This window comes from Paenibacillus silagei (genome assembly GCF_017874735.1).
GTDB classification, from domain to species: domain Bacteria; phylum Bacillota; class Bacilli; order Paenibacillales; family Paenibacillaceae; genus Paenibacillus_AQ; species Paenibacillus_AQ silagei.
In genome coordinates this window covers 1-115,343 of sequence record NZ_JAGGLV010000010.1, presented here as the reverse complement: position 1 = coordinate 115,343, position 115,343 = coordinate 1, and the positions used below count along the sequence as shown (strand labels likewise).

The following is a 115,343-nucleotide window of genomic DNA, read 5'->3' as shown; positions in this document are numbered from 1 at the left end:
AGGCGGATTCAAAATGTATTCATTATTCCTGAGTTGAATTTCGTGACTTGAACCCTCCCCTTTTTGAACAAAGGGATACAACATATTGGTGTATACAGGTTTTCCATACCCCGAAAGCTCCCAATTGGAAGGAACCGGAATATGATCCCAATGGGACACATCATATTCAGGACTATAGAATTCATCCGTTACTTCATCGGGAGATCCGAACATTTTAAACTTCCACATTCCATTCAGGCTTTTTACGTATTTAGACTTTCTCCGGTCTCCGCTTAAAGCCTGTTCAACGGTTTCGTATACTCCGTAGGGCTCATGCATGGGATAACGGTTTTTTTGAGTAACATATTGATTTTCCCAATCTCTGCTTAGCTTCATCGGCTTAAATAACACTCCCATCCATTGTTCTAATTGGTTGATCTTTCAATGTAGATACCCCTATAATATAAGGAAAATCCCTTGTATTAAATGTTGAGTATGGTATTTCATTTATCCATTTTGGTAGGAGTGCGAATACATGATTGTTGAAGACATTAATGAAAATGATGTAATCTACCGCTGTATCGGCAAAGACTTTAATCAGGGTATTTTATCTTGCGGCTTTATGCGGAAAAGATCAGCAGAGCGTTCTCAATATGATTTTAAGATAGGATATTACAGCTGTTTTGTAGTATTGCAAGGCAGTGGAACATTTATTTCTGCGGATGGTACCGTTACTCCTATGCAAGCAGGTGATCTTGTTCAACGTCTACCTGAACGTTTGCACTCTACTGCAATTGAACCAGATGGGAATTGGATCGAATTTTATATCAGTGTCGGGTATCCTGTCTATTCATACTTAAAGACACTTGGAATTATTAATTCCGATAAGGAAGTCCAATCGGCACTGCATACGAATGATTTTTTCTTTGATTTTGTTTCCTTGCTGAAAGCCTTGAAAAGTGCAACAGATGAAAGTCTTCCCTCCCTGCTAATGAAATCTCAGGATTTGATTATCAGATTACACAGTAGCATTCATAATGCTCATAGCAATGAAAATGATAGTAAAATAACAAAAGCCTGCGAGCTGATTAGTGTCTCCAATGATATTCACTTTGATATTCAGGAAGTGGCATCTGCCGTGAATATGGGCTACGAGAACTTCCGGAAATTTTTTAAAGAGACTACCGGGATTTCCCCTAAGCGATACCACACTGAACATTTAATGAGACAGGCCAAAATGATGCTGCTATCCGGACTGCCCATCAAACACGTAGCCGTTAGTCTTGGTTACGGGGATATATATTCATTCACCAAACAATTTACGAAATCAGAAGGGGTATCTCCAGGACGATATATCCGTAAAACAAAACCTGTTCAAAATTAAGTTTGAAAAACAAAAGCAACTCATCCGCAGACAAGTTGCTTTATAAATTGATTAAGAGTTTACCGCTTCACCTTATAAAACTCATGATACAGCTTCATCAGCGCCCTCTTCTCTATCCGCGACACATAACTCCGCGAAATCCCCAGCTCCTTCGCAATCTCCCGCTGCGTCCGCTCCTCGCCGCCGGTGTCCAGGCCGAAGCGGCCGACGACGACCTCTTTCTCCCTCTCGTCCAAGATATCGAGGTTACGATAGTAGCCAGCTTCGTGCCCTTGTTCGGGTGGTAGCTCTCGATGGCCTTAATCAATCCGATGGTGCCGATGGAGATCAGGTCTTCCATGTCTTCACCGGTGTTGCCCGAGTTTCTTGAGGTTGTGGACACGATGCGATGTCAAAAAAATAAACCAATCAAGATCGTTTCCGATTGAATTGGTTATTTTAACGTTTTGTATTTAATCTGTAATTGTTTATCGATTAATTGTGCCCATTCAGGCAGTTCATTTAAATAATATTTTATCCCGCTATTATCTGCTTCAAGAATAAACTCTCCATCAGCCTTACTATTATCAACAACAATTAATTGATCAATTAGATCTAAGTGGGATAACAGATTATTCATACTCGTCATATTACGCCTAATAATATCCTCGGTTTCAATATGATGACCACCGTTTTTCACGCGCAAAGCAACACGTTCAATATTTAGCCGGACATCACCTAGTCCCACATAAAACATAATGATTTTAAAGCCCTGCTCCTTAGCGTCCTTCATCTGCCTTATAACGTTACCACCGGCTAAAGTAGTTTCCACGGTGAAGTCCCACTTATTACGGATGCATTCCCTGGCTATTCTTATAGCTTCTTTTCCCGCAGATACTTTGCTTCTTTCAGGTTGACTATTATTGATCTTCCGGGCTAGTGCATCTGGATCAATATTCACACTGACTCCAAGCCGGTCCACAATCAAGTTGCGTATTGTGCTCTTTCCGCTTCCATTATTACCTGCAAATACAAACATTGTTGCCTTTGTTTCAATCATGGATGAAATCCTGTTCATTCATTTCCTCTATTTTGCCCGTACTGTATTCTCTAACAATCTGCCCCTCATTTGTCTTATACACTATATATGTTCCATTTGCCTTAGCATCCAATTTGGCACGGTCACCTGTTAGTCGAATCAATTTTGCAAGGTCCTGTGTAATATTCATCAATATAGAAACACCTCATTTCCACTTATAGTTCGAGTATACCACAGTAAAGCGCAACTTATTTCAGCTAAGGGCCGTCCGCCGAATGATTGAGCCAGAAAGTGTGTTTGGGCAACTGAAAAATAACCGGGGATTCCAGCATTTTCTGCTTCGAGGGCTGTCCAAAGTGACCCTTGAGGTCGGGTAGCTTTCGCTCGCCCACAATGTGTTGAAGCAAGCCGCAGCGGACCAAAAATGCAAGGCAGCGATCCTCCAATAACAAGAGAATCGCTGCCTTTTTAACAACATTTAGAATCAAGATGAGCTGTTATCTTCGTAGTAAGTCTACTTATGAGTCAGCTCCACTGCTTAAAGAGAGATGTGATCTAAAGACTTATTTCATGACTTCGACAAAACAGCCTGCTCCTCAACAGCTGTCCGTCCGGCAATTCGACCGAATGTGAAAATGTCGGTGAGCGAGTTACCACCCAGACGGTTACCGGCATGGATACCGCCTGCCACCTCACCGGCTGCGTACAAGCCCGGGATGGTCTGGCCAGATTCGTGAAGAACATGCGTCTGTGTATCAATCTTGAGTCCGCCCATCGTATGGTGAACAGCTGGCTTACGAGGTGTCGCATAGAACGGAGCCACTGCAACCTTAAGATCGAACGCATTTTTACCAAATTCCGGATCATGTCCCTGATCAACGTAAGAGTTGTACATCGCGATCGTATCCACTAGCGTAGTCGGATCGATATGAATTTGCTGGGCCAGGTCCTCCAGTGTGTCCGCTCTGAATAGCGTGCCTCGCTCCACCTGCTTATCGATCTTCGCTTGATTTGTGTTATAGGCCGTCTCCTTGATCTTGTCATCCGCAATCAGATAGAACAGGCCTCCGTTATTGATTGCTGCTATCGACAACTGATCGCGGCTACCATATTCGTTGACGAAACGTTTGCCCTGCTGATTGACCATGACAAAGTTCTGTGGCGGCACTTGCAACCCGCTAAACAAGGCGCCCGTCTGCGGATCGGACACTGGCATCATCTGCGAGAAGCCCATGCCGACCAGTTCAGCGCCCGCACTTTGTCCCAGCAGAATACCATCGCCGGTAATCGCCGGAGAATTCGAGGTCTTGATGTCGTCATCGATCTCGCTCCAGTACGTATTGTACTGCTTCAGCATCTGCGTATTGGCCCCAAAGCCACCGGAAGCCAGCACCACGGCCGGCGCATGAACCGTTACCGTTTGCCCAGCTACTCCGGTACCCATTACGCCGCTGACTCGGCCGTCTGCTTCAATAATCAGTCGCTTCACCGGGGTATCGGTGAGGATCTGACCACCCTGTGCACGGACAAATTGCTCTAAAGCCGCTACGAAGGCATAGCCTTCATGCTTCACTGGTTTATGTCCACGGCGCCACAACGCTCCTACCGGCATGGTCACTTCGTTATAGTCAAATTCGACACCCAGTTCCTCCAACCATTTAACGGAGGCTAACGCCTGATCGGTTAATACCTTAACCAGATCATATTGCCCGTAAATGGAATACCCCTGAAGGTCGTTCCGTTTGCCGCCGAAATAGGTCTGCATCCGGTGGAAGATCGCGGAGTCGAACAAGAATTCTTTGCCCTCTTTCGTATCGCGGAGATAATCAGCCACCTGATGTTTGAAGATACGGAAGTCCGCCAGATACTCGGCATCTACCTGTTCTTCAGGGGTTGCTGCCAGCTCTTCAATCGTATGACCTTCACCCGGAATCGCCGCGAATTTACGTTGCCACTCTGGATCGGCAGCGTTCATTGGACCACCTGTTCGTACCGTATTACCACCTATGGCTGGGAACTTCTCGACGATGATAACCTTCTTGCCCTGCTGAAGCACGCTGGCTGCTGCTGCGAGTCCCGCACCACCCGCACCAACGACCACAACGTCCGCTGTATACTCTTCGTCGCCGTGATTGATCGCACTCTGTGCTTTTGGCCGTTTTTTTAATACATCCGGGTTGGCGCCTGCCATCTTGACCGCCTTCGCTACTCCGTCGATGACCCCATTACTAGTGACGGATGCGCCGGACAAAATATCCACGTTCAGCGTCTGTCCTTCGATGATCTGACTCGGAATCCGGGTAAATACCACATCCGCAATCCCCTGTGATTCGCCCGCCGTATCGATGTCGATCTTCTCTATACGAGTCGAACTCATCTCAACGATCATCGGCAGATCACCGTTGTGTCCGACCGCCTTTACCTCATAGGTTCCCGGTTCAAAGCTAACGTCTTCAGGGACATTCAGCAGATTAGCGATTTTGGCAAAACGCATAAAGCGATAGAAGCAACTCTCCAAGAAATCAACCGTCCGATCCGACTTGATCTTCCCCGCTTCATCAAAGGCTTCATTCGCACGGCCCAACAGGAACTCCGAGCCAGGCATCACGCTAGCATTGACACCGGGTGCATCTAGAATCTGACGCAGATGTAGTTGTGCACGGGAGGACCCCTGCACATCATACGCCGCACCGACAACCATGACCGGTTTGCCATCGAACGGGTGAAGATTCCACGACAGCCATTCCAGAATACTTTTCAGCGCGGAGGGGACCGAGTGATTATGCTCCGGTGTAGCGATAATGACGCCATCCGCTTCCGTAATCTTCGTGTTAAAGTTCTGAATAATCGGACTCTGCGATTGATCGTCCGACTCATTAAACATCGGGACACCCTTCAGTTCCAGAATTTCAATGTCCACTTTTTCGCTAAAATGAGACTTCATAAATTCCAGTAGCTTCCGATTATAAGACTTCGATGCGTTGGTTCCTACAATTCCGACAAATTTCATGCCCGTTCGCCTCCCCAGATTGCCGATTCCCAGCTAAATGCTTTGCTTTGCTCTGTCTTGAAGTGGTTATCTTTAACCAACTGTTGGTTAATCTTCACGAACAATTGGAACTCTTCGAAGATCTCCTCCAGCTCCTGAACCTTATTTGCGTAGACCAGATCACCTGACTCGTCAAAAGCGGCAAGTGAATGTCCCAACAAAAATTCCGAGCTCGGCAGAACGCGAGCCTTAAGCTCTGGAGCATCCAGAATCTGACGTAGATGCATCTGGGCGCGAGATGTACCAAGCAAACCGTGGGAAGCACCGACGATCAGAACTGGTTTGTTAATCAAAGGACGGGTTGTATAGGAGATCCATTCCATGGCGCTCTTGAGCGCCGCTGGGATGGTATGATCGTATTCCGGGGTCGAGATAATGACGCCATCCGCTGCCGCAATCTGCTCGCATAAGGCTTGTACTTCAGTTGGTGCCTGACGATCTTCCGGTTCATCAAAAGCAGGGAGGTGCTTAATCTCGCAGATCTCAATCTCCGCCTGGCTGGAAAAATGCTTACGCATAAATTGCAACAGCTTGCGATTCGTCGAAGTATTAGAGTTCGTTCCGACCATACCGATTAGTTTCATAATTTTCTTCCTCTCTTACTTTGTGAATAATTACACAATATAAAACAGCTTTCTACGAATTCCTTTTGACTTGGTCACTTACCTTTACAAATAAATTTTAGTATGAAAAAATACATTTGTGAAATATCCATTTTCTTATCGTTCTATAACAGTTCTCTTATACCATCTTTAATGAGAGCAGGTGATCCTTATGACTACGATTGATTCTTCCAATATCCTTCATTATCTTGACGCGATTCTCAAGCACGGAAGCTATACTAAGGCCGCCAAGGACCTGTATGTTTCGCAACCTTACCTCACGCAGCTTATCAAGCGAATCGAGCATGAGATCGGCACAGAAATTTTGAATCGACAGACCTCTCCCTTGCAACTAACTGAGGCAGGCAAGCTGTACTATCAGTATCTGATGTCCCTCGAAATGGCACAGGAACAATTCCACAAACGAATCGCTCACTATTCCATAAGAGACACCCCGACGATCAAGCTCGGTATCTTGTCCAGCTTAGGTTCGTATTTATTGCCTTTGTTTTTGCCCGATTTCATGAAAAAGTACCCGTCTATTAAGATCGAGATTCAAGAGGATTACTCCGAGGTCAATGAAATCCGCGTGTTGAACCATGAACTGGATTTTTTTATCGGACAAAATCCAGAGACCCTCTCGCCCAATCTGAATGTTGTCTCATGGGGGCCTCACGGTTATTATGCGGTGGTGACAGAGGACTCTCCGTTGTATGACATTAATCCGAAGACGTTAGAGCAGAGCCATGCCAATCTGAAGCTGCTTCTGCAAAGTCCCCTTGTGCTGACCAAAAAAGGTTCTTCGATTCGCCGGCAGCTTGATCACCTATTTCAGAAGTTTAAGATCAAGCCAACTGTTGTATTGGAAAGCACGAATATTTTCACCACGCTGGAGTTAGCTAAGAAAGGCGTTGGTATCGCATTCGTCCCCTATAGTATCTGCATGTCGGAAGCCCCTAAGGGCTACCGCCTGTTGCCCTTATCACTGAATATGTTGTCGCTCGATTATTTTATTGCCTATTCCAAAAACAAACCTCTATCTTCGGTGGAACAAGATCTGATCGCACTCTTTACTACAGATGTGCCATGTACGCACGCAGAGCATCCGTAACAGCCAGCTCGTTATGTTCCGTGATCACGATACCCTCAATCTTAACGGTCGAATTCAGCGTACGAATGATCTCGGCCGCACGCTTGCCATATAGACGGGTAGACCCAATCTCTCCCTCCAATGACTGCTCCGATACAATCGTCAAGCTTGCTACATCGCTCTGTACCGGGTACCCCGTTTGTCCGTCAAAAATATGATGGTACTTCCGTCCCGCAACCTCCAACTTCCGCTCATACACGCCAGACGTCACAATGGATTGGTTCTTCAATTTCATGACCAACGCATAATTCCCTCGCGGTAGCTGTGGATTCTGAATCCCGACCCGCCATAACCCGTCTTCAGACGCCGGGTTCTCACCAAAAGTCAGCACATTCCCACCTAGATCGATGAACCCTGCGCTCGCCCCCTGACGCTTGAACACCTCCACAATTCGATCTGCAAAGTACCCTTTGGCCAGCGCACCCAGATCAACCTCCATCCTTTCCTTTTCCAGGAAAACAGTCTTCCGTTCCTCATCCAATTGAATATGATGCGGATCGATAAGCTGCCGACACTCCGCAATGACCGCTTCCGGAGGATGCTGCGCCCCTGCAAACCCAATCTTCCACGCCTTGACCAAGGGACCAATCGCGATGTTCAGCAGACTGTCTGCTACGAGACTCTCCCTCTTCCCGATTGCAATCAGCTCGAACAGATCCGTATCGACAATTACGGGACTCTTCCCGGCTTGGTGATTAATCTGCATGAGCGCCGAGTTCGGATTATTCGCACTGAAGCGCTGCTCGTAGTCAATCAGCTGCTGCTCCGCATCCGCCAAGAGCGCCGCTGCATTCTGATGATGAACGACCATCGTAATAACCGTTCCCATGAGCTGTATAATTTTCTTTTCCATAGTGAGCATCCTTTGTTAATGAGATAGTGGAGATGAGTTGAATCGTGAATGCTTACATTTAGCATAAGCGATCGAAATGGGCAAGAAGGGCTTTTGGCATGTTTAAGGAATGGCGCGTTGTACGATTTAGCTTGCCTACGACAGAGTAGCTTTTATAGCGAAATTTTCTTTTCGCCCGATTAATTTCCTTATTTGCTTTACAGCTTACCGTCCAGCAGGCAAGTCGGCACTTCTGCAAACAAATTAAAAAACACCCCTTCAGTTCAGTAATCATAAACTACTAATCTCCGAATGAATAGGTGCTCTTAAATTTTTAATTCCTGAATCCAACCATCGGCATTCAATGATTGTACTACCATACGCAAAATTCTGAAAAGAAAAGCATCTAGTGAAAAGTATCCCCCATTTGGAGTCATACTTTTCACTAGATGCTTAGACGCAAACAACTTCTTCTTGTAAACTATCGCTTCACCTTATAAAACTCATGATACAGCTTCATCAGCGCTCTCTTCTCAATCCGCGACACATAGCTCCGCGAGATCCCCAGCTCCTTCGCTATCTCCCGCTGCGTCCGCTCTTCCCCGCCGGTGTCCAGGCCGAAGCGGCCGACCACGACTTCCTTCTCCCGGTCATCAAGGATATCCAGATTCCGATAGATCTTGCTTTTCTCAATCTTCAGATCCACTTCCTTGATCACATCATCCGCCTCGGAGCCAAGGATATCGATCAGGGTGATCTCGTTACCCTCTTTATCCGTCCCGATCGGATCGTGGAGAGATACGTCTTTGCGGGTTTTTTTCAGCGAGCGTAAGTGCATCAGGATTTCATTCTCGATACAACGGGCGGCAAAAGTAGCCAGCTTCGTGCCCTTGTTCGGGCGGTAGCTCTCGATGGCCTTGATCAGCCCAATGGTGCCGATGGAGATGAGGTCCTCCATGTCTTCGCCGGTGTTGTCGAATTTCTTCACTATATGGGCAACCAGCCGCAGGTTGTGCTCAATCAGCAGGTTCCGTGCCTTGGCATCTCCCTCGGCCATCATGCCTAAGTATTTGCTCTCATCCTGCTCCGATAGAGGCTGGGGAAAAGCGTTGTTCCTTACGTAAGATACCAGCAGCGTCAGTTCTTTGATCAGCAGCGCAATCGTGCTTATGATTCCAGGCAACTTGGCGACACCTCCCGCACATGTACAATGAAACCGGTCAGCAAGGAGAACTACGGGTTCATGGTCCTTTTATTCTATGTGGGTAGGTGCCTAGAAGTGCATGTACGGGGAAAATAGGTACGGGCTCCCTACACCCGGAGCAGCTCGCGGATATCCTCTTCCGACAGCCGGGTGGTCTTGTTCTCACCAGCTTCAATGATCTCTTCGATAAGATCTTTTTTGCGTTGCTGCAGCTCCAGCATCTTCTCCTCGATGGAGCCTTCGGTAATCAGCCGGATCACCTGTACCACATTCCGTTGCCCCATCCGGTGTGCCCGGCCGACGGCTTGCTCCTCCACTGCCGGATTCCACCACAGATCGTACAGAATCACCGTGTCCGCTCCAGTCAGATTCAGCCCTGTTCCGCCCGCCTTGAGTGAGATTAAGAACACCTCACCTTCCCCTTCATTAAAAAGCCTGCACAGCTCCACCCGCTCCTTGCCCGGAGTGGAGCCGTCCAGATACAAGGGCTGCACTCCCGCTTCTTCCAGGCGCTGCCGGATCAGCGCCAACATACTGGAGAATTGCGAGAACACCAGCATTCTGCGGCCGGAATCACGGCATTCTTGCACCGTCTCCAGTAATTGCTCCAGCTTGCCGGAGCCTCCCGTATAATTCTCAAGGAACAGCGAAGGATGGCAGCAGATCTGCCGTAAGCGGGTGATACCCGCCAGAATCTTCATCCTGCTTTTGTGGAAGCCTTCGGCTAATAAGTCCTGCTCGGTATCCTCCCGTAGCCTGGATAAATAAGCGAGATATACCTGCTTCTGCTCATCCAGCAGCTCCGTAAGCAGTACAGTATCTATGCGGTCCGGCAGCTCCTCCAGAACTTCTTTTTTCAGCCGCCGCAGAATAAAAGGGGATACGATGCTGGCGATACGTCCGGCAGGCAGCTCCTTGAAGGTCAATCGTCCGGTGAACAGCGCCGGGAAGACGGTGCTGAAAATAGCTTCCAGCTCATCCACCGAATTCTCAATCGGTGTGCCCGTCAACGCAAATTTCCGTGCAGCCTTAAGCGATTTAACCGCTTGGGCAGTTTGGGAGGCCGAGTTTTTGATCGCCTGGGCTTCATCCAGAATTAACGCATGAAAGGTTGTACCGGAATACAGCTCAATATCTCTGCGGAGAAGAGGGTACGAGGTAATAATCACATCCGCTTCTTCTACGGCCTTTCCCTCCAGCAGTCCACTGCGCTCCTCCTTCTGCCCTGCCGCCACCAGTACGTTGACTGCTGGTGCAAACCGGGCGAACTCATGGCTCCAGTTATACGTTAAGGATGCCGGACACAGAATCAGCACCGGAGCTCTCCCCTGTACCTTGGACGGCATCTCAGCCAGCTCGGAGCAGATATAAGCAATACTCTGGATTGTTTTACCCAGCCCCATGTCATCCGCCAGAATTCCGCCGAACCTGAACTTCGACAACGTCTTCATCCACTGGAAGCCTCTGGCCTGATAATCGCGGAGAACCGGCTTCAGCTCAGCGGGCAGCTCGAATTCCAGACTGTCCGGTTCCCGCAGCTGGTCCAGGAATTCCCGGAGGGACTTGCCCCACTTCGTATGCTTGAAGCCATGTCCCCGCTCTGGAAGCTGAAGAGCTTGTACGGAGGGCAGGCGAATTACCGAGTGTTTAAGATCCCTTTGCCTGAGATTCAGCCGTTCGGCAACGGTGCCGAATTCGCTGAAACTGTCCACTTCAATGGGCAGAAAAGCCCCGCTGCGCAGGCGGACATACTTCCTTTTCTCCACAATCGCCTGCATGACCCTAACGGTCTCCTCCTCATTCAAGCCTTCCAGCTCAAAAGAGATATCCAACCAATCCAGACCCTCGCTCAGCTCCGCTTTCACTTTAGGAAATGCTTTACGCTCCTGCACAAGTCTCTGAACAGCAGGGGTGACAAACAGCTCAGCAACCTCTTCCAAAACCGGCACAAGCTCATATAACGCCTCGTAGATGACCGGTTCACTTACCGAAGCCCAGTGCTGCTGTTCCCGTCTGAGCGGAGAGTTGTCCAGAATATCAACGATCTTATTTTCCCGCTGCATATTCCGGATCAGGATCTTCTGCTTGCGCGCTTCATCCACGCTATTCTCTTCCAGCGGATTGATCACAATCTCCTCATAATGAAATTCCAGCCGAAACGTTACGGTACCGTCCGCATAATCCAGATACAGCTTTGCCTGCAGTTCAGGCTCCACAATTCGCTCGCTTACTGCCTGTTCCACACTTACTTTCCCTAGCTTTCTTAAGGCTGGCAGCACCTGCTGCACGACCGCTTCGATTTGTCCGGGAGCAACCGCAATCTCCCCTGTGGCCTTGAACTGCTGCTGGAGCAGCGCAATCATACGGAGCGTATCTCTATCCACATCATAGATCAGCCCATTCATAATCAGAATAGAATAGTCCTCCATCAAGATAAGTTTTTCCATACTTGAAGCTGTCAGAGCATAATCCTTCTGGTTTCCCTGGCCTATCGAGAATTCAAGCGGCGGGACCTCGTTGGCAAGAACCGCACGAACCTCCGGGTGCCAAAGCGTTCTTAGGGTAACATTCACTTCTGGCAGAAGCAGCTTAAGCTTTTCCCAGGCCAGCGGAGTGACCTTCAGCATCCTCTCGTCTTTCTCAGGGGGACTATAATAGCCGTTCGGGCTGGATTTGGGTAATTTCTCAGAGTTTTTGAGTAAAAGCATGACCTCCAGGAATGCCCAGTCGGCAGCGCTTATGTGCTGCAGCTCCGCATCAAACGTGAACTTGCTGGTGAAATACAGCGGCTTCCGCTGCTCCAGATGTTCAAGGAATTGTCCCAGTTTTGTCACGACATACCGGTGCTTGTAGCCTACCCGCATTTCAAGCGTAAATCCTCTGGGCTGCTGGTACAGCGTGCTTAAGATGAACTCAAACTGCAATTGTTCTTCATGTTCAAATAACAGAGGTGCTTTCTTTCTATTCATAGCAGGTTCTATCACGGCTAGTGAGGAAATTAAATGATCCATCTGGTTATATTTGTGTTTGTCGTTCTTCGATTTTTTACTAACTGACTTCTTTCTCTTCTGCTTAAATATAGCAATAAGTGTTGCCGCCACATGCTTACAGCATCCATAACTCTCATAAGCAGGACAAGTACAGTAGGCCTCGGTATCATTTCCTGTAAAATTGATATTAAAAATCTCAACGTGGTAAGCTTTGCTTCCCTTTACCCATGCTCTATAGCGGTTGATTTCTGCATCAAAGATCAGCTCGCTTACCCGCCCGGAATTATAATAGGATTGTCCACGCTCATAAAAGGTGTCCCCGCAGAAGTCCTTGATATCTTCTAAAGTAAAATTTATCTTCATCACCTTCACTTAAGAAAATGGGCAAACTTATCCGGCTCATGCCGAATGTCCTGTGCCAGCTTCTCATATTCCATGGTCAATTTAACCGAACGAACTCTTTGCGCATCCTGATCGCGCGGTTCAAGGAATCCTTCTTCTCTCCAATGACTTACTTTTTCCCGGATAGAGCGATCCGATAAGCGCAGAAGCTCTCTCATCTCGCTGGTTGTCAGGGTATCCTGCTTAAAGGTTAATTGAGCAAACACGATTCTTTGCTGTGGATCAAGCTTTCGGATCAGATCCGGTTCGATCCTTGTCATTTGAGCAGATTTCTCTGTAACAATATTTGCCGCATCTTGAAACACCTCTGCCAATCCATCTACGAAAAATTCCAGCCAGGGTGTCAGCTCGGCATCATGACGTCCAAAATAATAATTGTGATGGAGACCAAGTTGGAGCTGGCGATAGTATTCCGAGAGGTTACGATCATAGAAATTCTCAAGCACGAATAATCCCTTCAGCCCATATCCGCCCCGGCGAAGCAGATAGGTGGTGAGCATTCTGGCAGTTCGGCCGTTTCCGTCCAAATAAGGATGGATGGTGAGAAACTGCCACATGAAAATCCCTGCTTTGATTGGAATAGGAACCGAATACGTTTCCGGAGAGTTTATCCAAGCAATTAAATCTTCCATTAACACCGGAACATCCTGCCATTCAGGAGGTAGAAAGAAACCGGACGCATTACGATTGCCTACTTGGTTCTGCTCCTCACGGTACTCACTTATTCGAGCTCTTCTGCCGTGTGAAATTTTGATTATGGCATGAAGCTTCTTTACGAACTCTTCTGTTACCGGGAGCTTCCTCTTCTCAGCTTCATCCAGATATTGCAAAGCTTTCATTAAGTTATATACTTCTTGCTCTTCATTATCGCTGCTTGTCTGGTATAGAACCTTTCGTTTCGTCGCTTCATCAAGTGTATTTCCCTCTATCTTCGTGGATAGAATCACTGTTTTTTCCATTGATTCTTTTTTAAGTAGATCAAGAATAGAGACCGGCAATGGAAGCAAATCCACTACCACAGTGGCATGTTGAATATCCATCAGTCTCCGGGCAATAAGATCCGTTATTGAGTATTTTGGTATGAACATAAAATCACCCCTTTAATTCAATTATATCATTGCCGCTATTTTGCCGCAAACAAGATAACACCCCTCAATCGCTAGGCATCACTCCCGCCCGTCCATTCTCATAACTCCAGGCCACCACCGTTGCGCTGTCCCGCCCAAGCTGTTCATGCACCCCCGTCAATACTTCCGCCACACTTTCCTCCAGATCCTCTCTACCCGTAAAAGCTTCATACAGCCTACGCGGGTCTTCCAGCAGTCTTGCCCCCACCTCCAGCAGACCATCTGTGGTCATCACGATGATGTTGCGGCCCTGCCGCAGCTCGCGGATGCCTGAGGAGTAACAGGCAACGGATCCCCCTGTCCCGGCTCACCGGATTCTATGTATCTACTATTATATACCGGCCAGTCCAGCCTTCAGGTCACGCGGTGGCTGGAACAAGCCAGTTTATAAAAAGTTTAACTCCTATTTATCTTTTCCCCGGGTTCTTCCCCCTTTTATTTATCCCTGTGTTAAGCCTTTCCCGTAAGATAGGAAACATCTTCTAGCGGCTGCTTTAAGCCGTCAATCGGATGATGAATGTTGGGAGGGAATGAAATGAAGAATTACCGTGCCTGTGCCGCTCTGGTACTAGGGATGATTATTGCCAGTCAGCACCTGGCGTTATCGGCATCAGCGGCGCCAAGCAGCGTTACAGCAAACAAGACAGCGAACAATTCGCAGCAGGATCAGGCTAACGCTTTGTCGCAATTGCCTGCAGTGGCTGTCCAGTCCGGAGTCAGCGTGAGGCTGACCGATGTGCAATTAGCCAAGGCCGATGGCGGCAACAGTCTGACTTATACCCTGGTGTACAGCAATACAAGCAGCAGCACCTATAAGCTGATCAACGTTTTTTCCAAGATTACAACCCCAGCGGGAGCAACGATTAAGAGCAGCCCCATTCCTGAGGATAAAACCAAAGTGGCGGTTGCGCCCAAGGAGCAGCTAACCGTCACCTATTATGTGAACGTCAGCAAGACAGCTTCTACCCAAGGCCTCTCTATCTCGCTGTTCGGCTTCGACTTCAGCGGCTCAGAGTACCAGAAGAAGCTGGGCAGCTTCAAGGTCCCGGCCGCTTATACTCCTTATGTACAGCAGGGTCTTAGCAAGCAGATTACGGTTAGCAACCTTCCGGTTAGCCTGAAGCCCGAGAGCCTGCAAATCTTCAGCTTCAATAATAAAATCTATGCCAAGGTTGCTCTGAGCCTGACGAATCAAGGAGCCAAGGTACTCGCTGCACCCGGCCACCGGGTATTCCTTGAATCCTCCGGCGGTTCCGCGTTTGAGCTGACGCTTGACAGTACCAGCCGGGATTACAAGGTGCAGTCCGGTGAGAATAAGAAGATCTTTTATCTGGCGGAGCTCCCGGCTTACATACCGACTACGCGCATGTCGCTGCTTATCACTGGGGAGAATGCTGGGCTAAAAGCGGATCTGCCGGTAGTCTCCTTCCGTCTCCCGGAAGCAAGCTATCCAAGTCTTGAGGTGAATGCTTACGCGGTGAAGAAATTCGGCGTGAGCAGCAATACCATTGAGACCCAGCTGAAGCAGGCATCCGTATCCTCAACAGGCGAGAAGGCACTGTGGACACTTAAGCTGCGCATTAGGAATGCTGGCAACAAGGCGGTTACTCTGCCAGCCTATGAATTATCTGTAACCGCCAAGGAAGGCTACTCCTTCCCGGTCAACAGCAAAGCGCTGGCCAGCCTCACCTTGAAGCCGCTTGAGGAGAAGATCCTGCAATTCTCTGCCGAAGTGCCGCTGAATGTGAACCAGAGTACGCTGAAGCTCCAGATGGTGGAGCCGGCAGTAGAAGGCAAGACTATCTTCCCTACAGCTATGTACAAGATTCCCTATTCTTTAGAGATGACCAACTCCGTTGCTTCGGAGTACATCCTGGATAACAGCTTCGGAACCTTCGGTGCCGTACTCGAGTCAGTGCAGCGTATGCCTTGGACAACTGAGGATTTGCTTGTCGGCACGATTCGTATCCGTAATGTCAGAGATGCGGCAGTGACCCTCCCTGCTTTTACAGGAACTATCCAAGCAGGGCAGACCGCCTTGGACGCTCCGGTTCAAGTCGTCGCAGCCACCTCCAGCCAGCAGCTAGCCTCAGGAGCAAGCGCTGTGTATTATGTGATCGGCAAGCTCCCTTATGAGCGATCTCTGGACCAGGTTCGTATCGGACTAAATAGCGGGACAGGCGACACCACTGAGCCTTTCCTCTCCCTCAAAACACAGCAAGTTGTTCCGGGTATGTCTGACGCTGGTGATAACGCCACCTTCAAGATCGATACTGCAGGCAAGCGGGCGGAGGTTAAAGAGCGCCGGACCCTCCTCTATCCCGGAGCAAGCCAGAACATTCTGTATACTGAGCTTGAGGTGAGCAGTCTTGAAGCCCGGAGGGCAGAGCTCTCCAGACTTGTGGCTTATTATAAGACACCGGACAATACCTATTATGAAGCAGAAGTCAGTCAATCTGCACTGGCGGCCGGACCCAAGGGCAAGAGTCTGGTGAGTATATGGAGCAAGCTGCCTGCAAGCATCGATGCCTCGCAGCTGACGCTTTTCGCGGGAGAAGGAGTTAGCGAGAACAAGCTGACAGCGCCGGACGGAACGCCAACCGCCTATATTAATCCTAAAGCACTCACCCTTCATATTCAGACTCCGGCTGCACTAGTCACTCTGGGTAGCGGAGTGCCCTTGTTCCCTTATACATTTACGGTTACTCAGGCCACAGGTGCTGTGTCTGAGGGCCAGGATACGCTGAGTGTCAATCTGACGTATACGCTTGCTAAGGACAACCAGTATGATATGGGCACTAATGCGCATAAGCTGGTCGTGCAGCTTACCGATCCTCTCGGCCAGACTCAGGAGAGAACGCTGGTGCCCGGAACTGATTTGGTGACAGGGAAATTCCTGACCTATTCTATGACCCTTACAAGCAATGCCTATAAAACGCTCCGCAGCGGTAAATTCCTCGTCACTCTCTATGACGAGTTCCAGGGAGAGCGGATTCTCTTGGGCAGCCAGAGCTACAGTCTTACCTACACCCCTGCGGCCAAAGCCCCTGAGACCATCACTGCCCCGAAAAACGCGGCAAATCCAGATCCCGGAGGATCGCTATGAACGTCAAAAAAACCTTAGGGCTGTCAGCCGCAGTCATAGTCACTGCTGGAATTGTTGTGTATAGCTTATGGCCGGATAAGAGCACACAGGACAGTCCTCCTACTGCTCAGACTACTGTAGTGACCAAGGACGATATATCTGTAACCGTCAAAGGCTCCGGCACCGTGAAGGCTACGAATACTACGATCGTATATGCCAGGGACACAGGAAATGTGGCCAAGGTTCTCGTTAAGGAGAATGAACAAGTCAAGAAGGGTCAGATCCTGCTCACTTATGAGGGAGCCAATGTAGCCAGTAACGTAAGAATCCAGCAGAACACGCTCAAGCAATCGCAGAATGACCTGCTGGAGAAACAAGACCAGTACAAGAAGCTAATCATGGATAGTGCTGCCTTAACCGATATTGATGCGGCGAAGCTGGCCATCGAGAGAACCAAGGATACCATTACAGCCACATTAACCGAGCTTGAAGCACTGAAGAAGGATCATATCCCGCCCGCTTCCCTAACAGCGCCGATGGATGGAACGGTGACCAAGATCAGCGCCTCCTCAGGGGGGATGGTGACTAAAGGTGCCGAGGTCTTCTCCATAACGGACTACAAGAATCTGAGCGCTACGATTAAAATTGATGAACTGGATATCCCCAAGATTAAGCCGGGGATGTCCGCAGCCATTAAGATGGACGCGCTGCCCGCTGAGGTCTACCCGGCCAAGGTCACGCGGATTGCGGATGAAGGAACGGTGACTAATGGCGTCTCCGTCTTTGAAGTGACCCTTCTGCTCACGGACTCCACCGGAGCCAGAGCCGGTATGTCAGCACAAGGAGTCGTTACTATTGAAGAGAAGAACCAGGTTCTGCTGCTTCCCGTCGAGTCTGTGACCCAAAAGGATAACAAGTATTATGTTCAAGTGCAGGACTCCGTTCCGGAGCAGGCCCCCTCGCCCAAGGGCAGCTCCGCCGCAGGAAGCCCTGCCACACCTCCGCCCGTTCAGCTGAAGCCTGTCACTGTAGGTGTGCATGATGAGAGCCGGATCGAAATTGTCAGTGGTCTGCGCGAAGGGGAACAGGTCATTGTCCCGACCATTATTGCTGTCAGTACGCCTGCTCCCGCAGCTCCGGGTATGTTCGATATGGGCGGTGACGAGGGCGGCTTTGACGGCAGCGATGGCGGCGGTGCCGGAGGAGGACCACAATGAATACAAAGCCCCTGATCCGGATTGAGCATATGGTCCACGGATACATGATGGCTAAGGAACAGATGACGGTGCTGAAGGATATCTCTTTTGAGATCCATCATGGCGAATTCGTTGCCATTATCGGCCCGTCCGGATCTGGCAAATCCACCTTGATGAACATGATCGGCTGCCTGGATATCCCGAATGAAGGGAGCTATTCTCTGGATGGACAGGATGTCCGCTGCTTATCCGATAACCGGCTGGCCCGGATCCGCAATGAGAAAATAGGCTTCATCTTCCAGAACTTCAACCTGCTTCCTAAGTTATCTGCTGTCCAGAATGTCGAACTGCCCTTAGTCTACCGGGGCTTGTCACAACGGGAGCGAAGAACGCTAGCCGCTGCCGCCCTGGAGAAGGTCGGCCTGCAAGAGAGGATGCACCACCGTCCGAGCGAGCTGTCCGGGGGGCAGCAGCAGCGGGTTGCCATCGCCAGAGCACTTGCCGGCAATCCTCCCATTCTACTGGCAGATGAGCCTACCGGTGCACTCGATTCCAAGACCGGAGAAGAGGTCATGCACATGATCAAAAGACTGAATGAACAGGGACATACCATTATTGTCATCACACATGACCTGGGCATTGCTGAACAAGCGAAGCGGGTCATCCGGATTCAGGATGGCCACCTCGTCGAAGATCGGAGAAATGACCAATGATTCTTGCTCAGAGTATCCGAATGGCGGTAATGAGTATCGTCGGCAATAAGGTCCGCTCCTTCCTCACCATGCTGGGCATTGTCATCGGAGTATCCTCGGTCATCCTGCTGGTCTCGGTAGGGCAGGGAGTTACGGGTCAGATCACCAGCCAGTTCAGTGACCTTGGCACGAATCAGCTGACGGTCATGATTACCGGACGGGGGGCAGTCACTTCCCTCACGGCCGAGGAGGTTGCCGCATTCAGCCGGGTTCCCCGTGTGGATCAGGTATCGCCAACGATCAGCAGCAATGTAACCGCCAAATATCGTAACGTTCATACTAATGTCTCACTTGAAGGCATCACAGCAAGCTATGAGAAGGTACAGAACTTTCATGTGCAGTCCGGCCGCTTCCTGCTCGATATCGACAATGAATACCGGCAGAAGGCTGCCCTGATCGGAACCGAGACGGCGAAGAAGCTGTTTGGCGCCGACAACCCGGTGGGCCGTGAGATCCAGCTGAACGGTACCTCCTTCCAGATTGTAGGCTTGCTCCAGGCGAAGGGAACCTCACTCAGCGGATCCAACGATAAGAAGATTCTCATCCCCTTATCCACCTCCGAGCGGCTGCTTCAGAGCAAGGGCATTCAGACTTTTACCGTCACTGCCTTGAGCGACAAGGATGTAGCGTCTGTGAAGACAGCTATCGGACAGATTCTGGACCGCAAGTTCCTCCGTGCAAAGGATGCCTACAGTGTGTTCGATTCCAAACAGATGCTGGATACGCTGAAGAAAACCTCCGGTACCCTGTCCCTTGCCCTAGCTGGAATCGCCGGAATCTCGCTGTTCGTTGGCGGAATCGGCATTATGAACATTATGATTATTTCAGTGAACGAACGCACCCGGGAGATCGGCATACGCAAAGCCATCGGCGCCAAAAAGATAGATATTCTGCTGCAATTCATCATTGAGTCGATGGTGCTCAGCACGATGGGCGGAATCCTCGGAATCGGAGCAGGATTAGGCCTAACTTGGCTTGTCGGCCAGTTGACCGCCCTTCAGGTTGGCTATGCCTGGAACATGGTGAACATTTCATTCCTCTTCTCACTCTTTATCGGTGTGTTCTTCGGTATCCTGCCCGCCAGCAAAGCGGCGAGACTCCGGCCGATTCAAGCTCTGCGTACCGATTAGCCGTGCTGCAGCAAGGATGTTATGATGGAAGAAAAGATACGATAAAATGTCTGCGGGAAGGAACCGGGTATGACCATTAAGCGGCGCTTATTCATCTCTAATATCCTGATGATTGTGATCCCTGTATGTATTTCCTTGTTCATTGCTTTTGTTAGTGTGTCCCTCCTGTTCAAGGTATCGAAGCATGATAAGCAGAGCCCGTTCTATACCGGATATGATGATCTGATTCAGTTGTCTGCCGGGCTGCTGAAGAACGGGGAGAAGCAGGAACAGGATGAACTCCGCCGCCAGATCGAAGAGATATTGAAGCCGGGGGACATGAGTCTGGCCGTTTACGATTCCTCGACAAGGCTGATCAGCTTCAATTTTAAGGAGACCCCGGAGACAGAGAAGCTGCTGCAGATCGTCAGCGCCATGGATGGACAAGGTTTCGCTTCTACCTCGAACAAGGAGGTCTATGCTGAACAGATCCGGGTTAAGGGCAGCACTTATACTGTCACCATTATCGGCAGGACCTCGGACTATACAGACGGACAAGTCACTCCTGCGATGGTTACCTTTCTGATTCTGATCACGCTGGGGATCATCTCTGCGGTATTTATAACGAATCAATTTCTTACCCGGTTTGTATTCAAGCGGATCAAGCAGCCTCTGGATACGCTGGCAGACGGGGTTCATCAGATCCGGGACGGCAATCTGGATGTTAGAATCCACTACGGGAACAAGGACGAATTCGCTCCTGTCTGTGAGGATTTCAATGACATGGCTATCCGCCTCAAGGAATCCCAGCGCCTGATCCAGAGGCAGGAGGAGAGCCGCAAGGAGCTGCTTGCCGGGATATCGCATGACCTCCGTTCCCCGCTGACCTCTGTCCGTGCGTATTCGGAGGGGCTGCTGGATGGGGTGGCCACAACCCCTGAATCCCAGAAGAAATATATCACCATGATCAAGACCAAGGCGGAGGATATTGACCGGATGGTCGGCAAAATCTTTCTTTTCTCCAAAATGGATCTGGGCGATTATCCCTATGAACCAGAGGTGCTGGAGGTCGATCAGGAGCTCCTCTCCTTAATCAAGGTCACTGCCGAAGAATACAGGGAGAAGGGCCTGGACGTAGTCATTACCGCACTGGCTGCGGATGTGTATATCTACGCCGATCCGGCACAGCTCAGCAGCATCGTCTTCAACATTCTGGAGAATAGCTGGAAATACAAGCTCAAGGAGCGTGTCCAGGTATCCATCCGTACCGAAGTACAGGGAAGCGATGTGTTCATCTATCTGGAGGATAACGGACCCGGCGTGCCGGAAAATGCGCTGGACAAGCTGTTCGATGTGTTCTACCGCAGCGATCCTTCGCGCAATAACCCGACTAAGGGCAGCGGCTTGGGGCTGGCAATAACAGCTAAAGCCGTCAGCCGGATGGGCGGAAGTATTCAGGCACAGCCTTCCCCCGCAGGGGGTCTGTGCATCATTATCACACTGCCAGTGCTGGATAAAGGGGCTTTGCTATGACCAAAGTGTTAATCATTGAAGATGATAGTGCAATTGCAGCGATCGAGCGGGATTATCTGGAAATTAATGATTTCACGGTAGAGGTTGCCGAGGATGGAATCACCGGGCTTGAACTGGCGCTCTCGGGACAATTCCAGCTTATTCTGCTCGATCTGATGCTGCCTGGGGAAGACGGCTTCTCAGTGTGCCGCAAGCTGCGGAGCCAGCTCGACATTCCTATCCTTATGGTCACGGCCAAGCAGGAGGACATCGACAAGATCCGGGGCCTGGGGCTTGGGGCCGATGATTATATCGTCAAGCCTTTTTCGCCAGGTGAACTAGTGGCCCGGGTCAAATCCAATCTGGCTCAGTATGCTCGTCTTAAGGGCATGAGCGGTAGCAGCGCAGAGAGCAACCGGATCGAAAGCGGTCCGTTCATCATTCATACCTTATCCCACAGAGCCTATTTGCACGGCCGGGAGCTGGAGCTGAAGAAGAAGGAATTCGACCTGCTGCACTTCCTGATTGTCAATGCGGATATCGTCTTCAGCCGGGATTCCCTGTACGAACGGATCTGGGGCTTCGATGCCATGGGCGATAACGCTACCGTAGCTGTCCATATCAACAGGCTGCGCGACAAGATCGAACAGGACCCCGGCAATCCGCGATATATCCAGACTGTGTGGGGAGCGGGATATCGGTTTCAGGTGTAAAGTCCGCAAGCCTGTATTAATTCATAGCCCCCGGACCGTCCATACGGCCTGGGGGCTATCTTAGCACCGCCTATTCACCCGATCTTCCCGCCGTAACATTCATCTCCATCATTTTCACATCATTTGATAGAATTGAGTTCTGCACAGACTCACATACACACCTACACTTGAACTATATATGGAGGGTAACCACCTATGCTGTTGCTGGAATCATGCGTTATTGCTGTACTGCTGTCTTTTTCATATAGAATCTTCGAGGGGATACTAGGGGTTATCTCTAAACAGCAAGCGCGGTTTACGATTTATTATTGGGGAGCTGCCATGATTGCTGGAAGCGTTCTCTGGAGTAACAGTTATACGTTTGGCGCCCCGCAGCAAGTAATGAGAGTGCTCCCGCTGTTCCTTATTATTCTGCTTGTGAACCTGATCATCTCCAGATCCTCCGGCTATAATCCTGCGGGAACTTATAATACGGTCAACTTCGTGCTGTGCTTCCCTGTCTTTGAAGAGATCGCCTTCAGAGGACTTATACTGCCCATCCTTGCGCGCCATCCGGTACTCGGTCAGCTGCATTCTACTTCGATCATTGATGTCAGCGGGGCGATCCTCCTTACCTCACTGCTGTTTGCGGTGTCCCATTTGCAGTATTACAAGCTGAACCGCGAGAGCGTCAGATTCATGCTGTTTGCTTTTAGCGGAGGGATCTTCTTCGGGCTGTTCGCGCAGGTTACGGAGTCGCTCTTGCTGACGATTCCGCTGCATATTGCTTTTAACGGATCAGCCGTGCTGTATGCCCGGGCTTCCGCAAGCAAGCACCTTCAGGCCTGAGGTATTTCTATATGTATATATGAAAAAAGAGCCACAGCTCCTCTACAGGGCCAGCGCCTCTTCCGTAATCTGCCTGATATCAATCGGAGACAGCGTCTCCTCGTTCACCATGTCCGGCAGAATCTCTGCCAGGAAGTAATCCACGCACTTGAGGTCAATATGCTTGATCTTGATCAGCGCATTGCGGTACATCACCACAAATTCCTTCTCCGTGTTCCCTCTTTGCAGCTCGGCGAAGGCCTCATACACCTGATCCATCTTATCCGCAACCTCCAGAATCAAGCCTTCTAGCGACTCGTCCTTGCCTTCGCGCAGCTGCTGGTAGAAGATGCTTTTGAATTCGTCCGGGATATGCTCCTTGATGAAGTTGTCGATCATGCCCTCCTCCACCTGCTGGATCAATGATCTGAGCTGGAGCGAGGAGTGCTTCACCGGCGTTTTGATATCCCCGATAAAAATCTCTCCGTAATCATGGCTGCTCGTGATCTCGTACAGCTTCTTCCAGTCGATCACCGCGCCGTGCTTCTCTTCAATATCCGCCAGCGTCTTCGCGTATTGCACGACCTTCCAGGAATGGGCCGCAACGCTATGCTCCTCGAATTTGAATTTTCCCGGACAGCGGATAATGCGCTCCAGCTCATTCAGTGAGCGAAAATACTTGTGAATTCCCATGGCTAGTCCTCCCGTATGTTAGTTAGGCTACGCTAGAGTTCAGTCTAATCCTCCAGTGTTAACCCCGGATGAACCTCAGCACCCCATTGTGTAAAATCCGCACGGCTACGCGCATCTAACGTTATTTCCCAGCCTCTCCCCGCCCTATTGCGGTCCGCATCCCCGACTAAGGTCGGGATTCAAGAACAGTCTGCAGGCCGTTTTGCCAGAGAGGATAAATTCGTACAATACATACATAGACAACGGAAATGAACACGCCGGCTACCGGCGGTCATCTAATAAGAGAGGAAGATATCACTATGACAAAAAAATTAACCCGTTCCTTAACAGACAAGAAGCTCACAGGTTTATGCGGAGGACTGGCACGCTATTTCAAAGTTGATGCAACCCTTGTAAGATTGATTGTTGCTATCGCTATGATATTCAGCTTCGGCACTGTAGTCTTTCTGTATATTATCGGCAGCCTAATTGTTCCCCAGGAATCCTACGGCGGCTTCGATGACGGCTTCAACTACTAATTCCTTCTATCAAATACTTGCGTCATACCTTAACCAACCCACATATAAAGGAGATCATTATTATGAGCATATTCCAAAGAATCACTACACTAACTAAGGCCGCTATTCATGAAGGACTGAACAAACTGGAAGATCCGATCCTGCTAACCGGTCAATACCTGCGGGATCTGGAGGACAAGATCGCTAATGCCGAAGGCAAACAGCGTGAACTCAAGGCAGCAGCCAGTGTGCTGGAGCGCCGGATCTACGAATACAAGGTGCTCGCAGAACGCAGTGAAGCTGAAGCGGTCCAGTACATGAGCGAAGGCAATGAACCGGCTGCCCGCACTGCGGTTATGGCTAAGATCCGTTACACGGAGAGCGAACAGGAATGCACCGCCGGGCTGAAAGAGACTCAGGCTACGCTGGCCTCCCTTGAAGTACAGCTTGCCAGTGTTAAGGAAGAACATACACGCCTCAAAGCCAAAAGAGCCGAGCTGGCCGAACGTGCCCGCAAAGCGGCGGAGATCAAGCAAGCGGCTCAGGCATCTGGCGCTGCTTCTCCGGCAGGCTATCCCGGACAGGTGCTGAACAACGGTGCTGCCTCACGCGGCTTCGAACGGATGGAAGACAAGATCGCCATGCAGGAAGCACTGGCCGAGCAATCCGGTCTGGCTGCAGCCGCAGCAGCTCCTGAATCCCCGCTGAACAGCGCGGTTGAAGCCGAGCTGGAGCGCCTCCGCAACCGTAAATAAGCTGATGGTGTATAGTCAGCAACAAGGCTGCCTCCCTTTTTATCAGGGAGGCAGCCTTTTGGTGCAATGAACTTTGTTCCAAATAGGACTGAACAGGTTAGTCTAGGCAAGTACGACAGCAAAAGCTTCATAAGGCCGTAAGTGCAGCTGCTTGAAGTCCACAGCATCTCTGGAGTAGTTGCCGATAATGAATCCGGCGTGACCCAGCTCCGGCAATTCCAGTGTGATGGGCTCCCCGCTGAAGCTGGCCGTTACCAGCCAGGTCTGTCCTTCATAGCGGCGGAAGTACATGAACACCTGATCCGGCACGCCGGTCACCAGTTCGAAATCGCCCCATACCACAATCGGGTTGTTCTTCCGCAGTTCAATCAGCTTACGGTAGCAATGGAACACCGAATCCGGGTCCTTCAGATTCGCCTCCATATTAATTTCCTTATAATTCGGATGTACAGGCAGCCATGGCTCTCCGGTTGTAAATCCTCCGTTACGGGTAGCATCCCACTGCATCGGAGTCCGGGCGTTATCTCTCCCCTTCGCATTAATGGAATGAATGATAGCTTCCTTGGCGTAGCCTTGCCCGATCCGTTCATGATACATATTGATGGCCTCAATATCCTGCGCTTCGCTGATATCCTGAATCGGATAATTGGTCATTCCGAGCTCCTCGCCCTGATAAATGTAAGGCGTACCCTTCATCAGGTGAAGGAGTATGGCGAACATTTTGGCGCTCTGCACACGGTACTGCTTATCGTTGCCCCAGCGCGATACAATTCTCGGCAAATCATGATTGTTCCAGAACAGGCTGTTCCAGCCCTCGTTCCCCAGCTCGGTCTGCCATTTCGCCAGCACCTGCTTCAATTCGCTTACATCCAGGGGCTTCAGATCCCACTTCTCTCCCCCGGCCTGCTGATCCAGACCGATGTGCTCGAACTGGAATACCATCGACAGCTCCTTGCGGTCCGGGTTGGAATAGAGCTTGGCTACATCCGGCGTCGCCCCCCAGGTCTCTCCCACCGTCAGAACATCATGCGCTCCGAAGGTCTCCCGGTTCATCTCCTGCAGATATTCATGCAGCTTCGGACCATTTCCTGTAATCTCCTGATCAGGAATTTTGCCGACCAGATCAATGACGTCCATGCGGAATCCGCCGACGCCCTTATCCAGCCAGAAATTCATCATGTCCCATACCTCTTGACGGACCTTGGGGTTCTCCCAGTTCAGATCCGGCTGTCTGCGGCTGAACAAATGCAGAAAGTACTGGCCGCTGGCTTCGTCAAGCTCCCAGGCCGACCCGCTGAAGGTTGAACGCAGGGCATTGGGAACCTCGCCGTTGACCGGATCACGCCAGATATAATAGTCACGGTACGGGTTATCCCTTCCTTTGCGGGCTTCTATGAACCATGGGTGCTCATCCGAGGTATGGTTGACGACCAGGTCCATAATAATCCGGATATTACGCTGCTTGGCCTGCTCGATTAATTCATCCATGTCATCCATGGTTCCGAATTCGGTCATAATATCCTGGTAATCGCTGATATCATAGCCGTTATCGTCATTGGGTGATTTGTATACGGGACTAAGCCAGATGGCGGTAATGCCAAGCTGCTCCAGATAGTCCAGCCTGCTAATAATCCCCCGGAGATCGCCGATTCCATCGCCGTCGCTGTCCTGAAAGCTTCGGGGATAGATCTGATATATTACAGCTGTCTGCCACCATTTCGTATTGTTCAAGCCAATCACTCCTGTAAGCTAAATTTAACTACAACCATCGACCAGATGCGCAGGGACGGCAAAGTGAATCTGGCCGCAAGTCCTTGCCCGTGAGGAACCACCTCATAATCCAGGACAATCACTTCCTGGGCCTCATCATCCGGGCTGGCCGTGTAAATGCATTCAACCGGCTGTTCGATCAGCAGTGTGCACACCACATCCTTTTGAGCTTCAGGCCGCTGTTGCTTGCCATGCTCCCAATAATCATCTTCAAGCCCGGCAAGATTAATCAGCTGCAGGATCTGATAGCCCGGCTTGCGCTTAATGATCGTCCAGACCGAATCAATATCTCCGTTCGGGGCAAATGGCACCTTGCCTTCGAAGGTAATCTCGGTGTTCACCCCGGCGGTATAGGTATAAGACACATCTTCCAGCTCTGCATCCTGGATCAGCACCCCAAAACGCACGATGAAATCATAGTAGCGTCTGACCTCGACGGCGAAATCAGGCCGCATCACTGCATAATCGGGATAGTAAGGCATAGTCAGCATTCCATGATCCTCACCCAGTAAGAGGTGATATCCCCCGCTGGCGAATATGGAGGCCATCGTCAGCAGCGCCCCGTTCTCCGCCCATTCCTTGTCATGTCCGGCTTCCGGGTAGAAGGAGGGTAGATAGGCGGAGAGGATCACCGGCTTGTGCGGGTCCAGGGAGCGCGCATGATCGATCAATCCTTTAAGCTCACGCAACCGGACCACCGGCGGCCAGACTTCAATATATAGCGCCTCCTGATCCGCCGGGGCCGTCTTGTGTATAGGATAATTACCCACATTATTGAAAATAACCCCGGCCTCTGCCTTGATTTCCTTCACGGCCGCCTGGGTCCGGTTAATCAGAGCAGGATAACATTCCGCCAAATCGACCAGCTCTTCTTTTCCTGCGATCCGGCGCACCGCTTTCTTGGGGAAGCCGTATTGGTCCATATGAATTCCGTCGAATCCGGCATGTACGGCCTGACGGAACTGTTCAACAATATGATCGGTCCAAGGAGAGCCCGGTGTAATATCCATAATATAGAACAGATCAATTAATTGAAACGGATCTCCCTGGCGGTTATACAGTCCCCATTCCGGACGTGTCTGCAGGAAGTCCTTAAGACTTGCATATACCGCTCCATAGGCCATGGCAGCCATCCCTTTATCGTGTACGGCTGCGATCTTTTCACGAACCACCTTATAGGACATCGTCCGGCCCATAGGATCAATAAATTCATCCTCTTTCGGAACCAGATCATCATGCCTGTACATCCAGTCATAGAACTGTATGACATTCAAGTGGAATTTGTTCATGCTGTCAACGTCACGGGTGTCTCCGGATTCTTCACTCCGGAAATCGCTTAGAAATCCATACCGTGGCGCCCGGCCCCAATGATCGGCAATATCGTAGGAGGTATAGGCGGTTGATACTACAGCTTCATTGCACAGAACAGCAGCCTTGACTCCGTACCCCGCCCACACCGTCGCTTCAGTGAACAAGGGGACGAGCACTCTTTGTCTCAAGCCCGGTTCCGTATGGATGCTAAGTCTTGCTTCCGCAACCTGCTGCTCCAGCTTGAAGAAGCTGACAACCAGCTGCAGAACCGCTTTCTCCCCGGTCTCTACTTCAATGATTATATTGCCTGATTGGCCGGTCTTGTACTGGGCCTGATCCGGATATATATCTATATGAGTCACTAATCTATTGTCCATATGAATTCTCCAATCCTTGTAGATTGAGCTTGTTTACTTCCGCTTATTTCTTACCGTTTTCGGCCAACCAGGCATCCAGCTGCTTTTGCGCCTCCGCGATGACTTTGTCTGCTCCAGCCGCTTTTTGTTTTTCCAGCATTTTAGGAAGAGACTCATCCGGATCGAGCTGACCGGACTTCAGACCGTCAACAAAGGCTTTGTTGGCGTTGTCAATCGAGATCAATTCATTTTTTACCGGCTCCGCATCGAAGACAAATCCAAATATCCGTGAAGGAGTAGAAGACACCTGTTCGTTGAACTTCTCGTAGTTCTGGTATTTATTCGGATCTTCGCCTACACGGGTATAGTTGAGCATTTGATTGCCGAGCTGCCACATAATATCGTGATAGTAGCCGACATTATCTGTCGTTTTGCCTTCCGGCAGCGCAACTTGTCCGTCTTGGAGCACATAATGGGTTCCTTCAATCCCGAAGTTGAAGAGGGTCAGCAATTCCTTGTCCTTATAGAACAGGTTGAGCAGCATCATGGCACGTTCCGGATCTTGAGAGCTTTTTGAAATCGCATACATGGTTGCTGTCATTTTCCCTGTCTGCAAGCGGTCAATATTAAGCGGAATTTGCAGCATCTCACGGCCCGCTTTAATCGAACCATTCGGTGATACGGCTGCTGTGCCGATCTCCATATCCGCGATAATATCCATATCAGAGACAAAGGCGAAGCCTTTACCCGCTTGAATCTTCTTCCAGGCGTCCAGACCAGGTGTCAGTGCATCCTTGTTAATGTATCCTGCCCTGTACCACTTGTTGGTAAGCTTGGCAAGCTCCATATACCGCGGAGTCGTGTAGGAATTGATGACGGTATAATCATCTGCCGCTGTTCCCACGGTGTTAATCGCTGCAATACTCACAATAGAATCCAGATTCGTCGATGAATAGTACGCTTCGAGAGGAAAGCTCGGTGCCACCAGAGGCGTAATCCCCGGTTCGTTCTCCTTGATGGTTTGAAGCATGGGCTCCAGATCCTCGACTTTACCAGACTTCAGTGCAGTCAGATCAAATTTGTACTTGTCCACAAGCTCTTTGTTCAAGTAGACCCCTTGTGCACCGCCCAGCTCCTGGTGGGTATGAATACCGTATAGCTTGCCGCCGCGTTTAGCCGGCCCGTGATAGTCCTTCTCCACAGCTTCGATGTCCGGGCCGTATTTATCGAGCAAATCATCCAGCGGCAGCAAGCCCCCTTTGGTCACCTGTTGCTGGAACCCGAGCCAATCCGCTGTAAACAGCAGGTCCATTTTGTCGCCGGAGGCCATCATCAGATTCGTTTTATCACTCCAGGCGCCCCAGTCGATGGGATTCAGCTTGACCGTCATGTTCATTTCCGGATAGGTCTTTGCCAGATAATCATTCATCGCATCCTGTACCCGCTGGTTATCGTTTTGCGGCGCATCGGGGAATACCATTACAACTTCGTAAGGCTTCAATTCGGAGCTGCCCTCGCTTCCCGGCTGGACTGTGCCTCCCGGTGAATTCGCAGCATTATTCCCGCCGCAGCCGGTTACTAGGGCTGAAGTCAGCACAAGCGATGTCAATACAACAGAACTCTTTTTCAACCACTTCATAAATAATAGACCTCCCTGGAATACTTCTGTATTCTTGCCTCATCATTCTGAACTTGCTTATACTAATCCGGTCATATACCGGGATCAGCCCTTCACAGCGCCTACGGTGAGGCCTTTGACGAAATACTTCTGCAGGAAAGGGAATACCAGCACCAGCGGTCCGATTGCAATCATCGCCATCGCCATCCGGATGGATTCAAGCGGCGTTGTGACCTGTGCGGTTGAACTGTAAGCCTTATTGGCAATCGTCTGCAGGAACGAAGCGTTCATTAAGGTTTTGGTCAAAAGATATTGCAGAGAGAACAGCTTCTCATTCTGGATGAAGACCAGGCTTGTAAACCAGTCGTTCCAGTAGGATACGGTGGTGAATAACCCGATTGTGGCCATTACAGGCAAGGACAGCGGCAGAATAATGCTGAAGTAGGTCCGGAATTCACCTGCGCCATCGATCTGAGAGGAATCAATCAGGGAGGGCGGGATACTGTTCGTGAAGAAGGTCCGCATGATGATCACGTTGAAGCCGCCGATTAGACCCGGAATGATAAGCGCCATCAGCGTATCCTGAACATGCAGGAACCGGGTATAGACCAGATACCAGGGCAGCAAGCCGCCCGAGAACAGCATCGTGATCAGGATGTAGAAGCTCAGAGCACCTCTGAGAGGAAACTCTTTCCGCGATAATGCATAGGCCATGGCCGAAGTCACAAACAGACTGACTACAACTCCAATCAGTGTTACCGAAGCAGAAACACCATAAGCCCGCAATATTTTTCCGGCATCTTCCAATAAATACTGATAAGCGACAAGGCTGAATTTGCCGGGCCAGAAGCTGTATCCATTCGCAGTTACCCAGTCCTCATCAGCAACCGAGATCATAAAGATAAGCCAGAACGGGATCAGGCAGGCAAGACTGAACAATGACAGGACAATAAGGATAAAGGGATTGGTTCGTTTTTTCTGCATGGTGTTCTCCTTCTAGAACAAAGCATTTTCTTTGCTGAATTTACGGACAGCCAGGTTGACGGTAATGACAAGTGTAAAGCCAACCACCGATTGCAGCAGCCCTGCCGAGGAGGCGAGTCCCGTATCCCCGGTAACCATTAACGCCCTGTAGACATAGGTATCGATAACATCCGTTGTCTCCTTGATCATACCGGAGGCCATGGTTGCCTGATAGAACAGACCGAAGTCCGCGTTGAAGATCCGGCCGATCGCCAGCAGTGTCATGATGATGATGATCGGAGCGATCAGCGGAATCGTAATTTTCGTCATTTGCTTCCAGGGTGTGGCCCCGTCAATGACGGCCGCTTCATAATATTCAGAGTCTATCCCCACAATGGCTGCCAGATAGACGACGGCCGAGTAACCCACACCCTTCCAGGTGTTAACAAGGGTCAGGATATAAGGCCAATGCTCTGCTTCCGCATACCAGTTCCTGGGATCTATCCCGAAGGGCTCCAGAATGAATTTGTTGATGAAGCCCAGCTCCGGATTGAGAAATCCATACACGATATAGCCGGCAATGACCATGGAAATGAAATTGGGCAGGATCACTGTGCTCTGAAAGAACTTGGAGGCAAACTTATTTTTGACCTCGTTAAGGAGAAGTGCCAGCATCACTGCGAGTATCGTATTGATGATCAGGAAGCTAAGGTTGTACAGTAAGGTATTCCTGATGATCAGCCAAGCGTCGTTCGAAGCAAACAGAAACTTAAAGTTATCCAGTCCGATCCATTTGCTGCCCCAGATTCCTGCCGTATAATTCAGGTCCTTGAAGGCCAGGAAAATACCGAACATGGGCAGGTAGTTATTGATCAGCATCAGCAGCACACCGGGCAATGCCAGCACGACCAAGGCCCTGTACTTCCATATGCTTTTCCATTTTGAGCCAGGCCGCGAGCTGCCTGATTGTGCCGTTAGTGCTTTTTCCGAAGCCATAGTTCCACACCTTCTTATTGGGTTATGGCTTCATTATAAGGAGCTGGCTGCAGCTGCTCTGCCGTTTTTATAACCTTAATCTATTCGTTTTGTGACATTGCGGTATTCCTGGGGATTGACGTCGAACTGCTTGCGGAACATTTTGGTGAAATGGGAAAAATTGCTGTAGCCTACCTGCTGCGCGATCGCGCTGACCGGCATATCCGTGGTGTCCAGAAGCTCGCGTGTGCGGTCCATCTTCACCGAAATCAGGAAATCAATCAGGTTCTGGCCGGTCTCTTTCTTGAACAGCCTGGAGAGGTAAGCCGGGTTCAAGCCCACATAATCAGCGACACTGGCCCTGGAGATCTCTTCCTCCACCTTCTGCTGGATGTAGCGGATGGACCGCTCAATCACACCGCCCTTCTCCTGCCGCTCAAATTCCGCTTCCATGACCGCCGATACAATTCCTTCCGCCCAATGCCTGTATTGAAGCAGTCCCCGTATCCGGGCGGTTGTCCAGTCTGGAAACAGAGCTATGCTTCCCGCATTGATTCCTCTGACCTGCAGGAAGTGATAAATAATCTGCAGGGTATCCTGATGCAGGGCGTCCAGATGTCTTCCCTGAAAAGAAGGATTGGCTTCCAGCTTCGCTGTCAGATGATGAATGAACTGCACAGCGGACTCACGTTTGCCGTTCAGCATATAAGAGATCAGATCACCCAGCAGGATATCCTCCGAATTAGAATTGGCGGACAGCATCTGATCCTGTGGTAAGTATAAGAGCACGGATTGGGTCCGGGAGATATTATCACGCTCCATGGTCTTTAGACTTTCACACATTCCCGGCAGCTCCTGGATGGGTTTGAACGAACCGACATAGCAGGTTACGATGCTGTAGAACAACTCCTGGCAAGCTTGGATGAAACGTTTACCTATGGCCGTGAGCTGCTGAAGGCTAACTTTCTTAGCCGCAGGTCCTCCCTCCACACCTCCGGCATACAGCAGAATGAACAACACCCCGCTCTTATCGGTGATGGCCTCCCCCGGATGCTCTTCTGTAAAACATTCCTCCGCCGCTTTCTTCACAGCATACTCCATGATTTCCTGATCACGCGGGCTGAGCCGTTTGGACCACTCCTCAATACTGATCAGAATCGGGAGCACCTGATCGTCAGGATTTAACCCTACCCCTGCACCCGCCAGCTCCCGGTCAAAGAAATCCCCAAACGACAGGATGCTGCGGGACAGCAAATCCTGCCAGAAGCGTTCTACACGCTTCGGCTTTTCCTGTTGCCACAGATTCAGATACTTATGATACATCTGGTTGTAGGACTCATACTCTTCCTTCTCACGGATGGCCGCCATCATCCCCGATACAGCTGACAACAGCTCCTCTGTGTCAACAGGCTTCAGCAAGTAATCAAAGCTCCCGAGGTTCACGGCTTTCTTGGCATAGGAGAATTCGGAATGACAGGTCAGAAATATCGATTCCGTCCAGGGAGAGTGCTCCCGCACCCAGCCAACCAGTGAAAGTCCGTCTTCATCCGGCATCTCAATATCGCAAATCAGGAGTTCTATTCTCTGATCATTCAGCAGCTCTCTGGCCTTGTCGGCCCTGTTCGCCGTCAAAACCTCTTCTATTCCATACGTCTTCCAGTCACAGCAGTAGAGCAGCCCTTCTACAGCGAATTGTTCATCATCTACAATCAATAATCGCATGGCTCAACGTTCTCCTTCTGTATATTCAATAGGCAGGCTAAGCCTCACACGGAATCCGGACGGCTGATTGCCGCTGAAGTGAATTTCGGCTCTCCCCTGATAGATCATAGCCAGTCTCTGTTTCACATTCCAGATCCCGATATGTCCTTCATCTGTGGCCGGGGTATAATCCGGTGCATTCAGCTCCTGCAGCTTCTCTGAACTGCTGCCTTTTCCATTATCCGAGATTTCAATGATCATGGTATCGGCCGCTTCTTCTGAGAGGCCCGCCGAAATCTCCAGCCGGAATATCTCTGCCTTCAGGCTCATGCCATGAAGCATGGCATTTTCTACAAAGGGCTGTACCAGCAAGGACGGTATGGAGACGCGGCTAAGCGCTTCGGCAATGGTGATCTGAAACTCAAACGACTGCTGGTAGCGCATCTTTTGAATTTCCAGGTAATTGCGGAGATGTTCCAGCTCTTGGCCCAAAGTAATGCGGTTATCCTTGACCTGAAGCATAAAGCGGAAATACTGCACCAGATGCCTTACTGTCTTTTTGACCAATTCGAAACGCTTTAGATCGGCAAGCTGAAAAATAATATTGAGCATATTCAGGAAGAAGTGCGGATTAATCTGCATTTGCAAATGCTTCATTTCTGCCTTCTGCGCATGAATCCGTTTTTCGTACACATCTATTTTCAGATCCTGGATTTCCACAACCATGCTATTAAATGCCTGATTCAGCGCCTGAAACTCCACCAGGTTCGAATCAGGAAGCTTGGTTTCCATGGCGCCGTTGCGGATCCGGTGGATGCCGCTGAGCAAATCCAGAATCGGGCGGATGACCATACGGCGGAAATAATATAAGTAAACCAGTAAAATGAGCATAATAATAAAGGGCAGCACATTAATAATCGTTTGGAAGGTATTGAGTCCCTGGAGCAGCTCGGAAGCAGGGATGACCACGGACAGATTGATTCCCAGTGCGGAGGACTGGCTGGACACCACAAACCACTTCAGCCCATCATGGGTAAACGAAAAGGAAGAATTCAGATTCATCTTCTCACCCGGCAGCTTGAAGTCGTAGCCCATGGATGCCGAAGGACGAGTTAAGATATTCCCTTCATTATCCACAATCAGCACATCACCGCCCGATTGCAGGTTCAGATTGCCCAGCGGTGAGCGCATAGAGTCGATTCGGATCAGAGCACCAATACAAGCGGTATTGTCCAGATTATTGCTGACGCTCCGGTTTAAATAGTAATCTCCGGCAATTTTAACGATTGTCCATTTGTACTGAAGTGTTTCCAGATGTTCTTCATTTTGAACCTTTGTCGTAATCCAATCCCTTATCTGGTCCATATATTCCTCTGTAGTTCCTAGTACATTGGATAGTGTCAAAGTATCATTAACGCCGGAGTATAGATAAAACATATCCACGCTATGGTAATAGGCCTGATAGGCCTGATTTCTCTGCATAATCCCCATACGGGCAAAATAATAGTCGGACTCTGTCAGCCCCGGCTGATTCAATTGAAGAAAATTCACATCATGATCGACAATATCGACCAGATTAATCGTAATGTCATTCAGGCTGCTCTCCATCATTTGAAGATTGGAGTTGACCAGATTCTGATAGGATCTGGATACCTGTTCGAGTACAATTCCCTTGGCGTAATATCCCCCGGCAAAAAGAACGGAGAGGAGCGGAATCGTTATCGCAGCAGACAGCTGAATCAGCCTTACACCCAGCGAGTTTTTCCTGTTTGTCATCATGGATCCTTTCTGTAACTTAACATAACTTAACATAAGAAAGAGTCACCTTAGTGAGTGCTTCCACCTTTACGTAAACGTTTACTCAAACCTGTAAACTTCGACTCTTTAAGTGTGATTTCATACGTTAACGTAAACGCTTACCCTAAAAGGTATCCCGTTTATTTTTCCTTGTCAATGTTTATTTTACGGAGTGTTTGATTTCTGTTGACAACGAAAAAGCTAGGACTTATATTTTCAGTAAGCGTTTACTGCAAAACGACAGGCAGGAGAGTCCATGAATCCCACAATTAAAGATGTTGCCCAAAAGGCGAACGTATCCATTGCCACCGTCTCTCGGGTTCTGCATAACTTAGGCGGATATTCAGATCAAACGAAGCAAAAGGTAAATCAGACCATCAAGGAGCTTCAATATCAGCCGAACGCTATCGCCCGCGGACTGATTAACAAGCGCACCCAGACCATCGGCGTATTATTTCCTGATGTGTCGAGCAGCTTCTCCTCCGATCTGCTCCACGGAATCAGCGAATTCGTCCATGACCGCAATTACAGTGTAATAGTCTGTAATACCGATCAGGACGGCAAACGTACGCTGAAATATCTGCAGCTTCTGCGCGAGAAGCAGGTGGACGGAATTATTTTTTCCAGTGAAGTGCTCAAGCAAGAGTATTATGACATGCTGGAGAGCATGAACGTTCCAGTGGTGCTGGTCTCTTCCCAGACGGATTATGCCAATGTACCTTATGTGAAGGTCGATGATTACCAGGCGGCCTATGACGCTGTCGATTATCTGATTACCAAAGGCCACCGCAGCATCGGCATGATCAGCGGCACCAAGGGCGATCCCATCGCCGGAACTCCACGGGTCGAAGGATACCGCAAAGCGCTGGAAGCACAGGGCATCGCCTTTGATAGCCGTTTCCTCGTGTATGGGGACTTTTCCTACGAAAGCGGCTGCAGAGCCATGGAAGCCCTGTTACGGAGAACGCCTGAGGCTACTGCTGTCTTCGCGGCCAGCGACGAAATGGCGATTGGTGCCCTCTCGGTCGCCACGAAGCATGGAATGAATGTCCCTGAAGATATCTCCATCATGGGATACGATGATCTCCGGTTAGCCCGGATGGTCAATCCGCCCTTAACTACAGTGCGCCAGCCGCTGTATGACATTGGAAGGCTCGCTTCCGAGAAGCTGATCGGCATGATTGAAACGGGGGAGCCTGCGGAGAGTCTAGTCTGTGCCCACTCCATTGTGGAAAGACAAACCGTTCGGGCAATTACGTGAACAGGGGCGCATAACCGTTCTTCCTGAACAATAAAAGGTTGTTCCTAACGCCATAATGGCAGAAGGAACAACCTTTTTCTGTGCTATTGCTATTTTAAATTGTATCCCCTTCAAGGATGTCCTAAATTGCATCGACCTAGCAGAGGTATGTTTTTACCATTATTTGTAACTTTATCTGGGCATTCGCATAGATATATTCTATAACTTATTTCAATGCCAAGGAGCGATTCTGTTGGAAAATCAAATGTTATCCCCGCAAACCTGCAATTCAGAGACTGTTGGCCTGCCGCCGCAGTCTAATCCCAGCCCGCCGTTCATCCCGATTCCCCCAACCCCTGAAACCTTGTGTACAAACACCTGGGTGTATATCTGGACGAATACCAATGTAGGAAATCTCTGGGTTTATGTTCAGCGGGTCATTCAAGGCAAACGAAACACCTTAACCGGCTGCGCCTTGTTCCAGGATTGGAGCGGCAGGCACTATTATCAACAAATCACCGTGGACTTGGCTTATATTACGATGTATGTATGTCATTCGCCGGCCTCTGACTCCATGGGGCTTTCCCCTGACAGCGCATCTTCAGGAGCATTACCATCCGGTAAACCCTTAGTCAAGCTATGCCTGTACCAGCAGTTCCCGGTAGGCAATTTCGTCTATGAACTTACTCCGCTCAATACAACATGTCCAACACGGCCTGGGGATGAACGAATTCTTAAGGGCTCCATTATTATCCCTTACGATCCTGCGATGCCGGTTACGGGCGAGTTCAAATAAATTCACTAATAAGCGGGAGCACGCTCTAAGCCGAATAGGTGCCAAGAGCTTGCTCCCTTTTCCATCAATGGTAGAGTACTGAATCCTCCTGCGCGGACTGCGGTTCATCGCTGTAATAGGCTGGAACCGGTGAGGTGGCGTTCTTGTCCCGAAATTTATGTTTATAGGCTTCAAAATCCCATGTGCTCAGAAACTTCTCTGCTGCTGTGTGGCCCGAGGTCAGTAAGAACTGCTTATCCGCATCCGTCAAATCAAATTTGGTCGTCGTCACCTCCCGGGTTGGGATGAAGACGGTTCGTTCTTCCGCATGCTCATCTACATGACGCTGATCGTGTGCTTGGAGCATCGTTTTGAACATCCCTTTTAATAAAGAGACAGGACCGTTGATATCCAGGGTCTGGGCATACGTGCGTTTCTCCGACAGGCGGAAGCCAAAGGTTGGCCACCGCGGAACCCCCTCTACATCAAACAGCCAGATGGGATAGTTGCTCAGCATTCCTCCATCCAGCATGTAATACGGCTTCGGAATAAGCGGTGTATGCCACTGATAGGGTTTGAAGAAGAGCGGCAAGGTGGTACTCATTCTTACAGCCGCAGCAATCGGGAAGGTGGTTGATGACAGCCCGTAATGCGGGAGATCCCTGGGGAAAATAACCATTTTTCCGTTACTGATGTTCGATGCTATAATGGACAGCTTGCCTTCCGGCAGATCGCCGAATGTCTCTATACCCCTGCGCTTCAGCCAATCACTCATCACCCCCTCCAGAACATGGTTGCTGTAGATCCCCGAATTCAGGAGCAGCGGAAGGGCTTTGTTCAGCAGCGGTACATTGTTCAACCCTGTCTTGCCCAAAAGCTTTACATAATCGAGCGCATGCATCAACTCCCTGATCTCTGCACTATTGTAGCCTGCCGCCAGCAGCGCCGCCACAATCGCTCCCGCCGAAGTCCCCGCCAGCTTGTTCCAGCTGTACCCCTTACGCTCCATTACCTCAATCGCACCGACAAAAGCAATACCTTTGACACCGCCGCCCTCAAATACAGCGTCTGCCTTCATAACCATCCATCCCCCTCCATCCGAATTATGACCGGGTACAATTGTTGCTGCACCTTATTCTTTGCGAGAGGGAAAGTTCTGATTCACAGCGGCTGCCCGGCTGGTTCAGAAACCTTTGTATAACGGTTCTCCGGTACCGGAAGCCCAAGGTTGCCCCGCAGCGTATCACTTTCGTATTCGGTACGGAACAGCCCGCGCTCCTGGAGAATTGGAACGACCTGATCCACAAATTCCTCCAGCCCGTTCGGTACGGCGGCCGCCAGCATGAAGCCGTCGGCGGCTCCGCCCTCGAACCAGGCCTGAAGCTGATCGGCCACCTGCTCCGGCGTACCGATGAAGCTGCTGCGCGGCGTTGCCGATTGCAGGGCAACCTCCCGCAGAGTCAGGCCCTGCTCTTTGGCATCCTTTTTGATTTTGTCCGTGCCGCTCTGGAAGCTGTTTCGGCCCAGATCACCGACATCCGGGAATGGCTCATCCAGCGGATACTGCGAGAAATCATGATGCTCGAAGAAGCGGCCCAGATAGTTCAGCGCATTCTCAATCGTCACCAGCCCGGCAACCTCCTGGTATTTGCGCTCCGCTTCCTCCGGGGTAGCCCCAAGAATAGGTGCTATTCCCGGGAAGATCAGCACTTCATCGGGATTGCGCCCGAAGGAGGCAACACGGCTTTTCACATCCTTATAGAATTCCTGCGCGGACTCCAGCGAGTCATGACCCGTGAAGATGGCATCCGCCACGCTGGAGGCATAATCTTTGCCGACTTCAGAGGAACCTGCCTGGAAAATAACCGGCTGCCCCTGCTTCGAGCGGGCGATATTAAGAGGTCCCTTCACCGAGAAGAATTCACCCTGGTGATCGAGCGTATGCATTTTCTGCGGATCAAAGAAGACGCCCGTGTCCTTATTGCGGACAAACGCATCGTCCTCCCAGGAATCCCACAGCCCGCGTGCCACCTCCAGATATTCGGCGGCAATACGGTACCGTTTGCCATGGTCCGGATGCTCCTGCTTGCTGTAATTGAGCGCAGAGCCTTCGAGCGGCGAGGTCACCACATTCCAGCCGGCCCGTCCGCCGCTGATGACATCCAGTGAGCCGAATTGCCGGGCCACCGTGAACGGTTCACTGTAGGAGGTAGATAAGGTACCTACCAGACCGATGCGGCTGCTGACTGCCGCCAGAGCACTGAGAATCGTCAGCGGCTCGAAGCGGTTCAGGAAATGAGGGATCGACTTCTCATTGATGAACAGACCGTCGGCAATGAAAATCAAGTCCAGCTTGCCTTCCTCCGCTTTGCGTACCCATTCCTTGTATAGCTCGAAGTTCACACTGGCATCAGGCTGCGCATCGGGATGACGCCACATGGAGGTACTGCCTCCAACGCCGTGCAGCAGGGCCCCCAGCTTCAATTGTCTTGGTGTAGTCATGTTCATTCCTCCTCGAATTGGTATTCAGTCCGCTTGGTTCCTTATGAAAATATTCTTACAGAGCCGCTTGCTGCGAAGCTTGAGCGGCTGATGCAGCTGGTGCAGCTTGACTTGCCTGCGCTCCCCGCTTCACTCGTTCAATCTGGGCCAAATGCCGCTCTACATGGGCGGTGAAGCCGCGGACAATATCGGTAATACGCACCGTCTCTCCCTTGAAGTTAATCCCGCTTTTCTCCCATTCTCCAGGACTAAGTCTTCCGAGCAGCAGACTGTTGTAATGCAGCAGACTTCGGAACAGCTCCAGGCTGTCCGCGGCCTTACCCTGATTACTATGCTGTCCGCTGACCCATGCGTCCTGATGGAACGCCGGGAGCTGAGCCTTCGTATCCGCCAGAATATCACGGATGCGGAAGGAGACTACAATGCTGTGATCCGCCAAATGGGCTAGCACCTCGGTCACGCTCCAGCTTGACGGCTCCGCCTTCCACCTCAGCTGCTCTTCAGACAATCCTTCTAGCGCCTGGACCAATTGACCATGAGTATTCAAGTAGCTGGCTAGCTCCACACTCACACTACTCATTGCGATTCCCTCCAATATAGGTTTGAATTATCGTTGTTACCCGCTGATGGGATATGCTTAATTGCACTTTGTACATCTAAAACGTCTGATTTACAACCCATTATCTGTTTAATTGTAGTTCGTACAATTAAAAATCCATTTGCTTCAGATATTCACCCATTCGGGCAGATTTAGTTGTACAGACTACACTTATACGATGCACGTAAGCCTTTTCGCTGTTTTTAAGTGTACATTCTACAACTATCCCCAAATGGAGGAACGTTACGCCTAGCCAAAACCCATGAAACGCATAAGAACAACAACTCCGGCCTGGAAAGGGCTCATCCGAAGGGGAATCGCTCCACTTCCTCGGTCCTCCAGGTATCATCGCTCGCCCTCTACGATTTCAAATCAGATGCGCTGCTATTGAAGCGTGACAACGAGAATGGAGCTATATTCTGCCTGGTATGTCCCTGAACAGCCATGTCCGCGAGAATCTCTCCAACCGCGCTGGAGAATTTGAAGCCATGTCCCGAGAAGCCTCCGGCCAGCAGCACATGGTTGTGAGCGGGATGGCGGTCGATGATGAAATCCTCATCCGGTGTATGCTCATATTTACAGACGGAGCCCTTAAGCAGACGCCCGGCTGCGCCAGGCATATACGCTTCGAGAACCCGGCGGAGGTCGCCTTCATCACTCTCCAGGCTGCCGAACGGCTGCAGCGGTTCGCCGGGCTTCCATACTTCGCCTGTATCATGGCGGCCGATCTTCAGTCCCGCCCCGCTGATACTGGGAAAACCGTAGAACTCGCCTTCCTCAGCACCCAGCGTGAAGCCGGGGAACCTCCCGGTCTCGAAGTCCGGCGTACTCCCAAACCAGCCTACTACCTTGCGGACGGCCTTAATCGGCAGGTTGATGAAGGGCGACAATGAACTGAACCAGGCCCCGGCGCTAAGTATAGCAGCGGCTCCGTGGTAATCCCCCTGCTTCGTTTGGACTGTGACACTTCCTTCGCGGGCCGTCACCTTCAGCACAGGAGTATTCGTCAACAGCTCCGCACCGTGATCCAGTGCAAGCTGCCGGTAAGCGGTAATGCACCGCTCACTGTAGAGATAACCGGCATCCGGCTCATACATGGCCTCGAAGGATTCGGGGAGGTTCAGGGCTGGCCAGCGGCGGCAGATTTCCTCGGCATCCAGCTGCTCAGCCCGGACCTTCCGCTTCCGCGCCTCTTCCAGACGTCCGGCGAAGGAATACACCTTGCTGTCTGCCAGATTGAGCACACCTGACGGAGCCAGCAGCTTGAGGCCACTCTCTGCCTCCGCCTCTTCCCATAGCACCTGGGCACGGAGCGCCAGGTCAATATAGGCCGGATCGCCGCTATAGGCATGCCGGATCAGCCGGGTCTCCCCGTGATGGCTTCCTTCCGTATGCGGCGGATCGAAGGCATCGATCAGCAGTGTCTTCACACCGCGCCGGGCCAGATGATAGCCTGCGCTCATGCCCATGGAGCCTGCGCCGACAATAATGACATCATAATCAGAACGCTCCGCTATGATCTGCACCCCTCTCCACCGCCAGATGTTCAAGCACACGGACCGCCAGATCACTGAAGAATTCTGCACCTACAGGCAGCGCTGCTTCGTCCAGATCGAACGCGGGATGATGCCATTCCCGGCTTCCGGCGGTGCCGGTGAAGACGAACAATCCAGGAACCGCCTGCTGATAGAAGGCGAAATCCTCCCCGGCCGGTGACGGCACCGGCTGCACAGAGGTATAGCCCAGCTTCGCCGCCGTCTCTTCTCCAAGCCGGGCCAGCAGCGCATCGTTGATGACCGGCGGCGGCCCGCCGATCCAGCGCACACTGGCTTCGGCACCAAGCGCAGCGGCCACACCCGTGACCACCTCTTCGAAGCGCTTCAGCACCCTGCCGCGCACCGCTTCATCGAAGGAACGGATCGTCCCTTCCAGCACCGCCGTGTCCGGGATGATGTTCCACGAATTGCCGCTGTGGATCTGCGTGACGCTGATTACTGCGCTATCCAGACTGCCCACATTCCGGCTGATGATGGATTGCAGCGCCGTTACAATATGCGAGGCGGCGACAATAGGATCAATCCCGGCCTCCGGCACGGCTGCATGGGAGCCGAAGCCCCGGATACTGACCGCGAAGCCGTCTGCGGCCGCCATCAGCGGACCGGCCTTGATGCCAAGGGTCCCTACCGGCAGATCCGGCTTATTGTGCATACCGATCACTGCGCGCACCTGATCCAGCCCTCCGGCGGCGATAATCCGCTGTGCCCCCTTCGCTTTCTCCTCGGCAGGCTGGAACAGGAAGCGAACCGTTCCGCTCAAGGCGCTCTCCTGCTCCTTGAGCTGATACACAGCTCCAAGCAGCGCCGCCGTATGGAAGTCATGCCCGCAGGCATGCATTCTGCCCGGATACAGCGAGGCATACGGCAGCCCGGTCTCTTCCTGGATCGGCAAGGCATCTATGTCAGCCCGCAGCGCAATCACCGGCCCGCCCTGCTGACCGCCGATTTCGGCAATGACCCCGGTCTTCAGCCCGGAATCTGTAATCTTCACCCCCGCCTGCTTCAGCAGCGATGTGATGTATGCGGTAGTCTCAACCTCTTCCCCTGACAGCTCCGGGTGCCGGTGCAGATGACGCCTGATTTCAACCAGCCGCTCCTTGAACGATAACGCCTGTACTTCCTGTGCCGCAGATTCCGTGGCTGAATTTGTCATTAGCGGGATGCCTCCGCCGGCACTTCAGCCAGCGCCTCATTCAGCAGCTCGAAGGAACGCTGCCGCTTCTCGAAGGGCTGCACATTGGTCGTAACGATGAACTCCTCTACGCCGGAAGCTTCAGCTAAAGTCAGAAGCTGCTCACGGACCGTCTCCTTCGTCCCCTTGGTAATCTCAGGCTCCCGCTCCTCCAGCGTGTACGCTTCCTCACTCTGGCGGGTGAACTCCTCGGCCTGCTCCCGGCTGGCCAGAGTCAGGATCTTGCCGCTGGCGAAGCGGATGCGGATCAGCTTATGCGCTCCAGCCAATTCCTTGGCCTCCTCTTCCGTATCAGCCACGATAACAGCCAGCGCAATAATCACCTGCGGCTCCTGCCCGCCGCTTCGATTGAAGCCGTTGCGGTAAGCCCGCACCGCCTCTAAGGCAACGGCCTGATCGCCGCCGATGAACAGGGAGAACACGTACGGCAAGCCTAGGCTGGCCGCGATCTCGGCGCTCGCGACACTGGCGCCAAGCACATACAGCTCCGGCGGGGTTGCGGGGAGCGGTCCTGCCTTCAGCCCGTGCAGCGGATGCTCAGCCTCCAGCCGGTTATGCACATATTTCTCCAGCTCCGTGATTTTGTCCGTTAATGAAGCGGCTTCGCCGCCTCCCTGCTGCAAGGCCTGCGTGCTGCGCGGCAGGCCGCCGGGAGCGCGTCCGACGCCGAGGTCCACCCGTCCCGGAGCCAGCGAAGCCAGCACGTTGAAATTCTCAGCCACCTTGTAGGGGCTGTAGTGCTGAAGCATAATTCCGCCAGAGCCGATGCGGATACGCTCCGTCCTAGCCAGCAGGTGCGAGATGAGCACTTCAGGAGAAGATCCGGCTACCTGCTCAGAATCATGATGCTCGGATACCCAGAAGCGGCGGAAGCCGAGGCGTTCCGACAGCTGCGCCAGCCTGATCGTATGCTGGAAAGCCTCTTCCGGCGTCTCCCCCGGATAGATCGGGCTTTGGTCGAGTACGCTGATTGTAATTGCCATAGATATGCCTCCTAGATGGAATAGTTCAGCTCCGGCGTAATCCGCTTCAGGAACTGCTTCGTTCGTTCTTCACGCGGGTGGTTGAATACTTCCGTGGGCGTGCCCTCCTCGACAATCACACCGCCGTCCATGAACACCACATGATTTGCCACATCGCGGGCAAACCCCATTTCATGCGTCACCACAATCATCGTGATGCCTTCCTTGGCGATCTTGCGGATCACCGCAAGCACTTCGCCCACCAGCTCCGGGTCCAGTGCCGAGGTCGGTTCATCGAACAAAATCACTTCCGGCTCCAGCGCCAGCGCCCGGGCAATGCCGACCCGCTGCTGCTGCCCGCCGGAGAGCTGGCTCGGATAGGCATCCAGCTTGCTGCCAAGCCCGACCTTTTCCAGCAGCGCGATGCTCTTCTCTCTCGCCGCCTCCTTTGGCAGCTTCTTGACGATTAGGAGGCCTTCCATCACATTCTCTAGCGCGGTTTTGTGCCGGAACAGATTGTACTGCTGGAAGACCATCGCCGTCTTTTGACGGAGCTGGTGGATATCCTTCTTGCGGGCGTGCCGGAAGTCCAGCTTGAAGTCCCCGATGGAAATTTCGCCTCCGCTGGGCTTCTCCAGAACATTCACGCAGCGCAGCAGGGTGGTTTTGCCGGAGCCGCTGGGACCGAGAATGACCACCACCTCGCCCTTGGACACCTCCAGATCAATCTGGTTCAGCACCTGATGGCGCCCGAACGACTTCGATAGCTGTGTCAGCTTTATCATGCGACTCCCCCCCGGTTATACAGATTGATCCGTCTTTCAATGACGGCAGTTGCCCGCTCAATGAGGAACGTCAGTCCCCAGAAGATCAGCGCCGCCGCCAGGTAAGCCTCGAAGAACTTCCAGTTGGTCGAAGCGACAATCTGCGCCTGGGCATTGATATCCACCACCGATACGGTAAAAGCCAGCGTAGACCCGTGCAGCATCCCGATCACGGAATTCGACAGATTGGGCAGGCTCGCCGCCAGCGCCTGGGGGAACACAATCCGCCGCAGCGCCTGCGGAGTGCTCATTCCGATGGAATGGGCCGCTTCGAGCTGACCTCGATCCACCGCGAGCAGACCGGAGCGCACCACCTCGGACATATAGGCACCCGCCGTAATGGAGAAGGAAATATAGGCGAAGCCGATCATCGGTATCGATACAGAGCGGAAGCTCCAGCCAAACTGTGCAGCAAGGCCGTCGATAATCATCGGCAGCCCGAAATAGATCAGCAGCAGATGAGTCAGCATCGGGGTGCCGCGTATGAACGTGACATACCCTACGGCCAGCGGATACAGCCCGGGGACTCTATAAATCCGGATCAGAGCCACGACCGTACCGATCACGAAGCCTGCCAACACCGACACAACAGTGATATACAGCGTCGTAGGAATGGCTCCCAGAATTTGCAGAAACGCCGTCCAGATAAAAGATGGATCCAGCTTCATTACGCACCGCCTCCCTTGCCCGCTCCCATATCCGCGACAATTGTGCGGTAGGACGCTTTTCGCTGAAGAGTGAACCGCTTCTTGGCCGGACTGTCCTGGGCTTCATGCCTGAGCAGACGCTTCTCCGCAACCAGCAGCAGCTTTTCAATCGTAAAACTGATCACAAGATAGATAAGGGCAAGCGCAATATAAGTCTCAATGAAATGCTGGGTCGCACTGCCCAGGGTCTGGGCCTTGCCCGTCATCTCCATCACTCCCAGCGTGAACGCCAGCGAAGTATCCTTCAGCAGCGCTATGAGCAGGTTCGAAAAGACAGGAATCGCAATTCCCAGCGCCTGCGGCAGCACAATACGGGTAAAAGCCTGGTAAGAGGTCATCCCCGTAGCATAAGCCGCTTCCACCTGGCCTTTATCGACTGCTGTCACTGAAGCGCGGATCATCTCCGACATGAAGGCTCCGGTATGCAGACCGTAGGTCAGAATCACGAACACCAGCACCGGAGTCCGCGTCATATCCAGATTCACCAGCTTAAGCACCTCAGGCAGACCGTAATAGAACAGGAAGAGTTGAATCAGAATCGGCGTCCCCCGAAAAAAAGAAATGTACACCTCAGCGCAGGTCTTCAGGACCGGCACCTTATACAGGCGGGGAAGCGCAATGATAAATCCGACAACCATCCCTGCCAGCAGCGAGCAGGCTACGATCAGCAGCGTGGTGCTCAGCGTAGTCAGCAGCTTGGGCAGGAACGAGAAGACAAAACCTAGATCAAACGGTGCACCCATCCTGCACCTCCTTTCCGCTGTACGGGCCTGTGCATTATTGAACCGATGAGGTGGTAACGTCCGCCCCCAGCCACTGTGTGCTTATTTTGCCAAGTGTGCCGTCTGTCTTCAGTTCCTTGACCACTCCGTCAATGGCCTCCGACAGCTTCTGCGAAGGGGCATCATCCTTGCGCAGCACATACAGAATATCAGCAGAGGACAGCTCGGGACCCACCGCCTGCAGCTTGCTCTGCGGGTCAATGATCGGCAATACGAAATCCGCAGCAAGGGTAGCATCCACCCGGCCCGAATCAATCTGGTTGACCGTATCGTTGGCGGCACCGTTCTGATAGACAATTTTGATCGAATCCGCACCGTGCTCCTTGTTATAGTTCTCAAGAATTTGCGCTTGAGCGCTGGTGGCACCGGTCAGTACCTTCTTCCCCTTCAGATCGTCCAGTGTCTGGATCGAGGTATTGCCTTTGGCTACAACGATACGGTTTCTCCAGTGGGCATAAGCTTCCTTGTTAAAAGCGTACTTTTGCTCCCGCTCCGGGTTCTTCTCCATGACATGGGCCACCAGGTCTATCTTCTTCGTCTCAAGGCTAAGCAGCAGATTGCTGAAATCCATCGTCTGGAATTCAAACTCATACTCCGGCAGGCGCTTGTCAATCTCCTTCAGCAGCTCTACATCGAACCCGGTAAGCTTCCCGTTCTCATCGATGAAGCAGACATTGGGAAAAGCTGTCCCGGTGCCGACCACGATCTTGGTCACCTTAGCCGGATCGGCGGCAGCAGCCGTGGACTCCGAACTATTCGGAGATGCTGCCTCCGCTACCTTGCCGCTATTAGCGCTGTTATTATTGCCGCAGCCAGCGATCAGCAGTGTTAGTACAAGTGTGGATGCGAACAAAATCGTCTTGTTCATCTCTCAAACCCCTTTTCAATTTAGATAATCCCTATCTGTTTAGTGGTGATTATATGCAATTAACTTTATCACTGCATGCTGCCATGCGCTAATAGAGTTTCTTAATATGGTTATTCAAGAAGTCAATTCAGCTTGCTCAACGTCCCCGTCCCCAGCTCCAGCAGGGTGTCCAGGAACTCCGCGTTCTCCCCGTTCAGCGAGATCAGGTGGGTCCGCAGGGAGATGCCTTCGGTCTCCGTGATATCCACCCTTACCAGCGTTCCCGCCTCTACCTCCTCCTGCACACTCAGGGCTGGAAGGAAGCAGATTCCCGCTTGCTTCAGCACCAGCTTCTTGGCGGTCTCCAGGTTATCCACCTGATAGACAATGCCCGGCGGACGCTCCATGCTCTCGAATACCCGGTGCAGACGCATCCAGTCCAGCGAGCCGCATTCGAAGAATACGAGGGTCTGCTCAGAGATCTCCCGGATCGAAGCGCGGCCCTTGCGGGCCAGCGGATGACCGGCATACACATACAGCGAGATCGGGTCTTCACAGAAGGGGAACGACTGGATGGCCGGATTCACTACCTTGCGGATAAAAGCGAGATCGATCTCCTTCGCCTTCAGCTTCTCAATTAATACTTCCGTAGGAGCAGTCGTCAGCTTCATACGGATGTGGGGATACCGCTGCTTCAAATGCAGCAGCAGACGGGGCATCAGATAATTGGAGACCGATACTGTGCTGCCGATTCTCAGCTCGCCGGGGATTTGGCCTTTGGATTGAATCTGATGCCTGCCGTTCTGATAGACCTGCAGAATTTGCTGCGCATAGGGGAGGAACTGGCGGCCTTTATCCGTCAGGTTAATCTGCTTTCCCAGCCGGTCGAATACTTTGCAGTCCAGCTCCCGTTCCAGCGACTGGATACGGGCAGTCACTGTCGGCTGCGAGATATAGAGCACATCTGCCGCTTTGTTGAAGCTGCCGTAGTGGTTGATGTAGACAAAAGCTTCAATATTCTCGATGTTCAAGCGTAGTCCCCCTCCGCATTTTATAATTTTTACTATTCCAATCGTTTAACAATGAATTAGATCCGCACTTTCCTATAGAATTTGTTTATATCTTAGTCACCGGCCCTTTTTTTGTCAACAGACTTATTGTGTAACATACGGCCATAACCATTACATTGATCACAATTACAGATAGAACTTTTCTATCCATTAATCAAAATCATTAAATACCTCTTATACTCATCGGATTTATAGATTATAATAACAAAACACCATTACCGGACAGGAGGCACCAGATGAATCACTCAGCAGAAATTGTAATCCGTGAAGCCGCAGCTTCCGATCGTGAAGCCATTGCCAGGGTCTTGCTTGAAGCTTACAGCGAATATGCAGCCGTGCTGCCCGGGCCGTTCTGGGCGGAGTACCGGGATTCCATTCTCGGCTCGGTTCATGGCGATGCACCCGTCTCCCGGATTGTAGCGGAGCTGGACGGACAAATTGTAGGGAGCGTGCTGCTGTTCACCTCCTCAGAGGCTGCTTATGGCAGGCCGGAGCTGGGCATCCATACGCCGATCATCCGTCTGCTGGCTGTATCTCCGGCAGTCCGGGGACGCGGGGTGGCCAGACTTCTGATTCGGGAAGCTGCAGGAAGGTCCATTGCACTGGGGGCAGCCAGTCTGAATCTGCATACTTCGGATATGATGGCCTCGGCGATCAGGCTCTATGAGAGTCTGGGCTTCAAGCGGGCTTATGAGACGGATCTGAAGAACGGGGATACTCTGGTCAAAGGCTACCGCCTGGAGCTGCAAGCCCCGCCCGGTCTGCAGAGCAAAAAAACCTCCACAGCCTGAGCGGGGAGGTTGGGCTCCGTTTCGGCGGGGCCATGAGGTCCGTTCCCGGCGGGCGTTCAACACCTTCCGTGGGCCGTGAGGTCCGTTACTGCGGGGCGGTTGGGCGGCGGGGCTATGAGGTCCGTTACGGCGGGCGTTCAGCACCTTCCGCGGGCCGTGAGGTCCGTTACTGCGGGCGATGGGGGCTGTTCCGACGGGGCGGTGGGGACCGTTCCGGCGTGACGCCCTAAAGCTCCGCCTGGCCGGGAAATTTTGCACAATCCTGCCCAAAGTACAACATTCCCCTCCTCATTCCGGCCAAAGTCCAACATTGTTGCATAAAAAGCAGGATTTCTCCACCTACGGACGGTTTGGCGGCACAATTCCTGCATTTCGTGCAACAATCCCCCCTAACACACAGGTATCTAGGAACCCAAGTTGCAACTAGTACAACATTCCTGGCATTACTGTGCAATCCGTCCACAGTAAGGAGGCAGACACAGCTCAATGTGAAGGCCGCTTAAGAGCGGAGACAGTACGGTTCCCTGCGAATGCTACTATAGAGCAGGGACAGTACAGTTCCCTGCGAATGCTACTATAGAGCGGAGACAGCACGTTTTTCTGCGAATGCTACTATAGAGCAGGGACAGTACGGTTCCCTGCGAATACTGCTACTGAGCCGAGACTTTGTGCTTCCCTGCGAATGCTGCTACAGAATACTCTTCGCCTTCGCGGCCCTCAGCCACTGCGGGAATTCATTCAACAGCTGGTCATACAGCTCCTCATCGGATACGTCTTCAATCCGGTCCAGATGGATGAAGCTGGCGTTATCCACCAGTCTGCCGCTCATCGTGTCGAGCTGCTTCAGCACCTCGAAGTCGGAGTCGCCGATGCCGACAAACTGCCAGAAGATCGGAAGGGCGGATGCGGCCATAATCACCTTGCGGGTCGGCTTCACTACGCCACCGTCATTGATGAAGATAATGAACACTGGCGTCGTGTCAGGCTCCTCCTTGGTGTATTTTCCGATGACATCCTGCATTACCGGCGGTTCGTTATTGCGCCCGAACTTATGAATTGAATCGTTGTTCATAATATGAGTGAAGACATAGCTGCCAAGCTCCTGCTCGGTCACCGGCGGAAGTCTGCTGAATTCCGTATCATAGACCCACACATCCAGGGAGCCGTTATCATCGAACTTGCTGGCAACCGCAAGGATACGTTCTACCACCTCCTGCACCACCCCTCTGGCATAGAGGCTGCGCATGGAGCCGGTGATGTCCAGCACGATACCCACTCTTGCGGTTACACCGGTGAGCTGTTTTTTGACCAGGGTGAGCTCCACGATCTTTTTGCGCAGATTAATCGAAGACAACACATTCACCGGAGTCTCCGCCTCGGGCTGACGGATTACCTCCGGGGTCTTATTCACCACCTCAGGTGTCTGCTCCATTAGCTCAGATGTTTGCTCCACCACTTCAGGTGCTCGCTCCAATACCTCAGCCGCCGCTGCGGCTTCGTTCCCGGACTCCTGTTCCACCTCAAGCCCGTAGCTTCGGCACAAGGCTGCAAGTCCTCCATTATACCCGCTGCCAATTGCACTGAACTTCCACTCTCCCTGATGGCGGTACAGCTCCCCGGCTACGACAGCTGTCTCCTCTGACAGATCCGCCCCATACTCGAAGCGGTACAGCTCTTGCCCAGTCCTGCGGTCTGCCAGCGTTAGCTGTAAGCCGGACAGATCCTTCATCCGCTGGTTGCGCTGCTCTCCCTCATAGATCGTCAAGGTTACCGCAATGCGGGCATAATGCTGAGGTATTCTCGATAACGAAATGGACAGGTCCGCCCCGTTCTCCCCCTCCGCAGAATGAGCTACTCCCCCCTCCCTCGACACCGGATTCCCGTAAAATATAAAATCCTCATCCCGTTCACACCGGTTCTGATCTGACAATAGAAAGGCTGCCGCATCGACGCCCACTCCGCTATGCTGCGTGTTCCAGCGGAGCTGGATGGATATCTCTTGAGCTTCTCTTCCTTTGGTGATATCGACCTTTTGACCTTTTGACAGCTGCAAGTCTTTCATCTCCTCTTCATAGCAGTCTATTCCAGAAGTTCATAGATAAGGTATACCCCATTGAGGCAGCCTTGCACAACCTGAACAGATTGTATTTCCAGCTTTGCTCCTTTAATATGAAAGGTAATAGATGATAGATAGGGGCTTTACCTGATGAATTTCACTGCGATAGATTTTGAGACTGCCAATTCCGGCCGCTCCAGCGCCTGTGCCCTGGGGCTTGTTCAGGTCCGTGATGGTATCGTTACAGCAGAGCACAACTGGCTGATTGACCCGCAGCAACCGTTCGACGGGATGAATATTGCCATTCATGGAATTACACCCTCTATGGTTAGAGGCCAGCCTACTTTCGCTGAGCTGTGGCCCACGGTGGAACCGCTGCTGCAGGGGGAGATTGTGATCGCGCATAATGCCGCCTTCGATATGAGTGTGCTGCGTTACTGCCTGGACGACTACTCTCTTGGCTATCCCGGCTTTCAATATTTATGTACCTACCTGCTCGGCAAAAAAATGCTCCAGGACCTCCCCTCCCATAAGCTGAATGTCATCTCGGCGCATTTCGGCATCCGGCTGAAGCACCATGATGCCCTGGAGGATGCCAGAGCTTCTGCACTGATTCTCCTGAAATTGATGGAGCAGTGGCAGCAGTTCGATCCGCTGCTGTTAGCCGGCAGCCAGGGCTACAAGGCCGGGACGATGTATGACGGCGGGTATACGCCGTTCAAGGCAGCGCCCAAGAAGGCCGCGAAGAAGCCGGCCGCCGGGAAGAAGGCTGCTGCCAAGACAACCAGCAAGGAGGCCAACACAACACCGATGCCCGCAGCATCCGGCCTGCTGGATAGCGAGGCTCCCGTTGTAGCTGCTCAGGATGTCACAGCTTCTGTGACTCACCCGGCTACAGTCAAGGAGCCTACTCCTGCAGCTCTGCTGGTCCCTGAGCTGGTTCGCGGCCAGCGAGTCGATATCGGCGACAAGCTTAGCGCCTCCAGACTCCTTGCCGCTGTGGAGTGGGACGCTCCGGCTTCGCACCTGGAAGTCAGCCAGCCGGAGACCGCTGCCTTCCTGCTCCGGGAGAGCGGACGCTGTGAGCAAGAGCGGGAGCTTATCTTCTCTGGGAATATGGAAGACCCTAGCGGCTCCGTCTTCTGCTCTAAGCCCGCTGCGCACATGGGGCATCTGTATCTTCAGCTGACCAGCCTGCCTGCAGCCATCACGCGGATTGCGCTGGCCTTCACGGTTGCGGAGTTCAGCGGTGACCGGAATCCGGGCCCGATCTGGAACGCTTCCGTATCACTGATTGATTCCCGGACGGGAGTCAGACTGGCCGTATTCCCCTTAAGCCGGAATGTTATGCCAGGCATGTCCGTTGTTATCGGTGAGTTCTACCGTTATAAGGATAAATGGAGATTCGCTGCTATCGGAGAGTTGCTGCCGGGCGGCCTTCCGGCCCTGTGCAGCCACTACGGCCTGGAAGCTGACAGCGTCACGAAGGCACAGGCGGAGTCCGCCGCAGCGGCGGACTGAAGATCCCAAATAAAGCAATCCCCCCAAACCGCAACTACGGGATGGGGGGATTGCTTTATTTTCAGCGATACCAGTGTCTCGATCGTTATATCTTCAGCCGGTAGACGGCCTTATTCTCCAGTCCTCTGATGAACGGCGTCCATTCCTCCGTCTCCGGAGTGGTATCAAGAGCGTCCTCCACCATCTGCAGCTTCGCATCCATCGCATCGATATGATGCAGGGCAACTGCTTCAGCCGTCTGGGGCTGGACCGGGCTTCCCCACTCGCCCAAATTATGATGAGATAAGACCAGATGCTGAAGCGCCATGACCTTCTCGGATTCCAGATCAATGCCGGTGCGGATGGCCGCTTCTGTAATCCAGCTTGAAGCCATCGAGATATGTCCAATCAGCTTTCCGTGCACACTGTAATCCGACACAATGCCGTACTGCGAGATCATCTCTTCCGGCTTGGCGATATCATGGAGGATAATGCCCGCTCTCATCAGATCAGGATTCAGGAACGGACGCTGCTTACACAGGAAATCCCCAATCTCCAGCATACGGACCATGTGATAAGCAAGCCCGGCGAAATAGGCATGATGATGGGTCTTGGCCGCCGGATAATGCATCAGCTTCTCCTCAACCTTCCCTACACAGAAGTTCACAATCGCTGCAATCTCCGGATCGGCAATACTCGCCATCTCGTTCTTAATCGTATGGACCAGGTCCACAGGACGCACCGGGGCTGAGCGGATGAAGTCGGTCAGCGATACGCCGTCGGATTCATTGACCAGTCTTAGCTTGGTGATTTTGACCTGAAGCTTCTCGCGATACGTATGAGCCATCCCCCGGACCTTCACCAGCGCCATCGGGAAAAAAGTCTCCTTATCTGTCACGCTGACGTCCCAGTATTTCGCCGAAATCTGGCCGCTGGCATCACCTAGTACAATATCGAAGTAATCCTTGGGAGGAGTTCCGTTCGTCTGTTTCAGCACCAGTTCTCTAAGCAGATAGAAGCCGGTGAATTCATCCTGCGGGGCTAACTGTTTGATTAATGTCATTGTGAAGCCTCCTATGACTACAGGCCTGGGCCTGCTGGGTATATTAGTGTGTATATTAGAGGTTTGACACTCCCTTCCCAAATCCCTTTAAATTACTATACGATTGGCATTCCTATTTATGTCCGCACCTGCAAAAAGGGCTGTCCCGGCCATTTGCATGACCCAGGACAACCCTTAGTGAATGGATTCTGTTATTTTCCGGCAGATTCGAGCGCTGCTTTGATCGCTTCTACCGCTTTGGCGGAGATGGCTTTCTGGGCATCATTCGCTCCGAAGGCTGCTGCACGGTACCCGTACTTATGCAGTCCTTTGCCGTTTGAGGTATTCTCGATCTCGTACTTCACCAGCAGCTCATCATCCGTCAGATTATATCTTACCTTACCTTTATCATCCAGGTAGTACACAGCCATAGTTACAGGCACATTATACTTAGTAGTAACCATGACATTTACAGTCTTATCCACACTGGCACCGATGAAAATCCCGTCGAAGTACGCGGCCTTATCCGTTTCCGTAATTTCCGCTTTACCATAAGCTCTGTCAACGGCTGCCTTCAGCGCATTGCTGCTGCTGGTAGCGCCGGATACGGCATCCACATCCTGAGCGCCTTCTCTTGTGCCTGCGGCCAGGAAGCTGGCGGTCAGCACCGGAATAGCTTTTTGCACCTCAGCATAAGCGGATTTACCCAGATCCACCATGTTCATGCCTACACGGGAAAGGGCCACATTTACGATCTTGCCGTTACGCAGTGTAACATCTGCTTTGTTCGTGCCTTTGTCATAAGCATCACCATAAGCGGTGAAAGTGCCGTCTTTATAAGTGCCTTGTACCTTGGACGCATTGGTCAAAGCATCCGTCAGTGCTGCCTTCGCTGCAGCCGACAGGGCTTCCTGTCCGGCGATATCTGGAGCCTGCACGCCGCTTGAGAGCAGTCCTGCGGTCAGCTTGTCGACCAGTGATTTCTGTTCTTCGGTCCGCTTGTCATCTGCAATCAGCTTACCGTCTGCGCCGAACAGGCTCAGCTTGATGCCCGTTACCTGATCCGCATCGAGATCAACCAGCAGCATAACCTTGGACTGATTATCCACACCGGCAAATTTACCATCGAAGGTTTGACCTTCACCCGGAGTCTTCATGGCTTTCTCAAAAGCGCGCTCTACGGCCTGGTTCCAGCCATGGCTGCTCTCCGTAGCGCCGGAGATTCCATCTACCTTCTCATTATAGTTAGCGATAAAGAATCCGTTAGCCAGCAGTTTGGCGGTCATCGGAGCATTCGCCTTCACAACTTCCGCATAAGCGGTTGCCCCTCTGTCGATCAGGTTGCTGCCCAGTCTGAACAACTTCACATCTACCAGCTTACCGTTACGGATCACAACATCCGCTCTCTCCACGCCCACACTTCTTGCTGTACCGTAGGAAGAGTAGAATCCGTCAACATAAGCAGCCTTGTTGTTGATGCTGGCATTCTGTTCGGCATCCCAGAAGGCGTTCACTGCGGTTTTGGTCTCTGCCTCGAAGCCGGCTACCGGCTGCGCACTAGTACCTTTGGCAAGCAGTGCAGGAGTGATTGCTGCAATCGCTGCGGTCTGTTCAGCCGTATATGTCTTCTCATCCACGAAATCTCCGGTAGCGCTCAGCGGATACAATTTCACCGCAGTCAGCTTGTTTGCTTCATAGGTAGCAAACACTGCATATTTGGCCTCAGGGTCTACGCCCATATGGACTCCGTTAAAATAAGTGGCATCAGCCGCTTGGTGCGCAAGGGATCGCTCAAAAGCTCTGTCTACAGACAGCTTCCAGCCGTTACTGGTACGGGTTGCACCGGATACAGCGTCAACCGCAGCCGCGCCGTCTCTGGTTTTACCCATCAGTCTGTCTTTCATCAGGCCATAGGCTGCCCACACGCCGCTGTAATTCTCACGGGCATTGCGGTCGATGATCTTCGGGCTGGTTCTGAGCAGCTCGATATCGGCGATCTTGCCGTCTTTAATCGTTACCTTTGCACCCTCTGTTCCTTTGGAATACGCATCGCCATAAGCAACATATACTCCGTTCTGATATACATCCTCGTGTACAGTAACTGGAGCTGCTGTTGCTGCCGGCTTAGCAGTTGCCGCTGGCTTCGCTGAAGCCTTGGCAGATGCTTCCGGTGCAGTGGTTGCTGCCGGCTTAGCGGTTGCTTTAGCCGTTGCTGCCGGTGCAGCTGTCGCCTTAGGAGTGGCTGCCGGTTTGGCTGTTGCCTTCGGAGTGGCTGCCGGTTTGGCTGTCGCCTTCGGAGTTGGCGCCGGTTTGGCTGTCGCCTTCGGAGTTGGCGCCGGTTTGGCTGTCGCCTTCGGAGTGGCTGCCGGTTTGGCTGTTGCCTTCGGAGCTGGTTTAGCAGTCGCTGCCGGCGCTTCTTCCGAGGCTGCTGAAACCGCATCCACCTTCAGGTTCAAGGCCGGTGCGTTAATCGTGTAGGCTAATGGCGCGAGCAGCAAGGCTGCGCTTACAGTCAAAGAAATTAGTTTTTTCAAATGCGTATTCTCCTTTATTATTCCCCAGTAGTATGTAGCGTTTTCAAACCGTCTTGTTCCGTATCATTTCCTTCTGATTACGAAGAGCAGCCAACTCTTCCTGAACGTCACCCACTCCTTCCTTCATTCCTGCTCGGCCCAGCCCGTGTAAGAAAAGATTCATCTATATATACAATCTTTCAAAAGGTGAAACAATTCACATAATGGAGTGAATTAATTCACATAAGTGGACTTCAAGCTGCTGGTGAATATTTCTGGCTTGATGGTAACAAAATTGAAACTCTTTTCTCTGTGTAGAAAATCACATACCCTATAAGAAACATCACTTTTTTGCAATAGCACAAAATATATACTCCTCCGACCTCTCATAATCTCCCATATCCTCCTTCATATGATAACGGTGAGATATATTATATTGTGTGATTGGGCTTGAATATGATATTTTAAAACGATGTCATGTTCATGGAAGGGAGTAACAGCTGCTGATGAATCAGTCGTGTATAGGCGTTATTCTTGCTCAGATCGGAACCCCTGACGCCCCGAGCGCCAAGGCGGTCCGTCCTTATCTGAAGCGGTTTCTGTCTGACCGCAGAATCATTGATTATCATCCGCTGCTCTGGCAGCCGCTGCTGCGCGGCATTATTCTGCGTACCCGTCCGCGCCGGTCCGCGAAGCTCTATCAGGAGATCTGGATGGAAAAGGGATCACCGCTGCTCGTCCATTCCAGAGCTCAGCAGGCAGCGCTCCAGGCACTGCTGGGCAGCAGTTATCAAGTCGAGCTGGGGCTTGCTTACAGCACACCCGGCATGGCCGAAGCCTTCCGCAAGCTGGAAGCTTCGGGAGTGACCCGTATCATAGTTCTTCCGTTATTTCCCCAGTATTCCTCAACAACAACAGCTTCCGTCTATGAAGCTGCAAGCTTCGCCGCTCTGGGACGGCATAGCCGCTACGGGCAGGTATCCAAGCGTTTCGTACCGGCGCTGCGGTTCGTAGAAGCCTACCATGATGCCCCCGGCTACATAGCAGCAATGCAATCCTTATTGCAGCGGCAGATCCGCGCGATGAGTGAAGAGCCGGATTATTATGTCCTGTCCTTCCATGGCATTCCCCGCCGTTATGCCGAGACCGGAGACCCCTACCCGCAGCAGTGCCAGGAGACAGGCCGTCTGCTCGCAGAAGCGATGGGCTGGACCCCGGAACGGTGGCAGCTCTCCTTCCAGTCCCGTTTCGGGCCGGAGACCTGGGTAGGGCCGTCGACTGCGGACACGCTGAAGGAGCTTCACGGACGCGGAATCCGGCGGCCGCTGATTTTCTCACCCGGACTTGTCACAGACTGCCTCGAAACACTGCATGAACTGGCCGTAGAAGGCCGGGAGCTTTTCGCCATGGGCGGCGGGAATGCTGAGATGCTGGAGGTGGCCCCTTGCCTGAACGATACGGAAGAATGGATCAGCTTCCTTGCGGAACGGGTAGACTGCTCGGCCCAGGGCTGGCTGTCTTCCGCCGAATGAAGATAACAAGAACGCCCGGTCTCACGGATGCCATCATCCTGTGAGCCGGGCGCGTTTTATTTTAATAGTACGACTATTGAACCGTGAGCTGTTTATATTTGGCAGTCAGTTCCTCGAACCACTGCTTATCCTGCAAAGTCAGGGCAAAATCAATCAATTCGGCAATTTCGTCAGGCTGCAGATCCGGCGAATCCTTGAAGCTGATCTCAGCCGAAGCCGCCGCATTCCCCTCCGAGCCCTCCGCAAAATCATAGGAGAACATCAGCTTGATGTCACTTTCCAGAAACTCATTGCGCAGGAAGTAGAGCACCTCACACATCAGAACAGGTCTGACATGGTTCTCGAACACACAATCCATAACCTTAGCCCAATAATGCTGGTTGCTGAGATGCAGCTTATCATTGGTCAGCAGGTATTGCTCACCCTGATAATCATTGACAAATTTCAATTCAACCGGCTCCATTTTAAAAATACCGGCAATTTGCTTCCTGGTGATATTCAAGATGTCCTGTGTTTCTAATCTCATCATTCTCATGCACCCCGTTCCTCAGGTTTGGACGATCTGTATATGCTGAATTTTCATGATTCGACAATAATTTTAACTAATTTAAAAGTATTATCGTCTTTTCCGCCCCTATTGTTAATGCTTTTTCATTAAAAACTTAAAATTTTCTGTTTCACGCTGCGAAAAATCGGTTAATTAATATATTTTTTATGCCCACAGAGCAAGGACAAAGCGGTGCAGGATATGGATTATGAATTACGGCGGCGCTTAGGAGCACGCTCCGCTGTTTAAGAGTGGGAGTATCAAACCCTAATACAAGTGCACTTCTGCTCTTTACTTACGTTCGCCCACCTCCGGCGAGTTTAGGTGAACTATACGTGTATCCAATGTTGTCTCTTCCTTTCCTGGCGGTGCTCCGCCTATCTCTTGCCAATTCTAAACGGTTTCTCTCACCGACCGATTGTATGGATAGCATTGTTGCATTTTTTGCAGGAATTCTCTACAAATGTTACTGGCTGCGGTACAATGTTGCATTATTTGCACAAATTTCGGTGTTTAGAGCAAGTTAGCGCTGGCTTTGTTGCATTTGTTGCAGGATTTCAGCATCAGCCGCTTCCATGGGGCAGTATTGTTGCACTTCTTGCAAGATTTCTTTATAAATGTTATTGGCTGTGGAGCATGGAGCCATACGTCATCGCAGCAGCACCGATTGTATTCGGTTTTTCGCATAATTTCCTAAACAACAAAAAGCCACCCAGTCTGTGAAAGACTGAATGGCTCAAGATTAGAATACTAGTATATCTTCCCCGGCAGGATGTCCCGCTGCCTTAGCTGACGAACAACGGTACCAGCTGAATTCCCTCTTCGGGGGAGATCCGCACCAGGCCTTTATCGGAGATCCGCAGTGCGGGAATAACCGCCAGGGCCAGCAGAGACAGGGTCATAAAAGCATAGTTCAGCGCACACCCCGCATCATATAGCGCTTTGCTGATGGCAGCGGATTGCGCGGCGGCAATCTCAAACGGCTCTGCGGACATCAGTCCGGCTATCGCCAGCGGGAACAAGGTGGTCCCGGCAGCGGTAATCACCGCAACACCGCCCTGCGCTTCCGCCACGGCGGCAGCCGCCTGCGCCATCAGTCCATTATCATTGCCGATGACCAGCACATTATGGCTGTCATGAGCTACGGTCATTGCTATGGCCGCAGGCTCGCGGAAGCCGATGCCCTGCACAACCCCAACGGATTTGTTGCCGGTTCCCTTGTGCCGCTCCAGAACAGCGATTTTGCACAGGCCGTCCTGCACCACCAGCTCCGATCCAGCCACGGGCAGACTCATGATCAGCTCGCCGGTCTCTACATGGTTCTCAATAACCTGGATGACCCGCGTGGCCAGAACTCCTTCCTCAATGGGCGCGTGAATCACGAAATCTGCGGGAACCGGAGGCTGCTGCAAATGCACAGAGGCCAGCACTTCATCCGGATAAGTGTAAGGACTCAGCTCAGCCGTCATGTTTCCGTTCTCAGCCACAACAACGCCAGCTGCGATCGTCATGACCACATGAACATCGGCCAGATTACCGTCCAGCAGAATGATATCTGCGCAGGAGCCCGGAGTGATGGAGCCGATATCGCGGGCTACGCCGAAGCGCTCGGCTGTGTTGATCGTTGCCATCTGAAAAGCCGTGACCGGCTTCACCCCTTGGGAGATCGCATGGCGCACGACAAAATCCATATGCCCCTCATCGCGCAGCGATTCGGAGCTGCGGTCATCTGTCACCAGCATCATCCGGCGCGGGTCCAGCCCGTGCTCGGTATGCGCCGTGATGGTTTTGGCGACATCATGCCAGGCAGAGCCGCGGCGCATTTTGGCATACATCCCCAGACGTACACGTTCGATCACATCCTCCGCTGTCACACACTCATGATCCCCAGTCACCCCTGCTGCGGCATAGACCGGAAGTCTCCAGTCACTCGCCGGCCAGGTGAAATGCCCGTCAACATACCGTCCCGCACGCAGCGTGGCCTGGATCTCTCCGATCATCTTCTCATCGCCGTAGACTACACCCGGGAAGTTCATGACTTCGCCGAGTGCGATCACATCCTCGCCCCAGGTGTAGGCTTCCGCTACTTCCTCCGGTCCGATGGACGCGCCGGTTGTCTCAAATTCTGCGCCCGCAGAAGGGACACAGGAAGCCACCTGCATATAGGCAGCCAGCGGTGTTCCCCGCATCTCGTCCAGCATCAGCTTAATTCCCTTAAGCCCGAATACGTTGGCAATCTCATGGGCGTCGAAGAAGCCTCCGGTCGTCCCCAGCGGCAATACAGCGCGGGCGAATTCAGTCACCGTCAATTGAGTGCTCTCGATATGGCAGTGTCCGTCAATCAAGCCGGGAGCAATGTATCTTCCTGCCGCATCAATAACCTGCGTTCCCTCCCCGATCGTATGAGAGACATCCTTGCCGACGTAAGCAATGCGCCCGCCCTGTACAGCGACGGACATGCCGTCCAGAATCTCCCCGGAGCAGACATTGACCAGCTTGCCGCCTGTAATTACCAGTGTAGCCTTCTGATCTCCCCGGGCTGTAGCTACCAGCTCAGGCACGCAGTCGGCCAATGGTTGTCGTGTATAAGTCATCACGTGCACTCCCTTCCGGTTATCTATTTAGCAAAAACGGCCCTGACACCCCTCAAGGGGCGCAAGCCGTCACTTAAACAAATCGCATTGTATGATTATCTTACTTTTGAATCATATACGTCAAGTGCCGCCTGAACGCCCTGTCCGGCAGGTACCGCGTACCCGTGGCGGATAAGCACCGCCTCCAGCGCACCAAGCAGACGCAGCACATTATTCTCCCGGCAGCTGAAGCCCATGGTACCGATCCGCCAGATCTGGCCTTGTAACGGCCCGAAGGAGCTGGCGATCTCAATACCGAAACGCTGCAGCAGCATGGAACGGACAGCTTCCCCGTCTATCCCCGCCGGAATGAGCACACAGGTGACTACCGTCAGCTTGCTCTCCGCCTCCCCATACAGCTCTAGCCCCATAGCTGACAGTCCGGCAGTAAGGGCTTGCTCATTGAATCTGTGCCGGGCATGCCGCGCTTCCAGCCCTTCCTCCAGGACCAGCCGCAGGCCTTCACGCAGAGCATAGAGCATAGAGGTCATCTCCGTATGGTGATTGAGCCGCCGGGGACTCCAGTAATCCTGCAGCATACTCAGGTCGAGGTAATTACTGCGCACTACGGGCAGCTCGCTGACAGCAGCAGTGTCAGTTCTAAGTCCACGCTCAACCTGCTTGCGCCTGAGCAGCTTGGCCTCGGCCCGGTCATTATACGTCACCGGGGCCATGCCCGAAGGGATGGACAGGCATTTCTGCGTTCCGCCGACCACGGCATCCAGCATCCAGGCATCTGTCTCTACCGGCACCCCGCCGATCGTCGCCACCGCGTCCACAATCAGCAGCGCATCCTGCTCCCGGCAGGCCTGCCCGATCCCGTCCAGCGGCTGCACACGGCCTGTAGAGGTCTCACCGTGAACCATCGCCACCACATCCGGCTTGAAGCGCCGTATAGCCTCAATTACCTCCTCCGGCGGAAAGACGCGGCCCCATGTCTGTTCTATCGTGAGGACCTCAGCCCCGCAGCGTTCAGCAATCTCATAGAGCAAATGGCCAAAACGGCCAAAGACCGGAACCAGCACCCGGTCCCCCGGCACAATCAGGCTCACCATCACCGCTTCAATACCGGAACGCGAAGTCCCGTCTACCGGATACGCCCACTGATTCTTGGTGGCGAACAGCTCACGCAGCATCTCCATCGTCTCATTCATGATCTCTGTGAATTCAGGATCGAACTGTCCCAGCACCGGATAAGACATCGCCCGCAGCACACGCGGATCAACCTCCACGGGGCCGGGGGTCATAATGCACCGCAAGGACGGCGACAAATCTTCGTACCGTTTCATGATTCTCTCCCCTCCAGACTTCCAATGATCAGATCTCGCTATTTATAGCGAAATTAAAATTACAACTCGAAGCTTGGTCGTCGCTGCGGTGAACAGTGTCTCTTATTCGTAAGCTAATCTATATAATATGGCTGTCAGCACTTCCAGTCCAGCAGCAAGTTCCTCCGGGGAGGTATACTCCCCGGGAGAATGGCTGATCCCGCCTTGGCTCGGCACGAAGATCATCGCAGCCGGGCAGCGCGGGGCGAACAACTGGGCGTCATGCCCCGCACCGCTGACCATGCTCAGATAAGGCTTCTCCTGCTGGAGACAGATCTCTTCAAGAGCCGCGCGCAGCTCCTGGTCCATAGGAGCAGGGGCTGTCTCCAGCAGCATCTGTACCTCAAGCGTAAGGCCGCGCCTGCGGCCAAGCTCTGCGAACTCCGCCAGGACCGCTGCGCAGAAGCGCTCCAGCACCCCAGCTTCGCTATGCCGGATATCCAGCGTGAACTGCACTTCGCCGGGAATCACATTGGATGTCCCCGGATAGACCTCTAGCCGCCCCGTTGTGGCTACCAGTGGATCACCCTCCGCCAGAGCGGAGTGCTCCAGCGCCAGCAGCATCTCCGCACTCCCGGCGAGTGCATCCTGTCTTAACCCCATCGGCGTAGTCCCTGCATGATTGGCTGTCCCGCCGACCTTGACAAGATACCGCCGCTGTCCGGCGATAGCCTGCACGACCCCGATTCTCCGGGACGTCCGTTCCAGAATGATCCCCTGTTCAATATGCAGCTCGACATATGCGGCAATATCACTGCGCACAGGACTATTATTACGCCAGAAGCTTCCCTCCAGACCTGCCATAGATTCAACTTCTGACCCCTCACTCCCACATCCGGCACTCCTACTTCCGCCACTCTGCTCCAGACCCGCCGCAGCTTCAGCAGCCAACCCTTCATCCCCTGCCAGGCCACAGGCCGCCATCGCTGCCCCCAGCGTGATCCCATCCGCATCTGTGCAGTCTATACATTCCTTCCCGCTATACAGCCCGGTCACATTCCCCGAGCCCCAGAACGTCAGCGGAAAGCGGCTGCCCTCTTCCTCGCAGAAGGATACCACCGCAAGCGTCCGCAGCGGCGGACCGAAGGTCTCCAGAAGATAGTGCAGCGCAGTTACAGCTGCAGCTACACCATAAGCACCGTCATACCGCCCGCCGTTCACCACCGTGTCAATATGCGAGCCGGTCAGGATAACCTTGTCGCTTACCTGAGAACCGGCCAGTGTGCCATAGACATTCCCTACCTGATCCATCCTGACCTCAAGCCCGAGCCCGGCCATTCTCTCCTGCAAAAAATGCTGAACCCCTTGCCACTCCGGCGTATACAGCAGCCGGGTAACTCCAGGACCCGGAGCGCTGTAGGCTGCGAGTTCATCCAGCAGCTTCAGCATCTCCCCGGCGGGGACATGCGGGACCGGCGGCTTCATATCCCCGGCTGGCTGTGCCGGATACGCAGCCATTCTCCTCCGCCGCCAGCAATAACGCCTTCCGCGGCAGTATAGACAACATTGCCCCGGCAGATCGTTGCCGTTACCTTGCAGGATAAGGTCATTCCGACATAAGGGCTATGCCGGTGGCGGTACAGCAGATCCTCTGCACGCAGGGTATAGGCCGCATCTGGATCAAGCAGCACCAGATCGGCATCCAGCCCCGGTGTGATGGAGCCCTTGCGCCCCTCCAGCCCAAACCGCCGGGCAGGAAGGCCGGAGATCAGCGCTGAGATCTGCGTAACCGGCAGGCCGCGCACATGAACGCCTTCATGGAACATCAATTCCAGACTGCTCTGTGCTCCCGATATCCCGCCCCAGGCTTCCATGAACGACAGCCCGGGCGCCAGCTTCAATTCAGGCGGACAGGGGGAATGATCGGAGGCGACCAGATCCACCCGGCCCGCAGCCAGCGCCGCCCACAGCCGGTCCCGTTCACTGCTGCTGCGCAGGGGCGGAGCGCATTTCGCCAGCGCCCCGAGAGTCTCCATGCTGTCTTCATCCAGGATGAGATAATGAGGACAGGTCTCTGCGGTCACATCCAGACCACGCAGCTTGGCCTCATGAATCAGCTCCAGGGCTGCCGCTGTGCTGATATGGACGAAATGCAGCTTACAGCCGGTCCGCTCACTGTACAGCAGCGCCCTGGCTACAGCCTCCAGCTCGGCTTGCGGAGGACGCGAAGCCGCAAAATCCCTCGCGCTGCTGCGCCCGGCACGGAGTGCCGCCGCCCCCAGCGCCGAGGTTATCGCTTCGCTCTCCGCATGCAGGGCGAGAATCCCGCCGGTTGCGGCGATCCGAAGCATCCCCTGATACAGGGTATCATCGTCCACCTCACGGAACCGGCCCTCGCCTTCACCGCCGGGATTCGAGATGAACGCCTTGAACCCGGTAACGCCCGCTGCCGCCAGTCCCTCCAGCTCCTCCAGATTCCCGGGCATAAGGCCGCCCCACAACACATAATCCACCGCCGAGTTCCCGGCTGCGGCCTCCGCCTTCAGCCGGAGCGCCTCCAGATTCACCGTCGGCGGATTCCCGTTCAGCGGCATATCCGCATAACAGGTGCAGCCGCCAGCCGCTAGAGCAGCTGACCCGCTCCGGAAGCCCTCCCAGTGACCGAACGCAGGCTCATTGAAGTGAACATGCATATCGATCATGCCGGGCAGCACATATTGTCCTTCCGCATCCAGAATTTTGGTCCCGGGCGATGCCTGTAAGGCTTCGCCCAGTGCAGCGATTTTGCCATCCTTCACCCCGATCTCAAGCCTGCGGACTTCTCCGGGCAGGACCACCTGTCCGTTCCTGATGATAAGCTCATAACCTTCTTCCTTCATGATAGGCCCACCTCCGGTCTATTGGCTTAAGATTAGATGCAGCGGTACACTGAATTGCCACGTTAACTCCCGCGATAAGTGCTATATCCTCCAGGTGCAACCAGCAGCGGTACATGGTAATGGGCGGAGGGGTCCGGCATATTGAAGCGGATCGGAATCCGGTCCAGGAACGGGACTACAGCGCCTGCTCCCTCCTCCTCAGCCTCCGGTTCTCCGGCACCAGCCTGAGCGCCCCGGAAATAATCACCTGCCATGAACAGCAGCTCATAGCTTCCGGCCTGCATTTCTTCTCCCGCCAGCAGCGGAGCGTCCAGCCTGCCGTCCTCATTCGTCACCGCCTCACGCAGCAGCACAGGCCCTCCGGTAGCCAGCCGCCAGAGCTGAAGCGACAGGCCCGCAGCAGGCTTGCCCTGTGACAGATCCAGCACATGAGTTGTCAGCCGTCCGTTCATTCCAGACATTTGCGTCACCTTCCTCCTAAATAATATGCAGTGACCTGTCTCTAGTCCGCCCCCAGCAGATCCTCCAGCCGAAAACGAGTAATCGCACCAATCTCCAGCAGCGCCCGTTCCTGCTCCTCCTCAAGCGAACGATCCACACGCTCACCGATGGCGCTAAGGATCTCTTCTTTAGTTTTGCCCCGTACGGCGAAGATGAACGGAAAGCGGAATTTCGCTGTATAGGCGGCGTTCAGTCCGGTAAGCTGTGCGAATTCCTCCGGTGTCAGCCGGTCCAGTCCGGCCCCCTGCTGCTCAGCCGCCGACAGCGGACTGACCGCAAACCTTGTCGCCAGATCCGGGTGAGCTCTAAGCAGCGCCAGCACCTGGTCCGGCTCCGCCTGCCGTGCTATCTCCATCATGGCAGCATGCAGCTCCTGCACCGAATCGAACGGACGCCTGCTGTGCACCCCCTCAGCTACCCAAGGGGAATGCTCGAAGATGCCGCCGAGCTGCTCCACGAAGTCATTTTTTTCCATCGAGTTCATCTGCTCCAGAGTCAACCGGTCCGCCGGTATAGTCATAGGTCAGCCTCCATCCCTCTAATTTGCATATTGCCGCCCGCGCCCTTCCAGCCTAGAACCGCTGTTCGCGGATATAAGGTGTTCCCAGCGATTCCGGCGTACCGGAGGGCTTGTTGCGGTTGCGGTATCCCAGATACATCAATACGAGAATGGTTACGACGTAAGGAATCATTTTCAGAAAATAGGACGGCACCGCACTCCCCAGCAGCTGAATACGGAAGCCCAGCGAATCGAGCGCTCCGAAGAAGTAGGCGCAGAAGAGAGCGCGCAGCGGATTCCACCTGGCGAAAATCACCAGACCCACGGCGATCCAGCCCCGTCCGGCGGTCAGCCCTTCATTCCAGGTCGGCGCATACGCCAGCACCATATCCGCACCGGCCAGACCAATCAGCGCCGCCCCGGCAGTAACATAGCAGTAACGGATCAGCTGCACACGAATCCCCATGACGTCCGCAGTAGCCGGATTGTCGCCGACCGCCCGCAGATGCAGCCCCCACGAGGTATGGTGAATCAGCAGATGCAGCACAAGGACGAGCAGAAGACTGAACCAGGTTAGCATATCCAGCCTTCCAAAAAGCTCCCCGAGCACCGGCACCGGCTTCAGTATCTCCAGATCCAGCTTGGGCAGACTGCCGGGAAGCGGAATGCCGCTGATCGACTTGCCCACATAAGCGCTAAGGCCGCTGCCGAACAGCGTCATAGCCAGGCCCGACATCGTCTGGTTCGCCCGGAGGGTGACTGTAAGGAAGGCATGCACCATACCCAGAACCGCAGTAATGGCTACGGCTGCAAGCAGCGCAAGGATCAGATTCCCGCTGCGGATGTAGACGATGCAAGTCGTCACTGCCCCCATCAGCATCAGCCCCTCCGCGCCGAGCTGGATAATGCCGGCCCGTTCGGTCAGAATGCCTCCAAGCGTAGCCAGCAGCAGCGGTGTTCCGGCGGAGATGGCAGCGATTAATAACTGTGTAGTGAAATCCATGAGTGAACTCCCTCCTGTACGAGAATGCTGTTATGCGCTCCGGCGGATGCGGAACCGGTGAATCATGTCGCCGGCAATCAGGAAGAACAGGATCGCGCCCTGCAGCATTTCCGATATGGACGAAGGCAGTCCGATGGTCTGAACACTATAGCCGCCCACAATCAGGCCGCCGAACAGAATCGAAGTCACAATCAGGCCCAGCGGGTTCAGCTTGGCAAGCCAGGCTACGATGATCGCCGTATAGCCATAGCCCGGAGAGATCCCCTGCATCAGCTTATGCGTAACCCCCGACACTTCAGCCATGCCGGCAATCCCGGCAAGACCGCCGCTGATCAGCATGACGATGATAATATGCTTCTTGATATGGATGCCCGCATAACGGGCTGCTGTGGGATTGGCGCCGATCAGACGCAGCTCATAGCCCCAGCGGGTGAACCGGATCATCAGATAATAGATCAGCACAGCCACAAGGCCGAAGACCAGCCCGATATGCAGCCGGGTGCTGCCAAGCACCGGCAGGGACTGGGCGGCCGTGAACATCGGCGAACCCGGGAAGTTAAAGCCCTTCGGGTCCTTCCAGGGTCCGAACACCACATAATCCAGAGCCAGCAGGGCCACGTAGTTCAGCATCAGCGACGTAATCAGCTCATTGACACCGAAATGGGTTCGCGGCACTGCCGTCATCAGACCCCACAAAGCTCCGGCTGCTGTACCGAAAACCAGCATCAGCGTGATGGACCAGAAGGAAGACAGGTCCGGGAAATAGATCGTTACCGCAGTAGCCGCCATAGCGCCTACTGTCAACTGACCCTCTGCCCCGATATTCCATACAGAGATCCGGTAAGCTACAGCAATGCCTAGCCCGCAGAGCAGCAGCGGAATAGCCTTGACCATGGTTTCAGTGAAGCCGTAGGAGGTGCCGAAGGCTCCCCGGAACATTTTCTCGTAGACGACCAGCGGGCTCATTCCATTAGCGGCGATAAACACCGCACAGAGCAAGAGTGCCAGAACAACGGACAGGATGGGCGTCCACCACGGTGAACGGGTACGGCTTGAATCATATTCCAGCCTGATGGAGTACCACCTCCCGCTACGCCCCGCCATCGGCGTAAGCGTTGCAGATTCATTTCCAGGCTTCGGACTCATACGGCACTTCCCTCCCTGCTCCGGATACCGGCCATCATCAGGCCGATTTGTTCCCGGTCCGCCTGCTCATGATCACTCTCACCTATAATTGACCCGCCATAAATCACCAGAATACGGTCGGATAACTGCAGCAGCTCATCCAGATCCTCGGAGATCAGCAGCACCCCGCTGCCGGAGCTGCGCAGCTCCATCAGCAGCTCATGCACCCCTGCCGCCGCACCCACATCCAGCCCTTGCGTCGGATGCACGGCCACCATCAGCTTCGGACGGTGGCTGACCTCGCGGGCGAACAGCAGCTTCTGCTGGTTCCCGCCGGACAATTGCTGCACGGGGGTATCCAGCTCAGGCGTCTTCACATTGAAGCGGCGGACCAGCTCCTGCGACCAGGAGCGGTTTCTCGCCGCCTTCAGGAAGCCGAACCGGGAATGCTCCCCGCTGCGGTAAGACTTGAACAGCAGGTTGTCAACGGACCCCAGCCGTCCGGCCAGACCGCTCTTCATCCGGTTCTCCGGCACATGCGAGATGCCCGAATCGATCGCTCCTCTTACCGAAGCTGTTTTTACAGGACTGCCGTCAAACCGGATCTCGCCCGTCCTCCATGCTCTTAGCCCTGTCAATACCTCCGCCAGCTCCTTCTGCCCGTTGCCCGCGACACCGGCCACGCCCACAATTTCGCCTTCATGAACCGTAAGCGACAGGGCATCCAGCGCCTTGCGGCCATGATCCGCAGCCACCTCCAGATCGCGGACGATCAGCAGCGGCTCTCCGGCCGTAGCCGCTCGCTCCTGACGGCTGATCGTAACCTCCCGGCCCACCATCAGCCGGGCCAGCTCCAGCTCATCCGTCTCGCCCGTCATCAGCGAAGCAATCATTTTCCCCTTGCGCATCACGGAGATCCGGTCCGAGGAGGCCATGACCTCCTTCATTTTATGCGTGGTCATGATCACTGTCTTGCCCGCCTGCTTCATCACCTGAAGGGTCTCGAACAGCTGCTCCGCCTCCCCCGGTGTCAGCACCGAAGTCGGCTCATCCAGAATGATGATATCTGCCCCCCGGTACAGCGTCTTGACAATCTCAACGCGCTGCTGCTCTCCGACAGACAGCTGCCAGATTGGCCGGTCGACGGGAAATTTCAAGCCAAAGCGTTCTCCAAGCGCCTCTATCTCTTCATGCTTACGTTTAATCCATCTGCTGCCGCGCCAGAAAGACGACTTTTCGCCAAGCACGATATTCTCTGCCGCTGTAAGGCTTTGCACCAGTCTGAAGTTCTGAAAAACCATGCCTACACCGAGCAGTGCCGCATCCTTCGGGGAACGGATTCTGGCCGGTTTTCCATGAATGAGAATCTCCCCGGCGTCCGCCCGGTACACTCCTGACAGCATGCTCATGACTGTGCTTTTCCCCGCCCCGTTCTCCCCGAGCAGCGCGTGAATCTCTCCCGCATTTGCCGAAAAATCAACTTGATCGCTGGCCGTTACAGCACCGAATGTCTTCACTATCCCGCGCATTTCAACCGAAGGGTCCTGCATAATACTACGCTCCTTTCCGGGTAGTTATAGTACAGGTGGGGAAGGCTCCGGTATCCGGAACCCGCCCCACCCGTAAGGCTGTGCTGTATGAAGATGTGTAGCAGCTGTTATTGCGGAATCGTGCCCTCGACACCCTTGACCAGCCAGTTCATGCCAAGCACCTCTTCAAGGGTCAGCTTCTGGCCGTCCTTAACGGTTACATTGCCCTTGTTGTCCGAGATTGGTCCGGTGAAGACCTCCAGCTCGCCGCTGATGATTTTGGCCTTGGCGTCCTCCACCAGCTTCTTCACATCCTCGGGAACCTTGTTGCCGAATGGCGCCAGCTCCACCATGCCGTCCGCCATATCGCCGGAATACTGCTCACTTTTCCAGGTTCCGTCCATCACAGACTGTACAGCTTTTACATAATAAGGACCCCAGTTCCATACAGGGTTGGTTAAGTAGTTGTCCGGTGCATACTTGCTCATATCCGAGTCATTCCCCCCGGCAAAAGCTCCCCGTTCCGCCGCAGCCTGAAGGGTAGCCGGTGAATCCTGATACGCCAGCAGGACATCCGCCCCTTTGTCGAGCAGGCTGATGGCCGCCTGACGTTCAGTGGCAGGGTCATACCAGGTATTCGTCCACACCACATCCACCTTAACCGCCGGGTTGACGCTCTGCGCGCCCAGCGTGAAGGCGTTCAGATTATAGATCACCTCGCTGATCGGGAAAGCTCCCACATAGCCGAGATGGTTTTTCTTCGTCATTTTGCCTGCTGCGATCCCTGACAGATAGCTTGCCTGGTAGTTTTTGCCGAAGTACGTCCCCATGTTCTCAGCGGTCTTGTAGCCGGAGGCGTGCAGGAATTTCACGTTAGGGAATTTACCGGCTACATTCAAAGTGAAATCCATATAGCCGAAGCTTGTGGTGAACACGATGTCATGGTTTTGCGCAAGCTCTGTGATGATCCGCTCGGCATCGGCGCTTTCCGGTACATTTTCTACGAAATCCGCCTTAATCCCGAGCTCCTTCTCCATATACAGACGGCCCTGGTCATGCTGATACGTATACCCGCCGTCACCCGGAGGCCCGATATAGACAAAAGCAACCGTCGGCTTCTTTGCTGCCGGCTCTGTCGTTGCCGCCGCCTCGCTGCCTGCCGGTGTACTGGCCGCCGAAGGCTCTGCCGTTGCTGCTGCACCCGTATTAGACGCCGTATTATTCTTCGCGCATCCCGTCAGAACCACCGCCAGCAGGAACATCGTGATGATGCTGAATTTGAATGCCTGACCCCTTTGTTTCATAATTCTCCTCCTCCAGGATATCTCTCCTAATGGCTACAGCCATTAATGTATCTCTACTATACTGAGGTGCAGCACTTACGTAAATTTATATAACATAGCTTTGTGTGGGTGGATAAGAAGAGGGATCACTTTTGTGCTTCATGCACGAAGTCATCTCAAATTAAACTTAAATTATGTGATATTACCTTACATCCTTTGAAAAATAGCGAATTTACTGTCTATTGCCGCTCCGCGTGCTCCATTCTCTGCGGAACTCCCCGAAGCTCTCCGGCAGCCCGGCCTCTGCGTACGTCTGAACAGGCTCCTGCGTCAGAATGAGCCCCTTATACTCCTTGGTCCGCATAATGGCAGCTATCCCCTCTTCATCGTCCAACTCCTGAAGTCCGCCGAACAGCGTGCTTGAGAAAAGGGTAGGCGGCATCAGCAGCCCTTCCTGTGCACTCGTGACATAATCAAGCTCCGGGTGCTGCTCATATGCCTGGATGAACCGGCGGATCTGAGCCGCTGTCACAAACGGCTGATCTGCCGCCGCAATGACCACCGCATCCGGCTGAAGCGAAGCTACAGCATTCAAGCCGCAGCGCAGGGAGAAGGACAGGCCTAAATGGGCCGTCAGGCAAGTCTCAATCCGCCGCATATTCTCCGCCTTCCCGGCCGGCGGCAGCCAGCCTAAAGGATCATCCGCACGCACCACTACAACCAGCGGCGCGAGCCCGCAGGTCTCCAGCTCACTGAGCATCGCCGCACCGGCTGAACCCGCGCCCGCCCTGTTCTGAGAACCTTCAGAGGCCCCTGCTCCATTACTGCGGCCTGCCGCCAAAAAGATTCCGGCCACCTTCATTGTTCTCCACTCCTTTTTTTGGGCAATCTGCTGATGGACGGCTGTTATTCACGCTCCAGCATTCTGCGGAACAGGAATACCAGCTTCAGCTTCATGAGATCATTGATTTTTTTGAAATCGACATCCAGCAGCTCACTGAGCTTCTCAATCCGGTAAGTGGCCGTATTACGGTGAATGAACAGCTTCTTGGCCGTCTCGTTCACATGGCCGTCATTCTCCAGGTAGACCTCCAGCGTGTGGAGCATCTCCTTAACATATTCCGGTTCCCGGCTAAGCAGCCCCCGCAGGCTACCGTTGTAGTAACGCTCCATGGTCTCCGCCGGAATCTTGCTCAGCAGCAGATCAAGCTCCAGCTGGCGGTAATGCACCACATTTCCGTGTGCGCCCCATTGCCGGGCCATGCCCATACATTCCTTAATCTCGGCAAAAGCTTCCTTCAGCCCCTCCGGCTTCAGCTTCACGCTGCTGACAGCCGCCTGCGGATAATACCCTTTATCGAACTTCAGGCTGTCGAAGCATTCCTGAATCAGCGCCCGGAACTCCTCCGGCTGATGCGGCCCGGCCGGATACAGCGACACCAGTCCCTCCTCCACCAGGAAGTGAACCGCCTGCAGGCCATGCAGCATCGGATGCTCCGAGTACTCCTCCTTCAGCCGCAGCAGCTCTGCCTGCCGGGTTTCTCCCTCAGCAGCCACATCGGTAAGCAGCAGTTGATACGGGGACTGGAGCAGCGTAATCTCCAGCCTGAGCGCTGCCTGCGCCAGCTCAGCGTATTTCAGCCCGTCCTTCAGGAACCGCCGCAGCAGCCCGCTGAATTCCCGGTGTCCGGCCTGCTCGAAATAATCCTCCAGTCCGGTATGCATATGATAAGAAATCAGCTCTGCCCCCTGGACGAACAGACTTTCCTCCACCGGCAGCAGCAAGGGATCAATATCGCAATAATGAAGATAACCCAGACATTTCCCGGCCTGTAGCAGCGGGAGCCGGTAGCCGGTGCCTCCGCTGAGACGGAAGCGCTGATTGCGGGGCGGCCAGGGCCACCCTTCCAGCTGCTCACTCTCGGTATATCCCGAGTTGTTGAATACTACCGTTCCCCGGTTGCTGATTACAGCCAGCGGATGACCGATGATCTCAGAGACGGTGTCCAGCAGCGGACGGCTGCGACCGGAACGCAAGGCAAGACGCATCAGCAGCCGCTGCTTCTCCATCATGCTCTGCAGGGTGCCCACGCTGCGCGACAGCTCCGCGCGGAACAAGCCGTTCATCTGGTCGGAGAAGGTGAACTGGAACGGCAGCTCAATCAGCGGGAAATTCAGCTGCTCCGCTTCCGCAATCAAGGGTGGCGGCACAGCCTCCCAGAACCGGCCCAGCTTAATGCCCAGCCCCGCTGACCCGCGCCGGTTCAGCATCTGCAGCAGTGCCGAGGCATCCTCCGGGCTGTCCTTGATCAGATAGGCTGTGGTCAGCAGCATTTCTCCTTCCTTGATCCAGTCCGAGATATCAGGAGCATCCATGACATTGATCGATTTCACAATTCTGTGCTTCCCCTTGGACCCGGCAATCAGCTTCGCTTCGGATAAAGGATAAATGGACAACGCTTCTTCCACCGTAAGATGCATAGCCCCCCCTCCTTCTCTACCTTCATAATAGGTTTATTCGAGTCATATGTTACTTTATGTAACATTATAGATAAAATGACCGCTGTTGGAAAGAGAAAAGTTAGAATTAGGCTCAATTATGTTAGATAATATTACACATTGGGCGGCAGTGACTCTCATTTGGTCCCTTGAAGCTGCATAATTGCCCACGTATCTTTGCAGCTGCCGGATGTATGCTGTTTTTTGCATACATTTAGCCCGCTCACCTCGCATCTGCCGAATGTATGCTGTTTTTCGCATACATCCGGACCACTCACCCCCGCACCGGCCGGATGTATGCTGTTTTTCGCATACATCCGGACCACTCACCCCCGCACCGGCCAAATGTATGCTGTTTTCCACATACATCCGGACCACTCACCCCGCACCGGCCAAATGTATGCTGTTTTTCGCATACATCCGGACCACTCCCCCCCGCACCGGCCAAATGTATGCTGTTTTTCGCATACATCCAGACCACTCACCCCCGCACCGGCCAAATGTATGCTGTTTTCCACATACATCCGGACCACTCACCCCCGCATCGGCCAAATGTATGCTGTTTTTCACATACATTTGGCCCGCTCACCTCGCATCGGCCCATTGTATGCTGTTTTTCACATACATTTGGCCCGCTCACCCTCGCGCCGGCCAAATGTATGCTGTTTTCCACATACATTTGGCCCGCTCACCTCGCTGCTGGGTATTGTATTCGGTTTTCCGCATACATTTGGCCCACGCACCTCGCGCAACTAGCGGATCTCCTAGCGATCAGCAAAAAGCCCTGGTTCTCTACGTTCAGAGAACCAGGGCTATGACTTCCTACTTCCATACCTCCTGTATCCAGGACAGGAGTCTCAGATCTTGTCCGTGCCCGCCGATGACGGACAATCCCAGCGGCAGTCCGCCGGGGCCAGGCACCGGCAGCGTAACCTGCGGCAGCCCGGCCAGTCCGGCCAGGCAGCTGAGCATCATGGCGCTGCTGCGGCTCCGCTCCAGCTGCCCGGGTCCGGCGCCGCGCAGCGGGGCTGGACCCGGCACGGTCGGAAGGACGAGACAGCCGTCCTTCCCGAGCAGCGCCCGCAGCCGCTGAGTGATCCGGCTGCGCAGCATAGCGGCCGGGCTGTGATCCGCCCCGGCCAGCCCCGCCGCCCAAGCGAACCGGGCGGCAATATCCGGCCCGAAGACCGGCTGCTCCCGCCCGATCCACTCCCCATGGGTTGCCCAGATCTCGGCACCCTGCAACTCGCGGAAGGCATCCATCCAGGTCTTCAAGCCTTCAGGGGCAACCACGGCTTCAGCAGCCTGTAGCGAAGCGCCTGCCTGAAGCTTGTCCAGCCCCCGCCTCAGGTAGTCTACACAGTCCTGCTCCACAAGCGCCCAGCCTTCCGGGAGAATGAACATCCGGGACATTCGAAGATCACCAGCAGACTCGTCAACCGCCTCACCGCCGCTCTGCTCCATACTATTCTCCATGCTCTGGGCACCTACGCCGCTGTCCGAAGACCCGAGCAAATCGCCCGACTTCTTCCTATTTTCCCCGTCACAGGCAATATCGTCTCTGCCCGCAGGCCTGTTCAGAACGCCCGCCTTCTCCCTACTCTCTCCGCCTTGGGCATCACCACCACTGTCCACAGACCCGAGCTGATCGCCCTCCTTCTCCCTACTCTCTCCGCCTTGGGCATCACCACCGCTGTTCGCAGACCTGAGCAGAACGCCCGCCTTCTTCCTATCCTCCCCGCTACAGGCATCACCGCTTCTGTCCGCAGACCCGAACAGATCGCCCGACTTCTTCCTATTTTCCTCGCACCGGGCATCTCCGCCGCTGTCCACAGCCCCAAGCAGAACGCGCCCCGTCTTCAGCAGCAGCTCCGTGCTTCCAGCGATCCAGCCCACCGTATCAAAAGCCGGGGCCAGCGGAATAACCCCCTCCAGGGATACCGCACCGTGAGTCGGCCGATAACCGAACACACCGCAATAAGCCGATGGAACCCGGATGGAGCCGCCGGTATCCGTTCCGAGGGCAAAATCCACGCTCCCCGAGGCCACCGCCACCGCCGACCCGCTGGACGAGCCGCCGGGAATCCGGTTCTCCCCGTACGGATTCACCGGCGTACCGTAATGATAGTTCTCTCCGCCAAGGCTATACATCAGCTCATCCGTATGGGCAGCCCCCCGCAGCGTAGCTCCGGCTTCCAGCAGCCTGCGTACAGCAGCTGCATGGGAGACTGCCGGTTCATGGCTGCGCAGCCAGTCCGGGTTACCGGCGGAAGAGCGGTGCCCGGCTACTGCGAAGACATCTTTTACCGTGAAGGTCAGGCCGTACAATGCCCCGTGCCCGCTGCCGGGAATCTCCAGCTCCGGGACCCGGAATGCACCGTACCGATTATCAAGAACCATGCTGCTCCTCCCTCTCCTTCCCGGACAAACCGGGTTTCTCTCACCCTGCCTCTTACCTCCTTAGCTCCCTATCTCCCACTCTCCCATCCCCCTTATCTCCCTATCTCCCTGTCTCCCATTCCCCTTATCTCCCTATCTCCTTGTCTCCCTATCTCCTTATCTCCTTATCTCCCTATCTCCTTATCTCCTTATCTCCTTATCTCCTTATCTCCTTATCACCCTATCTCCTTATCTCCTTATCTCCTTATCTCCTTATCTCCTTATCTCCCTATCTCCTTATCTCCTTATCTCCTTATCTCCTTATCTCCTTATCTCCTTGTCTCCTTATCCCTCTATCTCCTTATCTCCTTGACCTTCCCGCCAAGAATCCAAATCGCTTACCACCCGATAGCCGCTCCATCAGAGCGGGGGTCCGTCCCCCCGCTGCGGTAGCCGTTACCGTCAATCGAGATGGCGTGGGCGTGACCCATCACCCCGTCATAGCTCTCTGCCTCACGGACCAGATGTCCCGCCTCCGCCAGCTCTGCCCGTACGACTTCTGCTACCCGGTTCTCGATCCGTAGCTCCTGGGTCGGCTCCCCCCAGGTTCTGCCCCAGACGAAGCGCGGTTCACTCACCGCAGTCTGCGGGTCCATCCCATAGTGAAGCATGCGCGTGAGCAGCAGGGTCTGCGTCTGCGGCTGGCCTTCACCGCCCTGTGTGCCATAGAGATAGGCCGGCTTCCCGTCCCGGCAGGCCATCGCCGGCATCAGCGTGTGGAAGGTGCGCTTGTGGGGCTCCAGCGTATTGACATGGGCGGGATCAAGCGAGAAGAAGGACCCGCGGTTCTGGAGCAGAATTCCCGTATTCCCGGCCACAACCCCCGAACCGAATTCGAAATACAGACTCTGGATGAATGACACCGCATTGCCCTCTTCATCCACCACCGCTGCGTAAGCCGTGTCCCTTCCAACCGGTTCGCTGCTGAGAGCAAGTGCCTTACGGGGAGAAATTGCCGCCGCGAGTTGAGCCGCATAAGGCTTACTCAGCAGACGGTCCAGCGGAATGCTGCTGAAGGACGGGTCAGTGAGCACCTGATCACGGTCAAGGAAGCTCAGCTTCAGCGCCTCCACCAGCAGATGATAATATTCATAGGAGCCATGGCTGATCTCCGCGAAGTTAGAATGCTCCAGGATATTAAGCGCCATGAGCGCCGTGAAGCCCTGCGAGTTCGGTGGAACCTGATAGACGGTATGCCCATGGTACTCCGTCTGGAGCGGCTCTTCCCAGCTTCCCTGGTGGTCCGCGAAATCATCGCGGGTCAGGTACCCGCCGGAAGCCTGCATGTAATCACTGATCTCTTCCGCAATGCTCCCTTTATAAAAAGCATCCCGGCCTCCCGCCGCAAGCGCCCGCAGCGTCCCTGCCAGCTGCCGCTGCACAAACCGCTCTCCCGCCGCCGGTATCCGGCCGCCGGGAAGATACACCGCCGCCGCTTCAGGCGACAGCGCGGCTCCGGCCAGAACACTGCCGCCATGCTGGTCCGGCGACAGCGGAAAGCCCCCGGCGCTGTAGCCGATAGCCGGCTCCAGCACCTCGGCCAGGGTCAGCCGTCCATACTCCCGCTGGACGGCCTCCCAGCTATCCGCCATTCCGGGCACCGTAATGGCGCTGCGCACACCCCGCCGGGGAATGGCCTCTTCCCCGGCATAGCAGTCCCGGCGGACGGCGTAGCCCGAGCGTCCGCTGCCGTTGTAGGCCCGCACGCGCCCTTCGCTGGCGCTGTACCCCAGCCAAAAGGCGTCGCCGCCGAGCCCGGTCATATGCGGGTAGACCACAGCCAGCGCCGCGCTGACTGCAACGGCCGCATCATAGGCGTTGCCGCCTTTGGCCAAAACTTGCGCGCCCGCCGCCGAGGCCAGATAATGCGGGCTGACCACCATCGTTTTCGTTCCGGTCACCGGTCCTCTCCTCATGTTCCGCCTCCGCCTCCCATCCCTGCCGCTTAAGTTAGTGTCATTTAACAGCAGGACCTGAACCCCTGTCAACGGCTTCCGCAGGACCGTACATTTGCTGCCGCTTATTTTGTGAACCATGCACAAATTTCAGGACGGAAGCAGACCCAGGCGGGCATTCGTTCTACCCGTCTGTTATATGGAGCTGCAGCAGGCTACAGCCTTAGTACGCCCTCTGTGCGCCCCCTTACTTCAGGATATATTGCGACAGCACAGCCTGCACTTCGTAAATATCCACCGATTTGTTGAAGGTTTTCTTCAGCGGCAGCCCCGCGCCCGAGATATACAGACACAGCTCCGCATCCAGATCGAAATGCCCCGCCGTCTCCACAGAGTAATGGGTGATGCTTTTGTAAGGAACAGAGTGGTATTCGGTTTTCTTGCCGGTCATCCCCTGCTTGTCTACAAGAATCAGCCGCTTGTCTGTAAAAATAAACATGTCCCGGACCAGCTTATAGGCGCGCTCAATCTTTTCATTCGGAGCCAGAATCCGTCCGTATTCCCGCTGCACCTCCCCCAGCTCTACCTGAGTTGCATTGCCGAGCAATCCGTTAAAAATCGCCATAACTCTCCTCTTTTCCCGCAGCCGTTATAAGGTCAACGCCCCTTCGCCACACTCCATACTACTTGCAGTGCCATGCATTTATGTCTCTGCGGGAACAATTCTCCCTTGCTTATTTCGGGATTTTTGGTTACACTAGCTTTAAATTTATCAAAAAGGAGGTGTAGGAGAATGGATCACAATCGGACCAACAGTGTTAGCAGCCGGCTGATTAATATTATGGCTGGCGTTATTCATGCAAATCTGGACAACGGGAGAAGTCTGTCCATTTACATGAATTTAATAACACTACAACATTGTGAAATGCCTTTCTCGCCTACACTTCAACGGATATCCTAACCCGAAGAATACTCAGGCCGCAGGGAAATTTCCCTGCGGCCTTTTTATGCTGTTTTGACCGGAATCCGCAGAAGCCAAAGGACGGCGAAGGAGAGTGCATTCCTAATTAAAGGAGAAGAATAACGATGATTATCTCATGTCAAAATATCCAAAAATACCACGGTGCCCAGCTCGTTCTGAGCGATGTCACCTTCGATATCCGCCAAGGCGAAAAAATCGGCCTGATCGGCCGCAACGGCTGCGGCAAAACCACCCTCTTCCACCTGCTGAGCGGAGAAGAACGTCCGGACCAAGGGCAGCTCTCCATCCGCCGGGGCAGCGTCATCGGTCTGCTTGCCCAGATTCAGGAGGTGAACGAGAGCGACACGGTCTATGCCGTCCTCCAGCGCAGCTTCGCCGAGCAGCTCGGCTGGCAGCGCCGCCTGCGGGAGCTGGAGCAGGAGATGTCTTCCTCCGGCGCGGGCGAAGACGGGCAGGCCTGGAACCGGCTGCTTAAGGAATACGGCACCCTTCAGGAGAAGTTCGAGGCCGCAGGCGGCTATGAGCTGGAAGCCTCGATCCAGCGTGTAGCCTCAGGGCTGGGGATTGGAACGGAGCAGTACGACCGCCGCTTCTCCTCCCTCTCCGGCGGGGAGAAGACCAAGGTAGGGCTGGCCGAGCTGCTGCTGCGCCGTCCCGACATCCTGCTGCTCGATGAGCCGACCAACCATCTGGATATGGAGGCTATCGAGTGGCTGGAGCAGTTCCTCCAGAGCTATGACGGCACGGTGCTGGCGATCTCCCATGACCGTTACTTCCTGGATGCCGTGGTGAAGAAGGTCATCGAGATTGAAGACGGGGAGGCTTTCACCTTCCATACGAACTACAGCGGTTATCAGGTGGAGAAGGAAGCCCGGCTCCTTCAGCAATTCGCTGACTATCAGGAGCAGCAGAAGAAGATCAAGCAGATGCAGGAGAGTATCAAACGGCTGATTGAATGGGGCAACCGCTCCAATCCGCCGAACCCTTCCTTCCACCGCCGTGCTGCGTCCATGCAGAAGGCGCTGGACCGGATGGTCAAGGTCAAACGCCCGATCCTGGAGCGAAAGTCCATGGATCTGCAGCTCCAGCAGGAGGACCGGACCGGCAACCAGGTGGTCATCCTGGACCGGATCAGCAAGTCTTACGGGGAGCGCAGGCTTTTCTCGGCCGCCAGCGATATTCTGAGATACGGCGAGACCACCGCACTGATTGGCGGCAACGGAGCAGGCAAAAGTACCCTGCTGAAGATCATCCTTGGCCAGGAGACACCGGACAGCGGGAGCTGTACGCTTGCTTCCCGAGCTGTCGTCGGTTATCTTGCCCAGGAAGCTGTGCCGGAGGAGGGCGGCCACTCCGTGCTGCGGTATTTCCGCGAGGAGGCCGGACTTGAAGAAGGCGAAGCCCGCGGCCAGCTGGCCCGCTTCCTCTTTTACGGCAGCGATGTCTTCAAGAGCATCACCAACCTGTCAGGAGGAGAATGGACCCGGCTGCGCTTCGCGATCCTGATGCACAAGAGGCCGAATCTGCTCATTCTGGATGAGCCGACCAACCATCTGGATATCGATTCCCGCGAAGCGCTGGAGGAAGCACTGGAGGAATTCCCCGGCACCGTGCTGGCGGTATCCCATGACCGTTATTTCATCAACCGCTGCTTCGGCAAGCTCTGGCATATTGACGGCGGACGCTTCTCCTCCTTCCCGGGCAACTACGAATACTATAAGGAAAAGCAGGCCGAAGCCGCCCAGCGGCAGGAGGTCACGCAACCTTTCGGAGGCGGCACCAGCAAGCCCCGCTCTGTAAGCGGGCAGGTAGACCGCTCCCCTTCTGCCTCCGCCTCTGCCTCAGCAGGTTCGGGTACGGAATCCGCTTCCTCCCGCCGCAAGAATACAGGGGGATCACCCTCCGGCCCTGCCAGTCCGAACCGCAAGCCGCGTCCGGCGGCTTCGTGGGAGCAGGACATTGCCGCTGCGGAAGCGCAGCTTGCTCTTATCGATGCCGAGATGCTGGACCCGCAGCTGTCGAGCAATGCAGAGAAGCTGGCCGAGCTGCAAGGAATGAGAGATGCTGCGCAGCAGAAGCTCGATGAGCTGTATAGCGGCTGGTTAAGCGAAGCGGAGATGTGAATTTTAGCCAGACTAAAGACTAAATCTAAAGTAGAGGTGACCGTAATGACATTAACCCCGGAAATTGCGAAATATTGGGAGAGTTATCTGGTGAAGCATCCGGAAGCAGCGGACAAATTCGACAGCGCCTGGGCGTTCGGCGACAATCCCCGGCTGGCAGATGAGCTGCTGGATCTGGTTCTGAGAGGAATCAAGACCGGGACCGCGCAGAATTATGAGTTGATTGAAGCTCAAGGGCTGACCATGCCTTTTACAGGCGGACTATCCGTCCTGCTGGACAGCACAGGGCATCCGCGCGCGATCATCGAAACAACGAAAGTGGAGGTCGTTCCATTCGCTGAGGTAACCGCTGAATTCGCCTACTCCGAAGGGGAGGATGACCGCAGCCTTGAATCCTGGCGCTACGAGCATGAGGTGTTCTTCACCAGGGAGCTGGAGCGTGAGGGTAAGCCCTTCGACCCGGATATGCGGGTGGTCTGCGAGACCTTCCAGCTGGCGCATATCAACAACGACTTGTAAATTCAGCATAAAAAGGCTGCTTCTTCACTTGGAAGAGGCAGCCTTCATTGTATATGTGCAGTTAGTAGTAGTGAGACTTAGCTATTGCTGCGGACGGGTCCTAGAAATTCCAGATGCCCATCATCCAGCCGATCAACGAGATCCATAAGGGAATACTGATCAGGACACCCCATACCAGGCCCGTGGCGATATTGCCCTCTGTAGGCCGGGTCATCCCCTCCTGCGCAAGCGGAAGTCTTAGCTCTTCTTGTTCCATGCGATCCCCTCCTAAAATTCTTATCGTCAAAGCAGAGGAAAAAATGTAGACCGCCAGGCCCAAAAAGAGATGTTTTCGATAAATTTTTTAGATATAAAGGCTCAGCGGATCATCACTGTAAAGGCTTACATAAATAATATTAACCAAAAAATGTATTAATAAAACTTATATACACTCTTGGTTATCTATTATATGCAGTGCTTTAGTCCAATATTACTTCTTTTTCGGGATGATGTAAATATTGGAACATAGTGTGTAGCTGCTCTGCCGTGTTGCGTTCTTCAGACAATTCGGGCAATGCATCCTCGGCAAAAAATCCAACACCGCTCGTTTCCACACCACCCGCCGCCTCCCCGCCGGTAATTCTGCACAGGATGAACATTTTATAGGTATGGTATGGCTCCGGCGGATGCTGATGGAACTTCTTATCCAGTACAGCAAGCAGACGAACCGCTTCCGCCTGGTAGCCGGATTCCTCGGCAATCTCCTTGACAGCCACCTCACTCGGTGACAGGCCGATATCCGCCCACCCTCCGGGCAGCGCCCATTTTCCGTCGAGCTTCTCGTGTACGAGCAGAATTTTATCCTCCTGAAAAATAACTCCCCGGATATCCACCTTAGGTGTGCTATACCCGCCTTCGCCCGCGAAGGAGAGCCGGATGCGCTCCTTGCTCTCATACGTATAGTTTGCCAGAATATCCACGCTCAGCTCGCGCAGTGCCTGATAACGCTCAATATCATATACATCCTTGGCATACGTCAGTCCAGTCTGGGCAATCGCTTGAATTTCTTTGGCCCAGGTTAACCATTTCGGTTCCATAAGCACACCGCCTTCACTCGGATTTAGTTACGCCCTTAATTCAAGGGGTCTACTCGCACAGCATCAGATGACGGGAGAACGCACCTTTTCGCGCCACACAACGGTCTATAATTGTAAAACCGGCGGCAGCAATCATCTCATCCACAGCCTCAATCGCTACAATGACCACTCTGTCCGCAATCCGCCGCGTATGGCTCAGAATCGCAAACTGCTCTTCGGGGGTAATCCGTGAATACAGATTATAAGGCATGTCCACGATCGCTGCATCGAAATGCTCCTGGATGTCTGCGATATCTCCGAGCGTAACAACGCTCTCGAAGCCGAAGTGAGCAATGTTCGTCCGCGCACCTGCCGCTATGAGCGGGTTAATATCACGGCCGACGACATCGATTCCCATCGACAGAGCTTCCACCATTACTGTGCCAATTCCGCAGCAGGGATCGATCAGCTTCACACCGGGTATGCGCGGAACCGCCATATTGACCGCTGCCCGGGCTACCCGTGTGCTGAGCGCTATGGAGTAGCTGCGGGGCTTGTGCATCTGCCGGAACCAGGTTGCATTGTTCTTATGATAAGAGCCGAAGTACCAGCGTCCGCCGAGCGTTACAATCCCGTACACCAGCTCCGGATGGTTCACATCCGCCTCTCCCTCAATCCGCAGGCCAATTTCCCGCTCAATCACTCTGCGCTCACCGTATTCGATTTTGTGTTCAGGAGCCAGATCATTAGTCTTCACAAAAATAACCTTGAAGCTCCGCCCCCCCAGCTCTACCTGCTCTGTCTGCTTGTAGATCTCCGGGAGCGTGTCCCCTTCGTACATCACATCAATCCGCTCTTTGATAAAAGGGCTGCGGCTGACATCCGCCTCTACCCCGCTTGCAAATATAGCCGGAGGGATCTCCCGGCCGAACAGGCAGCGCAGCTCCATCCCGCACAATGAGGTCTCATCCGGCGAATGGGCATACGTATAAATATATATCGGTTCAACACTTGCAGGCATATTCGTTGACACTACAATTTCGCTCCTGTCGCTTCCGCCGCGCTCGGCGGTTCCTTTGCTTAAACTAAGTAAGTCTATCACGGTTACTGCCAGTAATCAACAGCCTGCAAGGAAGTGTTACCTAAGCTACGCAGCTCCAGTCACCCTATGTTGAAGGGCCGGGACAATCCTTTTTTGATCCATGGGGATATCTCCAGTATAATGAATGCATTACACTGCCGAACCTGAGCCGCAGAGACCCTCCGTTATGCCTTTCGCCGCATAATACGGGTAGCTGTGGTATTAAGCAGCGAATTCCAAGGAGGTACATAACCACAATGTCATACGAAACTTACTTTCAGGCTGAGCGCGAAGCCCAGCTCAGCGAACTCAAGCAATGGCTGGCTATCCCCAGCATTTCAGCCCTGTCCAGCCATAAGGAAGACATCAATACCGCAGCCGGCTGGCTGGTAGAGACCCTGAAGCGTGCAGGCCTTGAGAATATCGAGCTGCACCCTACAGCCGGTCATCCGGTGATCTATGCAGACTACCTTCACGCTCCCGGCAAGCCGACCATTCTGGTCTACGGCCATTATGATGTACAGCCGGTGGATCCGCTGAACCTGTGGACTACGCCTCCGTTTGAACCGGAGATCCGTGACGGCAAGCTGTATGCGCGGGGCGCTACAGACGACAAGGGCCAGGTATTCATGCATATCAAAGCCATCGAGGCTATCCTGAAGCAAGAGGGCACGCTGCCGGTCAACATCAAGCTCTGCATCGAAGGGGAAGAAGAGATTGGCAGCGTCAACCTGCCGCCATTCCTGGAAGCTAACCAGGACAAGCTTGCGGCAGATGCCGTTCTCGTCTCGGATACCTCCCTGCTGGAACGCGGACGCCCCGCCATCTGCACCGGGCTCCGTGGTCTCTGCTCGATGGAGGTCACAGTGAACACCGCCTTGACTGATTTGCACTCCGGCTCCTACGGCGGCGGCGTTCCCAATGCGCTGCATGCGCTCGTCTCGCTGCTCAGCACCCTTCACGATGACAAGGGCCGCGTATCTGTAGAAGGCTTCTACGAAGGTGTGCCTGCCCTGTCCCCGCTGCTACGTGAAGAATTCGCCAAGCAAGGTGTGGATGAAGACAAAATCCGGAACGCCCTCGGCCTGGAGCAATTGTACGGCGAAGAAGGCTACACCTTCGTGGAACGGGTCGGCGCGCGTCCAACGCTGGAGCTGAACGGCGTATACGGAGGCTTCCAAGGCGAAGGCAGCAAGACAGTAATCCCGAAGGAAGCCCATGCCAAGATTACCTGCCGCCTGGTCGGCGACCAGGACCCGCAGCACATCTTGGATGCCGTTGAATCCCATCTGAAGGCTAATATCCAGAGCGGCGCCAAGGTTCAGGTGAAGCAGATGGAAAAGGCACGCGCCTTCAACATCGATCCGTCGCACCCGATCCTGCAGACCGCTGCCGATGCTTATGGCAAGGTCTACGGCACACGTGCCCTCTTCACCAAAGACGGCGGCTCCATCCCAATCATGGAGAGCTTCGCCCGCATCCTGAAGGCGCCGGTCGTCCTGATGGGCTTCGGACTCGATGACGAGAACCTGCATGCGCCGGACGAGCATTTCAATCTGGAGAACTTCGACAAAGGCCTGCTGACCCTTGTCGAGTTCCTGAAGACCGTCTAACGTCCAAGGCAGACGGCTTACCTGTCACATCATATAAGTAAGCCAGGCCCCCGAAGGATCGGAGGCCTGGCTGCTTTTTGTTTTACTTTCGCCTACATTGGGCCCACGCGCCCTCATTTTCACAACAAAAAAACCCTTGCGGACAAGGATTTCGGAAGTTAAATATGGAGCGGGTGATGGGAATCGAACCCACGCTATCAGCTTGGAAGGCTGAAGTTCTACCATTGAACTACACCCGCAACTCGAATTGAGTACAAGAAACATTGTAGCATCACTACGAATAAATTGCAACCCTATTAAATTCAGATACCGGAGGTCCAGAGGTTACGACGGCATTTCCAGCAAAGGCCTGAGGAAGGACTGTTCGAATTCAGCCGCCTTCACCGGCTTGCTGAACAGATACCCCTGGGCCTCATGGCAATGCTGCTGGCGCAGAAAGTGCAGCTGATCCTTGTTCTCCACACCTTCGGCGGTGACCTTGAGCTTCAAATGGTGGGCCATCGAGGTAATCGTAGAGACAATCGCGGCATTGTTGCTGTCCTCCATGACATCGGATACGAAGGAACGGTCGATCTTCAAGCGGTCAATCGGCATATTCTTCAGATAATGCAGCGAGCTGTAGCCTGTGCCGAAATCATCGATGCTGATGCATACGCCAAGTCTTTTGAGGCGGTTCAACTGGTCGAAGGCGGTCTCCTTGTCCAGAGTCATACTCTCGGTAATCTCCAAATCCACGTAGCAGGGATCTAGACCGATATCCTTCAGGATGGCATCAATTTTGCCGGCCAGATTGGGCTGCAGGAACTGGCGCATCGAGAGGTTAATGGACACGCAAATCGGATGATAGCCGGCATCCTGCCACATTTTATTCTGCATACAGGCCGTCTTAAGCACCCATTCCCCAATGGGGACAATTAGCCCGCTCTCTTCAGCGATAGGAATGAAATCCACCGGAGAGACCAAGCCGCGTTTGGGATGGTTCCAGCGCAACAGCGCCTCCATGCCGACAATCTCTTCTGTCTCAAGCAGTACCTGGGGCTGATAGACCAGATAGAACTCCCCCCGTTCCAGCGCCCGGCGCAGATCGTTCTCCAGCTTGAGCCGTTCCTTCGCCTTCATCTGCATAGCCGGAATATAGCGGCGGATCTCCACCCCCTGATCCTTGGCATTGTGCACCGCTGTGTCTGCATTCTGTATCAACTGCTCTGCCGTATCTCCATCCCCGGGGTAGATGCTTACCCCCAGGCTCAGCGAGATATGGTATTCGCCCGACTCCAGGCCTACTGGTGTCTCGAACAGGCGCAGCAGCTCACCCGCCCGGACCAGACAATTCTCCAGACCCGTCCGCTCCGTCATCAGAAAAGCAAACTCGTCCGCTCCCATACTAAAGAGCTCTTCATTGACTCTAACCTCATCCCCGATCCGCCGGGCGACCAGCTGCAACAGCAGATCTCCTGCATAATGGCCAAGAGAGTCATTGATATTCTTGAAATGGTTGATGTTCATAATGACCAGCCCGGCGAAGCCGCGGCTTTTGTCCTGCTCACTCTGGAGCACCACCTCTTCCATGCGCTGCATCAGGCGGCGTCTGTTCGGAAGACCTGTCAGCTCATCGTGATACGCCAGATAATTAATACGCGCTTCCGCCTGCTGATTCTCCTGAAATGGCTCCTCAATCGTCAATCTGTAGACCCCGGTCAGCAGAAGATAATAGGCCGCTGCGCTGCTGAGCATCCCGAAGAGATAATCTAATTCTCCGACACTGAACAGATTCATGAAGAAGACCTGAGCCAGTGAGAAGAACACAAGGGAACGGATAATAATCAGCAGAGAGGCTGACTTTTCGCTTTTGCCAGGATAGATAATAATCGCAGCACCAAGCAAATAGACTAACAGTATCGCCATGTTCATCAGGTCTCTTGCCGTTTCTGCCCATGGTTCGTCCGCCAGCCCGGAGACAATCAGGTTGCCGAGACCAAACACAGCCAAAGACAGCAGAATCACCACAAAAGCATTCCGAAACACCTTCCCCTTGACACCGTTTCCTACAAGCTGGTCTTCTCTGCTGAAAATAAGCATAATCCCCAGTGCACTAGCCAGCCGGGAGAACGTCAGGAGCCATAAGGACTGCTCCGGGCTGATATACGAGGTGATTCCAGGAATACCTACAAACCCGAGTACATGCAGGAAATCAAAAATGCTCACCCCCAAGAATAATGCAGAGGTGTACAGCCTAGCCTTAGATAAACTATTGGCGAACAGCAGCCAGCCCTGGGCAAAAATCGCAAAACCGAACGCGACAGTACAGCAGCCCAAAATAAGGTAAAAGGCTATCAGTAAATCCTTGTCCTCGATTCGGCCCAGCGGTGTACGAAAAATCTGGATCAGAAGGAATAGCACAGCCCCCAGAATAGCCGCATGAATCGTCTTTCTCTCTTCTTGTCTCATAAGTCCCTCGCGTCTAAAAATAATATCTATAAAGTCAGATGGATGTGTATGATGTCCTATGTATAAATATCGGCTAGATAGCTCTGTAAAGTTACATTGATCACCTACTAATATTGCAAGGAAGCAGATTCGGCAGAAAAAAAGCACCTGCCTACAAACAGAGGCCAGTGCTTTCTCCTTCCAGACGGTTATTTGTCCCCGAAATTGACCTCGGGTGTTGTCAGTGTGTCATAGAAGTCAACCGCCTTATCTTTATCGGCCGAAGATCGCAGCGCCATTGCCGAGCGGGGATGCTCGTCCAGCGTTCCTGTAATCATATACGGAATGATATAGCCCCACTCTTCCTTCTCCCGCAGAGGGATCATCAGGTTCTCAATGATATCCAGAACAGGCCGGAGCGTATAATTCGTATTCTTCAGATGGGTAACCAGCAGCTCTGTAGGACAGTTGCCTGCGGCGCGGCCCATTCCATAACAGGAAGCATCCAGCAGCTCTACCCCCTTCTCGGCTGCAATCAGCGTATTGGAGAAGGCCAGCTGAAGATTGTTGTGGGTATGCACACCGAGCCGCTTCTCCGGAAGATGTGTCTTGAACTTCTCTACCAGGTAATGAAAGTCATTATGATCCAGGCTGCCGTAAGAATCCACGATATAGACTACATCAACTACGCTCTCACGGATCTGCTCGAAGGCTTCCAGCAGCTCATTCTCCATCACATTGGACAGGGCCATAATATTAATGGTCGTCTCATAGCCCAGGTCATGGAAGGTCTGCACCAGCTGAAGGGCCTTGTCCACATCCTTGCTGTAACAAGCCACACGGATCAGATCGAGCATGCTCTCGCTGCGTGGCAGAATATCATTCTCGTCCACCCGGCCGATATCGACCAGAGCCGACAGCTTCGTATGCCCCTTTTGCGGAATGACCTTGCGCAGGAAGTCATCATTCAAAAAGCGCCAAGGGCCTGCACCCTCTGCCCCTTTGAGCAGCTTCGGCGAGTTCTTATATCCGATTTCCATATAATCAACACCGGCTTCATTCAGTCCGGCATATAATTTCTGAACAAATTCAACACTGAAATCCCAGTTATTTACCAATCCGCCATCACGGATGGTACAATCGACAATTTTACTATGATTAGTCTTCACAATCTGTTCTCCCTTCGGGGTATCTCTTTAGTACTATGCTTATATTATCGTTCAATCATACTTTAATGAAGAAGATATTGTAAAGAAAATTTCAGTAATCTTCATATCGATTTTCGCTAACAGAAACAATGACATTAATCACAGAATAAATGGCAGTAAAATGCTACATTACAAGAAATCATTGAGATTGATTATCAGTCTCTTTCGGAGGGATAACAATGGCTCTAACATCCTGCTCCTTGCTGCGTTTGCAACCAGGCACTACCGGCTCCATTCAAAGAATTGAAGGCATGAATCCAATTTTGCGCCGCCGTCTGGCCGATCTGGGAGTATCTGAGGGTGTAATGATCCGTCTTAAGGGCAAAGGGCCGTTCATGGGTCCGATTACGCTTGAATGTAACGGTCAGCTATTTGCTATCCGGCGGAAGGAAGCATCTATGATAGAGGTGAAGGTATCATGAGCTCCATTGCACTTGTGGGGAACCCCAACACCGGGAAAACCTCGCTGTTCAATACCCTGACTTCCTCCTACGAATACGTAGGGAACTGGGCAGGCGTTACGGTTGAGAAAAAAATCGGCAGTCTGAAGAACGGAGCCGGGAAGCTCATCGATCTGCCTGGAATCTACTCCCTTCACCCCCTCTCCCGTGATGAGGGCGTAGCCGCACAATATCTAATCGAAGAAACCCCTGAAGCACTTATCAATATTGTCGATGCCTCGCAGTTGGAACGAAACCTGCTGCTTACCCTGCAACTGTTGGAGTATGGCAAGCCGACGATCCTCGGACTGAATATGACCGATGTTGCCAAGGCGCGCGGCATTCAGGTGAACCCCGACATTCTTTCGGAACAGCTTGGTATTCCCGTGCTGCCGCTGATTGCCCGGACAGGCAAAGGAACCGGTCAGGTGCTTAGCGTGCTGGAGCAGCCTTCCCATATCCCGCCTGTTACCTTCCAGTTGAATTATGGAGAACTCGCTGAAGAAGCCATAGCCTCCATTGTTACACATTTGCAAAAGATCTCTGGTCTGCCTAATCTCCGCTGGGTTGCTCTCCAGCTGCTGGAGCAGAACCCGGTAATCCTGGAGCTGCTTGAGAAGCGGACGGATATTTCCGGCTTGCTGCTGATTGCAGATACCGCTCAGACCCGGCTGCAGCGGGATAAGCTTGCACTCACTCTTCCCCAGTGGATTCGCTCGGTCCGCATGGACTACATCCGCAAGGTGTGCGCTGAAGCGATAGACTCCACCCTGCAAAAACCGCATAATCTGACCGAACGTCTGGATTCCATCCTTACCCACCGTTTTCTCGGACTGCCCCTGTTCATCCTGTTTATGTATGCCATGTTCAAAACTACCTTTGACTGGATTGGCGGGCCGTTGTCAGATCTCTTGGATGGCTTCATCGGCGGTCAGCTCAGCGATTGGACGAATTCGCTGCTGGGGGCCATCGGAGCTTCGGAATTCACGCACGCACTGATCGTTGATGGTCTCATCGGCGGTGTGGGCGGCGTGCTCGTATTTGTCCCGCAGATATTCATCCTGTTCCTGATGATCTCCTTCCTGGAGGATTCCGGGTATATGGCCCGTGTCTGCCTGCTGATGGACAGCACGATGGAACGGATGGGACTGAACGGCAAGGCCTTCATTCCGTTCATTATCGGCTTTGGCTGCAACGTACCGGCGATTATGGCGGCCCGAAGTATTGAACAACCCAAGGACCGGATGCTGACGACACTGCTTATGCCGCTGATGTCCTGTTCTGCCCGGCTTCCAGTCTATCTGCTGTTCGCAGCCGTCTTCTTCCCTGCCCAGCAAGCTGCAGCTGTACTCTCTATGTATGTCATGGGCGTTGTATTTGCCCTGGTTCTGTGTAAGTTCTTCTCCAAGTATCTGTTCAAGAATGAGGCGTCTATCTTCATTATCGAGCTGCCTCCTTACCGGATGCCGCAGCTCAAGACACTGAGCCGCAGCACCTGGGAGAAGGGCAAGGGCTTCCTGCGCAAAGCAGGGACCATCATCTTGGCCGGATCGGTCCTGATCTGGCTGATGTCCTACGCTGGTCCTGGCGGCCTCAATGTGGACATGGATCACTCCTTCCTGGCCAAATTCGGCGGCTTCATTGCCCCGCTGCTGCAGCCGCTCGGCTTCGGAACATGGCAGGCGGGATCAACTCTGGTGCCCGGCTTCCTCGCGAAAGAGGTTGTGGTCTCTACCATGAACATCATCTACCATGCTCCGGATACAGCGGGACTGGAAGGCCAGATTGCATCAGTCTTTACACCGCTTAGCTCGATCAGCTTCATGGCCTTTATCCTGCTCTACATTCCTTGCCTGGCCACTGTCGGCGTTATCAAGAAAGAGACTGCGTCCTGGAAATGGACATTCTTCTCCATGGGTTACTCTCTGGTATTGGCCTATGCGGTGTCACTGGTGATCTATCAAGGAGGACGTTTGCTCGGATGGTCGTAGCCCCGCAGCAAGTCCAAGTTATTAAGAGAGGAAGCGATGACGGCAATGATCGTTAATATTGTGATTGTGGCACTAATATTCGGGTATTCCGGCTGGATAATCTACCGCCATGTGCAGAAAGGCAAGCAGGGGGCCTGTGCGGGCTGTGACAAGGGCAAGACCTGTCCCGCAGCAGCGATGGATTCACCTTTGTCCTGCGGCAGTGCTTCGCTGGGCAGCAAGCGCTAGGATGCAGTTCTAGCGGATACAGACTTAGTATTCTTTCGTTTAGAAACCTTGGCATGCGGGTATGTTAGTTATAAGCTTTTAACAACCAGACTATTGCCAAGGAGGAATAACCATGAACACCAAGAAGACTTTGTTTACGACGGTAGCCTTGGGAGCCGCCTACTTGCTGAAGAATAAGAATACACGGGATAAGATTATGAATGGCGTCCAATCCCTGACTGCCCAGATGAAGGCCCGTAAATAGGCTGCTATTCCCGCAGTTATGAGAAGCAGGATTCCAAATGAACAAAGAGCCGCAGGTCTCAGGAAACTGAGAATCTGCGGCTCTTTGTGTCTGTTTGGACAATTCGGTCTAGGCCTCAGGGGAGCGGTGATCTGGTTCAGCCGCAGCGCTCAGCAGATATTCCAGCAAGGTGCGGACCATGATACCTGTGGCACCCTTAGGATTCACACCCCGTTCCGCAGACAGAAAGGCAGTCCCTGCAATATCCAGATGCACCCACGGCAATCCCTCGGCGAATTCTCCGATGAACAGCCCCGCCGTGCTGGCAGCTCCATATCGTCCGGCAGCATTGCGGAGATCCGCAACCTCGCTTGTCAGCATCTCCCGGAATTCAGGATAGGCAGGCAACGGCCAGATGTGCTCCCCTGACAGCCTTGAGGCTGCCAGAAGCTCTTCCAGGAATGCTTGATCATTCGTTACTGCCCCTGTAGCCACATCTCCCAGAATCGACACCACAGCTCCTGTCAGCGTAGCTACGTCAATGATCCGCTGTGCGCCCCATTCCCGGGCATAGGTGAGCGCATCTCCCAGAATGATCCGTCCCTCCGCATCAGTATTGATGATTTCGACCGTTCTTCCACTGAGGGTAGTAATGATATCGCCCGGTTTATAAGCATTCGCTGCCGGCATATTCTCTGCCGCCGGAATCAGCATGACCACATTGACCTTGGGACGCAAATGCCCCAGCGCATCGATAACCGCCAGAACGGCTGCGGCCCCGGCCATGTCACTGAACATGCTCTCCATGCCCGGTGCCCGCTTCAGGGAGATACCCCCGGTATCGAAAGTGATTCCTTTGCCGACCAAGCCCACTGCGTTCTCCCATTGATTCGTCCCCTGATAGCGAATAACAATCATGCGGGGAGGATTCACACTGCCGCTGCCGACCGCAAGCAAGCCGCCCATTCCCTTAAGCGCAAGCTCCCGTTCATCCAGTACTTCAGCCGGAAGCCCGTGCCGCTGTGCAATTTCGATGGCAGCCACTGCAAGACCCGAAGGAGTCAGCAGATTCCCCGGACGGTTGGTCAGATCACGGGCAAGGTTGGCAGCCTCCCCGAAAGCCTTCCCCCGCTTGATGCCTTGTCTCCAGGCTTCCTCGTCTGCTGCTTCGCTCTTGCCTTCCGTAAGCAGATGTACCGTATCTATACCCGTATAGGCTGCCTGGTCCAGCTTATAGTGTCTTCTGCGGTAAGACCCCAGGACCAGCCCTTCCGCGATGGCCTGGCCGGCCTGCTCCGCCTTCAGCGCCCCAGTCAGCCCGCCCGGTACCGCCAATATCTGCACAACCAGCGTAGCGGCCTTCAGTCTATAAGCTGCCCTGGCGGTCTGCGCCATCAGCTGCCGCAGCTCGTGCATACCCATCTGGCCCTTTCCGCTTCCGGCCAGAATGACCACAGGCTGCTCAGGCTGCTCCATTACGGGCAGTATATACACTTGCCCTTGTTTGCCGCTGAACAGGCCCGCAGCGGACAATAGGCTGACTCTCGCGGCCCAATCTGCCGGAAGTCCTTCTCCCTGTGCCTGTGCCTCTGAGATGATTAGACATACAGCATCTCCTTGCGGTGAAGCTTTACCGGCATCACTGCTCCATTCAAAGATCAAACTTCATCCCTCCGACTAACGCAGATAAGGCTGATCTCCCGCACTTGTTCGTGCATCGCAGGAATCAGCCCTTACATATTAATTATAACCCGTATGCACTCCACCGAGAACAAAGAGCTTAAGATAGCATTAGTGAGTAAGCGGAAGCGAAATGACGAACCGGGTTCCTTCATTCAGCCGGCTGCTGACCGAGATGCAGCCGCCATGATTCTTGATGATCCGGTCACTGACGGAAAGTCCGAGTCCCGTCCCATTCTCCTTCGTAGTGAAGAACGGATTGAATAGTCTGTCAAGCGTGCAGATATCCATTCCCTTACCGTTGTCAGAGATGAAGATGCGCACCTCTGTTCCTTCTTTACGTGCACCTACCTCAATCCGGCCTACAGAATCATCCACCCGCTCCGAGATCGCTTCCATCGCATTTCTGATCATATTCAGCACAACCTGCTTCATTTGCTTAATATCCCCTGAGATGACTAGGTCCTCCTGGAGCACCTGCAAGTTGATCTGGCAGCCCTTCATCAGCGCCTCGCTCTCTGTCAGCAGGACCACTTCCTTCAGCAAGGCAGAGACAGGAATCATGCTGATCTGCGGCACAGAAGGCTTGGAGGAAGTCAGAAATTCATGAATAATGTCATTGGCACGGTCAATCTCCGCTAATATAATCTTCGCATATTCTTCTTTGCCGAGCAGATGCAGATGGGGATGAAGCAATTGGATGAACCCCCGGATAGCCGTCAGAGGATTGCGGATCTCGTGGGCGATGGAGGCCGATAACCGGCCCAGCATGGCCAGGCTGTCGTTCTGGTAGGCCGTCTGTTCAATCAGCTTGTAATCGGAGATCTCTTTGAATGTGAACAGGTAGCTGCCCTTCATTTCCTTTCCGCTGGACAGGGTTGCGCGCCAGTACCGTCCATATTCATCCACAAATTCATAGCTTGGCTTACCTTTGAGCACCATTTCACGATAACTCCTCAGCACCTGTTTCTTCTTGAAGCGGCTGAGCTGAATATGGGATAACAGATGATGCAAGGTGCAGCCCAGAAGAGAGTGACGGTTAAGCTCCAGAATGCCGTACATCTGCTTGTTGACGAAAGTCAGCACACCCTCATCATCAAAAAGCAGAATCCCGCTGTCGATGTGCTCCAGCACATCCTCAAATGTGGTATCCATCGGACCAGATTGAAACGTTCTTGCCGATAATAGCAAGCTTTCCTGATATTGGCTTATCACGATACGAAGTTCCCCCTTTTACTGCAATTGACGAAGACGCTTAAGCGACATCAAATTACTATGTATCTGAGTATATGACGAAGCCGCCAGAACATTCGAAAATCGTATTGTATTATCCAACCGTTTCAACTATATTCCAATCATATCCAAGAGAAGAAGACAACGCAATCAGAGAATCTGTCGAATGGCAAAAATATTCTTAAAATGATTCTTAAGACACATTTAAGTGGGAGGGGAATGATTTATTTCCTGCAAATACATTGAAAAGAGCCCCCGCCAGGCGGCGGGAGCTCACTGATTTATAACATGATGGTGGCAGGATCAAGACAGATATTCAAGCCTTCTGCTGGAGCCGGTGACGCCGCTGGCTCATGACAGCCAGACGCTTCTTCAGCTCACGTTCCCATTTGGAGTCGCCGATCTGTTTGGCAACCGCCAGCAGGTCCAGCGACATATCGATCTGGCTGCGTATGATCGCGAGCGGGTCCTCGCTCTCCATATTGATGACGTTCTCGAAGATCGCTTCCTCTTCCTCCATCACATAATCCTGGAAATCCACATCCGTGACGCCGTCGCCATGGGCATATTCCGCCAGAATTTCATATTCATTCTCGACTTTGTAATGTACCTCTACCCGGTGGCATACCGGACAAAAAAGCAGGGGAACATTATGGACTTGCGTGCGATAATGCTTTAGGGTCCCCTTCGTTCCAACCATACTCGCTCCACAGCAAAAGCTCATTTTTGTTCACCCTCCTTGAGTGTTGTCGTTGATTTGATTTCCTATTATTATATTACAAAACAGCGGGAGAGATTCCTCTCCTTACAAGCTATATATTAACCTTTATGCCCATTTTCAAACGTCATTCCATATCTCAAGTGGAAACGGCTTTGCCGTCCTTTTAAAGGACGGTACCGTTTCAGCGAGAAAGATAAGGATAATTATAGCGCGAAGCATATACATTCTTATCTGTTTACAAAAAACCTCCTTGAAGGGAATAATGCTTCCCGCAAGGAGGTCCTCTTAGTATATCAAAGATCGCGGTTCATGAGGCCCGGAAGCTTACAGGTTCTTGTCGCCTGGCTTCCAGTTCATAGCGCACAGCCCGCCGGATTGGAGAGCCTGCAGCACACGCAATGTCTCTTCAACGCTGCGGCCCACATCGTTATGGTTAACAACCTGATACTTCAGTTCACCTTCAGGATCGATGATGAACAGTCCGCGCAGCGCAATGCCTTCTTCTTCAATCAGGACGCCATAATCGCTGGCAACCTTCTTCGTGATATCAGAAGCCAGAGGGAAGTTGATCTGGCCAAGACCGTTCATATCCTTAGGTGTAGACAACCAAGCCTTGTGGCTATGGATGGAGTCGATGCTCACACCTAGAATTTCTGTATCAAGCTCTGCGAAATCTGCAGCAGCATCACTCAGGGCTGTGATTTCAGTTGGACATACGAAGGTGAAATCAAGCGGATAGAAGAAGAATACAAGCCATTTGCCGCGATAGTCGGACAAGCTTACCTTACCGAAATCCTTACCGTCGCCTGTTACTGTCTCCATGAAGAAGTCAGGAGCGGGTTTACCTACCAAACGTTCTGCCATTGCTTAAATCCTCCTTTTGATTATGTAAGAAAAACAGCTACCGGACCGTTGCCGGATGCAATATGCTTTTCTTGATTTTATTGGATGGTTACATTCTTACGGGTACAGACCAAATGTTATCATCGTACAAAATCAAAGTCAATATTACATTGATTACTTTTTTATAATAATTATAAATAAGCAACATTTTGTGAAGTTTTTCTTCATTCTGCGTCAAAAGGGATACATGTGGTAGAACTAGGCTTTGCGGATAGCGGCTACAATCAGGTCGCCCATCTCTGTGGTGCTGATCGCCTTGCTCTTATCAACTGCGATATCGCTCGTGCGGTGACCGGCATCCAGTACCTCCGCAACTGCGGCTTCAATGGCTGCGGCTGCATTCTCGTAGCCGAAGGTCATACGGAACATCAGTGCAAGCGACAGGATCGTAGCAATCGGGTTCGCCAGCCCCTGTCCGGCAATGTCAGGCGCGGAGCCGTGAACCGGCTCATAGAGGCCGTAGCTGCCTTCTCCCAGTGAAGCGGAGGCCAGCATACCAATGGAGCCTGTCAGCATCGCTGCTTCATCGCTCAGGATATCACCGAACATATTCTCAGTCACGATGACATCGAAGCTCGAAGGACGGCGCAGCAGCTGCATCGCACAGTTATCCACCAGCACATGCTCAACTTCAACCTGCGGATATTCCGGCGCCAGTCTGTTCACCACTTCACGCCACAGACGGGAGGTCTCCAGAACGTTGGCTTTGTCGACACTCGCCAGCTTGCCCCGGCGCTTCCCGGCAATCTCGAACGCCTGGCGTACGATCCGTTCCACTTCAGTGACGTTGTAGACACAAGTATCTACCGCTTCTTCCCCATGCTCACCTTGACGGCGCAGCTTGTCCCCAAAGTAGATCCCGCCTGTCAATTCACGCACGACCATCAGGTCTGTGCCTTCCAGGACCTCCGGCTTCAGCGTCGAAGCATCCTTCAGACAATCGAAGACCACCGCCGGACGCAGATTGGAGAATAGGCCAAGCGCCTTGCGGATACCGAGCAGTCCGGTCTCTGGACGCAGCTCCTTAGGATTGTTATCCCATTTCGGTCCGCCTACGGCTCCAAGCAATACGGCATCGGCGCTGCGGCAGATCGCAAGCGTATCCTCAGGCAGCGGAGTTCCGCGTTCATCAATGGCGATTCCGCCGAACAGGGCGTGCTCTGTTTCAAATGTATACCCGAACAGCTCTTCCGTTCTTTTCAATACCTTTTCCGCTTCCGCCACAACTTCAGGTCCGATACCGTCCCCGGCAATTACGGCGATTTTTTTGACCTCGCTCATTCCTGTCACTCCTTAGGTAGTCCTGCTGGTCGCAGACATAGTTCTTCTGTATATTGTTGTATCATAACGAAGGACAAAGGACAAAGATATAGATTCTATCACGTTCATAGATATAGCCTATAAGTGAGACAAATCCCTAATTTGCCCTTGTCCCGCCAATTGATTACAATTAATGGGTAGGTGAAATTATCGGATCTCTAATCATATGGAAGAGGAGTGATCTCAAGATGCAATACGCGAAGCTTGGCAAGTCTGGTATGAAGGTAAGCCGCCTCTGTCTGGGAACGATGAACTTCGGTCCCATCACCGACGAGAAGGAAGCCTTCCGGATTATGGATGCGGCGCTGGACGCGGGAGTCCAGTTTTTTGATACCGCCAATGTGTATGGATGGGGTGAGAACTCGGGTCTGACCGAGACTATTATCGGCCGCTGGTTCAAGCAGGGCGGCGGACGCCGTGAGAAGGTTGTCCTGGCGACCAAGGTCTACGGGGCGATGAGTGACAAGCTGGATGGACCCAATGATGAAGGCGGCCTCTCCTCCTACATTATCCGCCGCCATCTGGAGGGCTCCCTGCAGCGTCTGCAGACCGATCACATCGAACTCTACCAGATGCACCATATCGACCGTAACGTGTCCTGGGACGAGCTGTGGGGCGCCTTTGAGCTTGCGGTCAGCCAAGGCAAGATCGGCTACACCGGCTCCAGCAACTTCGCCGGCTGGGATATTGCCGTTGCCCAGCAGGAAGCGAAGGCCCGCGGATTCCTTGGACTGGTATCCGAGCAGCATAAATACAGCCTGACCTGCCGTCTGCCGGAGCTTGAGGTTCTGCCTGCGGCGCAGCATCTGGGCCTCGGCATTATTCCGTGGAGTCCGCTTGACGGAGGGCTGCTGGGACGCAATGCGCTGAAGAAGATCGAGGGCAGCCGCAGCGGCGGCAACGCGGAGCGTGTGGAGCAGCACAAGAAGCAGCTTGAGGCCTTTGCGGAGCTGAGTCTGGAGCTGGGCGAGCCGCAGGATAATATCGCACTGGCCTGGCTGCTGGCCAACCCTGCCGTAACAGCGCCAATCATCGGACCGCGTACGCTTGAGCAGTTCGAGAGCGCGCTGCGCAGCCTGGAGGTCGTTCTGGACGAGTCCGTGCTGAAGCGTCTGGACGAGATTTTCCCCGGACCCGGCGGTGCGGCTCCGAAGGCTTATGCCTGGTAATCAGAACTAACTGGCTGCAGCCTGCATAACCTCCCGATAACATTTCTTCTCTTACAATAAAGAGCTGTTCACCGGCATAACGTATCCGGTGAACAGCTCTTTATGCTTCTATGTCTTTTATTGCGCCGTATCCACTGTTATAGAACCATTGCTGGTGGACAAGGTGACCTCATGGGTGCCTTTTCCAAGTACAGCCGTTCCATGGTCCTCATCGTCGCCGCCCCAGTCCACGTTGCCTTTAAGTGATCCGTTACTGGTATCTGCCGTAATCTTGGCATCCGTTACCGCCGGAAGACCCAAGACAATCTTGCCGTTGCTGGATTTCAGTTCCCATGCACCTGTGATTGCCGAATTGACTGTAATCTTGCCGTTGCTGCTTCTGGCCGACACAGCGCCGTCAATATTCCCCAGCGTAATCGCACCGTTCGAGCTAACCAGGTCTGCTCCGCCCTGTACATTCTTTACCGTCAGCGTGCCGTTGCTGCTATGAGCCTTCACCCCTCCGGAGACATCATGGATATCCATCGTTCCGTTGCTCGTATCCACATTAATGCCTGCGGCCAGCCCCCCGGCTTCGATGGAACCGTCACTGGTCTCTACCTGAGCGGCCAGATTCTGCGGAATGCCGACATTCAGATATGGCGCATTGTTATTAAAGCCGATCTGGATATTGGAGAGCCAGCCTGAATCTCCTTCCAGCTCCATCACAAGCGTGTCGCCCTCGGTCGTCACTTTCCATTTACGCTCCAGAGCACTTGCTGCTTCATTGTCTGTATTGCCCGGCAGCTCCAGCTTTCCTTCATACGTCAGCGTGCTCCCATCCACACCCTGGAGCTTAACCTTGCCTTGAGGCAGATCAATCCGCACATTCTTAATCTCCTGCTTCACTTCTACCTTCCCGTTCACCGGCACCAGCTTGGTATTGCCGAAGATACTGCTCAGCGAGCCTCCGGCCAGCACCGTCTGTGCCCCGCTTGCCGCGATAAGCACAATGATCAGCAGAATGGCCCAGCCGCTTACGCGGCTTTTGACATCTGATTTAATGAAGAGCCTAAGCAGCATCTCCAGGCCGAACAGGATAAGCAGGGCCGGCCAGATATAACCCAGCACATCGTACGTGATTACACCATATTGAGCCATGACTACAATAACGCCTACTATTATGCACCCTATTGCGGCGGTAAAGCTGCCGATTTTCCATCTCCCCATCGTTTAATTCCCCATTTCACTATACTTTTGAATTATTCTTCAGCATTCTGAATCCATACCCGATCAAGGCAAGCGACAGCAGAATCGCTCCGATGTTCATATCGTTCAGGAGCTCCCACAGTGCAGGAAATGCGGTGATGAGCAGCAGCAGGATGCCCGCGATCACACACCCTATACCCACCCACACCGGATTCACATCATCATGCGGATACATCGGGGGCGCAGACATTCCCATCGACCAGGGTGCTCCAAAGCTATCCGGATGAAACATCATCCGCTCATGCTCGGCAGCTGACACCTTCATCCAAGCCGCCTTTTGCAGCGCATCGAATAATTGATAGAACCAGAGCGCCGCAAGCGCGAACGGAAACACGGCGGGCATGGACGGAATGAATATAATACAGAGCGATGCTCCAATCATATACTCCAGACCCATTTTTTTAAAGCCCAGATACATGTGGCCCAGTCCCGGAACCATAGCCAGGAGAAACGTGAGCCAGCGTCTTTTCTTAATCATATGTTACCCTCCCAAAAGTTTTGTTGAAATAAATTAGATAACCGGCGAAGCCGCTATGGATTTATTTATTGTTACCTTGCGGGCCGAACCAGGAGCTGACCGATGTGGACATGTGCCCGTTGATTTCAGTGATGCCATAGGCCAAATTCTCAAATACGCCAAGCTGCAGCAGGAGAAACGTCAGACCGACCGCCACGCCGTAATGCATCCAGGAGGTTCCCCGGGTCGTACGCCGTCTGGACATGGTTGATTTCACGATCCGTTCTCTGCGTCCGTTCTCCAGCTGGCCGATCCTTGCCATAACATCCCCGGTCAAATCAGGGAAGTCATGCGGCAACACGGGCTCCTGCCCGTTAACATCCAGCCCGGCTTCCATCTCGCTCCACATCGCCGCAAGCTCCCGCGCCTCCTCCAGCCATTCCGCGCAGCCGGGACAGGTCTGGATATGCAGATAGATCGCCTGCTGGGCCTCAGGTGACAACTGTCCATCTATATAATGCGGCATCCACTCTTTTACTGTTGAACAATTCATCGCCATTCCTCCCCGCTTTTGCGCATCATCTGTCTGGCCCGATAGAGCTGCGATTCAACCGTTTTAACCGAAATTCCTTTTTGCTCCGCGATCTCCTGATAGGAGTGGCGCTGAAAATAGTACAGCTGCACAACCGACCGGTACGGTTCCGCCAGACTATTCAGGTTCTCACCCAGCTCCCGGGAAGCCTCCTTGCGAAGCACTGCCTGTTCAGGTGTCTGTGAAGTCACCCAGTCATTCTCAGTGTAATCTGCTGCACTCCGGTGCCGCCATTCCCGGTCATTGGCCCGTTTCCAGTCCAGACAGGTGCGGTAAGCAATCCGGTACAGCCAGGTGGAGAAGGAAGATTGTCCTCTGAAGGTGGGAAGGGCTTTATAGGCTTTGATGAAGACTTCCTGAGCCATATCCTTGGCAGACTCGGCTTCTCCTGTAATTTTGATGCATACGCTATATACCATGCCTTGATAACGGGTCACCAGATTCCCGAAGGCCTGATGCTCCCCGCTTAGCACAGCACTGATCCACTCCGTCTCTTCCAAGTCTTTCTTCCCTCCTTCAGCTACATAACGTTAGACGTCTGACTTTAAGGTTCCCCTGCATAGTTTTTTAAAAAGATAAGAATTTATATGCTTCGCGCTATAATTATCCTTATCTTTCTCGCTGAAACGGTACCGTCCCCTCAAAGGACGGCAAAGCCGTTTCCACTTGATTATTTTAGAATAGCAGCATTTCTATTCAAAATCAGCCTCAAGTGCAAGCTCAGAGGGAGGATAACCCGCATCCTTGTCGAATTATCCTTAAACAGCCTATGACAAGACAACATTCCTTAATGAAGTGGTGGGATAGACATGATTCAGGCCTTGCTGGTAGATGATGAACGGCTTGCTCTTATGAAGCTGAAAATGATGCTGGAGGAACTGACAACTATAAATATAATCGCTGCTTATACTGATCCTTCCGAGGCGGTCAAAGCAGTGCCGCTGCTACGCCCTGATGTGATTTTCCTCGACATTGATATGCCTGAAATGAATGGCGTCCAGGCTGCGGAGGCCATGCAAAGGCTGTGCCCGCAGGCAAGCATCGTATTTGTAACTGCACATAACAGCTACGCCATCGAGGCGTTCGAGCTTTATGCGCTTGATTATGTTCTTAAGCCTGTACAGCGGGGCCGTCTGCTGAAGACCATCGAGCGGCTGGAGGAGCGTCTCAGCCAGGCACAGGAGGATTCGCGCAAGCCTGCACAAACGGTAATGATCCGCAGCTTCCAGTCCTTAAGATTCGAACGGGGCGGCCAGCCGCTGCCCAATATCCGCTGGCGCACCTCCAAGGCACAGGAATTATTCGCTTATTTATTTCATAACCGCAACCGGTTCGTAAGCAAAGATACCCTAACCGATCTGCTGTGGCCCGATTTTAATCTCAAGAAGGCCTCCACTCATCTTTATACAACGATTTATCAGGTTCGGCAATGCCTGAAGCAGGCGGAGATCGATCTGCAGATCAGCAATGCCAGCGGAGGAGAAGGCTACACCCTGGAGACCGGCAGCCTGCTGATAGACAGCTACGAATGGGAGAAGGGCATTCTTACCCTGGATGCCATCAATAAAGACAACTATGAGGAACATCAGCGGTTGTTCGAATTCTATTCCGGCGATTATCTGAACGATTACGATTACCTCTGGGCGGAAGGGGAACGGCAGCGTCTGCGGACCATCTGGCTGCATCACGCAATGAATATCGCCGAATTCTATGTCGGCAGCGGCCGGATACCGGAAGCGGTGACCGTGTACCAGAGAGTGGTGCAGCTCCAGCCTTATTTTGAACAGGGGCATCTTGGGCTGATGAAGGTCTACGACAGCATTGGAGAGCGTTCAGCGGTAGAGGAACAATATCATATTCTGACGGATTTACTGAAGCGGGAGCTCGGCGTGAAGCCGCCCGCGAGTATTAAGCGCTGGTATGAGGAATGGAAGCATCTTAACCTCAGAAGCATGTGATTCTCCGTAAATAGAAACGGCAATGCTGACCTTTCAGGGGACGGTATGATTTCAGCGACTTTATATTTATAAGAGCAAAGACACCCGCAGCAGGCTGCGGGTGTCTTTGTGTATGCTGCCATATTAGCTGGTTAATACCTGCTAAGGTGCATTCTCCTACATTTTCTTGCGGGCATTAAATCTTCTGGCCAGTACAGCTCCCAGAATAATCAATCCGCCGCCAGTCAGATACAGCGGGAGAGGACTTTCTTCTCCGGTCTGCGGAAGCTTGCCGGGAAGTCCGCTGTTGTTGCCTTTGTCAGTTGGTTCTGTAACCGTGCCCTTAGGCACTTCATCGACTCCAACTTCAATTGTAATCTCTTCCTCATTGCCGTCTTCATCTGTTACGACAATCGTGAATTTATCCTTGCCGGTGTAGCCTGGATCAGGAGTATACGTCCATTTGCCATCCGGTGTAATAGTTACCGTACCATGCGCCGGCTCTTCGCCGATGCTAGGAATACCTCCCAGCGGGATCTCGCCGTCGATAGGCACTTCCTCAATCGTAGTGACCTGTGTGGCTTGCGGCGTTGGAGTGCTAACCGTTCCAGGCTGGGCCGGTGTTGCTGCTGGCGTCACCTGTGGTGTTGCCGTTACTCCTGGCGTACTTGAAGCAGCCGGAGTCCCCGTTGGTGCTGGCGTTACCGACGGTGTCGGCGTTGGTGTACCGATAACTCCAGGAATGCTTGATGGTCCAGGTGTCGGTGTGTAGTACACCGGCGGTGATGTTGTTACTGGTGTTGATGTTGGTACTGTAACTGGCGTCGGTGTCGGTGTTGCTGTTGGTGTCACCGGCGTTGGTGTCGGTGTTGGTGTCGGTGTTGCTGGTTGTTCTGTCGGCGGTGTGGTTACCTTTTGGTTAGTAATTGGCAAGAGCACCTTTTGCACGCCGGAATCAATCGTTACAGGATGCTCTGTTGCGCTCAGAACATAACCTTCCGGAGCTGTAATTTCCTTCAGAATATAATTCCCCAGCTTCAGGGATGTGAATACCAGTTCACCATTTGAATCTGTTTTTCCGCTTACCACCAATTTTTTGGCGGAATCATACAATCCGAACTCTGCTCCTGCAAGCTTTTTGTTCGTATCCTCCCCAGCAACCTTCGTAACTTTGAGCGAGCCGAGGATTTCAACCGGAATCAGTTTGTTCGTAATTGGCGCGAGTACCTTCTGTACGCCGGAATCAATCGTTACAGTTTGCTCTGTTGCATTCAGAACATAACCGGCAGGGGCAGAAAGCTCCTTCAGTGTATAGGTTCCGAGCTTCAGCGATTTGAATTCCAATACGCCGTTAACGTCTGTTTTACCACTTGCCACTAATTTCTTAGCGGAATCATACAGTCCGAACTCTGCACCTTCCAGCTTCTTGCTGGCATCCTCCTCAGCCACCTTAGTCACTTTGAGTGAGCCAAAGACTTCGGCAGGAATCAGTTTGTTCGTGATAGGCGACAGCACCTTCTGTACGCCGGAATCAATGGTCACGCTTTGCTCTGTTGCATCCAGCACATAACCGGCAGGGGCAGTAAGCTCCTTCAGCGTGTAAGTTCCGAGCTTAAGCAATTTGAATTCCAATACACCGTTAGCGTCTGTTTTGCCACTTGCTACTAGCTTCTTAGTGGAATCATACAATCCGAACTCTGCGCCTTCCAGCTTCTTGCTGGTATCCTGCTCAGCAACCTTAGTCACCTTGAGCGAGCCGAAGACTTCGGCAGGAATCATTGCGTTAGTCACTGTAACAGTTTTCTCTTGTGATGGATCAATGGTAACATTAATGACTTTGGTATCCAGGATATAACCGGCAGGAGCGGTTTTCTCCTTCAGGGTATACTCCCCGCCCTTAAGCTTAGTGAATTTCAGCTCACCATTGGCATCGGTTGTTTTCGTTCCCACCAGTGCGTTCTTGGAGTCGAACAGTTCGAATACTGCGTCTTCCAGCTTCTTGGAGGAATCATTCACATCCATCTTGGTCAGCTTGAGTGAACCGAAGAAATCATTCTTGACGGTCAGCTTCACAGCTGTGGACGAATTAATTGTTACCTTAATCTCTGAGCTGTCCAGTGAGTAGCCTGCCGGAGCTTTGGTTTCTTTCAATACATATTTACCAGCCTTAAGATTTGTAAAAGTCAGAGTTCCGTCTTCTGCAGAAGTCTGTTTTTGAGTCTCCTTCAGTTCAGTTCCAATCACCCGTGAGAGTGCGAACTCAGCGCCTTTAAGCTTTTCATCGCCGGCCTGATTAGTCTTAGTTACAACCAGCGACCCTTTTACACCACTACCTGTACCGGATGTGTCTACAATGTTAATAGTCTTTTCAGATGTAACAGGTTTTGTAATCTGTTCTACACCATCACCGCTAAACGAGATCGCGTTTTTCAGTTGAACATTATTTCCCGCTTCAGTTACAACAGTCTGATATGTCAGAATGTACGGCTTGCTGATCGGGTTCGGGTTCAGGAAGACAAGCTCGAAGCTTTCTTTACCATCAGTGCCGGTCTTGAAAGTGAGGGTGTAATCAACATCCTTCTTCAATTCATTACCAGACGTTGGGTCTACTGCTACCCCGCTCTGATTCACTGTAGTCACGTAGAGATGGAAGCTGTCCGGCAAAAGCACCTGATTCGAGCTAGGATCATCTACCAGTTTAACGTTTTTGACAACGGACTGGTTGGCGTTGATGACCACTTTCCAGTTCAGAAGAGTCTGATCATTGTTATCCTGTGTAAACCCTTTGGCGACATATTCTCCACCCTTAGGAATCGTTACTGTGGCTTCCAGAGGCTTAGAAACCGGTTCGTTGTCCTTGTCATATAAGGTGGCTGTATTCTTAACTGTACCTTTATTAACATCACCATCAATGAACTCTGTACTGAAGACCACCTGGAAGGCATAATCAACCTGCTCTTTGAATTTCACTGTAAGTTGCTTGTCTGTGACAGTCAAATCGTATTTCGAAGCGTCTATCAAAGCACCTTTAACAGGGATTCCATCCGCAGCATAATCAAATTTATACACTACTGCAGTAACGCTAGTTGCTTTCTGACCTGCGGGAATCGTATCCACCAGCGTAGCTCCTGCAGCCAGCTCCCGTTTATTATAGTTGGCTCTTACTGTCCAAGTAAGCTGTTTGGTCTTTACATCGTATGAACCTGTTTTATTACCGTTGTTCTTGACTTCAGACCGCGGATCAAAGGTTGCATCACCCTTAATGCTTTGATCCTTGCCGTTAGCATCCTTCCAATCAAGCTGTGCGGTGTTCTTGAAGCTGGTCGCACCACTCTGCAATTTGTAATAGTCAAAACTGGTTGTATACGTCACCGTAAACGGCTTATTGATCGGCTTAGAGAATGTGATGGTGAACCCGTCACCCTTGGCATAATTCGAACCGTTTGGTGTAATCGTATAATCTGCGCTGTTCATAGCTGGTGTCAAAGTGATATTGATCGGCTCGCTTAATTTCAACCCGCCATTATCAAAGGTATCCTTCAGCACCAGATCGTTCATCACTCTACCATCTTTGTTTACCTCAATGGTCCACTTTACAGTTTTATTCAAATAGTCAACATCGGCAAAATTTTTCTTGACTATTTGCTGGAAAATATCCCGTTGATCTCCTTTAGTCTCACCATTGTAAGTAACATCATTACGGATCGTTTCTGTATTACCGTATACACGGTCTTTGACCTTTGTTTTATAGACAATTTTGTAAGCTGAGTTGATATCATTATTAAATTTCAGTTCGAACCCGGTCTTGCCTTCTGGGGTCGAAGTCGCAGTAGTAATTGTATAATCCGTTCCCTTAGTTAGGGTGCCGTCTTCACTAGCATTGCCATTCTGGTCCAGTTTGATCTTATAGACCACTACTGAATCTTCAACCAACACCTGGGAGTCGTTAAAATAATCCAGCAACACCGCATTCGCGGATGTAATGGTTTGTACGTTATAGTTGAATTGAATTTCCCAAGGAATTGTTTCGGTCACGGGATCGAAGTTTCCTGTTGCAATTTTCTTCAACGGTGCTCCGCGCACAATATCAACCGTCTTAGAAGAACTCTTATCGATTCCTTCACCCGTAAGTGTAGCTGTATTGGTGAAATTTTTAGCCGATGTATTTGTAATCTTGGTCGAGAATGTCACCCGATACGCATCTTTAATCGTATTATTAAACTTCACGTTCAAGCTACTTGCCGTGCTGCCTGAAGCATCATATTGATCCAAACCGATCTGTGCTCCCTGAGATGCATTCCCTTGAACATCCACGGCAAGCTTGTAGACCTTAATTGAACTTGGGTCAAGCTCCAGGCCTGCCAGAAGGGAGTCCGTAACGACCGCTTTGTATACTTCGTCCTGCACCGTGTTTACATCAACGGTCCAGAGGATACTGGACGGATTGTATTTTTGCGGCTGTGGAATTCCGTCCTTGGTAATGCTGGTGCCGCCCTTAGGATGGACTTTAATCACAATCGTATTATTCAGGTTCCCGGCGATCGGGAATAACAGCTCCTGAGTCGTGGTTCCTGTGACTTTGGTAGAGCTAAGTTTGGACGTCACATTGAAAGTACCGCCTACATCAAATAAGCCTTCGATTTCACTATTGAATGTAAGCACCACTTTGTTATCTGTACCTACTGTGTAGTCTCCGATACTGCCCGACTCCACTCCGTCGTAGAACAATTTTCCCGAGTAATTTTTATCGATTGCTAACTGGGAAGGCAACTGATACACGAACGTATCTCCACCCTTGTAGCCATGCGCTCCAGTCTCAGGGTCCGTTACCGGAAGCTTGAAGGTCAGCCCGACTTTAACCTCCGAATCAAGCTTATACACACTATCCGTGACCTGTGTGCCATTCTCATACACAGCCATCGTAACACTGGTGATGATATTATCCGTCCCATCCGCCTTAACCTTCGTCATGAACCCGAAACCGTTGGCAAACTGTGTAATCAGCATTACAACAACCAACCAGGCGCCTATCGTCTTTTTCTTCATGTAATTATAACCTCTCTCTCTTTCTGCAAAATGATTGTTCCAGCGTCGCAATTACCCGTTCCGGCCTGCTTCTTCCCGATCGTCCCCCTGTCACTAATATGTATGTGGGCCTTCGATTTCGCTTGTACTGTACTTCCGTAACTTTACTTGCCGCCTCTGAACAATTTCTGAACAGATTATGAGATAAATCATAGATAACTTAAAAATAAAATATTTTTATCGACAAAAAAGTGGTTTCAAACGCTGATAATGTGGAATCCACCCTGGATTATGAACTATTTTTCATTTTTCCGACTCATCTTGTTCATTCTTTTCATTTAAAACTTGTTTCAAATCCCCTTCAGCTGGATTCTACCCCGGAATGCTCAGCGTCAAAAAAATTTCAGCAGATTATTGAACAAAAAAAAGAAGCCTCCCCGGACAAAATGAACTGGTCCGGTGAAGCTTCTTTTAAATAGTTAAATTATAGATTGGCATGCTCCCGCTTGGTGTAGGTCTTGCGCTTCTCAATCAACTTGTTCAGTGCATCCAGATAGGCTCTGGCACTTGCTTCCAGAATATCGGTGCTAAGTCCGCGGCCCTGTGCAGCCACCTCGCCTTGCGAGAGCACGACATGCACCTCACCCTGAGCATCCTTCCCTCTGCTGACGGCTTTGATCGAATAATCACCAAGTGTGACTTCTTCCCCTGTAGCCTGGTCAATGGCATTGTAGATCGCATCTACCGATCCGTTGCCTTCGGCAACCGCCACAATCGGCTGCGGGTCCTGGCCATGAATAATCACCTTGGCGGTTGGAGTAGCCTCATTGCCATACGTAACATAGATCGTCTGCAGGCTGAAGGTTTCCGGCGTATCGATCAGCTTCTCTTCCAGAAGCGCAAGGATATCCTCGTCTGAGACTTCTTTTTTCTTATCTGCGAGATCCTTGAACTTGGCAAAAGCGGCATTGACCTCTTCCTCAGAGATGTCATAGCCCAGATCACTCAGCTTATCGCGGAAAGCGTGACGGCCCGAATGCTTGCCGAGCACCAGCTTGCTTTCTTTGAGGCCGATGGTTTCCGGTGTCATAATCTCGTAGGTCGTCTTCTCCTTCAGCATGCCATCCTGATGAATCCCGGATTCATGGGCGAAGGCATTCGCGCCGACAATCGCCTTGTTCCCCGGCACAACCATCCCTGTCAGCTTACTGACGAGGCGGCTGGTACGGGAGATTTCGGATAGGACCAGAGAGGTCTTCGCGCCGAAATACTCACTGCGGGTCTCAAGCGCCAGAGCCACCTCTTCAATCGCTGTATTGCCGGCACGTTCCCCGATCCCGTTGATCGTACCCTCAATCTGGTCTGCGCCATTCTGAATGGCGGCCAGCGTATTGGCAGTAGCCATCCCCAGATCATTATGACAATGGGCGCTAAGCTGTACCCGCTCGATATCCGGCACCGTATCCTTCAGGAATTTGAAGATGGCACCGTATTCCGCCGGATTCAGGTAACCGACCGTATCCGGAATATTCACCACATTCGCACCCTCGCGGATCGCCATGGATACCATTTCAGCCATGAAATCACGCTCGGTACGGCCGGCGTCCTCCAGGGAGAATTCCAGCTTGGGAAAATACTTCTTGGCATAGCGGATCGCCGATTGTGCCGTTTCCAGCACTTGTGACTTCTCCATGCGCAGCTTATGCTGACGGTGTATCGGCGATGTAGCCAGGAAAATATGAATGCATGGGTCCTGTGCCCCCTGCAGCGCTTCCTTGACCGCATCAATATCGCTCTCTCTGGAACGGGACAGACCGATTACGGTGACGTTCTTGACCGCTCTGGCCACTGCGTTCACCGCAGCCAGATCTCCTGGCGAAGCGGCTGGAAAGCCTGCCTCCATCCGGTCAATTCCCAGCTTCTCCAGCTGGTAAGCGATTTCTACCTTCTCACGTGTATTGAGGTTCACACCCGGCGACTGCTCCCCGTCACGCAGTGTCGTGTCGAACACATGAATTTTCCGCATGCTGAGCACCTCCTGAAGATTGTCCATAAACCCTCAAATGCGGCCCGCAAAATTACGGCCGCATCTGAGAATCACACTATGGTTACTTGTATTCTGAAGTATATGATTTTATTTCTTAATCCAGTGCATCATTTCACGCAGCTGGCTGCCAACCACTTCTACCGGATGAGCGGCTTCATTGCGGCGGGTAGCGGTCAGGAAGGCACGGCCGGATTGGTTCTCAAGGATAAAGTCGCGGGCGAATTTACCCTGTTGAATATCAGATAGTACTTCTTTCATAGCTTTCTTAGTCTCAGCAGTAATGATGCGTGGTCCAGTTACATAGTCACCGTATTCCGCTGTGTTACTGATGGAATCGCGCATGCTGGACAATCCGCCTTCATATACCATGTCAACGATCAGCTTCAGCTCATGCAAGCACTCGAAGTAAGCCATCTCAGGCGCATATCCGGCTTCAGTCAATGTCTCGAAACCAGCCTTAATCAGTTCGGACACACCGCCGCAGAGAACAGCCTGTTCACCGAACAGATCCGTTTCTGTCTCTTCACGGAAGGAGGTTTCGATGACTCCGGCACGGGTACAGCCGATGCCTTTGGCATACGCCAGACCAATAGCCTTGGCATTGCCGGTTGCATCCTGTTCAATAGCGATCAGGCCGGGAACGCCGAAGCCTTCAACATAAGTGCGGCGAACCATGTGTCCAGGAGATTTAGGAGCTACCAACAGCACATCCGCATCCTTAGGAGCTACGATTTGTCCAAAATGCACGTTGAAACCGTGGGAGAACATCAGAGCCGCGCCATTCTTGAGGTTCGGTTCGATATCATTCTTATATACAGATGCCTGAGTTTCGTCCGGCATGAGGATTTGCACCACATCTGCACGGGATACTGCTTCTGCTACAGACAATACTTCAAAGCCGTCATTCTTGGCAGTTTCAAAAGATTTACCTTCACGCAGACCGATAACCACCTGAAGACCACTGTCACGCAGGTTCTGTGCCTGGGCATGTCCTTGGCTACCGTACCCGATTACTGCAATTGTCTTTCCCTTCAATACGCTAAGCTCTGCATCCTGTTCATAGTACGTTGTAACTGCCATTGTCAAAATCCTCCTTTGATTTGGGACCCATCGTAAAGAGCGGGTGCTTCAAGAGCACACTCCTGTTAGGCTTACTCTATTATAGCGTGCTCCTCAAGCCCCCGCTCTTTAGCGGGCAAAGTCTGTCCTAATCTTAATTAAATGAATGTCTTAATTAAATTAATGCACGCAAGCAGCAATTCGTTAAAGCTGTAAAATGTGACGATTAGGCATTCCCGCGGATCATTGCCGTTACTCCTGTCCGGGACAGCTCCTTAATGCCATAAGGCTTCAGCAGCTCAATCATTGCATCAATTTTGGTGGTTTCTCCGACTACCTGCACCAGCAGGCTTGCCGTACCGATATCTACTACCGAGGCACGAAAGGTCTCGACTACGCCCATAATCTCAGGCCGCTCAGAGGGCTCAGCCTTGACCTTAATGAGCGCCAGCTCACGGGCAACCATAGGCTTTGAACCCAGATCAACTACCTTAATTACATCAATCAGCTTGTAGAGCTGCTTCTCAATCTGCTCCAGAGTATGCTGATCACCTAACGTTACAATGACCATCCGGGACAATCCGACCTCTTCGGATTGCCCAACAGTAATACTCTCAATATTGAACCCCCGGCGGCCAAATAATCCGGATACCCGCTGCAGCACGCCAGGCTGGTCATTCACAAGCACAGCAATCGTATGTCTCATCACTGTTATTCATCCCCCATCAGCATTTGATCAATGGTAGACCCTTGGGTTACCATCGGGTAGACATTCTCGTCTTTGGGGACAACGAATTCTACCAGGACAGGTCCAGGTGTTTCCATGGCTTCTTTCCAGGCGGCGCTGGCTTCTTCCTTGTTCGTTGCCCGCAGGCCCTTCACACCGTAAGCCTCAGCCAGCTTCACAAAGTCCGGGCTGCCGGCCAGATCGGTATAGCTGTAACGCTTCTCATAGATCAGGTTCTGCCACTGACGAACCATTCCGAGTACCTGATTGTTAATCACAACGATCTTGACCGGAATCTTATTGATCGCACAGATCGCAAGCTCCTGGGAACACATCTGCATGCCGCCATCACCATTAATAGAGACTACGAGCCGCTGCGGATGGGCCATTTGCGCCCCGATCGCTGACGGGAATCCGAAGCCCATTGTTCCAAGGCCCCCCGAAGTAATCCATGAACGCGGATGGTTGAACTTGTAATATTGAGCAGCCCACATCTGATGCTGGCCTACGTCAGTCGTCACAATAGCTTCACCTTTGGTGGTGTCATTGATCATCTGGATGACCCACTGCGGCTTCAGCTCCGTCTCCGAATCCTTGTACCGGTACGGCTGGTCCAGCTTCCACTGGGCAATCTGTGTTCTCCAGGCGTCGGCCTTCGAGGCACGCTTCACATCCGGGATCAGCATTTCCAGAACCGTCTTAACATCGCCCACAATAGGAATATCAGTTGCTACATTCTTGCCGATCTCGGCCGGATCAATATCGATATGCACGATCTTCGCTTTGGGAGCGAAGCCGTCCAGCTTGCCGGTTACGCGGTCATCGAACCGGGCACCGATGTTTATCAGCAGATCGCATTGCTGAATGGCATTATTCGCTGTGTATGTGCCATGCATTCCCGGCATTCCCATCCACAACTCTTCGCCGCTCGGGTAACACCCCAGTCCCAGCAATGTAGTAGTGATTGGAATCTCCGTGCGCTTCACGAATTCATACATGGACTCATGTGCTCCAGAGTAGATGACTCCGCCGCCTGCAATAATAATCGGACGCTCCGCCGCCTCAATAGCCTTCACAAGCTTATCGAGCTGCAGCTTATTGGGAACCGTGCGCGGATTGTAGCCGCGAAGGTTAACTCCCTGGTGTTCTGCCGGAGTGAACAATGTCATCGCCGCCGATACATCCTTCGGTATATCGATCAGTACCGGACCTTTACGTCCCGTATTCGCAATATGGAAGGCTTCATGAATAATTCGAGGCAGATCCTCAACATCCCGCACCAGATAGCTGTGCTTCGTAATCGGCATCGTTATCCCGGTAATATCCGCTTCCTGAAAAGCATCTGTGCCAATCAGGCTGGAGAATACGTTACCGGTAATGACCACCAGCGGAACCGAATCCATAAAAGCTGTAGCGATTCCCGTTACCAGATTGGTTGCCCCGGGGCCTGAAGTGGCAATACATACGCCCACTTTACCGCTCGCTCTTGCGTACCCGTCAGCCGCATGGATCGCTCCCTGCTCATGGCGTGTCAGAATATGATTGAAATCGTCGAATCCATAAAGAGCATCATAGATATAGAGTACAGCCCCGCCGGGATATCCAAATACAGTATCTACACCTTCCAGTACAAGACTGCGCAGGAGGACTTCGGAACCCGAAACCACCTCTGGATTTTTCCATTTCTCACGTAACTGCTCTATCGACCGCACTTCTTCCGGTAATTGCGCGCTCATCAGTATTCCTCCCTTCGATCGTTCACATACATTATTCAAATGACAAGACGTCAGTATCCAACCTTTAATATTAGCGAACAGGCTTAAATCTTTCCTGTTTCAACAAAAAAACCTTTCGCCTCCCACGCGCAGAAGAAGCGCGTGAGGGACGAAAGGTTTAGCTTCCGTGGTACCACCCATGTTTGCATAACATCTCACGATGATATGCCTTATCAGGTATACAAAAATCCATCGATGTAGGCAGGGCCCAAATCTTCGTAACCTGAAGTCCCTAACGCGGACCAAACGATTCCCCCTAATAATTCCACCGCTCCTGCTGGTGGACCTTTCAGGGAAACAGCTCCGAGGTGAGCTCGTATATAAGGGATTCTGGTGGAGGTTGCAGCAATTCCTCTCACTCTCTGAACAAAAGAGCCCTTAAAACTTCGTCCTCATCATTGCCGATACATGTATGCTCGTTAAATGTTTAGACACATTATATGATTCCTCACACGGTTAGTCAATACCCATCTGCGGGTTATACATTAAATTGTTCATAAAATCTTGTTCTATTCTTGCCGGAACGCCCACACCGCCCGGGGCATATGATGTACGACAATGCGTGGAAAGGGGGCAATATTTATGATTCGTTACCGCAGACCCAGGCAGGATGACACGATTATTTATGACTTAATTGAAAAGCAGCTTGTCCCGTTATCCCATCTTCCGCAGACAATCATTAATCAGGTCAGGAAGGATCTGCCCCGCCGCCTGGGACAGGGAGTCACACTTGTTGCTTGTCCCGACTACGACAGTGATCCGCTGGGGTTCGTGCATTTTCTGCTGCATGGCGATTTATTATACATTGATATGCTCGCCATTGCCCCGGATGCAAGGCGTAAGCGATACGGAAATATGCTTATGGACAGGGCGGAGCGGTTTGCACTATCCCGTGCATGCCACAGAGCAAAGGTCTCTGTAGATACCGGAAATACCGCCGGTCTGAACTTTTATGAAAAACTGGGCTACAGCGTAGCCCGTTATCAACCGCAAAACTACTGCTATGAGCTTGAGAAACAGTTCCGCTGATAAAGCAGCAAGTTATATGGCTTAAAAGAATCCGATCGGCGGAATTCCATAACCAGGACCTGGGCCGTAGCCGCCATAAGGGCCGGGAACTGGACCATGGCCATAACCATAACCGCCCCCGTAAGGAGCACCGCCATACCCGTAGCCTCCGCCATAACCGTAAGGAGCCGTACCAATGGCCAGCAAATCAAACAATACGAGCGGAATCAGTGCCTTGGTTTGTACTTTTTTACCACTGATACGCTGCAGAATCAACCGGTTGCCTGAGATGCGGATCAGTTTGCCCGTCACTTTGGACCCGTCTTTTTTTACCGCCACGATATGTTTGCCTATCAGCTTGATCACTTGTTGCTTCGTAACCGGGTGTGCCATAATATCCCTCCTGTATTTGTTTCTTAACACTCTATTCGCCTCACCCGGTATTTGCCTGTACATCTGCCCGCCTCCGGGCTGAAAGTATCCGCAGCTGCTGCCTGCAATGATTACAACCCCCCCCCCACGAGGCTCCTGAAAAACTAGCCGTTCTTAGAAAAAGTAAAAAAACGTATCAAAAAGACGACGCTATTCGGTCCTCCGAATGGACGTCGTCTTTTTC

At 52.7% G+C, this 115,343-nt stretch carries 94 protein-coding genes, 1 tRNA gene and 5 pseudogenes (1 of these 100 running past the window's edge); 28 read left to right on the top strand and 72 right to left on the bottom strand.

Features of this window, described 5'->3' with window-relative positions; translation table 11 throughout:
• Positions 1–375, bottom strand: the 5' portion of a protein-coding gene (locus J2Z70_RS16430) for a glycoside hydrolase family 2 TIM barrel-domain containing protein (protein WP_209874939.1). Its footprint begins 2,709 nt before the window's first position; the window shows 375 of its 3,084 coding nt (coding positions 1–375); it begins with the start codon at positions 373–375; its stop codon lies off the left edge, out of view.
• A 139-nt stretch (positions 376–514) separates the two neighbouring features.
• Here J2Z70_RS16430 and J2Z70_RS16425 point away from each other — a divergent pair, with 139 nt between their 5' ends.
• Complete coding sequence (locus tag J2Z70_RS16425) at positions 515–1,363, top strand: helix-turn-helix domain-containing protein (RefSeq protein ID WP_209874936.1); 849 nt, start codon at positions 515–517, stop codon at positions 1,361–1,363.
• A 59-nt stretch (positions 1,364–1,422) separates the two neighbouring features.
• Here the strand turns inward: J2Z70_RS16425 and J2Z70_RS16420 are convergent.
• The 3 genes and pseudogenes from J2Z70_RS16420 to J2Z70_RS16410 all read right to left on the bottom strand — a co-directional run.
• A pseudogene (locus tag J2Z70_RS16420) lies at positions 1,423–1,751 on the bottom strand (sigma-70 family RNA polymerase sigma factor); the annotation flags it as partial.
• 45 nt (positions 1,752–1,796) lie between these two features.
• Entirely contained in the window at positions 1,797–2,402 is a 606-nt protein-coding gene (locus J2Z70_RS16415; protein ID WP_209874933.1) for an ATPase, read from the bottom strand.
• Complete coding sequence (locus J2Z70_RS16410) at positions 2,395–2,571, bottom strand: hypothetical protein (RefSeq protein WP_209874930.1); 177 nt, start codon at positions 2,569–2,571, stop codon at positions 2,395–2,397. The genes J2Z70_RS16415 and J2Z70_RS16410 overlap by 8 nt, the downstream gene beginning before the upstream one ends.
• Positions 2,572–2,632: 61 nt before the next feature.
• Here J2Z70_RS16410 and J2Z70_RS34005 point away from each other — a divergent pair.
• Positions 2,633–2,830 (top strand): annotated as a pseudogene (locus J2Z70_RS34005) (transposase); the annotation flags it as partial.
• A 119-nt stretch (positions 2,831–2,949) separates the two neighbouring features.
• Here J2Z70_RS34005 and J2Z70_RS16400 read toward each other — a convergent pair.
• Positions 2,950–5,391: a flavocytochrome c gene (locus J2Z70_RS16400; protein ID WP_209874927.1), complete on the bottom strand. Its 2,442-nt coding sequence runs from the start codon at positions 5,389–5,391 to the stop codon at positions 2,950–2,952.
• Entirely contained in the window at positions 5,388–6,014 is a 627-nt protein-coding gene (locus J2Z70_RS16395) for an NADPH-dependent FMN reductase (protein WP_245368287.1), read from the bottom strand. The genes J2Z70_RS16400 and J2Z70_RS16395 overlap by 4 nt, the downstream gene beginning before the upstream one ends.
• A 190-nt stretch (positions 6,015–6,204) precedes the next feature.
• On the opposite strand from J2Z70_RS16395, the gene J2Z70_RS16390 reads away from it, so the two are divergent.
• A complete protein-coding gene (locus J2Z70_RS16390; RefSeq protein WP_209874924.1) occupies positions 6,205–7,143 on the top strand; it encodes a LysR family transcriptional regulator in 939 nt (312 codons plus the stop codon).
• Here the strand turns inward: J2Z70_RS16390 and J2Z70_RS16385 are convergent.
• The 6 genes and pseudogenes from J2Z70_RS16385 to J2Z70_RS16365 form a co-directional block, all read right to left on the bottom strand.
• Positions 7,106–8,035, bottom strand: a complete 930-nt coding sequence (locus J2Z70_RS16385) for an FAD:protein FMN transferase (RefSeq protein WP_209874921.1) — start codon at positions 8,033–8,035, stop codon at positions 7,106–7,108. The genes J2Z70_RS16390 and J2Z70_RS16385 overlap by 38 nt on opposite strands.
• A 460-nt stretch (positions 8,036–8,495) precedes the next feature.
• Positions 8,496–9,197 carry an RNA polymerase sporulation sigma factor SigK gene (sigK, locus tag J2Z70_RS16380; RefSeq protein WP_036691086.1) on the bottom strand — a complete coding sequence of 234 codons (702 nt, stop codon included), beginning with the start codon at positions 9,195–9,197 and terminating at the stop codon, positions 8,496–8,498.
• A gap of 128 nt (positions 9,198–9,325) precedes the next feature.
• Complete coding sequence (locus J2Z70_RS16375; protein WP_425355117.1) at positions 9,326–12,187, bottom strand: DEAD/DEAH box helicase; 2,862 nt, start codon at positions 12,185–12,187, stop codon at positions 9,326–9,328.
• 120 nt (positions 12,188–12,307) lie between these two features.
• Positions 12,308–12,571: pseudogene (locus J2Z70_RS34000) on the bottom strand (SWIM zinc finger family protein); the annotation flags it as partial.
• Between the two features lie 5 nt (positions 12,572–12,576).
• Positions 12,577–13,698, bottom strand: coding sequence for a Fic family protein (locus J2Z70_RS16370; protein WP_209874915.1), 1,122 nt, complete (start codon positions 13,696–13,698; stop codon positions 12,577–12,579).
• 64 nt (positions 13,699–13,762) lie between these two features.
• Complete coding sequence (locus J2Z70_RS16365) at positions 13,763–13,969, bottom strand: hypothetical protein (RefSeq protein ID WP_209874912.1); 207 nt, start codon at positions 13,967–13,969, stop codon at positions 13,763–13,765.
• A 303-nt stretch (positions 13,970–14,272) separates the two neighbouring features.
• Here J2Z70_RS16365 and J2Z70_RS16360 point away from each other — a divergent pair, with 303 nt between their 5' ends.
• The 7 genes from J2Z70_RS16360 to J2Z70_RS16330 all read left to right on the top strand — a co-directional run bounded on the left by J2Z70_RS16360 (position 14,273) and on the right by J2Z70_RS16330 (position 22,932).
• A complete protein-coding gene (locus J2Z70_RS16360) occupies positions 14,273–16,843 on the top strand; it encodes a hypothetical protein (RefSeq protein WP_209874910.1) in 2,571 nt (856 codons plus the stop codon).
• Positions 16,840–18,039 carry an efflux RND transporter periplasmic adaptor subunit gene (locus J2Z70_RS16355; RefSeq protein ID WP_209874907.1) on the top strand — a complete coding sequence of 400 codons (1,200 nt, stop codon included), beginning with the start codon at positions 16,840–16,842 and terminating at the stop codon, positions 18,037–18,039. Before J2Z70_RS16360 ends, J2Z70_RS16355 begins: the two co-directional genes overlap by 4 nt.
• Positions 18,036–18,731, top strand: a complete 696-nt coding sequence (locus J2Z70_RS16350; RefSeq protein ID WP_281068205.1) for an ABC transporter ATP-binding protein — start codon at positions 18,036–18,038, stop codon at positions 18,729–18,731. Before J2Z70_RS16355 ends, J2Z70_RS16350 begins: the two co-directional genes overlap by 4 nt.
• Entirely contained in the window at positions 18,728–19,900 is a 1,173-nt protein-coding gene (locus tag J2Z70_RS16345) for an ABC transporter permease (RefSeq protein ID WP_209874894.1), read from the top strand. The genes J2Z70_RS16350 and J2Z70_RS16345 overlap by 4 nt, the downstream gene beginning before the upstream one ends.
• A 69-nt stretch (positions 19,901–19,969) precedes the next feature.
• Positions 19,970–21,412 (top strand): sensor histidine kinase, encoded by a 1,443-nt coding sequence (locus tag J2Z70_RS16340; RefSeq protein ID WP_209874891.1) that lies wholly within the window; start codon positions 19,970–19,972, stop codon positions 21,410–21,412.
• Positions 21,409–22,104: a response regulator transcription factor gene (locus tag J2Z70_RS16335; RefSeq protein ID WP_076076783.1), complete on the top strand. Its 696-nt coding sequence runs from the start codon at positions 21,409–21,411 to the stop codon at positions 22,102–22,104. The genes J2Z70_RS16340 and J2Z70_RS16335 overlap by 4 nt, the downstream gene beginning before the upstream one ends.
• A gap of 321 nt (positions 22,105–22,425) precedes the next feature.
• A complete protein-coding gene (locus J2Z70_RS16330; protein ID WP_209874888.1) occupies positions 22,426–22,932 on the top strand; it encodes a CPBP family intramembrane glutamic endopeptidase in 507 nt (168 codons plus the stop codon).
• A 42-nt stretch (positions 22,933–22,974) separates the two neighbouring features.
• On the opposite strand, the gene J2Z70_RS16325 is transcribed toward J2Z70_RS16330, so the two are convergent.
• Positions 22,975–23,604: a YfbR-like 5'-deoxynucleotidase gene (locus J2Z70_RS16325; protein WP_036691104.1), complete on the bottom strand. Its 630-nt coding sequence runs from the start codon at positions 23,602–23,604 to the stop codon at positions 22,975–22,977.
• Between the two features lie 299 nt (positions 23,605–23,903).
• On the opposite strand from J2Z70_RS16325, the gene J2Z70_RS16320 reads away from it, so the two are divergent.
• Positions 23,904–24,122 (top strand): PspC domain-containing protein, encoded by a 219-nt coding sequence (locus J2Z70_RS16320; RefSeq protein ID WP_209874885.1) that lies wholly within the window; start codon positions 23,904–23,906, stop codon positions 24,120–24,122.
• A 62-nt stretch (positions 24,123–24,184) separates the two neighbouring features.
• Positions 24,185–24,856 carry a PspA/IM30 family protein gene (locus J2Z70_RS16315; protein ID WP_209874883.1) on the top strand — a complete coding sequence of 224 codons (672 nt, stop codon included), beginning with the start codon at positions 24,185–24,187 and terminating at the stop codon, positions 24,854–24,856.
• A gap of 102 nt (positions 24,857–24,958) precedes the next feature.
• On the opposite strand, the gene J2Z70_RS16310 is transcribed toward J2Z70_RS16315, so the two are convergent.
• From J2Z70_RS16310 to J2Z70_RS16280, 7 genes are all read right to left on the bottom strand, one after another.
• On the bottom strand, positions 24,959–26,587 hold the full coding sequence (locus tag J2Z70_RS16310; RefSeq protein ID WP_209874880.1) for a glycoside hydrolase family 13 protein: 1,629 nt from the start codon (positions 26,585–26,587) through the stop codon (positions 24,959–24,961).
• Between the two features lie 5 nt (positions 26,588–26,592).
• The gene (locus J2Z70_RS16305; protein ID WP_209874877.1) at positions 26,593–28,314 is read right to left on the bottom strand and encodes a glycoside hydrolase family 66 protein; all 1,722 of its coding nucleotides are present in this window, start codon (positions 28,312–28,314) and stop codon (positions 26,593–26,595) included.
• Positions 28,315–28,357: 43 nt separating this feature from the next.
• Complete coding sequence (locus J2Z70_RS16300; RefSeq protein WP_209874875.1) at positions 28,358–29,932, bottom strand: ABC transporter substrate-binding protein; 1,575 nt, start codon at positions 29,930–29,932, stop codon at positions 28,358–28,360.
• A gap of 84 nt (positions 29,933–30,016) precedes the next feature.
• Entirely contained in the window at positions 30,017–30,895 is an 879-nt protein-coding gene (locus tag J2Z70_RS16295) for a carbohydrate ABC transporter permease (RefSeq protein ID WP_036727749.1), read from the bottom strand.
• Between the two features lie 12 nt (positions 30,896–30,907).
• Positions 30,908–31,870: an ABC transporter permease gene (locus J2Z70_RS16290; protein ID WP_209874873.1), complete on the bottom strand. Its 963-nt coding sequence runs from the start codon at positions 31,868–31,870 to the stop codon at positions 30,908–30,910.
• 75 nt (positions 31,871–31,945) lie between these two features.
• Positions 31,946–33,571: a helix-turn-helix domain-containing protein gene (locus J2Z70_RS16285; protein WP_209874872.1), complete on the bottom strand. Its 1,626-nt coding sequence runs from the start codon at positions 33,569–33,571 to the stop codon at positions 31,946–31,948.
• A gap of 3 nt (positions 33,572–33,574) precedes the next feature.
• The gene (locus tag J2Z70_RS16280) at positions 33,575–35,326 is read right to left on the bottom strand and encodes a sensor histidine kinase (protein ID WP_245368285.1); all 1,752 of its coding nucleotides are present in this window, start codon (positions 35,324–35,326) and stop codon (positions 33,575–33,577) included.
• Positions 35,327–35,603: 277 nt separating this feature from the next.
• Between J2Z70_RS16280 and J2Z70_RS16275 the strand changes: the two genes are divergently transcribed.
• Both J2Z70_RS16275 and J2Z70_RS16270 read left to right on the top strand, forming a co-directional pair.
• On the top strand, positions 35,604–36,608 hold the full coding sequence (locus J2Z70_RS16275) for a LacI family DNA-binding transcriptional regulator (protein ID WP_209874868.1): 1,005 nt from the start codon (positions 35,604–35,606) through the stop codon (positions 36,606–36,608).
• Positions 36,609–36,840: 232 nt separating this feature from the next.
• Complete coding sequence (locus J2Z70_RS16270) at positions 36,841–37,383, top strand: hypothetical protein (protein ID WP_209874865.1); 543 nt, start codon at positions 36,841–36,843, stop codon at positions 37,381–37,383.
• A gap of 64 nt (positions 37,384–37,447) precedes the next feature.
• Here J2Z70_RS16270 and J2Z70_RS16265 read toward each other — a convergent pair whose 3' ends face one another.
• The 11 genes from J2Z70_RS16265 to J2Z70_RS16215 form a co-directional block, all read right to left on the bottom strand.
• Positions 37,448–38,440: a patatin-like phospholipase family protein gene (locus tag J2Z70_RS16265; RefSeq protein WP_209874862.1), complete on the bottom strand. Its 993-nt coding sequence runs from the start codon at positions 38,438–38,440 to the stop codon at positions 37,448–37,450.
• An 83-nt stretch (positions 38,441–38,523) separates the two neighbouring features.
• A complete protein-coding gene (locus tag J2Z70_RS16260) occupies positions 38,524–39,864 on the bottom strand; it encodes an LLM class flavin-dependent oxidoreductase (RefSeq protein ID WP_209874860.1) in 1,341 nt (446 codons plus the stop codon).
• 55 nt (positions 39,865–39,919) lie between these two features.
• Positions 39,920–40,444, bottom strand: a complete 525-nt coding sequence (locus J2Z70_RS16255) for a DinB family protein (protein WP_209874857.1) — start codon at positions 40,442–40,444, stop codon at positions 39,920–39,922.
• 377 nt (positions 40,445–40,821) lie between these two features.
• Positions 40,822–42,006, bottom strand: a complete 1,185-nt coding sequence (gene solA / locus J2Z70_RS16250) for an N-methyl-L-tryptophan oxidase (protein WP_483428535.1) — start codon at positions 42,004–42,006, stop codon at positions 40,822–40,824.
• A complete protein-coding gene (locus tag J2Z70_RS16245) occupies positions 41,963–43,171 on the bottom strand; it encodes an amidohydrolase (protein WP_209874854.1) in 1,209 nt (402 codons plus the stop codon). The genes solA and J2Z70_RS16245 overlap by 44 nt, the downstream gene beginning before the upstream one ends.
• Positions 43,171–44,193, bottom strand: a complete 1,023-nt coding sequence (locus tag J2Z70_RS16240; protein WP_209874851.1) for an LLM class flavin-dependent oxidoreductase — start codon at positions 44,191–44,193, stop codon at positions 43,171–43,173. Before J2Z70_RS16240 ends, J2Z70_RS16245 begins: the two co-directional genes overlap by 1 nt.
• A gap of 11 nt (positions 44,194–44,204) precedes the next feature.
• Complete coding sequence (locus J2Z70_RS16235; RefSeq protein WP_209874848.1) at positions 44,205–44,957, bottom strand: amino acid ABC transporter ATP-binding protein; 753 nt, start codon at positions 44,955–44,957, stop codon at positions 44,205–44,207.
• Positions 44,954–45,664: an amino acid ABC transporter permease gene (locus J2Z70_RS16230; RefSeq protein ID WP_209874845.1), complete on the bottom strand. Its 711-nt coding sequence runs from the start codon at positions 45,662–45,664 to the stop codon at positions 44,954–44,956. The genes J2Z70_RS16235 and J2Z70_RS16230 overlap by 4 nt, the downstream gene beginning before the upstream one ends.
• Positions 45,664–46,446 (bottom strand): amino acid ABC transporter permease, encoded by a 783-nt coding sequence (locus J2Z70_RS16225; protein WP_209874842.1) that lies wholly within the window; start codon positions 46,444–46,446, stop codon positions 45,664–45,666. The genes J2Z70_RS16230 and J2Z70_RS16225 overlap by 1 nt, the downstream gene beginning before the upstream one ends.
• Positions 46,447–46,480: 34 nt before the next feature.
• On the bottom strand, positions 46,481–47,353 hold the full coding sequence (locus J2Z70_RS16220) for a transporter substrate-binding domain-containing protein (RefSeq protein WP_209874840.1): 873 nt from the start codon (positions 47,351–47,353) through the stop codon (positions 46,481–46,483).
• Between the two features lie 122 nt (positions 47,354–47,475).
• Positions 47,476–48,363, bottom strand: a complete 888-nt coding sequence (locus tag J2Z70_RS16215) for a LysR family transcriptional regulator (protein WP_076076850.1) — start codon at positions 48,361–48,363, stop codon at positions 47,476–47,478.
• A gap of 275 nt (positions 48,364–48,638) precedes the next feature.
• On the opposite strand from J2Z70_RS16215, the gene J2Z70_RS16210 reads away from it, so the two are divergent.
• Both J2Z70_RS16210 and J2Z70_RS16205 read left to right on the top strand, forming a co-directional pair.
• Positions 48,639–49,193 (top strand): GNAT family N-acetyltransferase, encoded by a 555-nt coding sequence (locus tag J2Z70_RS16210; RefSeq protein WP_209874837.1) that lies wholly within the window; start codon positions 48,639–48,641, stop codon positions 49,191–49,193.
• A 32-nt stretch (positions 49,194–49,225) separates the two neighbouring features.
• Positions 49,226–49,423: a hypothetical protein gene (locus J2Z70_RS16205; protein WP_209874834.1), complete on the top strand. Its 198-nt coding sequence runs from the start codon at positions 49,226–49,228 to the stop codon at positions 49,421–49,423.
• A gap of 458 nt (positions 49,424–49,881) precedes the next feature.
• On the opposite strand, the gene J2Z70_RS33300 is transcribed toward J2Z70_RS16205, so the two are convergent.
• Both J2Z70_RS33300 and J2Z70_RS33295 read right to left on the bottom strand, forming a co-directional pair.
• A complete protein-coding gene (locus J2Z70_RS33300; RefSeq protein WP_245368297.1) occupies positions 49,882–50,547 on the bottom strand; it encodes a vWA domain-containing protein in 666 nt (221 codons plus the stop codon).
• 234 nt (positions 50,548–50,781) lie between these two features.
• Positions 50,782–51,255 (bottom strand): annotated as a pseudogene (locus J2Z70_RS33295) (TerD family protein); the annotation flags it as partial.
• A 144-nt stretch (positions 51,256–51,399) separates the two neighbouring features.
• On the opposite strand from J2Z70_RS33295, the gene J2Z70_RS16195 reads away from it, so the two are divergent.
• The gene (locus J2Z70_RS16195) at positions 51,400–52,770 is read left to right on the top strand and encodes a TerD family protein (RefSeq protein ID WP_209874828.1); all 1,371 of its coding nucleotides are present in this window, start codon (positions 51,400–51,402) and stop codon (positions 52,768–52,770) included.
• Positions 52,771–52,855: 85 nt separating this feature from the next.
• On the opposite strand, the gene J2Z70_RS16190 is transcribed toward J2Z70_RS16195, so the two are convergent.
• Positions 52,856–53,812, bottom strand: coding sequence for a 3'-5' exoribonuclease YhaM family protein (locus tag J2Z70_RS16190; RefSeq protein ID WP_076076858.1), 957 nt, complete (start codon positions 53,810–53,812; stop codon positions 52,856–52,858).
• Positions 53,813–54,003: 191 nt separating this feature from the next.
• Positions 54,004–56,325, bottom strand: coding sequence for an FMN-binding protein (locus tag J2Z70_RS16185; protein ID WP_209874825.1), 2,322 nt, complete (start codon positions 56,323–56,325; stop codon positions 54,004–54,006).
• A gap of 485 nt (positions 56,326–56,810) precedes the next feature.
• On the opposite strand from J2Z70_RS16185, the gene hemH reads away from it, so the two are divergent.
• A complete protein-coding gene (gene hemH / locus J2Z70_RS16180; protein WP_209874823.1) occupies positions 56,811–57,836 on the top strand; it encodes a ferrochelatase in 1,026 nt (341 codons plus the stop codon).
• 73 nt (positions 57,837–57,909) lie between these two features.
• Here the strand turns inward: hemH and J2Z70_RS16175 are convergent, their stop codons facing one another.
• From J2Z70_RS16175 to J2Z70_RS16095, 16 genes and pseudogenes are all read right to left on the bottom strand, one after another.
• Positions 57,910–58,338, bottom strand: coding sequence for an IDEAL domain-containing protein (locus J2Z70_RS16175; RefSeq protein ID WP_245368284.1), 429 nt, complete (start codon positions 58,336–58,338; stop codon positions 57,910–57,912).
• An 830-nt stretch (positions 58,339–59,168) separates the two neighbouring features.
• Positions 59,169–60,977, bottom strand: a complete 1,809-nt coding sequence (locus J2Z70_RS16170; protein WP_209874817.1) for an adenine deaminase — start codon at positions 60,975–60,977, stop codon at positions 59,169–59,171.
• Between the two features lie 95 nt (positions 60,978–61,072).
• Positions 61,073–62,305: a pyridoxal-phosphate-dependent aminotransferase family protein gene (locus J2Z70_RS16165; protein ID WP_209874814.1), complete on the bottom strand. Its 1,233-nt coding sequence runs from the start codon at positions 62,303–62,305 to the stop codon at positions 61,073–61,075.
• A 102-nt stretch (positions 62,306–62,407) separates the two neighbouring features.
• Positions 62,408–63,802 (bottom strand): Zn-dependent hydrolase, encoded by a 1,395-nt coding sequence (locus tag J2Z70_RS16160; protein WP_245368283.1) that lies wholly within the window; start codon positions 63,800–63,802, stop codon positions 62,408–62,410.
• A complete protein-coding gene (gene allB, locus J2Z70_RS16155; RefSeq protein ID WP_209874812.1) occupies positions 63,766–65,163 on the bottom strand; it encodes an allantoinase AllB in 1,398 nt (465 codons plus the stop codon). Before allB ends, J2Z70_RS16160 begins: the two co-directional genes overlap by 37 nt.
• A 62-nt stretch (positions 65,164–65,225) precedes the next feature.
• Positions 65,226–65,615 (bottom strand): hydroxyisourate hydrolase, encoded by a 390-nt coding sequence (uraH, locus tag J2Z70_RS16150; RefSeq protein ID WP_209875204.1) that lies wholly within the window; start codon positions 65,613–65,615, stop codon positions 65,226–65,228.
• Positions 65,616–65,665: 50 nt separating this feature from the next.
• Positions 65,666–66,184 carry a 2-oxo-4-hydroxy-4-carboxy-5-ureidoimidazoline decarboxylase gene (uraD, locus tag J2Z70_RS16145; protein ID WP_209874808.1) on the bottom strand — a complete coding sequence of 173 codons (519 nt, stop codon included), beginning with the start codon at positions 66,182–66,184 and terminating at the stop codon, positions 65,666–65,668.
• A gap of 52 nt (positions 66,185–66,236) precedes the next feature.
• Positions 66,237–67,166 carry an ABC transporter permease gene (locus J2Z70_RS16140; protein ID WP_209874805.1) on the bottom strand — a complete coding sequence of 310 codons (930 nt, stop codon included), beginning with the start codon at positions 67,164–67,166 and terminating at the stop codon, positions 66,237–66,239.
• A gap of 30 nt (positions 67,167–67,196) precedes the next feature.
• Positions 67,197–68,270, bottom strand: a complete 1,074-nt coding sequence (locus tag J2Z70_RS16135) for an ABC transporter permease (protein WP_245368296.1) — start codon at positions 68,268–68,270, stop codon at positions 67,197–67,199.
• Positions 68,271–68,308: 38 nt separating this feature from the next.
• Positions 68,309–69,841, bottom strand: a complete 1,533-nt coding sequence (locus J2Z70_RS16130) for an ABC transporter ATP-binding protein (protein ID WP_209874799.1) — start codon at positions 69,839–69,841, stop codon at positions 68,309–68,311.
• A gap of 107 nt (positions 69,842–69,948) precedes the next feature.
• Positions 69,949–71,124: a BMP family ABC transporter substrate-binding protein gene (locus J2Z70_RS16125; protein ID WP_209874796.1), complete on the bottom strand. Its 1,176-nt coding sequence runs from the start codon at positions 71,122–71,124 to the stop codon at positions 69,949–69,951.
• A 211-nt stretch (positions 71,125–71,335) separates the two neighbouring features.
• Positions 71,336–71,965 carry an NTP transferase domain-containing protein gene (locus J2Z70_RS16120; RefSeq protein ID WP_209874787.1) on the bottom strand — a complete coding sequence of 210 codons (630 nt, stop codon included), beginning with the start codon at positions 71,963–71,965 and terminating at the stop codon, positions 71,336–71,338.
• Positions 71,966–72,009: 44 nt separating this feature from the next.
• Complete coding sequence (locus J2Z70_RS16115) at positions 72,010–73,584, bottom strand: PucR family transcriptional regulator (RefSeq protein ID WP_209874784.1); 1,575 nt, start codon at positions 73,582–73,584, stop codon at positions 72,010–72,012.
• A gap of 1,839 nt (positions 73,585–75,423) precedes the next feature.
• Positions 75,424–76,002 (bottom strand): annotated as a pseudogene (locus J2Z70_RS16105) (amidase family protein); the annotation flags it as partial.
• A 377-nt stretch (positions 76,003–76,379) separates the two neighbouring features.
• Positions 76,380–77,957, bottom strand: a complete 1,578-nt coding sequence (gene ggt, locus J2Z70_RS16100; RefSeq protein WP_209874781.1) for a gamma-glutamyltransferase — start codon at positions 77,955–77,957, stop codon at positions 76,380–76,382.
• A 226-nt stretch (positions 77,958–78,183) separates the two neighbouring features.
• Entirely contained in the window at positions 78,184–78,561 is a 378-nt protein-coding gene (locus J2Z70_RS16095) for a PH domain-containing protein (protein ID WP_036696174.1), read from the bottom strand.
• A 461-nt stretch (positions 78,562–79,022) separates the two neighbouring features.
• On the opposite strand from J2Z70_RS16095, the gene abc-f reads away from it, so the two are divergent.
• Both abc-f and J2Z70_RS16085 read left to right on the top strand, forming a co-directional pair.
• Positions 79,023–81,041 carry a ribosomal protection-like ABC-F family protein gene (gene abc-f / locus J2Z70_RS16090; RefSeq protein WP_209874778.1) on the top strand — a complete coding sequence of 673 codons (2,019 nt, stop codon included), beginning with the start codon at positions 79,023–79,025 and terminating at the stop codon, positions 81,039–81,041.
• Between the two features lie 45 nt (positions 81,042–81,086).
• The gene (locus tag J2Z70_RS16085; protein WP_209874776.1) at positions 81,087–81,560 is read left to right on the top strand and encodes an ASCH domain-containing protein; all 474 of its coding nucleotides are present in this window, start codon (positions 81,087–81,089) and stop codon (positions 81,558–81,560) included.
• Positions 81,561–81,660: 100 nt separating this feature from the next.
• Here J2Z70_RS16085 and J2Z70_RS16080 read toward each other — a convergent pair whose 3' ends face one another.
• The 3 genes from J2Z70_RS16080 to J2Z70_RS16070 all read right to left on the bottom strand — a co-directional run bounded on the left by J2Z70_RS16080 (position 81,661) and on the right by J2Z70_RS16070 (position 83,636).
• Complete coding sequence (locus J2Z70_RS16080; RefSeq protein WP_155991586.1) at positions 81,661–81,816, bottom strand: hypothetical protein; 156 nt, start codon at positions 81,814–81,816, stop codon at positions 81,661–81,663.
• Between the two features lie 202 nt (positions 81,817–82,018).
• Positions 82,019–82,636 (bottom strand): NUDIX hydrolase, encoded by a 618-nt coding sequence (locus J2Z70_RS16075; protein WP_209874774.1) that lies wholly within the window; start codon positions 82,634–82,636, stop codon positions 82,019–82,021.
• 49 nt (positions 82,637–82,685) lie between these two features.
• On the bottom strand, positions 82,686–83,636 hold the full coding sequence (locus J2Z70_RS16070; protein ID WP_209875200.1) for a TRM11 family SAM-dependent methyltransferase: 951 nt from the start codon (positions 83,634–83,636) through the stop codon (positions 82,686–82,688).
• Between the two features lie 317 nt (positions 83,637–83,953).
• On the opposite strand from J2Z70_RS16070, the gene J2Z70_RS16065 reads away from it, so the two are divergent.
• Positions 83,954–85,309 carry a dipeptidase gene (locus J2Z70_RS16065; RefSeq protein ID WP_209874771.1) on the top strand — a complete coding sequence of 452 codons (1,356 nt, stop codon included), beginning with the start codon at positions 83,954–83,956 and terminating at the stop codon, positions 85,307–85,309.
• A 165-nt stretch (positions 85,310–85,474) separates the two neighbouring features.
• Here J2Z70_RS16065 and J2Z70_RS16060 read toward each other — a convergent pair.
• The 3 genes from J2Z70_RS16060 to J2Z70_RS16050 form a co-directional block, all read right to left on the bottom strand.
• A tRNA-Gly gene (locus J2Z70_RS16060) sits at positions 85,475–85,548 on the bottom strand.
• Between the two features lie 85 nt (positions 85,549–85,633).
• Entirely contained in the window at positions 85,634–87,757 is a 2,124-nt protein-coding gene (locus J2Z70_RS16055; RefSeq protein WP_209874768.1) for a putative bifunctional diguanylate cyclase/phosphodiesterase, read from the bottom strand.
• Between the two features lie 188 nt (positions 87,758–87,945).
• Positions 87,946–88,905 carry an aldolase catalytic domain-containing protein gene (locus J2Z70_RS16050; protein WP_209874765.1) on the bottom strand — a complete coding sequence of 320 codons (960 nt, stop codon included), beginning with the start codon at positions 88,903–88,905 and terminating at the stop codon, positions 87,946–87,948.
• Between the two features lie 218 nt (positions 88,906–89,123).
• Between J2Z70_RS16050 and J2Z70_RS16045 the strand changes: the two genes are divergently transcribed.
• From J2Z70_RS16045 to J2Z70_RS33670, 4 genes are all read left to right on the top strand, one after another.
• A complete protein-coding gene (locus J2Z70_RS16045) occupies positions 89,124–89,366 on the top strand; it encodes a FeoA family protein (RefSeq protein WP_036696155.1) in 243 nt (80 codons plus the stop codon).
• The gene (feoB, locus tag J2Z70_RS16040; protein WP_209874762.1) at positions 89,363–91,375 is read left to right on the top strand and encodes a ferrous iron transport protein B; all 2,013 of its coding nucleotides are present in this window, start codon (positions 89,363–89,365) and stop codon (positions 91,373–91,375) included. The genes J2Z70_RS16045 and feoB overlap by 4 nt, the downstream gene beginning before the upstream one ends.
• Before the next feature lie 36 nt (positions 91,376–91,411).
• On the top strand, positions 91,412–91,603 hold the full coding sequence (locus J2Z70_RS16035) for a FeoB-associated Cys-rich membrane protein (protein WP_339254387.1): 192 nt from the start codon (positions 91,412–91,414) through the stop codon (positions 91,601–91,603).
• A gap of 112 nt (positions 91,604–91,715) precedes the next feature.
• A complete protein-coding gene (locus tag J2Z70_RS33670) occupies positions 91,716–91,847 on the top strand; it encodes a hypothetical protein (RefSeq protein ID WP_256707444.1) in 132 nt (43 codons plus the stop codon).
• A gap of 108 nt (positions 91,848–91,955) precedes the next feature.
• Here J2Z70_RS33670 and J2Z70_RS16030 read toward each other — a convergent pair whose 3' ends face one another.
• The 5 genes from J2Z70_RS16030 to leuB all read right to left on the bottom strand — a co-directional run bounded on the left by J2Z70_RS16030 (position 91,956) and on the right by leuB (position 97,644).
• Positions 91,956–93,488 carry a leucyl aminopeptidase gene (locus tag J2Z70_RS16030; protein WP_245368282.1) on the bottom strand — a complete coding sequence of 511 codons (1,533 nt, stop codon included), beginning with the start codon at positions 93,486–93,488 and terminating at the stop codon, positions 91,956–91,958.
• Between the two features lie 129 nt (positions 93,489–93,617).
• On the bottom strand, positions 93,618–94,721 hold the full coding sequence (locus J2Z70_RS16025) for an ATP-binding protein (protein WP_209874759.1): 1,104 nt from the start codon (positions 94,719–94,721) through the stop codon (positions 93,618–93,620).
• A gap of 334 nt (positions 94,722–95,055) precedes the next feature.
• On the bottom strand, positions 95,056–95,463 hold the full coding sequence (locus J2Z70_RS16020; RefSeq protein ID WP_036727687.1) for a hypothetical protein: 408 nt from the start codon (positions 95,461–95,463) through the stop codon (positions 95,056–95,058).
• Positions 95,464–95,784: 321 nt separating this feature from the next.
• Positions 95,785–96,324 carry a peroxiredoxin gene (locus tag J2Z70_RS16015; protein ID WP_036727686.1) on the bottom strand — a complete coding sequence of 180 codons (540 nt, stop codon included), beginning with the start codon at positions 96,322–96,324 and terminating at the stop codon, positions 95,785–95,787.
• A gap of 237 nt (positions 96,325–96,561) precedes the next feature.
• On the bottom strand, positions 96,562–97,644 hold the full coding sequence (gene leuB, locus J2Z70_RS16010) for a 3-isopropylmalate dehydrogenase (protein WP_036727684.1): 1,083 nt from the start codon (positions 97,642–97,644) through the stop codon (positions 96,562–96,564).
• 227 nt (positions 97,645–97,871) lie between these two features.
• On the opposite strand from leuB, the gene J2Z70_RS16005 reads away from it, so the two are divergent.
• A complete protein-coding gene (locus tag J2Z70_RS16005; protein WP_036696143.1) occupies positions 97,872–98,852 on the top strand; it encodes an aldo/keto reductase in 981 nt (326 codons plus the stop codon).
• Between the two features lie 117 nt (positions 98,853–98,969).
• On the opposite strand, the gene J2Z70_RS16000 is transcribed toward J2Z70_RS16005, so the two are convergent.
• From J2Z70_RS16000 to J2Z70_RS15985, 4 genes are all read right to left on the bottom strand, one after another.
• Positions 98,970–100,061 carry a LiaF transmembrane domain-containing protein gene (locus tag J2Z70_RS16000; protein ID WP_209874757.1) on the bottom strand — a complete coding sequence of 364 codons (1,092 nt, stop codon included), beginning with the start codon at positions 100,059–100,061 and terminating at the stop codon, positions 98,970–98,972.
• A gap of 19 nt (positions 100,062–100,080) precedes the next feature.
• On the bottom strand, positions 100,081–100,578 hold the full coding sequence (locus J2Z70_RS15995) for a hypothetical protein (RefSeq protein WP_209874754.1): 498 nt from the start codon (positions 100,576–100,578) through the stop codon (positions 100,081–100,083).
• Positions 100,579–100,639: 61 nt separating this feature from the next.
• Positions 100,640–101,110 carry a zf-HC2 domain-containing protein gene (locus J2Z70_RS15990; protein WP_209874751.1) on the bottom strand — a complete coding sequence of 157 codons (471 nt, stop codon included), beginning with the start codon at positions 101,108–101,110 and terminating at the stop codon, positions 100,640–100,642.
• Positions 101,107–101,649 (bottom strand): RNA polymerase sigma factor, encoded by a 543-nt coding sequence (locus J2Z70_RS15985; protein ID WP_036727677.1) that lies wholly within the window; start codon positions 101,647–101,649, stop codon positions 101,107–101,109. Before J2Z70_RS15985 ends, J2Z70_RS15990 begins: the two co-directional genes overlap by 4 nt.
• 309 nt (positions 101,650–101,958) lie before the next feature.
• On the opposite strand from J2Z70_RS15985, the gene J2Z70_RS15980 reads away from it, so the two are divergent.
• Entirely contained in the window at positions 101,959–103,107 is a 1,149-nt protein-coding gene (locus J2Z70_RS15980; protein ID WP_209874748.1) for a response regulator, read from the top strand.
• Positions 103,108–103,263: 156 nt separating this feature from the next.
• Here J2Z70_RS15980 and J2Z70_RS15975 read toward each other — a convergent pair whose 3' ends face one another.
• The 5 genes from J2Z70_RS15975 to ilvB all read right to left on the bottom strand — a co-directional run bounded on the left by J2Z70_RS15975 (position 103,264) and on the right by ilvB (position 113,680).
• The gene (locus J2Z70_RS15975) at positions 103,264–108,132 is read right to left on the bottom strand and encodes a SpaA isopeptide-forming pilin-related protein (protein WP_209874746.1); all 4,869 of its coding nucleotides are present in this window, start codon (positions 108,130–108,132) and stop codon (positions 103,264–103,266) included.
• Between the two features lie 463 nt (positions 108,133–108,595).
• On the bottom strand, positions 108,596–110,137 hold the full coding sequence (locus J2Z70_RS15970) for a 2-isopropylmalate synthase (RefSeq protein ID WP_036727673.1): 1,542 nt from the start codon (positions 110,135–110,137) through the stop codon (positions 108,596–108,598).
• A gap of 108 nt (positions 110,138–110,245) precedes the next feature.
• Complete coding sequence (ilvC, locus tag J2Z70_RS15965) at positions 110,246–111,238, bottom strand: ketol-acid reductoisomerase (protein WP_036727672.1); 993 nt, start codon at positions 111,236–111,238, stop codon at positions 110,246–110,248.
• 205 nt (positions 111,239–111,443) lie between these two features.
• A complete protein-coding gene (gene ilvN / locus J2Z70_RS15960) occupies positions 111,444–111,923 on the bottom strand; it encodes an acetolactate synthase small subunit (protein ID WP_036727931.1) in 480 nt (159 codons plus the stop codon).
• Between the two features lie 5 nt (positions 111,924–111,928).
• Positions 111,929–113,680 carry a biosynthetic-type acetolactate synthase large subunit gene (gene ilvB, locus J2Z70_RS15955; protein ID WP_036727670.1) on the bottom strand — a complete coding sequence of 584 codons (1,752 nt, stop codon included), beginning with the start codon at positions 113,678–113,680 and terminating at the stop codon, positions 111,929–111,931.
• Positions 113,681–114,301: 621 nt separating this feature from the next.
• Here ilvB and J2Z70_RS15950 point away from each other — a divergent pair.
• Positions 114,302–114,748 carry a GNAT family N-acetyltransferase gene (locus J2Z70_RS15950; protein ID WP_036727669.1) on the top strand — a complete coding sequence of 149 codons (447 nt, stop codon included), beginning with the start codon at positions 114,302–114,304 and terminating at the stop codon, positions 114,746–114,748.
• A gap of 21 nt (positions 114,749–114,769) precedes the next feature.
• Here the strand turns inward: J2Z70_RS15950 and J2Z70_RS15945 are convergent, their stop codons facing one another.
• Entirely contained in the window at positions 114,770–115,120 is a 351-nt protein-coding gene (locus tag J2Z70_RS15945) for a hypothetical protein (protein WP_036727667.1), read from the bottom strand.
• Positions 115,121–115,343 lie beyond the last annotated feature (223 nt).

What these genes read in the sequence shown, in the direction of transcription:
- J2Z70_RS16085 (WP_209874776.1), top strand. Translation starts at nt 81,087, where the DNA reads ATGACATTAACCCCGGAAATTGCGAAATATTGGGAGAGTTATCTGGTG.
- J2Z70_RS16075 (WP_209874774.1), bottom strand. Translation starts at nt 82,636, where the DNA reads ATGGAACCGAAATGGTTAACCTGGGCCAAAGAAATTCAAGCGATTGCC.
- J2Z70_RS16230 (WP_209874845.1), bottom strand. Translation starts at nt 45,664, where the DNA reads ATGAAGCTGGATCCATCTTTTATCTGGACGGCGTTTCTGCAAATTCTG.
- J2Z70_RS16325 (WP_036691104.1), bottom strand. Translation starts at nt 23,604, where the DNA reads ATGGGAATTCACAAGTATTTTCGCTCACTGAATGAGCTGGAGCGCATT.
- J2Z70_RS16295 (WP_036727749.1), bottom strand. Translation starts at nt 30,895, where the DNA reads ATGCAGAAAAAACGAACCAATCCCTTTATCCTTATTGTCCTGTCATTG.
- J2Z70_RS15950 (WP_036727669.1), top strand. Translation starts at nt 114,302, where the DNA reads ATGATTCGTTACCGCAGACCCAGGCAGGATGACACGATTATTTATGAC.
- J2Z70_RS16170 (WP_209874817.1), bottom strand. Translation starts at nt 60,977, where the DNA reads ATGACTTATACACGACAACCATTGGCCGACTGCGTGCCTGAGCTGGTA.
- J2Z70_RS33670 (WP_256707444.1), top strand. Translation starts at nt 91,716, where the DNA reads ATGAACACCAAGAAGACTTTGTTTACGACGGTAGCCTTGGGAGCCGCC.
- J2Z70_RS16390 (WP_209874924.1), top strand. Translation starts at nt 6,205, where the DNA reads ATGACTACGATTGATTCTTCCAATATCCTTCATTATCTTGACGCGATT.
- leuB (WP_036727684.1), bottom strand. Translation starts at nt 97,644, where the DNA reads ATGAGCGAGGTCAAAAAAATCGCCGTAATTGCCGGGGACGGTATCGGA.
- J2Z70_RS15990 (WP_209874751.1), bottom strand. Translation starts at nt 101,110, where the DNA reads ATGAATTGTTCAACAGTAAAAGAGTGGATGCCGCATTATATAGATGGA.
- abc-f (WP_209874778.1), top strand. Translation starts at nt 79,023, where the DNA reads ATGATTATCTCATGTCAAAATATCCAAAAATACCACGGTGCCCAGCTC.
- J2Z70_RS16115 (WP_209874784.1), bottom strand. Translation starts at nt 73,584, where the DNA reads ATGCATCTTACGGTGGAAGAAGCGTTGTCCATTTATCCTTTATCCGAA.
- J2Z70_RS16240 (WP_209874851.1), bottom strand. Translation starts at nt 44,193, where the DNA reads ATGGCAATTACAATCAGCGTACTCGACCAAAGCCCGATCTATCCGGGG.
- J2Z70_RS16260 (WP_209874860.1), bottom strand. Translation starts at nt 39,864, where the DNA reads ATGACTACACCAAGACAATTGAAGCTGGGGGCCCTGCTGCACGGCGTT.
- J2Z70_RS16210 (WP_209874837.1), top strand. Translation starts at nt 48,639, where the DNA reads ATGAATCACTCAGCAGAAATTGTAATCCGTGAAGCCGCAGCTTCCGAT.
- J2Z70_RS16045 (WP_036696155.1), top strand. Translation starts at nt 89,124, where the DNA reads ATGGCTCTAACATCCTGCTCCTTGCTGCGTTTGCAACCAGGCACTACC.
- J2Z70_RS16245 (WP_209874854.1), bottom strand. Translation starts at nt 43,171, where the DNA reads ATGACAAATTCAGCCACGGAATCTGCGGCACAGGAAGTACAGGCGTTA.
- J2Z70_RS16120 (WP_209874787.1), bottom strand. Translation starts at nt 71,965, where the DNA reads ATGAAGGTGGCCGGAATCTTTTTGGCGGCAGGCCGCAGTAATGGAGCA.
- J2Z70_RS16335 (WP_076076783.1), top strand. Translation starts at nt 21,409, where the DNA reads ATGACCAAAGTGTTAATCATTGAAGATGATAGTGCAATTGCAGCGATC.
- J2Z70_RS16300 (WP_209874875.1), bottom strand. Translation starts at nt 29,932, where the DNA reads ATGAAGTGGTTGAAAAAGAGTTCTGTTGTATTGACATCGCTTGTGCTG.
- J2Z70_RS16195 (WP_209874828.1), top strand. Translation starts at nt 51,400, where the DNA reads ATGAATTTCACTGCGATAGATTTTGAGACTGCCAATTCCGGCCGCTCC.
- J2Z70_RS16220 (WP_209874840.1), bottom strand. Translation starts at nt 47,353, where the DNA reads ATGAACAAGACGATTTTGTTCGCATCCACACTTGTACTAACACTGCTG.
- J2Z70_RS16255 (WP_209874857.1), bottom strand. Translation starts at nt 40,444, where the DNA reads ATGAGTAGTGTGAGTGTGGAGCTAGCCAGCTACTTGAATACTCATGGT.
- ilvN (WP_036727931.1), bottom strand. Translation starts at nt 111,923, where the DNA reads ATGAGACATACGATTGCTGTGCTTGTGAATGACCAGCCTGGCGTGCTG.
- J2Z70_RS16070 (WP_209875200.1), bottom strand. Translation starts at nt 83,636, where the DNA reads ATGCCTGCAAGTGTTGAACCGATATATATTTATACGTATGCCCATTCG.
- J2Z70_RS16130 (WP_209874799.1), bottom strand. Translation starts at nt 69,841, where the DNA reads ATGCAGGACCCTTCGGTTGAAATGCGCGGGATAGTGAAGACATTCGGT.
- J2Z70_RS16160 (WP_245368283.1), bottom strand. Translation starts at nt 63,802, where the DNA reads ATGGCTGCGTATCCGGCACAGCCAGCCGGGGATATGAAGCCGCCGGTC.
- uraD (WP_209874808.1), bottom strand. Translation starts at nt 66,184, where the DNA reads ATGACTATACCGGCGGACCGGTTGACTCTGGAGCAGATGAACTCGATG.
- J2Z70_RS15995 (WP_209874754.1), bottom strand. Translation starts at nt 100,578, where the DNA reads ATGATTAAGAAAAGACGCTGGCTCACGTTTCTCCTGGCTATGGTTCCG.
- J2Z70_RS16410 (WP_209874930.1), bottom strand. Translation starts at nt 2,571, where the DNA reads ATGAATATTACACAGGACCTTGCAAAATTGATTCGACTAACAGGTGAC.
- J2Z70_RS16360 (WP_209874910.1), top strand. Translation starts at nt 14,273, where the DNA reads ATGAAGAATTACCGTGCCTGTGCCGCTCTGGTACTAGGGATGATTATT.
- J2Z70_RS16055 (WP_209874768.1), bottom strand. Translation starts at nt 87,757, where the DNA reads ATGAGACAAGAAGAGAGAAAGACGATTCATGCGGCTATTCTGGGGGCT.
- J2Z70_RS16290 (WP_209874873.1), bottom strand. Translation starts at nt 31,870, where the DNA reads ATGGCTTCGGAAAAAGCACTAACGGCACAATCAGGCAGCTCGCGGCCT.
- J2Z70_RS16275 (WP_209874868.1), top strand. Translation starts at nt 35,604, where the DNA reads ATGAATCCCACAATTAAAGATGTTGCCCAAAAGGCGAACGTATCCATT.
- J2Z70_RS15975 (WP_209874746.1), bottom strand. Translation starts at nt 108,132, where the DNA reads ATGAAGAAAAAGACGATAGGCGCCTGGTTGGTTGTTGTAATGCTGATT.
- J2Z70_RS16000 (WP_209874757.1), bottom strand. Translation starts at nt 100,061, where the DNA reads ATGGGGAGATGGAAAATCGGCAGCTTTACCGCCGCAATAGGGTGCATA.
- J2Z70_RS16005 (WP_036696143.1), top strand. Translation starts at nt 97,872, where the DNA reads ATGCAATACGCGAAGCTTGGCAAGTCTGGTATGAAGGTAAGCCGCCTC.
- J2Z70_RS16415 (WP_209874933.1), bottom strand. Translation starts at nt 2,402, where the DNA reads ATGATTGAAACAAAGGCAACAATGTTTGTATTTGCAGGTAATAATGGA.
- J2Z70_RS16350 (WP_281068205.1), top strand. Translation starts at nt 18,036, where the DNA reads ATGAATACAAAGCCCCTGATCCGGATTGAGCATATGGTCCACGGATAC.
- J2Z70_RS16375 (WP_425355117.1), bottom strand. Translation starts at nt 12,187, where the DNA reads ATGAATAGAAAGAAAGCACCTCTGTTATTTGAACATGAAGAACAATTG.
- J2Z70_RS16140 (WP_209874805.1), bottom strand. Translation starts at nt 67,166, where the DNA reads ATGGATTTCACTACACAGTTATTAATCGCTGCCATCTCCGCCGGAACA.
- J2Z70_RS16320 (WP_209874885.1), top strand. Translation starts at nt 23,904, where the DNA reads ATGACAAAAAAATTAACCCGTTCCTTAACAGACAAGAAGCTCACAGGT.
- J2Z70_RS16080 (WP_155991586.1), bottom strand. Translation starts at nt 81,816, where the DNA reads ATGGAACAAGAAGAGCTAAGACTTCCGCTTGCGCAGGAGGGGATGACC.
- J2Z70_RS16385 (WP_209874921.1), bottom strand. Translation starts at nt 8,035, where the DNA reads ATGGAAAAGAAAATTATACAGCTCATGGGAACGGTTATTACGATGGTC.
- J2Z70_RS16330 (WP_209874888.1), top strand. Translation starts at nt 22,426, where the DNA reads ATGATTGCTGGAAGCGTTCTCTGGAGTAACAGTTATACGTTTGGCGCC.
- J2Z70_RS15945 (WP_036727667.1), bottom strand. Translation starts at nt 115,120, where the DNA reads ATGGCACACCCGGTTACGAAGCAACAAGTGATCAAGCTGATAGGCAAA.
- feoB (WP_209874762.1), top strand. Translation starts at nt 89,363, where the DNA reads ATGAGCTCCATTGCACTTGTGGGGAACCCCAACACCGGGAAAACCTCG.
- ilvB (WP_036727670.1), bottom strand. Translation starts at nt 113,680, where the DNA reads ATGAGCGCGCAATTACCGGAAGAAGTGCGGTCGATAGAGCAGTTACGT.
- J2Z70_RS16355 (WP_209874907.1), top strand. Translation starts at nt 16,840, where the DNA reads ATGAACGTCAAAAAAACCTTAGGGCTGTCAGCCGCAGTCATAGTCACT.
- J2Z70_RS16370 (WP_209874915.1), bottom strand. Translation starts at nt 13,698, where the DNA reads ATGTTCATACCAAAATACTCAATAACGGATCTTATTGCCCGGAGACTG.
- J2Z70_RS16125 (WP_209874796.1), bottom strand. Translation starts at nt 71,124, where the DNA reads ATGAAACAAAGGGGTCAGGCATTCAAATTCAGCATCATCACGATGTTC.
- J2Z70_RS16190 (WP_076076858.1), bottom strand. Translation starts at nt 53,812, where the DNA reads ATGACATTAATCAAACAGTTAGCCCCGCAGGATGAATTCACCGGCTTC.
- J2Z70_RS16065 (WP_209874771.1), top strand. Translation starts at nt 83,954, where the DNA reads ATGTCATACGAAACTTACTTTCAGGCTGAGCGCGAAGCCCAGCTCAGC.
- uraH (WP_209875204.1), bottom strand. Translation starts at nt 65,615, where the DNA reads ATGAACGGACGGCTGACAACTCATGTGCTGGATCTGTCACAGGGCAAG.
- J2Z70_RS16165 (WP_209874814.1), bottom strand. Translation starts at nt 62,305, where the DNA reads ATGAAACGGTACGAAGATTTGTCGCCGTCCTTGCGGTGCATTATGACC.
- J2Z70_RS16205 (WP_209874834.1), top strand. Translation starts at nt 49,226, where the DNA reads ATGAGGTCCGTTCCCGGCGGGCGTTCAACACCTTCCGTGGGCCGTGAG.
- J2Z70_RS16340 (WP_209874891.1), top strand. Translation starts at nt 19,970, where the DNA reads ATGACCATTAAGCGGCGCTTATTCATCTCTAATATCCTGATGATTGTG.
- J2Z70_RS16035 (WP_339254387.1), top strand. Translation starts at nt 91,412, where the DNA reads ATGACGGCAATGATCGTTAATATTGTGATTGTGGCACTAATATTCGGG.
- J2Z70_RS15970 (WP_036727673.1), bottom strand. Translation starts at nt 110,137, where the DNA reads ATGCGGAAAATTCATGTGTTCGACACGACACTGCGTGACGGGGAGCAG.
- J2Z70_RS16020 (WP_036727687.1), bottom strand. Translation starts at nt 95,463, where the DNA reads ATGAGCTTTTGCTGTGGAGCGAGTATGGTTGGAACGAAGGGGACCCTA.
- J2Z70_RS16095 (WP_036696174.1), bottom strand. Translation starts at nt 78,561, where the DNA reads ATGGCGATTTTTAACGGATTGCTCGGCAATGCAACTCAGGTAGAGCTG.
- J2Z70_RS16395 (WP_245368287.1), bottom strand. Translation starts at nt 6,014, where the DNA reads ATGAAACTAATCGGTATGGTCGGAACGAACTCTAATACTTCGACGAAT.
- J2Z70_RS16425 (WP_209874936.1), top strand. Translation starts at nt 515, where the DNA reads ATGATTGTTGAAGACATTAATGAAAATGATGTAATCTACCGCTGTATC.
- J2Z70_RS16135 (WP_245368296.1), bottom strand. Translation starts at nt 68,270, where the DNA reads ATGGCGGGGCGTAGCGGGAGGTGGTACTCCATCAGGCTGGAATATGAT.
- J2Z70_RS16315 (WP_209874883.1), top strand. Translation starts at nt 24,185, where the DNA reads ATGAGCATATTCCAAAGAATCACTACACTAACTAAGGCCGCTATTCAT.
- J2Z70_RS16015 (WP_036727686.1), bottom strand. Translation starts at nt 96,324, where the DNA reads ATGGCAGAACGTTTGGTAGGTAAACCCGCTCCTGACTTCTTCATGGAG.
- J2Z70_RS16235 (WP_209874848.1), bottom strand. Translation starts at nt 44,957, where the DNA reads ATGATAAAGCTGACACAGCTATCGAAGTCGTTCGGGCGCCATCAGGTG.
- ilvC (WP_036727672.1), bottom strand. Translation starts at nt 111,238, where the DNA reads ATGGCAGTTACAACGTACTATGAACAGGATGCAGAGCTTAGCGTATTG.
- J2Z70_RS16285 (WP_209874872.1), bottom strand. Translation starts at nt 33,571, where the DNA reads ATGCGATTATTGATTGTAGATGATGAACAATTCGCTGTAGAAGGGCTG.
- J2Z70_RS16305 (WP_209874877.1), bottom strand. Translation starts at nt 28,314, where the DNA reads ATGGACAATAGATTAGTGACTCATATAGATATATATCCGGATCAGGCC.
- J2Z70_RS15980 (WP_209874748.1), top strand. Translation starts at nt 101,959, where the DNA reads ATGATTCAGGCCTTGCTGGTAGATGATGAACGGCTTGCTCTTATGAAG.
- J2Z70_RS16345 (WP_209874894.1), top strand. Translation starts at nt 18,728, where the DNA reads ATGATTCTTGCTCAGAGTATCCGAATGGCGGTAATGAGTATCGTCGGC.
- J2Z70_RS16280 (WP_245368285.1), bottom strand. Translation starts at nt 35,326, where the DNA reads ATGACAAACAGGAAAAACTCGCTGGGTGTAAGGCTGATTCAGCTGTCT.
- J2Z70_RS16265 (WP_209874862.1), bottom strand. Translation starts at nt 38,440, where the DNA reads ATGAAGGCAGACGCTGTATTTGAGGGCGGCGGTGTCAAAGGTATTGCT.
- allB (WP_209874812.1), bottom strand. Translation starts at nt 65,163, where the DNA reads ATGAAGGAAGAAGGTTATGAGCTTATCATCAGGAACGGACAGGTGGTC.
- ggt (WP_209874781.1), bottom strand. Translation starts at nt 77,957, where the DNA reads ATGAGGAGAGGACCGGTGACCGGAACGAAAACGATGGTGGTCAGCCCG.
- hemH (WP_209874823.1), top strand. Translation starts at nt 56,811, where the DNA reads ATGAATCAGTCGTGTATAGGCGTTATTCTTGCTCAGATCGGAACCCCT.
- J2Z70_RS16365 (WP_209874912.1), bottom strand. Translation starts at nt 13,969, where the DNA reads ATGACCACAGATGGTCTGCTGGAGGTGGGGGCAAGACTGCTGGAAGAC.
- J2Z70_RS16225 (WP_209874842.1), bottom strand. Translation starts at nt 46,446, where the DNA reads ATGGGTGCACCGTTTGATCTAGGTTTTGTCTTCTCGTTCCTGCCCAAG.
- J2Z70_RS16400 (WP_209874927.1), bottom strand. Translation starts at nt 5,391, where the DNA reads ATGAAATTTGTCGGAATTGTAGGAACCAACGCATCGAAGTCTTATAAT.